The 80785-nt window shown below is 54.7% G+C and carries 84 protein-coding genes and 1 other RNA gene; 43 read left to right on the top strand and 42 right to left on the bottom strand.

Translation table 11 applies throughout. The annotated features are described in order from the left end of the window. The 15 genes from HAP95_RS06590 to rnpB all read right to left on the bottom strand — a co-directional run. Positions 1-419, bottom strand: a 419-nt coding sequence (locus HAP95_RS06590; protein ID WP_215883497.1) for a cell division protein FtsQ/DivIB, incomplete at its 3' end; no start/stop codon positions are given. Continuing rightward, complete coding sequence (locus tag HAP95_RS06595; protein WP_215883498.1) at positions 412-1338, bottom strand: D-alanine--D-alanine ligase; 927 nt, start codon at positions 1336-1338, stop codon at positions 412-414. The genes HAP95_RS06590 and HAP95_RS06595, both read right to left, overlap by 8 nt. Next, positions 1331-2218 carry a UDP-N-acetylmuramate dehydrogenase gene (gene murB, locus HAP95_RS06600; RefSeq protein ID WP_215883499.1) on the bottom strand — a complete coding sequence of 296 codons (888 nt, stop codon included), beginning with the start codon at positions 2216-2218 and terminating at the stop codon, positions 1331-1333. The genes HAP95_RS06595 and murB overlap by 8 nt, the downstream gene beginning before the upstream one ends. Next, positions 2215-3609: a UDP-N-acetylmuramate--L-alanine ligase gene (gene murC, locus HAP95_RS06605; RefSeq protein WP_215883500.1), complete on the bottom strand. Its 1395-nt coding sequence runs from the start codon at positions 3607-3609 to the stop codon at positions 2215-2217. The genes murB and murC overlap by 4 nt, the downstream gene beginning before the upstream one ends. Beyond that, positions 3602-4684, bottom strand: coding sequence for an undecaprenyldiphospho-muramoylpentapeptide beta-N-acetylglucosaminyltransferase (gene murG, locus HAP95_RS06610; protein WP_215883501.1), 1083 nt, complete (start codon positions 4682-4684; stop codon positions 3602-3604). The genes murC and murG overlap by 8 nt, the downstream gene beginning before the upstream one ends. Then, the gene (ftsW, locus tag HAP95_RS06615) at positions 4677-5852 is read right to left on the bottom strand and encodes a putative lipid II flippase FtsW (RefSeq protein WP_215883502.1); all 1176 of its coding nucleotides are present in this window, start codon (positions 5850-5852) and stop codon (positions 4677-4679) included. The genes murG and ftsW overlap by 8 nt, the downstream gene beginning before the upstream one ends. Next, the gene (gene murD / locus HAP95_RS06620; protein ID WP_215883503.1) at positions 5849-7198 is read right to left on the bottom strand and encodes a UDP-N-acetylmuramoyl-L-alanine--D-glutamate ligase; all 1350 of its coding nucleotides are present in this window, start codon (positions 7196-7198) and stop codon (positions 5849-5851) included. The genes ftsW and murD overlap by 4 nt, the downstream gene beginning before the upstream one ends. 1 nt (position 7199) lies before the next feature. Then, on the bottom strand, positions 7200-8282 hold the full coding sequence (gene mraY, locus HAP95_RS06625) for a phospho-N-acetylmuramoyl-pentapeptide-transferase (protein WP_010641233.1): 1083 nt from the start codon (positions 8280-8282) through the stop codon (positions 7200-7202). Further along, a complete protein-coding gene (locus HAP95_RS06630) occupies positions 8282-9634 on the bottom strand; it encodes a UDP-N-acetylmuramoyl-tripeptide--D-alanyl-D-alanine ligase (protein WP_215883504.1) in 1353 nt (450 codons plus the stop codon). Before HAP95_RS06630 ends, mraY begins: the two co-directional genes overlap by 1 nt. Continuing rightward, positions 9631-11082 (bottom strand): UDP-N-acetylmuramoyl-L-alanyl-D-glutamate--2,6-diaminopimelate ligase, encoded by a 1452-nt coding sequence (locus HAP95_RS06635; RefSeq protein ID WP_215883505.1) that lies wholly within the window; start codon positions 11080-11082, stop codon positions 9631-9633. The genes HAP95_RS06630 and HAP95_RS06635 overlap by 4 nt, the downstream gene beginning before the upstream one ends. After that, positions 11069-12847 (bottom strand): peptidoglycan D,D-transpeptidase FtsI family protein, encoded by a 1779-nt coding sequence (locus tag HAP95_RS06640; protein ID WP_215883506.1) that lies wholly within the window; start codon positions 12845-12847, stop codon positions 11069-11071. The genes HAP95_RS06635 and HAP95_RS06640 overlap by 14 nt, the downstream gene beginning before the upstream one ends. Next, on the bottom strand, positions 12844-13107 hold the full coding sequence (gene ftsL / locus HAP95_RS06645) for a cell division protein FtsL (protein ID WP_215883507.1): 264 nt from the start codon (positions 13105-13107) through the stop codon (positions 12844-12846). Before ftsL ends, HAP95_RS06640 begins: the two co-directional genes overlap by 4 nt. Next, a complete protein-coding gene (rsmH, locus tag HAP95_RS06650; protein WP_438263651.1) occupies positions 13097-14083 on the bottom strand; it encodes a 16S rRNA (cytosine(1402)-N(4))-methyltransferase RsmH in 987 nt (328 codons plus the stop codon). Before rsmH ends, ftsL begins: the two co-directional genes overlap by 11 nt. Further along, positions 14053-14508 (bottom strand): division/cell wall cluster transcriptional repressor MraZ, encoded by a 456-nt coding sequence (gene mraZ / locus HAP95_RS06655; RefSeq protein ID WP_215883509.1) that lies wholly within the window; start codon positions 14506-14508, stop codon positions 14053-14055. The genes rsmH and mraZ overlap by 31 nt, the downstream gene beginning before the upstream one ends. 321 nt (positions 14509-14829) lie before the next feature. Then, an RNA gene (rnpB, locus tag HAP95_RS06660) (RNase P RNA component class A) lies at positions 14830-15174 on the bottom strand. A gap of 129 nt (positions 15175-15303) precedes the next feature. Here rnpB and HAP95_RS06665 point away from each other — a divergent pair. Beyond that, the gene (locus HAP95_RS06665) at positions 15304-15570 is read left to right on the top strand and encodes a hypothetical protein (RefSeq protein ID WP_215883510.1); all 267 of its coding nucleotides are present in this window, start codon (positions 15304-15306) and stop codon (positions 15568-15570) included. Here the strand turns inward: HAP95_RS06665 and HAP95_RS06670 are convergent. From HAP95_RS06670 to HAP95_RS06680, 3 genes are read right to left on the bottom strand one after another with little or no spacing between them, the layout of a single operon-like run. Continuing rightward, entirely contained in the window at positions 15542-16882 is a 1341-nt protein-coding gene (locus HAP95_RS06670; protein WP_215883511.1) for an HD domain-containing protein, read from the bottom strand. The genes HAP95_RS06665 and HAP95_RS06670 overlap by 29 nt on opposite strands. A 4-nt stretch (positions 16883-16886) precedes the next feature. Then, positions 16887-18620 carry an AMP-dependent synthetase/ligase gene (locus tag HAP95_RS06675; protein WP_215883512.1) on the bottom strand — a complete coding sequence of 578 codons (1734 nt, stop codon included), beginning with the start codon at positions 18618-18620 and terminating at the stop codon, positions 16887-16889. Between the two features lies 1 nt (position 18621). Further along, positions 18622-19242, bottom strand: a complete 621-nt coding sequence (locus tag HAP95_RS06680) for a glutathione S-transferase N-terminal domain-containing protein (protein ID WP_215883513.1) — start codon at positions 19240-19242, stop codon at positions 18622-18624. Between the two features lie 293 nt (positions 19243-19535). Between HAP95_RS06680 and lpxC the strand changes: the two genes are divergently transcribed. Then, positions 19536-20450 (top strand): UDP-3-O-acyl-N-acetylglucosamine deacetylase, encoded by a 915-nt coding sequence (gene lpxC, locus HAP95_RS06685; protein ID WP_010641253.1) that lies wholly within the window; start codon positions 19536-19538, stop codon positions 20448-20450. On the opposite strand, the gene HAP95_RS06690 is transcribed toward lpxC, so the two are convergent. Further along, positions 20390-20905 carry a DciA family protein gene (locus HAP95_RS06690; protein ID WP_215883514.1) on the bottom strand — a complete coding sequence of 172 codons (516 nt, stop codon included), beginning with the start codon at positions 20903-20905 and terminating at the stop codon, positions 20390-20392. The two genes, lpxC and HAP95_RS06690, sit on opposite strands and share 61 nt — an antisense overlap. A 50-nt stretch (positions 20906-20955) precedes the next feature. Between HAP95_RS06690 and secA the strand changes: the two genes are divergently transcribed. Genes secA through waaA form a run of 13 tightly spaced genes read left to right on the top strand, consistent with a single transcriptional unit; the run spans position 20956 to position 36160 of the window. After that, positions 20956-23712, top strand: coding sequence for a preprotein translocase subunit SecA (gene secA / locus HAP95_RS06695; RefSeq protein ID WP_215883515.1), 2757 nt, complete (start codon positions 20956-20958; stop codon positions 23710-23712). 9 nt (positions 23713-23721) lie between these two features. Next, positions 23722-24948, top strand: a complete 1227-nt coding sequence (gene argJ, locus HAP95_RS06700) for a bifunctional glutamate N-acetyltransferase/amino-acid acetyltransferase ArgJ (RefSeq protein WP_215883516.1) — start codon at positions 23722-23724, stop codon at positions 24946-24948. Further along, a complete protein-coding gene (locus HAP95_RS06705; protein ID WP_215883517.1) occupies positions 24948-25937 on the top strand; it encodes a Nudix family hydrolase in 990 nt (329 codons plus the stop codon). Before argJ ends, HAP95_RS06705 begins: the two co-directional genes overlap by 1 nt. Beyond that, complete coding sequence (locus HAP95_RS06710) at positions 25938-26906, top strand: glycosyltransferase family 2 protein (protein ID WP_215883518.1); 969 nt, start codon at positions 25938-25940, stop codon at positions 26904-26906. It begins immediately after the preceding gene. Further along, on the top strand, positions 26906-27622 hold the full coding sequence (locus HAP95_RS06715; RefSeq protein WP_226832623.1) for a polysaccharide deacetylase family protein: 717 nt from the start codon (positions 26906-26908) through the stop codon (positions 27620-27622). The genes HAP95_RS06710 and HAP95_RS06715 overlap by 1 nt, the downstream gene beginning before the upstream one ends. Continuing rightward, a complete protein-coding gene (locus HAP95_RS06720; protein ID WP_215883519.1) occupies positions 27619-28698 on the top strand; it encodes a glycosyltransferase family 4 protein in 1080 nt (359 codons plus the stop codon). Before HAP95_RS06715 ends, HAP95_RS06720 begins: the two co-directional genes overlap by 4 nt. 51 nt (positions 28699-28749) lie before the next feature. Next, positions 28750-30240 (top strand): ArnT family glycosyltransferase, encoded by a 1491-nt coding sequence (locus tag HAP95_RS06725; protein WP_226832624.1) that lies wholly within the window; start codon positions 28750-28752, stop codon positions 30238-30240. A 22-nt stretch (positions 30241-30262) separates the two neighbouring features. Then, the gene (locus HAP95_RS06730) at positions 30263-31456 is read left to right on the top strand and encodes an O-antigen ligase family protein (RefSeq protein ID WP_215883520.1); all 1194 of its coding nucleotides are present in this window, start codon (positions 30263-30265) and stop codon (positions 31454-31456) included. Beyond that, positions 31453-32412 carry a glycosyltransferase family 2 protein gene (locus HAP95_RS06735; protein WP_215883521.1) on the top strand — a complete coding sequence of 320 codons (960 nt, stop codon included), beginning with the start codon at positions 31453-31455 and terminating at the stop codon, positions 32410-32412. The genes HAP95_RS06730 and HAP95_RS06735 overlap by 4 nt, the downstream gene beginning before the upstream one ends. Next, a complete protein-coding gene (locus HAP95_RS06740) occupies positions 32405-33172 on the top strand; it encodes a glycosyltransferase family 2 protein (RefSeq protein ID WP_215883522.1) in 768 nt (255 codons plus the stop codon). Before HAP95_RS06735 ends, HAP95_RS06740 begins: the two co-directional genes overlap by 8 nt. Next, complete coding sequence (gene waaC, locus HAP95_RS06745; RefSeq protein WP_215883523.1) at positions 33169-34230, top strand: lipopolysaccharide heptosyltransferase I; 1062 nt, start codon at positions 33169-33171, stop codon at positions 34228-34230. The genes HAP95_RS06740 and waaC overlap by 4 nt, the downstream gene beginning before the upstream one ends. Further along, complete coding sequence (locus HAP95_RS06750) at positions 34227-34907, top strand: protein-tyrosine phosphatase family protein (protein ID WP_215883524.1); 681 nt, start codon at positions 34227-34229, stop codon at positions 34905-34907. The genes waaC and HAP95_RS06750 overlap by 4 nt, the downstream gene beginning before the upstream one ends. Continuing rightward, positions 34904-36160 (top strand): lipid IV(A) 3-deoxy-D-manno-octulosonic acid transferase, encoded by a 1257-nt coding sequence (gene waaA / locus HAP95_RS06755; RefSeq protein WP_215883525.1) that lies wholly within the window; start codon positions 34904-34906, stop codon positions 36158-36160. Before HAP95_RS06750 ends, waaA begins: the two co-directional genes overlap by 4 nt. A gap of 56 nt (positions 36161-36216) precedes the next feature. Here the strand turns inward: waaA and HAP95_RS06760 are convergent, their stop codons facing one another. From HAP95_RS06760 to HAP95_RS06780, 5 genes are all read right to left on the bottom strand, one after another. Beyond that, positions 36217-37377, bottom strand: a complete 1161-nt coding sequence (locus tag HAP95_RS06760; protein ID WP_215883526.1) for a MalY/PatB family protein — start codon at positions 37375-37377, stop codon at positions 36217-36219. Beyond that, a complete protein-coding gene (gene ovoA, locus HAP95_RS06765) occupies positions 37374-39482 on the bottom strand; it encodes a 5-histidylcysteine sulfoxide synthase (protein ID WP_215883527.1) in 2109 nt (702 codons plus the stop codon). The genes HAP95_RS06760 and ovoA overlap by 4 nt, the downstream gene beginning before the upstream one ends. A 92-nt stretch (positions 39483-39574) precedes the next feature. Beyond that, complete coding sequence (locus HAP95_RS06770; protein WP_215883528.1) at positions 39575-40678, bottom strand: AbrB family transcriptional regulator; 1104 nt, start codon at positions 40676-40678, stop codon at positions 39575-39577. Next, positions 40675-41151, bottom strand: coding sequence for a tRNA (uridine(34)/cytosine(34)/5-carboxymethylaminomethyluridine(34)-2'-O)-methyltransferase TrmL (gene trmL / locus HAP95_RS06775; RefSeq protein WP_215883529.1), 477 nt, complete (start codon positions 41149-41151; stop codon positions 40675-40677). The genes HAP95_RS06770 and trmL overlap by 4 nt, the downstream gene beginning before the upstream one ends. Continuing rightward, complete coding sequence (locus tag HAP95_RS06780; RefSeq protein WP_368356563.1) at positions 41144-41875, bottom strand: ComF family protein; 732 nt, start codon at positions 41873-41875, stop codon at positions 41144-41146. The genes trmL and HAP95_RS06780 overlap by 8 nt, the downstream gene beginning before the upstream one ends. 102 nt (positions 41876-41977) lie before the next feature. Between HAP95_RS06780 and bioF the strand changes: the two genes are divergently transcribed. The 11 genes from bioF to HAP95_RS06835 all read left to right on the top strand — a co-directional run bounded on the left by bioF (position 41978) and on the right by HAP95_RS06835 (position 50914). After that, complete coding sequence (gene bioF, locus HAP95_RS06785) at positions 41978-43147, top strand: 8-amino-7-oxononanoate synthase (RefSeq protein WP_215883531.1); 1170 nt, start codon at positions 41978-41980, stop codon at positions 43145-43147. Continuing rightward, positions 43144-43905 (top strand): alpha/beta fold hydrolase, encoded by a 762-nt coding sequence (locus tag HAP95_RS06790; RefSeq protein WP_215883532.1) that lies wholly within the window; start codon positions 43144-43146, stop codon positions 43903-43905. The genes bioF and HAP95_RS06790 overlap by 4 nt, the downstream gene beginning before the upstream one ends. Next, positions 43902-44786, top strand: a complete 885-nt coding sequence (gene bioC / locus HAP95_RS06795) for a malonyl-ACP O-methyltransferase BioC (RefSeq protein ID WP_215883533.1) — start codon at positions 43902-43904, stop codon at positions 44784-44786. Before HAP95_RS06790 ends, bioC begins: the two co-directional genes overlap by 4 nt. Further along, positions 44783-45487, top strand: coding sequence for a dethiobiotin synthase (gene bioD / locus HAP95_RS06800; RefSeq protein WP_215883534.1), 705 nt, complete (start codon positions 44783-44785; stop codon positions 45485-45487). The genes bioC and bioD overlap by 4 nt, the downstream gene beginning before the upstream one ends. Before the next feature lie 117 nt (positions 45488-45604). Continuing rightward, a complete protein-coding gene (gene htpX, locus HAP95_RS06805) occupies positions 45605-46501 on the top strand; it encodes a protease HtpX (protein WP_215883535.1) in 897 nt (298 codons plus the stop codon). 53 nt (positions 46502-46554) lie between these two features. After that, positions 46555-47280: a leucyl/phenylalanyl-tRNA--protein transferase gene (gene aat / locus HAP95_RS06810; protein WP_215883536.1), complete on the top strand. Its 726-nt coding sequence runs from the start codon at positions 46555-46557 to the stop codon at positions 47278-47280. 8 nt (positions 47281-47288) lie between these two features. Continuing rightward, positions 47289-47978: an arginyltransferase gene (locus HAP95_RS06815; protein ID WP_264318825.1), complete on the top strand. Its 690-nt coding sequence runs from the start codon at positions 47289-47291 to the stop codon at positions 47976-47978. A gap of 21 nt (positions 47979-47999) precedes the next feature. Beyond that, a complete protein-coding gene (locus HAP95_RS06820) occupies positions 48000-48779 on the top strand; it encodes an ABC transporter permease (protein WP_215883537.1) in 780 nt (259 codons plus the stop codon). Positions 48780-48784: 5 nt separating this feature from the next. Next, positions 48785-49390: a ribonuclease T gene (gene rnt, locus HAP95_RS06825; protein WP_215883538.1), complete on the top strand. Its 606-nt coding sequence runs from the start codon at positions 48785-48787 to the stop codon at positions 49388-49390. A gap of 75 nt (positions 49391-49465) precedes the next feature. Beyond that, a complete protein-coding gene (locus HAP95_RS06830) occupies positions 49466-50482 on the top strand; it encodes a CDP-6-deoxy-delta-3,4-glucoseen reductase (RefSeq protein ID WP_215883539.1) in 1017 nt (338 codons plus the stop codon). Positions 50483-50545: 63 nt separating this feature from the next. Continuing rightward, on the top strand, positions 50546-50914 hold the full coding sequence (locus tag HAP95_RS06835) for a hypothetical protein (RefSeq protein WP_215883540.1): 369 nt from the start codon (positions 50546-50548) through the stop codon (positions 50912-50914). Positions 50915-50973: 59 nt separating this feature from the next. Here HAP95_RS06835 and HAP95_RS06840 read toward each other — a convergent pair whose 3' ends face one another. Together HAP95_RS06840 and HAP95_RS06845 are read right to left on the bottom strand one after the other, a co-directional pair. Beyond that, on the bottom strand, positions 50974-51267 hold the full coding sequence (locus HAP95_RS06840; RefSeq protein ID WP_226832625.1) for a zinc ribbon domain-containing protein: 294 nt from the start codon (positions 51265-51267) through the stop codon (positions 50974-50976). A gap of 7 nt (positions 51268-51274) precedes the next feature. Next, entirely contained in the window at positions 51275-52213 is a 939-nt protein-coding gene (locus HAP95_RS06845) for a hypothetical protein (RefSeq protein ID WP_215883542.1), read from the bottom strand. A 177-nt stretch (positions 52214-52390) separates the two neighbouring features. Here HAP95_RS06845 and HAP95_RS06850 point away from each other — a divergent pair, with 177 nt between their 5' ends. From HAP95_RS06850 to HAP95_RS06860, 3 genes are all read left to right on the top strand, one after another. Then, positions 52391-53017 (top strand): TetR/AcrR family transcriptional regulator, encoded by a 627-nt coding sequence (locus tag HAP95_RS06850; RefSeq protein WP_215883543.1) that lies wholly within the window; start codon positions 52391-52393, stop codon positions 53015-53017. Between the two features lie 28 nt (positions 53018-53045). Continuing rightward, positions 53046-53906 carry an acetylglutamate kinase gene (gene argB / locus HAP95_RS06855; RefSeq protein WP_215883544.1) on the top strand — a complete coding sequence of 287 codons (861 nt, stop codon included), beginning with the start codon at positions 53046-53048 and terminating at the stop codon, positions 53904-53906. A gap of 92 nt (positions 53907-53998) precedes the next feature. Continuing rightward, positions 53999-54622 (top strand): pyrimidine 5'-nucleotidase, encoded by a 624-nt coding sequence (locus tag HAP95_RS06860; protein ID WP_226832634.1) that lies wholly within the window; start codon positions 53999-54001, stop codon positions 54620-54622. Between the two features lie 192 nt (positions 54623-54814). Here the strand turns inward: HAP95_RS06860 and HAP95_RS06865 are convergent, their stop codons facing one another. Further along, positions 54815-55828 carry an HlyD family secretion protein gene (locus tag HAP95_RS06865; protein ID WP_215883545.1) on the bottom strand — a complete coding sequence of 338 codons (1014 nt, stop codon included), beginning with the start codon at positions 55826-55828 and terminating at the stop codon, positions 54815-54817. A 242-nt stretch (positions 55829-56070) separates the two neighbouring features. Between HAP95_RS06865 and HAP95_RS06870 the strand changes: the two genes are divergently transcribed. Then, positions 56071-56634: an acyloxyacyl hydrolase gene (locus tag HAP95_RS06870; protein ID WP_215883546.1), complete on the top strand. Its 564-nt coding sequence runs from the start codon at positions 56071-56073 to the stop codon at positions 56632-56634. 59 nt (positions 56635-56693) lie between these two features. On the opposite strand, the gene bioB is transcribed toward HAP95_RS06870, so the two are convergent. From bioB to HAP95_RS06890, 4 genes are read right to left on the bottom strand one after another with little or no spacing between them, the layout of a single operon-like run. After that, positions 56694-57638, bottom strand: a complete 945-nt coding sequence (gene bioB, locus HAP95_RS06875) for a biotin synthase BioB (RefSeq protein ID WP_215883547.1) — start codon at positions 57636-57638, stop codon at positions 56694-56696. A gap of 37 nt (positions 57639-57675) precedes the next feature. Next, a complete protein-coding gene (locus tag HAP95_RS06880) occupies positions 57676-57957 on the bottom strand; it encodes a YggT family protein (protein WP_193649796.1) in 282 nt (93 codons plus the stop codon). Further along, a complete protein-coding gene (gene proC, locus HAP95_RS06885; protein ID WP_215883548.1) occupies positions 57954-58781 on the bottom strand; it encodes a pyrroline-5-carboxylate reductase in 828 nt (275 codons plus the stop codon). The genes HAP95_RS06880 and proC overlap by 4 nt, the downstream gene beginning before the upstream one ends. Further along, on the bottom strand, positions 58778-59449 hold the full coding sequence (locus tag HAP95_RS06890; RefSeq protein ID WP_215883549.1) for a YggS family pyridoxal phosphate-dependent enzyme: 672 nt from the start codon (positions 59447-59449) through the stop codon (positions 58778-58780). Before HAP95_RS06890 ends, proC begins: the two co-directional genes overlap by 4 nt. A 106-nt stretch (positions 59450-59555) precedes the next feature. Between HAP95_RS06890 and HAP95_RS06895 the strand changes: the two genes are divergently transcribed. The 3 genes from HAP95_RS06895 to HAP95_RS06905 are packed head-to-tail and all read left to right on the top strand — an operon-like array spanning position 59556 to position 62942. After that, positions 59556-60605 (top strand): type IV pilus twitching motility protein PilT, encoded by a 1050-nt coding sequence (locus HAP95_RS06895; protein ID WP_215883550.1) that lies wholly within the window; start codon positions 59556-59558, stop codon positions 60603-60605. 10 nt (positions 60606-60615) lie between these two features. Beyond that, complete coding sequence (locus tag HAP95_RS06900) at positions 60616-61740, top strand: PilT/PilU family type 4a pilus ATPase (protein ID WP_215883551.1); 1125 nt, start codon at positions 60616-60618, stop codon at positions 61738-61740. A gap of 11 nt (positions 61741-61751) precedes the next feature. Next, a complete protein-coding gene (locus tag HAP95_RS06905; RefSeq protein WP_215883552.1) occupies positions 61752-62942 on the top strand; it encodes a glycosyltransferase in 1191 nt (396 codons plus the stop codon). Positions 62943-62967: 25 nt separating this feature from the next. On the opposite strand, the gene HAP95_RS06910 is transcribed toward HAP95_RS06905, so the two are convergent. After that, a complete protein-coding gene (locus HAP95_RS06910) occupies positions 62968-64095 on the bottom strand; it encodes an NAD(P)/FAD-dependent oxidoreductase (RefSeq protein WP_215883553.1) in 1128 nt (375 codons plus the stop codon). Positions 64096-64219: 124 nt separating this feature from the next. Continuing rightward, complete coding sequence (gene trmB, locus HAP95_RS06915; RefSeq protein ID WP_215883554.1) at positions 64220-64912, bottom strand: tRNA (guanosine(46)-N7)-methyltransferase TrmB; 693 nt, start codon at positions 64910-64912, stop codon at positions 64220-64222. A gap of 41 nt (positions 64913-64953) precedes the next feature. Here trmB and purE point away from each other — a divergent pair, with 41 nt between their 5' ends. Both purE and HAP95_RS06925 read left to right on the top strand, forming a co-directional pair. Further along, positions 64954-65451 (top strand): 5-(carboxyamino)imidazole ribonucleotide mutase, encoded by a 498-nt coding sequence (purE, locus tag HAP95_RS06920; protein ID WP_215883555.1) that lies wholly within the window; start codon positions 64954-64956, stop codon positions 65449-65451. Beyond that, the gene (locus HAP95_RS06925; protein WP_215883556.1) at positions 65448-66587 is read left to right on the top strand and encodes a 5-(carboxyamino)imidazole ribonucleotide synthase; all 1140 of its coding nucleotides are present in this window, start codon (positions 65448-65450) and stop codon (positions 66585-66587) included. The genes purE and HAP95_RS06925 overlap by 4 nt, the downstream gene beginning before the upstream one ends. A 39-nt stretch (positions 66588-66626) precedes the next feature. On the opposite strand, the gene HAP95_RS06930 is transcribed toward HAP95_RS06925, so the two are convergent. Genes HAP95_RS06930 through smpB form a run of 3 tightly spaced genes read right to left on the bottom strand, consistent with a single transcriptional unit; the run spans position 66627 to position 68231 of the window. Then, the gene (locus HAP95_RS06930; protein ID WP_215883557.1) at positions 66627-67136 is read right to left on the bottom strand and encodes a disulfide bond formation protein B; all 510 of its coding nucleotides are present in this window, start codon (positions 67134-67136) and stop codon (positions 66627-66629) included. Then, positions 67133-67777 carry a thioredoxin fold domain-containing protein gene (locus HAP95_RS06935; RefSeq protein ID WP_226832626.1) on the bottom strand — a complete coding sequence of 215 codons (645 nt, stop codon included), beginning with the start codon at positions 67775-67777 and terminating at the stop codon, positions 67133-67135. Before HAP95_RS06935 ends, HAP95_RS06930 begins: the two co-directional genes overlap by 4 nt. Beyond that, entirely contained in the window at positions 67770-68231 is a 462-nt protein-coding gene (smpB, locus tag HAP95_RS06940) for an SsrA-binding protein SmpB (protein ID WP_215883558.1), read from the bottom strand. Before smpB ends, HAP95_RS06935 begins: the two co-directional genes overlap by 8 nt. 117 nt (positions 68232-68348) lie before the next feature. Here smpB and HAP95_RS06945 point away from each other — a divergent pair, with 117 nt between their 5' ends. After that, positions 68349-69530, top strand: coding sequence for a phospholipase D-like domain-containing protein (locus HAP95_RS06945; RefSeq protein ID WP_215883559.1), 1182 nt, complete (start codon positions 68349-68351; stop codon positions 69528-69530). 8 nt (positions 69531-69538) lie between these two features. After that, the gene (locus HAP95_RS06950; RefSeq protein ID WP_215883560.1) at positions 69539-70009 is read left to right on the top strand and encodes a type II toxin-antitoxin system RatA family toxin; all 471 of its coding nucleotides are present in this window, start codon (positions 69539-69541) and stop codon (positions 70007-70009) included. 12 nt (positions 70010-70021) lie between these two features. Here the strand turns inward: HAP95_RS06950 and HAP95_RS06955 are convergent, their stop codons facing one another. Beyond that, positions 70022-70369, bottom strand: a complete 348-nt coding sequence (locus tag HAP95_RS06955; protein WP_215883561.1) for an outer membrane protein assembly factor BamE — start codon at positions 70367-70369, stop codon at positions 70022-70024. A gap of 66 nt (positions 70370-70435) precedes the next feature. Between HAP95_RS06955 and fur the strand changes: the two genes are divergently transcribed. Next, the gene (gene fur / locus HAP95_RS06960; protein WP_215883562.1) at positions 70436-70897 is read left to right on the top strand and encodes a ferric iron uptake transcriptional regulator; all 462 of its coding nucleotides are present in this window, start codon (positions 70436-70438) and stop codon (positions 70895-70897) included. 20 nt (positions 70898-70917) lie between these two features. Here the strand turns inward: fur and proB are convergent, their stop codons facing one another. From proB to HAP95_RS06985, 5 genes are all read right to left on the bottom strand, one after another. Beyond that, on the bottom strand, positions 70918-72039 hold the full coding sequence (proB, locus tag HAP95_RS06965) for a glutamate 5-kinase (RefSeq protein ID WP_215883563.1): 1122 nt from the start codon (positions 72037-72039) through the stop codon (positions 70918-70920). Then, positions 72036-73151, bottom strand: coding sequence for an Obg family GTPase CgtA (cgtA, locus tag HAP95_RS06970; RefSeq protein WP_215883564.1), 1116 nt, complete (start codon positions 73149-73151; stop codon positions 72036-72038). The genes proB and cgtA overlap by 4 nt, the downstream gene beginning before the upstream one ends. Before the next feature lie 55 nt (positions 73152-73206). After that, entirely contained in the window at positions 73207-73467 is a 261-nt protein-coding gene (rpmA, locus tag HAP95_RS06975) for a 50S ribosomal protein L27 (RefSeq protein WP_010641358.1), read from the bottom strand. A gap of 11 nt (positions 73468-73478) precedes the next feature. Then, positions 73479-73790, bottom strand: a complete 312-nt coding sequence (rplU, locus tag HAP95_RS06980; RefSeq protein WP_010641361.1) for a 50S ribosomal protein L21 — start codon at positions 73788-73790, stop codon at positions 73479-73481. A 142-nt stretch (positions 73791-73932) separates the two neighbouring features. Continuing rightward, a complete protein-coding gene (locus HAP95_RS06985) occupies positions 73933-74376 on the bottom strand; it encodes a YaiI/YqxD family protein (protein WP_215883565.1) in 444 nt (147 codons plus the stop codon). 166 nt (positions 74377-74542) lie between these two features. On the opposite strand from HAP95_RS06985, the gene HAP95_RS06990 reads away from it, so the two are divergent. The 5 genes from HAP95_RS06990 to HAP95_RS07010 form a co-directional block, all read left to right on the top strand. After that, positions 74543-77626, top strand: coding sequence for a type I restriction endonuclease subunit R (locus HAP95_RS06990; protein WP_215883566.1), 3084 nt, complete (start codon positions 74543-74545; stop codon positions 77624-77626). Next, complete coding sequence (locus tag HAP95_RS06995) at positions 77619-79154, top strand: RNA/DNA-binding domain-containing protein (protein ID WP_215883567.1); 1536 nt, start codon at positions 77619-77621, stop codon at positions 79152-79154. The genes HAP95_RS06990 and HAP95_RS06995 overlap by 8 nt, the downstream gene beginning before the upstream one ends. Positions 79155-79228: 74 nt before the next feature. Continuing rightward, positions 79229-79435 (top strand): type I restriction endonuclease subunit R, EcoR124 family, encoded by a 207-nt coding sequence (locus HAP95_RS07000; protein WP_215883568.1) that lies wholly within the window; start codon positions 79229-79231, stop codon positions 79433-79435. Positions 79436-79465: 30 nt separating this feature from the next. Continuing rightward, entirely contained in the window at positions 79466-80314 is an 849-nt protein-coding gene (gene dinD, locus HAP95_RS07005; protein ID WP_226832627.1) for a DNA damage-inducible protein D, read from the top strand. 35 nt (positions 80315-80349) lie between these two features. Next, positions 80350-80785: DUF1016 N-terminal domain-containing protein (locus HAP95_RS07010; RefSeq protein WP_226832628.1), on the top strand; the 436-nt coding region annotated here is incomplete at its 3' end.

Raw genomic sequence — 80785 nt, forward strand, 5'->3', positions numbered from 1 at the left:
AGGCGGTCGGGCCAGACCCGCCGGACCTCGGCATCGGCGACCCAGGGCAGGGCATCCAGAGAATGGCGGATTGGTTCGGGGTTCGCCCACAGAAAGCCGCGTGCCGCATAGGGCTTCAGAACCGTGTTAATTTCGGCCAGAGGAATTTTGGGAGAACTGCCGGTAATGGTCAGCGTGTTGATGGGCATCAGGGAAGGTTGCTGAAGCCATTGCCATCCGGACCATCCTCCCCAGGCGAGAATACTGATACTCAGGCCACCCGCTAGGACCTTTCCATAAAGCTTCCAGGGCAGGGGCTTATGGACTTTGGCAACGGCCTTGACGGGTGCCGTCCGAGGGGCCTTGGGTGTTTCCTTCAGGGTGGCTGCAGGCCGTTGTGGCTGTTGTCCGTGGCGATAATCACGCATGACACTAACCATGATTCACTCTCCTCTGCGCCGTACGCAGTATGGTCTTGCATAATTCGGGGAAATCCATGCCCACAGCTTTAGCGGCCATGGGTACGAGGCTGTGGCTGGTCATGCCGGGCACACTGTTGATTTCCAGAAGATGTATTTTTCCCGATGCACTGATCATGAAATCGACCCTGCCCCAATCTCTGCCACCCAGTTCGGCAAATGCGCGCAGAGCCATGGTCTGCAGTTCGGCATCTTTGGCGGCACCCAGTCCCGAAGGCAGCAGATAACGGGTATCCTCGGCGAGATATTTGGCATCGTAGTCATAAAAGGCGTGCGGGGTTTCAATGACAATGGGTGGAAGGGCTTTACCATCGACAATTCCGACCGTGGCTTCATGACCAATGACAGCGGCTTCGCAGAGGATTTCATCTTCAAGAGCAAAAGCATCCGTTATGGCTTTATCCAGTTCCTCCGGCCCATTCACCCGGCTGACGCCGAGGCTGGAACCACCATGATTGGGTTTGATATAAATCGGCCAGGTAAAGTTTGCCGCGAGATCAGGTCGCTGATCGTGACGCCGCATCAGTATCCCTTCCGTTACGGGCAGGCCGGCGGCTTTCCAGACCTGCTTGGAACGCCACTTGTCCATGGCCAGCGCCGAACTCAAGACGCCGCTTCCGGTGTAGGGGATGGCAAGGGTTTCAAGGACGGCCTGGAGGAGGCCATCCTCGCCGATGGCGCCATGACAAACATTGAAGGCGAAACCGATGCGTTCATCCTGCAACTGCTGTTGCAGATGGGCTGGTTCAATATCAATGCCCAGCGCTTCCAGGCCACTGCTGCACAGGGCGTCGAGGACCGCCGCAGCACTGACCAATGACACCTCGCGCTCGCCGGAGGGACCACCGTAAAGTATGCCTATGCGGTTGGATTCAGCCATGTTTCGCCTCCCCCAGAATACGTATTTCGGCTTGCAGCCTGATTCCGAACTGTTGCTGGACTTGCGTTTGTACGTCTTCCACCAGGGCCTCAATATCAGCGGCCTGGGCATCGCCCCGGTTGATGATGAAATTGGCATGCTGGCTGCTGACTTCGGCCTGCCCACGGGCTTTTCCCTTTAACCCGGCCGCTTCAATCAAGCGGGCCGCGTGGTCACCTGCCGGGTTACGGAATACCGAACCACAACTGGGCCATTCGAGAGGCTGCGTGGCGGCGCGTTTTTCCTGCCAGGCGCGCAAGCGTTGCATGACTGCCGTACTTTCCTCGGGAATCAGGCGGAGTCCGGCCGCCACAAAGCAGGCGTCACCATGGCCGTACACTTCCCGATAGCCAATCTGGAAATCCTGAGGAGAAAGACGCTGGATTTCACCATGGGGATGAATGACTTCCACCCATTCCACCAGACTCCAGGTATCGCCCCCATGAGCGCCGGCATTCATACTCAGGCAGCCCCCCAATGTGCCGGGAATGCCCGCCAGAAACTCTGCGCCGGCAAGTCCTGCCTTGGCCGCAAAATGGGCAACTTTTACCGCACCCGCACCGGCGCCGACCCGCAGCAGATCATTTTCTGCCAAAACGATCTGATCCAGGGTATTGGCGAGGCAGATGGTGGTTCCGCGCAGCCCGCCATCGCGCACCAGCACATTACTGCCCAGCCCTATCCAGGTGAGAGGTGGAACTGCAAAATGTCTTAAAAATCCTTGCAGATCTTCCAGGGTGCCGGGTAGGTAGAAGCGATCAGCCGGTCCTCCAACCCGCCAGCTGGTATGGCGTTGCATGGGTTCTCCCAGGCGCAGACGACCACCAATTACCGGTATCATGGGGCGGCCTCCGCAAATACTTCGGCCCATTGACCGGCCAGGCGGGCAATGCTGCCAGCGCCCATGGTGAGTAGCACCGCGTTCGCAGGCAGGAGTGCGCGAATCTGCGCCGGGGCATGGAGAAGCTCCGGCAAATAGTGAACGCTTATTCCCTGGGCACGCATGGCCGCGCTGAGCGCCTGACTGCTGACTCCGGGTAAGGCTTTTTCGCCAGCACTGTAAATATCGGTGAGTATGACCAGATCCGCCTGGGCCAGACTGTGGACGAAATCGCCAAACAAGGCCTGGGTTCGGCTATAGCGATGGGGTTGAAAGGCGACTACCAGAGGGCGATCGGGCCATACGGTCCGGGCGGCGCCAATGGTGGCGCTCAGTTCGCGGGGGTGGTGACCATAATCGTCAATAATGGTGATGCCAGCAAACTCGCCGACCTGTTCGAAACGTCTACCTACCCCGCGAAAATCAGCTAAGGCACTGCGAATAGTCTGTTCGGTAACCCCGACCTTGCTGGCAATGCCGATGGCGGCAAGGGCGTTGAGTACGTTGTGTTGTCCAGGAATCCCCAGTTCTACATCCAGCCAGTGCACATAGTCATTATCCACCCGCCGCCAGACTTCAAAGTGACTACCCACTCCCTTGACGGTCACATTACGGGCTTGCAGGTCCGTATCTGCACCGAATCCATAACGCAGCACCGGGGTGCGTAATTCTGGAATCAGGCCGGCTACCATGGGCTCGTCGGTACAGAGAACGGCAAGACCATAGAAAGGCAGGCGCTGGAGAAACTGCAAAAAGGCATTGCGCAAATTATCGAGACTGTCGCCATAGGTTTCCATGTGGTCTGCATCAATATTGGTGACGACGGCCATGACCGGAGCAAGGTACAAAAAGGAGGCGTCCGATTCATCGGCTTCAGCAACCAGGTATTCACCACTGCCCAGGGCGGCATGGGTGCCAGCACTTTTCAACCGACCGCCAATCACAAAAGTGGGATCCAGACCGGCTGCTCCGAGAATGCTGGCGACCAGGCTGGTTGTGGTCGTTTTGCCGTGGGTTCCAGCAATGGCGATGCCCTGTTTGAAGCGCATCAACTCGGCCAGCATTTCAGCGCGCCTAATCACTGGAATACGTAATTCCCGGGCTGCCTGTACTTCTGGATTGCTGTCGGGAATGGCCGAAGAGATCACTACGACATCAGCGCCGCGCACATTGGCGGCTTCGTGACCCGTGAAAATCCGCGCACCCAGATCCGTAAGGCGCAGGGTCGAACTGCCTGGCTGCAAATCAGAACCGGAAACCGCATAGCCAAGATTGAGCAAAACCTCGGCAATACCGCGCATGCCGCTGCCACCTATTCCGACCATATGAATTTGTCTGACCCAGTTACGCATGGTTTACTCCTTCCGGGTGTATACAAATTCGGGCGACTGCTGCAGCCGCGTCCCCCCGGCTTTGTTGTCTGGCCGCTTCTGCCCAGCGCAGGCGTAAAGCCGGATCGTTGAGCAGGGGGCTGAGAATATCCCGTAATTCCTGGGCATCGAGGTTTTCCTGGCGAAGCATGCGGGCGGCTCCAGCGCTTTCCAGAAATTGCGCGTTGGCTGCCTGGTGATCATCTACGGCAAAGGGAAAAGGTACGAGAATGGCTCCCAGCCCTGCCGCTGCCAGCTCGGCTACGGTCGCAGCGCCGGCGCGGCAAAGTGCCAAATCTGCCCAGCCCAATGCGACACTGATGTCCTGGATAAAAGGCTCGACGCGGGCGTCAATGCCTGCCGCTGCATATTCGGCTTGGGTGTTTTCGCAATGATCCTTGCCGGTCTGATGCCAGATTTGTGGACGCTGTTCCGTGGGCATGGCCGCTATGGCAGCGACACTGACACTATTCAGCGCCTTGGCTCCCTGGCTCCCGCCCATAATCAATAGACGGGCAGGACCCTGATGACTGGCGAAGCGCTCCTGCGGCACGGGGAGTTCGCGGATACTGCGGCGTACCGGGTTACCTACCCACTCACCCCTGGGCAAGCGCGCCTCTGGAAAACCCAGAAAAATATGTTTGGCCAGGGGGGCCAGTAGACGATTGCTCAGCCCGGCGATGGCATTTTGCTCGTGCAGGCACAGTGGACAACCCATACTCCAAGCCGCCAGGCCTACGGGGGCCGTCACATAGCCGCCCATACCCAGCACGGCCTGGCTGCGGGTTTGTTGAATGATTTTCCGGGCCTGAACAACGGCCTTGCTGACCCGCCAGGGCATATGCAACCAACGTCCCATACCTTTTCCGCGAACACCTTGCATGTCGATGGTATGCAGGGGATATCCGCGTTCGGGGACCAGACGCGCCTCCATCCCGGCAACGGTTCCGGCAAAGGCCACTTCCACACCCTGATCGCGTAACATATCGGCGACTGCGAGAGCCGGAAATACGTGCCCGCCAGTACCACCCGCAGCAATGAGGACGCGTTCAGCCATGCTGTGCTTCCTCCTTGATCCGGTCGAGTTGTGGGGCAGAAAGCGCTGGATAGCGGCGGCTGACGGCCAACACAACACCCAGTGCGGCGCAGAGAAACACCAGCGCACTGCCGCCGTAACTGATCAGTGGCAGGGCAAAACCCTTGGTGGGAAGAGCGCCAAGGTTGACGCCCATGGACATGACCGCCTCACCTCCGAACCAGGTCAGCGTGCCATAGCAGAACAAGGCAAAAAAAGCATCTCCGGCGGCAGCAGCACGGCGTCCGATACGATAAATACGCCAGCAGGCCGCACTGTAGAAAATGGCCAGTGCCCATACCCCGATCATGCCCAGCTCTTCGCCGATCACTGCCAGAATGAAATCTGTATAGGATTCCGGCAGATAAAAGTATTTCATGATGCCATCGCCGAGGCCGACCCCGAAAATACCACCCCGACCAAAGGCAATCAGGGACTGCACCAACTGAAAACCCGCCCCGTAAGGATCTGCCCAGGGATTCTGGAAAGCGGTGATGCGCGCAAGCCGGTAGGGGGCTGATACCGCAAGGATTCCCAACGCACCGCCGGCAACAATGCCCGCCAGTAGAACGTAAGCAATGGGTAATCCGCCCAGGAACAACATGACGCCAGTGAGCAGTACCACCATCGCAAATGAGCCAAAATCGGGCTGAAGTAACAGCAGCAGTCCCAGCAACCCCAGCACCACAAAAATCGGCCAGAGTCCTTCCTTGAATTTGCCGAGGAGCTCCCCTTTGCGTACCACATAGCGCGCGAGGAATAAGAGCAGGGCAAATTTCAGCAGTTCTGAAGGCTGCAGGCGGACAATGATGAAATTGATCCAGCGATGTGAACCGTTGACGGCAACGCCGATGACCGGCAAAAACACCATCATCAGCGCGATCAGGGAAATGATCATAAGGGGAAAGGTCATGCGTTCCCAGAAGTCGAGATCAATGCGGCTAAAGTAATAGAGCACTGCTGCGGCTAGAACGACATAGAGCCCCTGACGTTCGGCAAAAAAGAACGGATTACCAGTCTCATGCTGGGCAATGGGCGCGCTGGCCGAGTACACCATGATCAGGCCAAAACCCAGCAGTACCAGAATGATCCACCACAAGACCGTATCTGCCGGGCCGTTTTCGGCCAGCCACCAGCTCGGACGTTTCATGATTTCCCTCCCGCCAGTTCCTGGACAGCAGCGGTGAACTGCTGGCCCCGATCCTGATAATCCCGGAACATATCGGTACTGGCGCAGGCCGGTGAAAGCAGAACCTGATCTCCGGCCATGGCTCTGGATGCGGCTTTAAGAACCGCATCCTGCATGCTGTCGGCGTAATCTACCGGAATGATATTGTCCAGCAGTTGCGCGATTTTTTTGGCATCCTTGCCGAGCACAACAGCGGCGCGTTGATCACGGCAGGCTTGCTGCAACGGACTGAGATCCGCTCCCTTGGCGTCGCCACCGAGAATCATCACCAGCGGCCCGGATAAGCCGCTCATAGCTTTGAGCGTGGCACCCAGATTGGTTCCCTTGGAATCATCGTAATAATTGACCCCCTGATACTCGGCGACCCAGGCCAGTCGGTGTGGGAGACCGGAAAACTGGCGAAACACCGCCTGAATGGCAGCAAGTGGAAACTGGGCAGCTTCGGCCAGGAGCGCTGCTGCCAGGGCGTTTTCGATATTGTGCCCGCCCTGCATACGCAGATCGGCAATGGCAAGCAGGGCTCCGCTGTTGCGCAGCGTGAGCTGGTGATTCAGTACATAGGCATCACTGTGGTCATCATGAACAGCAAAGCAACGGATGGCCACGGAGTCTGGGACTTGCCGGGGTAAGTTCGACGTAAATGCATCCTCGCCATTCAAAACCAGTACATCACCGGCATTCATGTTCTGAAAAATCCGGGCTTTGGCAGCCCCGTACTGGGCGTAGTCGCCATGCCAGTCCAGATGGTCGGGGCTGAGGTTCAAAATGGCAGCCACCCGGGGGCGAAAAGTCGTGCAGGCATCCAGCTGAAAGCTGGAGAGTTCGAGGATATACCAGGCGGGTTCAGGACCGGATTCTGGTAATAACTCCAGGGCCGGAGTCCCCAGGTTGCCACCGGTCGCAACCATTATCCCGGCTTTTTGGGCAATTTCGCTGACTAGCGTGGTCACGGTGCTTTTGCCGTTACTACCGGTGATGGCAATGATGGGTGCCTTGGCCAGCCGGGCAAATAATTCAATATCACCCATGACGGTGATCCCTGCCTGTTTGGCCTTTTGCAAGGCAGGCAGGGCAGGGGCAAGACCGGGGCTGAGCAGAATCAGATCGCTGTCCAGGAGCAGATTTTCTGGAAGCGCTCCGAAATGAAAAGTGACTTCGGGATATTGCGTACGGAGGGTGGCAGCATTTTCCAGGTGGCGGGTATCCGCCACCTGACAATGTCCACCCAGGCGCAGAGCGGTGTTCAGGAGTGATTGTCCGGTTTTGCCGAAGCCGAGGATGAATACCTTTTTGCCGTTGAGTTTCATGTCAGCGGATCTTCAAACTGGAAAGGCCAATGAGCACGAGAATCACGGTAATAATCCAGAAACGCACGGCTACCCGTGGCTCCGGCCAGCCTTTTTTCTCGAAATGATGATGAATGGGCGCCATGCGAAACACCCGTTTGCCCGTCAGCTTGAAGGAAGCCACCTGAATCATCACCGACAGGGTTTCCATGACAAAAACCCCACCCATGATGACCAATACCAACTCCTGTCGGGCAATGATGGCGACAATGGCCAAGGCGGCACCGAGCGCCAGTGCGCCGGTATCGCCCATGAATACTTCGGCAGGATAGGTATTAAACCAGAGAAAGCCGAGCCCGGCGCCGACCAGTGATCCGCAGAAAATCAGCATTTGTCCGGAACCCGGCACCCAGGGCAGATCCAGGTAATGAGCGAATACAGAATTCCCTGAAACATAGGCAAATATTCCCAGGGCTGCAGCCACCATGACGGTTGGGACGATGGCCAGCCCGTCCAGACCATCGGTCAAATTGACGGCGTTGGAGGTGCCGACAATGACGAAGTAGCTGAAAATGATAAAGCCGAACCCCAAGGGAATCAGGACATGAGGTACAAAAGGAATAATCAGGCTGGTTTCTACGGGCTTGTTGGCCAGTCCGTACAATACTCCGGCCGCAGCCAGGGCAAACAAGGACTGCAAACCATATTTGGCGCGAGCGGATAAACCTTTGGTGTTTTTACGTCGCAGCTTGCGCCAGTCGTCAATAAAACCTATGGCGCCAAAGGCAAAAGTGGTGATGACCGCCACCCAGACCAAAGGGTTGCGCAAATCTGACCAGAGCAGGGTGGTAATGATGACAATCAGCAGGATCAAGGCCCCGCCCATGGTCGGCGTCCCCTGTTTGCTGAAGTGGGTTTCCGGCCCATCATTGCGCACCATCTGCCCGATTTTGTAATAGCGCAGACGGGCAATGAAAAAAGGACCAATGACCAGGGAGAGGACCAGCGCGGTCAGTATCGCCAGCACGCCCCGTAGGGTCAGATACTGAAACACGTAGAAACCGTGGTATATATGGCCGAGTTGCATGAATAGTGCGTAGAGCATCAGGCGTCTCCCGCCACGAGTGCCTGAACGACACGTTCCATATGCGCGGCTCTGGAACCTTTTACCAGCACCACCGTTTCCGGATTGAGATGGGGCTGCAGAGCATCAATCAGGGGGGGCAGTTCCATAAAATGCTCTGTACCGGCTGCAAACGCTTCGGTGGCTTCGGCAGCCAGTTGTCCCAGTCCGTAAACCGCATCAATACCCAGTTGTTGGGCCAGAATTCCTGCCTGCCGATGATAAACTACCGTATCGGGACCCAGTTCACCCATATCTCCGAGTATGAGAATACGCTGGCCGGATTGGGCGGCAAGAACACGTAATGCGGCCTCTAAGGAAGCTGGATTGGCGTTGTAGGTGTCATCCAGAATCCGGCAGCCGCCCTTTCCGTTGCGCCATTGCAAGCGCCCGGGGATGGCCTCTAACGTGGCCACAGCACGCTGAATCTGGGGAATGCTGATATCCAGGGCCAGTGCAGCGGTGACGGCGGCCAGCACATTGGCACCATTATGCCTTCCAGGTAGCGGAACTTCGAGGGTGAATTCACCCTGGGGAGCGCGCACATCCAGTTGGCCGCTGCTTCCTGAACGATCCTGCCAATGTCCCCGGACACGTACCGGGAGGTTGTTCAGGCTGAAGCGCCATACTTCGCCCGGAGCTTTTTCTGCCCAGAAGTCGGCAAAGTCATCGTCACCATTCACAATGCTAATGCCACGATTGTCCAGTCCCGAGAGAATTTCTCCCTTGGCCGCTGCGACGGCCGCTAAGCTTCCGAGTCCGGCCAGGTGGGCAGGGCCGGCATTGTTGATGAGGGCCAATGTTGGTTTGGCCAGAGCACTGAGTACGGTAAGTTCGCCGGCATGGTTCATACCCATTTCCAGAACCGCATGGCGATGCTCTTTGCCCAGTCTTGCCAGGGTCAAGGGCACGCCAATATGGTTGTTCTGATTACCTTGAGTGGCCAGTACGGGGCCGCTTTCCGCGAGGATGGCTGTCAAGACTTCCTTGACCGTGGTTTTGCCACAGGAGCCAGTAACCGCCAGCACCGGTATGTTGAAAGTCTGCCGCCAATGCTGTGCCAAGTCTTGCAAGCTTTGTAACGTGTCCTTGACCACTACTCCAGGGGCATCCACCTGCCGGTTGCTGAGTACGGCGGCCGCGCCCTGCGCTAAAGCTGCTGGAACAAAATCACTACCATCAAAGTGTTCTCCGGTCAGTGCAACAAACAGTTTACCAATCATGGGTTGGCGGCTGTCAGTGGCAATGCCGTGTATTTCGTCCTTTCCCTGACTGTCAGGCAGAAGTTGGCCACCGGTAATGCGGGCTATTTCGTTGAGAGAGTAGCGAATCATGGGCGAAGAGCCTCCATCGCTACCTGTTGGTCATAAAAGGGGGTTTTCTGACCCATGATTTCCTGGGTCCGTTCATGCCCTTTACCGGCAATCAGCACCCAATCCCCTGTTTGGGCATGGCGGATGGCATGGCGGATGGCCGCCGCCCGATCATGGATGACCTCGACGGCTTCAGGATGCTGCATGCCAGCAAGAATGTCGCGGATAATATGGGCGGCATTTTCACTGCGGGGATTGTCATCGGTGAGGATGACCTGATCGGCCAGACGTTCGGCAACTTCTCCCATTTCCGGGCGTTTACCCCGATCCCGATCGCCGCCGCAGCCGAAAACCACAAGGATTTGCCCTTTGGCAACGGCGCGAATATCCTGAACAATGCGTTCCAGTGCATCGGGCGTGTGGGCGTAGTCAATCATGACCTGCGCCTTGCCGGACGTGGCCGGGAGGCGCTGATAACGTCCTTCGGGCAAATTGAGTTGGTGAATGTCAGCGTCACTGACCTCCCAGCCTAGCCCGTTTGCGGTGCTCAGGGCGGCCAACAGGTTTTGGACATTGCTGACACCAATGAGTGGGCTACGGATTTGCCGTAATTCTTCTGCAGTTTGCAGGGTCAGGAGCGTGCCACTGGCCCCGGCATGTATTTCCCTGGCCTGAAAATCGCAGGCACCTGATCCAAAACCCAGAATTTTTACGGAGAGATCTATTTGCTGCGCAATTTGTGCGGAAAAAGGATCGTCCTGATTGAGTACGGCCAGCTTCAGATTGGGGCATTTGAACAAGCGGGCTTTGGCTGCGCCGTATTGATGCATGTCGCCATGAAAATCCAGATGATCACGACTGAGATTGGTAAACACCGCTGCCGTGAATGGTACGGCGGCTACCCGCTCTAGGGCCAGGGCATGCGAGGAGACTTCCAGAGCAATGACTTTGGCACCCTGATCCCGGAGTAGGGCCAGAGTCTCCCAGAGACGCACGGCTTCCGGGGTGGTGTTGGCATGGGGGACGAGCGCATCAACCGGCCCGTAGCCCAATGTTCCGATAATCATGGCCGGTTGTGGTGCGAGTTCGGCAATCAGCCGCGTGACGCTACTTTTGCCATTGGTCCCGGTCACGCCGATCAATAGCGGTGCTGTTCCTTCATCCCAGCGATGCCAACGGCGCAAGGCCTGGCCGAGCTTGTCGCGGAGGTCAGGAGTCTGCCAGCAAACAGGGCTATCACCTTGCGGAATAACGGCCTCATGCCCGGCTTCCAGAACGGCGGCCACGGCCCCCGCCTTCCAGGCGTCCGCCAGAAACTGATCGGCATCGCCACGATGATTGTCTAATCCTACATAAAGCATACCCGGCTGCAACCGGCGGGTATCTGTTTCGATTCCGGTTACAGCCAGTTCCCTGAGGGCGGCAGGTATGGCATCAAATAGCCGGGATAGGGGTTCAGTGCGCTGCATCACCAGCTCCTTCTGCCCATTGTTGGGCTTCGGCGGCAGTGCTGTATGAATGTTTGGCAGTAGTTTTCAGAAGACTCGGGTCTGGTTGAATCCCCATGTTTTGCAGGGCAGCTGCCATGGTCACCCGAAATACCGGTGCTGCCACGACTCCGCCATATCGCCATCCCTGGGTCGGAGCGCGTACCACGACGGCCATCACCAGGCGTGGATCCTGAGCAGGTGCAAAGCCTACAAAGCTGGTGTTCACCAGGTTTTTATGGAAGCCACCTTTGCCGTTGGCCATGATGGAAGTCCCGGTTTTACCCGCTACCTGGTAACCCGGGATGCTGGCCAGAAAGCCGGTGCCGCCCGGACTGGTAACGCCGCTCAGCCATCGGCTCAGTCGTGCGGCGGTGGGTGCAGGCATAATCCGAATCCCGTTTACTGAGCTGGTATCCTGACGGATCAGGGTGGGTGCTACATAAACGCCATGGTTGGCAATGGCCGCATAAGCGGCCGCCAGTTGCAGGGGGGTTACCGATAAACCATATCCATAAGCCATCGCTGCCCTGCGGGCAATATCCCACCCCTGCCAGGCCGGCAGCATTCCGGCACTTTCTCCGGGTAGCCCCAGACCGCTGCCTTGTCCAAAACCAGCCTGATGGAGCATTTGAAAAAGATCCGCCGGAGGAGTGCGCAAGGATATTTTCGCGGCCCCGATGTTGCTTGAATATTTAAGGACTTGCGCCAGATCCAGATTATTGTGACGGACATCATCCTGGATACAGAAGCGGGCAACTCGAAAACAGTTGGTGTTGACGTTGAAGGTACTGTCGGGCTGGATACTATTATCGTCCAGTGCCGCTGCAATGGTGAAGGGTTTCATCACGGAGCCGGGTTCAAAGGTGTCGGCAACGGCCCGATTATTATAAAGACCAGCCTGATAATCATGGCGATCATTGGGGTTGAAAGCAGGATAACTGACCATGGCCAGGACTTCACCGGTCCGGGCATTCATGAGCACCGCTGCGCCGGATCGGGCCTGGAAGCGTTGCACGGCCGAGGCCAGAGCGGTGTAAGCCACATATTGAAGATTGCGGTCAATGCTCAAAGTCAGGACTTTGCCGGGCTGAGCAGAACGGGAAGGGCCGTGCAAGCTCAGCGGATGGCCGTAATTGTCACGTAACCCGGTTTCTTCCCCCGCCTTGCCGGTTAACCACTGGTTATAGGTCAGCTCCAATCCTTCAATGCCTTTACCATCAACATTGGTAAATCCGATCAGTGGGGCCGCAATGCTTCCGGCAGGATAATAACGGCGATTCTCGGTGAGGCTATGCAAGCCGGGAATATGCAGTGCCGTGATTTTTTCGGCCCGTTCAGGACTGATCTGGCGGGCGATAAAGGCAAAATGGCTGGCGCCCGTGTTGACGCGGTCATGGAGTTCGTTGACGCTGATTCCCAGGGCGGAAGCCACAAGCGGCCATTGATTTTCCTGGTGGATAAATAATTGCGGGTCTACCCAAAGGGTTTTGACCGGTACGGACAAAGCCAGAGGTTTACCATCGCGGTCAACAATGGGACCGCGTTGCACCGGCAAAGGAAAATGACGCAAATAGCGTTGGGCTCCCTGGTCGCGTAAAAATGGACCATGTTCCACCTGGGCGCGCCAGGCCTGAGCCATGACTGCAGCAAAGGCGAGTGTTACGGCTGCCCAAACGGCCGTCGCCCGCCACGCTGGTAATGCGCGTGCGGGGATTTTAGCCGGATAGGCAGGGGCCCTGTTCACTGAGCTTTCACCATAACAATCTGATTATTTTTGGGCGCACTTAAGCCCAGTTTCTGCCGGGCGATATCGCCAACGCGCGCATTGGAGGCGAGCGTGGCCTGCTCCAGTTGCAGCTGCCCCCAGCGATTATCCAGGGCAAAATGTTTCGCCTGTGCTTCCTGCAAGGCAATAAACTGGCTTCGGGTGCTTTCCCGTGCAGCCACTATACCGAGCAGGGTTACCATGATGAGAATGGCGAGAATTACCGTATTACGCCGCATGACGCTCACTCCTTTCGGCCACTCTGAGTACCGCTGAACGGGAACGGGGGTTCCTCTGGATTTCTTCCGTACTGGCATGAATGGCCTTGCCGACTGCGCACCATGGTAACGGTGGGATTTCCGTGGCGCGCAACGGCAGGTCGCTGCTGACCCGAAAAGCATCTGCCCGGAAAAAGCGTTTGACCATGCGATCTTCCAGTGAATGAAAGCTGATGATGGCCAGGCGTCCGCCAGCACGCAGTACTGCCATGGCCTCGGGAAGAAACTGTTCCAACTCTTCCAGTTCATGGTTGATAAAAATACGAATGCCTTGAAAGCTGCGCGTCGCCGGATTCAATCCGGAGTCGTGACGGGGAATGACCTCGGCGATGAGTTCGGCAAGCTCGCCGGTGCGCTGCAAGGGGGATTGCGCACGACACTTGACGATTTTGCGGGCAATGGCGCGGGCAAATCGTTCTTCGCCGTAATTTTTCAGCACCTGGCTGATTTCTGCTTCAGGAGCGCTGTTCAACCATTCGGCGGCACTGATGCCGCTGTCGGGATCCATGCGCATGTCCAGAGGGCCGTCACGGAGGAAGCTGAAGCCACGTTCGGCTTCGTCGAGTTGCGGGGAAGAGACGCCCAGATCGGCGAGAATCGCATCCACATTTTCCCAGCCAAGGCTTTCCACAACGCTGCGGATTTCACTGAAACGTGCCTGGCGGATCAATACCCGGTCATCGTCGGCAAAGCGGTCTTTCAGCGCTGCGATGGCACTGGGGTCGCGGTCGAGGATCAACAACAGATCCCGATGCTGAAGCTTTTCCAGCAGTGCCGCACTATGCCCGCCACGGCCTCCGGTCACATCCACACAACGTCGGGCTTGGCCCTCGTTGAGAGCGGGTTGGAGCATGGCGACGCTTTCCTGCAGAAGCACCGTAATGTGAGATCCTGACGCGGGTATGTTCACAGGACGAGGTCTCCCAGGCTGGCAAATCCATCGTTGTTGTTCAGACTGTTTTCCTGGTAGCGATCCCAGCATTGGGCATCCCAGATTTCGAATTTGTTGATCTGACCGACGACGACCAGTTCCTTGTCGATTTCTGCGAAGCGGCGCAGATTGGGTGAAAGCAGAATGCGGGCCTGACTGTCGAGACGCATCTCTTCCGATTGCCCGACAAACATCCGCTGAAACTGGCGGGCGACTGGATTGTTGCCGGGGAGTTCGGCCACTCGGGCTTCCACTTTTTCCCAGGTGGGAAGGGGGTAGGCCACCAGGCAATGTTCCCCCGGGCGGCTTTGCACATCGATGGTAACCACAATCTGGCCGTCGCAATGGTCATTCAGCCAGTCGCGGAAGCGGGCCGGGACGTTCATGCGTCCCTTGCTGTCGAGATTATGCCGGTGCGTTCCCCTAAACATTTTGCGTTTTATTCTCCAAAACCTTCCACTTTGACCCACTTTTCCCCACAAGTTGAAGAATAGAGGGCGCACATCTGGCTGTCAAGGAGAAATATTGAATAATTACGGCATGTTAGAGCATGTTGATAAAGCTGTATAAAACACTTTAAAGGGTTCTTGTAATTATTGGATTATGCAGTACAAAGTGATTTTGAACGTGTCTGTTGGAAAATCAGGAGAGCAGCTGCATGTATCATGATATAAATAAATTGTCTATTTATTTCATTAAGTTGGATCGCTTTGTCGGTGTTTCTGTCAGAAGCAGATGACGAAGGGAGTAAAAATTGGAGTGGGCCGATAAGCCGGGTTCTGTCGTGGACGACCATTCCTCTAGGCCTGCACTTACGCACAGGCTCCAGCAATCTACCCGCATGCACCGCGGACCACGGTATCGCATGCCTATTTGATCTTGCTCCAGGCGGGGTTTTCCCTGCCATTTCCGTTACCGGAAATGCGGTGCGCTCTTACCGCACCTTTTCACCCTTACCGGCGCTTGCGCGCTTGGCGGTATATTTTCTGTGGCACTTTCCGTAGGCTCACGCCCCCCGGCCGTTAACCGGCGCCTTGCCCTATGGAGCCCGGACTTTCCTCTCCGGATAAATCCGCAGCGGTCGTCTGGCCCACTCCGAGGCGGATCATACGCGCTTTCAACAGGACTGTCAGAAGAAAAACCATCCATTTTGCGAACTATACTTTTTTCACATGGATATGTGGTGTATCAGGTATCCGGTACTGTTTACTGAAGGAGTGAATATCATGATTACTGACAATTTTCTGGATGAAGCACGCGATGTCCCCTCAACCACGCCGATGGAAAGGGTGGTGGCCTGGTCCATTTTCCGCAGTCGGGAGGACGCCAGGAAACTGCTCGACCACGTGCATTTGGCGCCCGGGCAGGCGCTGGTAGGCGGGCACAGTCAGGACAGTGTGGCCGCTTATTGGTGGGTTGGTGTGCAGGTGCAGGACATGAGCCAATGGGGCAATGCTACGGCGGTCAACAAGCGGGGTCGCTTGGGAGATTGAAGGCGGGGATCCGGCCATGTAATGCCCTGAGTAGGGTTTCCTTGTTTTGGTGGTTGCCCAAAACCTGCCTCTGGTAGGCCCTGCGCAGGGCCTTGCCGAGTTCTGGTCCTGGAGGAACGCCGAGATCTATGAGATCGTCGCCACGGATAAGCGCTTCAGGAAGTGTTTCCCAGAGCCCCAGTTTCTGCCAAATCTCGCGGGCATGCGTGATGGATGACAAATCACTGTGACCGCCACCACGTGTATCGGCCTGGGCAACATCAAGGAGCAGGCTGCGGTCAGGAACGCGTAGAGCCAGACGAGCATAGGCCTGTTGCTTGGCCCGATCCCGAAACAGGGCGTGGGGAGCCCCGTGCCAACGGAGTAATGGTAAAATCTGTTGCTGAAGATGTTGACCGGGGAAATAGCGATTCAGGAAGTCGCGTGCCCGAGCAAGGGAATGTTCATGCCCGATGGCCCGCCAGCGATTTTGTGGATCGCGCCGGGTGCTGTCGGCTTTACCCAGATCATGCAAGAGGGCTGCCAGCATCAGGATGATGTCGCGTGCGGGCAGACCCTGGCGCAGGGTGGCGGCTTCGGCAAGCACTTTTCCCGTATGTATCCAGACATCTCCTTCAGGATGCGCATCCGGACGCTGAGGTACGGCCTGCAGCGCTTCGAGGGCCGGGAATGCGCGGATGCTGCCGGTGAGTGCCAGTGCATCCCAGGCTGTCTGCAGGTTGCAGCCACGCAGCAGGAGCGCCTCCCACTCCTTGCGCAGCCGTTCGGTAGGGATTTCCGACAGTTGTTCGGCCAGTTTTTGGCAATGTGGGATGCTGCTTGCTTCGAGATGAAAATCCAGTTGCCCGACCAAACGCGCAGCCCGGAATGCTCTGAGAGGGTCATCAGCAAAGGTGTCGGGATTCACAATGCGCAGTCGTTTTTTCTGCAGATCACGCAGTCCACCCACAGCATCCAGTATTTGTCCGGAGCGCCAGTCCCAGGCCAGGGCATTGACCGTAAAATCACGACGTTGTACAGCAATGGACCAGGGCAGGTGCGGGTCGGTTTCGCCGCGTGTTTGGGGCAGGGTAAATTCCGCACCAGCAGCCACCCAGACTGCACAGCGACCACCCACCCGATGCGCAGCAAAAGGCGCCAGGCATTCTTCCAGTCGCGCTTCATTCAGTTCATGGATTTCCATATCCCAGTCATGAACGGGTAGCCCTAACAGGCTGTCACGAACTGCACCGCCGACCAGCAGCGTCCTCGCCCCCGCACGTTCCAACGCGTTGATTATTGGCGTCAGTTTTGGCGGGATGAATATTTCCATAACCCTAGTTTTTGCGCATCTCGGTCAATAATCCGGCGTAGCGTTCGGCCACAACCCGACGTTTGATTTTCAGAGTAGGTGTGACTTCACCATGAGCTTCGCTCAGAGCTTCCGGCAAAATGGCAAAACGCCGTACCTGTTCATAGGAAGGCAGATCCTGCAGGGCGGTATGAATGCTTTCCTGTAAGGCCTTGCGCAAGATGCTTGCCTCAGGATTGGTGCCGAAGCGTTCCTGTACCTGTTCCGGATTGGGAAAAATCAGGGCACTCAGGTATGGAAGGCGGTCTCCGAAAACGACGGCCTGACTGATGAGCGCCTGGGCCATCAGGCGCATTTCAATTTTTTGTGGGGGAATGTTTTCGCCCGCCGAATTGACGATCAGATCTTTTTTGCGATCACAAATGCTCAGGTATCCATCGTCATCGAGGCTACCGACATCGCCGGTGTGTAACCAGCCATCCACAATGGTTTCCCGGGTGGCACTGTCATTATTCCAGTAGCCGGACATGATGGATGGCCCGCGCACCAGGATTTCGCCATCGGCGGCAATACGTCCTTGCAAATTAGGCAGGAAGCGGCCGACAGTTCCTGGTCGGATGTCATTCAGAGGATTGGCGGCGATGACCGGGCTGGTTTCGGTCATGCCATATCCCTCCACCACAGGCAGGCCGATGTCCAGAAAAAAACGGGTGATATCTGTATCCAGCGGGGCGCCTCCGGAAACGAAAAAGCGCAGGCGTCCTCCGAGTTTTTTGCGTAGCCCGGAGGCTAAAAGGCGGCGCGCGATATACCGTTGCCATGGAGGAACAGAACGATCGCTGGCACTTAGCCCGGCGCCGCGCTGCATGAAACGACCCAGCAGGCCACCGCGTTCCTCAATACCACGCCGGACCCGGCTGTAAAGTAACTGAAAAACTCTGGGAACAGCAATAACGATATCAGGATGAGCCGCTTCCATATCGCGCAAAACGGTATCAGGGCGTTCAGCATAGGCAACTTCCAGTCCGAGCAGGTAAGCGCCAAAATGCCCGGTCCCCCGCTCAAACACATGTGACAGCGGAAGAATGGACAGCAGTCGCTGGCCGCGTCGCAAGGGGACCAAAGGCAAAAAGCCGGCAATATTACTGAGGATGTTACCATGACTGAGCATGACGCCTTTGGGCCATCCGGTTGTTCCGGAGGTGTAAACAATGCTGGCAATTTGCTCACGTTGCAATTCGCCAAGGCGTTCTGCCAGATCCTGTTTGTGCAGCGCGGTATTGTCCTGTTCGAGTTGTGCCCAGTGTTTCAGGCCAGCGCTTTGGGCTGCCTCAGGATTTCTGAGTAATATGCGTTCATGAGGAACCCCCCAACCCTCGCCACCCATTTTTTCCCACTCATTACTGCCCTCCAGCAACACCAGTCCGGCACCACTATCACCCAGAACGTAGTGAATTTCCCGAGGACTAAAACTGGGGTATAGAGGAACCGTGATGGCACCAATGCTGAGAATGGCGAAATCCATAATGGCCCAGTCCATGGAGTTGGGTGCCATCAATATGACTCTTTCTCCCCTTTTAACGCCCAGGCGCAGCAAGCCCTCAGCGCGCGCCTGTACCTGGGTCTGAAAATGGGCAGCACTGACTTTCTGGAAGCCCTGTGGCTGGCGCTCCAGGGCAATACAGCCATTTGGATCCAGTGTGCAACGTGCGAACAGCCCTTCGGGCAGACTCCGAAAACGATCAAGGTCTGCCATCATTTCAGCGCATGGCTTTTTCGGCAGGGGTCAGGCTGCGTTTGAAGCTCTCCATTTGAAACAGGCGGTCCATATATTCCTGGGTAGCCTTAGCCGCTGCTGGCAGGCTGATGTCGAGCACGGGGAGGCGCCAGAGCAGGGGGGCAATGGCACAATCAAGAATGGACAGATCATCGCCAAAAAGAAAACGCTGTTGCGTAAAAATGGTGCTGAGTCCCGCCATGGTACTGCGGATCTGTTCTTTGGCCGTCTTGATTTGTTCCGGACTGAAGCCTGGCTGGAAAAGCGGCGCGAACCAGTCCTGATCAAAGCGCAGCAGCCCCAGACGAACTTTTGCCCGGGAAATAGGATCAACAGGAATAAGAGGAGGATGCGGAAAACGCTCGTCCAGGTACTCCATAATCAACACCGATTCATGGATGGCGAGGTCCCGGTCCAGGAGGGTGGGAACCTGATTGTAAGAATTGAGTTCAGCGAGTTCTTCAGGCTTCTGGGCGAGGTCAACTTCAATGGTCTGATATTCCATTGCCTTTTCTTCCAGAACAAAACGCACGCGCTGCGCATACACGCAATCGTCGCTGGAATACAAGGTCATCAGAGTTTTTTTGCTGCTGGGCGTGGCCATATTTGAACTTCCTTGATCGCAAGTAGAGTATATCTTTAGCATGAAACCCGTAAGAGATTTCATCGGCTCGTTGATTATACATGACTACCGCATTGTTGGGGTATTTCCATGAGAGCAGAGTGCCTGGTGGGAAAATATTATTTGTTAATGAATGTCAATAGGTCTTGTCGAGGACTGTGGGTCGCTGTAAACTTCCTGACCAGTCGGTTAGTTGTATAGAGACAACAAAAGTTGTAACCTAAACCACAACTGTATGGGAGGGCGGTCCTGAGGATCGCATAGGAATTAAAATCATGATCCGTCAGCGCACACTTAAAAATATGATTTGGGGCACCGGAATCGGCCTGCACAGTGGCCGCAAGGTTTATCTGGGCCTACGTCCTGCCCCGATTAACACCGGCATTGTTTTTCACCGGAGTGACATTGAGGGGGGCGCCTGGATCAAGGCTGATCCTCTCCATGTGGTGGATACCCGTCTTTCCACCAATATTGGCGATGGGCAGATTCGTGTGGGCACCATTGAACATCTGATGTCAGCTTTGGCTGGCTTGGGTATTGATAATGCCTATATAGACCTGGATGGTCCGGAAGTGCCGATTATGGATGGTAGCGCGGCGCCTTTTGTTTTTTTGATTCAATGCGCGGGCATTGAAGAGCAGAATGCGCCCAAGCGTTTCATTCGTATCACTAAGCCACTGCTTGCCGAAGACGGTGATCGTTGGGTGCGTCTAGAACCTTTTGATGGATTCAAGGTGAGTTTCACCATTGATTTTGACCACCCTGTCGTCAAAAACGGTGGCCAGGACGTGACTGTGGATTTTTCACGCACTTCCTACCTGAAAGAAGTGGCGCGCGCCCGGACTTTTGGTTTTATGCGGGAAGTAGAAACCCTCCGAAAAATGGGCCTGGCTCTGGGTGGTAATCTGGATAATGCCATTGTGGTCGATGATTATCGCATCCTCAATGAAGAGGGCTTGCGTTACACCAATGAGTTTGTCCGTCATAAGGTTCTTGATTCCATTGGTGATTTGTATCTGCTGGGACATCCTCTGGTGGGACATTTTTCCGGGCATAAGGCAGGGCACGCCCTCAATAACAGCTTGTTGCGAGCCTTGTTGCAGCGCCAGGATGCCTGGGAGTTTGCGGATTATTCCGAAAGCTCTGCCCCCTTTTCCTTTGCAGAAAGCTTGGTGGCTTCTCCCGCCTGAGCTTTTTCCAGGGTCTCTGCCAGGCGCAGCATGGCTCGGGCGATGTCTGGTGCCATCTGCTTGCTACTTTGTTTGAGGGTTTGGGCAGCCTGATCCGCGTAGATTTCAGGTTTTTTCTGTACTCTGGGCTGGGCGGGCAGTTGGGCATGCCAGTACCTGATGCTGGACTGGATATGTTGTACCGGATCTTCAGGAAATTCCTTATTCCAGCGTTTAATCACTTTTTTTTCATTGCGCCGTAACCACGCGTGCCAAACCGGACTTTGGCAAAGCACTTGTAAAGTGTTATCCGACCAGGCCACCAGCCAGGTATGGTCCTGGATTTCCAGGTCGAGCATGGCATTCCAGGCAGGCTGACGTTCCCGCAGCAGGCGGGCATACTGAACGATGCTGCCGACATTTCCTGAGTGGCGTAGTGTAAATGGGCGTTGTGGTCGCTGTCGTTTATCATTCATGGGCTTTCATGCTAACCTGCAAAATATTTTTTACCTAGGTTTGTCTATTCATGTTTGGAACCATCATCCGTCATGTGGTTGGTAGTCGCAATGAGCGTCTGATTAAGAAAGCCCGTGCTGTAGTGATCAGAATCAATGCGCTGGAAGAGCAATACCAGGCCATGGACGATACCAGTCTGGCTGGGCAGACAGCTCTTTTCAAAGAGCGTATCGCCCGGGGTGAAAGTCTGGATGCCGTGCTGCCCGAAGCTTTTGCCGTGGTTCGCGAAGCTACCCGGCGGGTAATAGGTATGCGCCACTATGACGTGCAGCTGATTGGCGGATATATGCTGCATGAGGGCAAAATCGCAGAAATGCGGACCGGTGAAGGTAAGACGCTGGTCGCTACCCTGCCCGCTTATTTGAATGCCTTGCGCGGCAAGGGCGTGCACGTAATTACCGTCAATGATTATCTGGCTAGCCGCGATGCCCAATGGGTTGCCAAAATACATAATTTTCTGGGTCTTAGTGTGGGCACCATCATTTCCGATCTGGCTACGGAAGACCGGCGTGCGGCTTATGCAGCCGATATTACCTATGGTACCAATAATGAATTCGGCTTTGATTATTTGCGCGACAATATGGCTTTCTCACCCGCAGACCGGGTCCAGCGCGGTTTGCATTATGCAATTATTGACGAAGTAGACTCCATCCTCATTGATGAAGCGCGGACTCCTCTGATTATCAGTGGCCCCACGGAAGAAAATACGGATTTGTATTTCCGGGTAGACAAGCTGGTAGGGCAATTTGTCGTCGAGGAAGATTACACGGTTGACGAAAAAGCCAAGCAGGTGATGCTCACCGAGGAAGGTATCGAAAAGGCTGAAAGGCTCATGGCTGAACATGGCCTGCTGACTGAAGATAATCTTTACGATCTGGCTAATGTCACCCTGGTACATCATCTGAATCAGGCGCTGCGGGCGCATGTCATTTATCATCGCGAAACCGACTACATTGTCCGTGATGGTGAAGTTTGTATTGTGGATGAATTTACCGGTCGTATGATGACCGGTCGGCGCTGGTCCGACGGATTGCATCAGGCGGTTGAAGCCAAGGAAGGGGTCGAGGTCCAGAATGAAAATCAGACGCTGGCTTCCATTACCTTCCAGAATTATTTCCGGATGTACGACAAGCTTTCCGGAATGACCGGCACGGCAGATACCGAAGCGTTTGAACTGAACCAGATTTATAATCTGGAAGTGGTGGTTATCCCGACCCACAAGCCGGTACGACGTCTGGATATGGCGGATCTTATTTATCGCACGGCTCAGGAAAAATGGACGGCGATTGTTGAGGATATTCGTGATTGTCATCAGCGTGGACAACCGGTGTTGGTGGGTACAACCTCCATTGAGCACAACGAGTTTCTCTCACATTTGCTCAAGCAGGCCAAAACTCCCCATGAAGTGTTGAACGCCAAGCAACACCAACGGGAGGCGGAAATTATCGCCCAGGCGGGTACGCCCGGAGCGATAACCATTGCCACCAATATGGCCGGGCGCGGTACGGATATTGTGCTGGGTGGGAATGTTGGTCATCAGGTAGATATGGTGCTGGCAGATCCGGATATGGATGAAGAACGTAAAAGTGAGCGTGCCGAAGCCCTGAAAAATGGTTGGCAAGGCTTGCATGATCGGGCAATCGAAGCAGGCGGTCTGCATATTATTGGTACTGAACGTCATGAATCACGGCGTGTGGATAATCAGTTGCGGGGTCGTTCCGGTCGTCAGGGCGATCCGGGCACCACCCGTTTTTATCTGTGTCTGGAAGATCCGCTGATGCGGATTTTCGGCAGTGACCGTTTGGGTGGACTGATGCAGAAACTGGGGATGAAAGAGGGCGAGGCCATCGAACATCCCTGGGTTACCAAATCCATTGAAAATGCGCAACGCAAGGTCGAAAGCCGCAACTTCGATATTCGCAAACAACTGCTGGAATATGATGATGTAGCGAACGAGCAGCGCAAAATCATTTATCAGCAGCGCAATGCCTTTATGGATGCGGATGATGTCAGCGAGGAAATCCAGGTGTTGCGTGAGGATGTACTGGATGCAGTGCTGGCAGATTACACCCCTGCCGGAGTCATGGAAGAAGAATGGGATGTTCCGGGTCTGGAGTCGGCTCTGCAGCGGGTGTTTGGACTCGAAGCGCCCGTCGGGCAGTGGCTGGAACTGGACAAGCGTTTGAACTACGAAGGTCTGCGCAGCAAAGTCATGGAGCTGGTGCAGACGTCTTATGCCGAGAAAGAAGCCTTGATGGGTAGCGAAATGGCGCGTCATTTTGAAAAGTCCATCATGCTGCAGGTGCTGGACAGCCAGTGGAAAGATCATCTGGCCAGTATGGATCATCTTCGCGAAGGCATTCATTTACGCGGTTATGCGCAGAAAAATCCCAAGCAGGAATATAAAAAAGAGTCCTTGGCGATGTTCAACAGCATGTTGGCGCGTATGCGCGAAGAGGTCATCAGTACTTTGTCGCGTCTGCATGTCAGTCCGGCAGCGGAAACCATGGATTGGGACGCCCTGGCGCGTGCCGCAGCACCCCAGCACTTACAGTTTTCTCATCCTGATTTTGCGGCAGAGCCGGGGGCTGAAAATTCAGGCTTGACCGCATTGGCCGGGGGCGTCCTCGGAGAACAGCTGACTGATTCGTCCACCCATTTTCCTGCGCAATCGCCCCTGATTGCCGATGATAAAATTGGCCGGAATCAGCCCTGCCCCTGTGGATCAGGCAAAAAATACAAGCATTGTCACGGACGCTTACAATAAGGAGCTGCTATGGCTGTTGGCCTTCTTCCTCCCCACGATTTGCTGCCTGTAGCCGGTGTGCGGCTGGCGGTCACCGAAGCGGGCATCCGCTATGCCGGACGCCGTGATCTCACCCTGATTGCTGTGGATGAAGGCACCCAGGTAGCGGGAGTGTTTACGCGGAACCGCTTCTCGGCGGCTCCGGTATTGGTGGCCCAGCGGCATTTGTCCTCGGCAACCCCCATTCGGGCGCTGGTCATCAATACGGGTAATGCCAATGCGGGTACGGGGGCTGCAGGCTTGCAGGCGGCAGAAGATTCCTGCCGGGTTGTGGCTGTCGCTTTGGATTGTCCTTCCGAGTCGGTGCTGCCCTTTTCGACCGGGGTGATTGGTGAGCCGGTGGATCTGGCCGGAAAAATCTCTGCCGCGCTTCCCGTCTTAAAAATACATCTGGATGAAAATCATTGGGAAATAGCGGCTGCTGCCATTATGACCACCGATACGATCCCCAAAGCCTGCTCGCAGCAGATGGATCTGGATGGTCAGGTAGTGACGGTAACGGGCATGGCCAAGGGTTCCGGCATGATTCGTCCGGATATGGCGACCATGCTGGCTTATATGGCTACCGATGCACCCTTGCGAGCAGAGGCTTTGCAGCAGTGTCTGCAAGACGCCATGGCGCAATCGTTCAATCGGATTACGGTAGATGGAGACACTTCTACCAATGACGCCTGTATTTTGATGGCGACGGGTAAAATTGCCGCTGAGCCCATTAGCAGTGTCGAAGATCCGCGCTATGCGCCGCTCTGTGCGGCGATCACCGAGGTGGCGCAATTTTTGGCCCAGGCCATTGTTCGGGATGGGGAGGGTGCCAGTAAATTTATTCCTATCCACATTGCGGGGGGGCGCAATGAGGAGGAATGTTTGCAGGTGGCCTATCGCATGGCTCACAGTCCTTTGATCAAGACCGCTTTTTTTGCTTCGGACCCCAACTGGGGACGTTTGCTGGCCGCCATTGGTTCGGCCGGGGTAGATGATCTGGAAGTGGATAAGGTTCAGGTCAGTCTGGGAGAGACGCGCATTGTCCAGGATGGTGCCCGAGATCCTGATTACACCGAGGCTGCCGGGCAGGCGGTGATGGCCGAGGCAGAAATCCCGGTGCGGGTGGATTTGGGTCGCGGGCTGGCGAGCGCGACAATCTGGACCTGTGATTTATCCTATGACTACGTGCGTATTAACGCCGATTATCGCAGCTGATGACAGTCGTTCCTGTAGCCACGGGTATTGTTGAGGACGAAAATGGTCGTCTGCTTATTTCCTTGCGCCCTGAAGGCAAACCCTGGCCGGGGTTTTGGGAGTTTCCCGGTGGAAAGGTGGACCCGGGTGAAACGCCTGTGGAAGCCCTGCATCGGGAGTTATGGGAAGAGATTGGCATCCGGGTGCTGGATGCGGAACCATTCCGGACCCTGGATTATACCTACCCCGAGCGGACAGTGCGCCTGCATTTTTACCGGGTGCGACGCTGGAATGGTGCGGCTCACGGTAAGGAAGGACAGCAGGTTCGCTGGTTGTATCCCTGGGAAATTCCGGCGTTGGAATGTCTGCCCGCCAACCTGCGGATGACGGCAGCGGTATTGGAAGAATTTCTGCCGCACCCGCCACTATGCCTGATTGCAGATCCGGCCCGTGTGGAGCCCCAGGCATTCGCTCATGCCTGGCGAGAAGCACTGAGAGCCGGCCTGCAATGGGTGATCCTGCGTTGCAAAAGCTCTGTGGATGAAGAGCGCGCGAAGTTGTTGGAATCTCTTTGCGCAGAATCCCTGGCCGCAGGTACGCAGGTCTGGCTGAATCATGCTGAGCCTTTGCCAGACTGGCCGCATAGCGGTCGTCATCTGACGCAATCCCAATTGGAAGCTGGCTTGCGGCCTGCAGGGCCTTTTGGCGTTTCCTGTCATGATGCCGGGGAAATTCACCAGGCGGCTCAGGCGGGAGCCCGTTATGCCTTGCTTTCCCCATTGTTTTCCACCCGCTCCCATCCGGATACGTTGCCTTTAGGCGAAAAAGTTTTTGCTGAACTAGCGGAAACTTCGGCTATACCGCTTATTGCCTTGGGTGGGCTAACGGCGGAGCGTGTTCCTGCGGCAATGGCTGCCGGGGCCAGTGGGGTTGCTATCCTCTCGGGAATTATCGAGGCTTCTGATCCTTTTACTGCTACCAGTGATTTTCTGCGCTATTGGAGGCCCTGAGTGCCCCGAATTTCGGTCGTGATCCCGCTGTACAACGAAATCGACAACGTCACACCGCTTTGTGATGCCTTGAGTGTGGCGCTGGCGGGGGCTGATGTTGAAATCATCATTGTCGATGATGGTAGTCGTGATGGCAGTGCGGCGGCCCTGGACCGAGAAGCCGCAGCACGCGGAGACCATTTCAAGATGATTCATCTGCAAAGAAATTTTGGCCAGACAGCGGCGATGCAGGCGGGGATTGATGCTGCCCGGGGGGAGGTCATCGTGACCCTGGATGCTGACCTGCAAAATGATCCTCAGGATATTCTGCCTTTGGCCGAGCGCTTGCTGGCTGAAAATCTGGATGTGGTAGCGGGTTGGCGCAAAAATCGTCAGGATGGCCTGTTTTTGCGCAAAATACCTTCGCGTATTGCCAATCGACTCATTCGCCGCTTTACGGGCGTGCGTTTACATGATTATGGATGCACGCTCAAAGCCTACCGGGCTTCGGTGATCAAAGGGGTGCGCCTTTATGGAGAAATGCACCGCTTTATCCCGGCCTGGTTATCGACCCTGACCTACACCGATCGTATTGTGGAAGTGCCCGTGCGTCACCATGCGCGCGTGGCAGGTAAGAGTAAGTACGGAATTTCCCGAACTTTTCGGGTGCTGGTAGACTTGTTGTTTGTTAAGTTTTTTCTGGGTTACAGCCAGCGACCCATGCATTTTTTTGGTACCGTCGGACTGTTTTCGCTGTTTATAGGTTCCGGCATGCTGATTTATTTGTTTATTGATAAATTCGCCGAAGGCGCAGAGATTTCCGGTCGGCCCATGCTCATTGCGGGCGTCCTGTTTTTTCTGGGAGGGCTGCAGTTTTTGAATACGGGGATTGTCGGGGAAATGCTGTCGCGGATATACCATGAATCCCAGGACAAAAAGACTTATGTGATTCGCCATACGGTGCATCTTGACCCGGGTGCCGAACCCTGATGCCCGTTCCTATTTTGATGTATCACAATATTGACCGCGCACCCAAAGGGGTGAAATTGCGCGGTCTTTACGTTTCTCCAGAACGATTCCGGCGTCAGATGGCATTGCTGCATCGCTTTGGTTATCAGGGTTTGTCCATGTCTGCGGCCTTACCCTATATTCGTGGCGAAGCCAAAGGAAAAGTAGTTGCCATTACCTTTGATGATGGTTATCGGGATAATCTGGAAAATGCCTTACCGGTTTTGCAGCATTATGGATTTACGGCGACCTGTTACATGGTCAGCGCGGCACTGGGTGCGGATAATGCTTGGGATGCGGCAGATCTGGGCGTACACAAGCCGTTGATGTCCGAAACAGAGTTGCGGCAATGGCAAGCGGCCGGGATGGAAGTCGGCGCCCATAGTCGCCATCATCCCCGTCTGCCGGATTTGACGGAAGCGGATCTGCTGAACGAAATGGCCGGTTCCCGTCAGGATCTGGAAAAATTGTTGGATGTTCCCGTCACGCAATTTTGTTATCCCTACGGTGCCGCAGGACAGCGCGAGCGTGAAGCGGCAAAACAGGCCGGGTTTTTGGCGGCAGTGACCGTGCGCCGGGGGCGTGCCCGAGCGGGGGGAGAGGACCCTTTTGACCTTCCCCGGGTCATGGTCGGCGGACATCACGGCCCGCATGTATTCCCTATGCAGATCTGGACAGCACATGAGGATCGGCATTGAGCACCGGGCTGCGGTTGCTCTGGGTGGGAACAAATCCGGGGGGTGGAGGTACAGAAACCCATATGATCACCATGTGTCGCGCTTTGGCGGATGCTGGCGTGGACATGCATGCCTTCGTGCATCCCCAGGGACATATTGGCGAAGCTTTGTCTGACAGTTTGGTCAAGCTGCACTATGGTGCGTTTCGTAACAGTGCCGATGCGCCAGCCATGCGCAAGCTATGGAAAATTATCCGTCATGTGCAACCCGATTGGCTGATCGGGAGTTTCAGCAAGGAATACTGGCCACTGGCCATACTCAGTCGGATGAGTGGCCGTCCTCTGGTATTGTTCCGGCATATGGATTTACGCCTCAGACCCAGCACCCGCTGGCTTTTATCCCGCTGGCCCTTGCGGCTTTTCGCCATATCCGAATACTTGCGTCGTCGTCTGATTGAACAGGGCATTCCTCCGGCGCGGGTAGAAGTACTCCTGAATCCCATCCATCTGGCAGAATTCCATCGAGATGCCGAAGCCCGTCAAAATCGGCGACGCGATTTGGGGTTGACTGATGCGGATTTTCTGTTGGGTTTTGTGGGTGCCTGGCATCGTGGTAAAGGCGTTTTCATGTTGGCCGATGCCATTGATGCCGCCCACGCACAAAATGCGCATGTTCATGGCCTATGGTTAGGCGGTGGGGCGCATGAGGAAGCATTGAGATCCCGTCTGACCAATAAACCCTGGCACCATGTGCTGGGTTGGCAAAATCCGGTAATGCCTTGGTATAGTGTCATGGATGCTTTGGCCCTGCCGTCCATAGAACCCGATACTTTCGGCAGGGTTTGTCTGGAGGCGCAGGCTTGTGGAACACCAGTGCTGGGCGCGGACATAGGGGGTATTCCCGAAAGTTTTGTGGATGGCCAGGGAGGATGGTTGTTGCCGGCTGGAGATGTAACAGCATGGCTTAAAACCACTTTAAATCTGGCAGAAAAAAAACAAACCTTGAATGTTTCTATGGGGTTTGACTATGCAAAGAAGTATTCGTCGACGGTTATTAGTGAGGAATTTTTGAAGCTTTTAGAGATCGATGGTAATTAATAAATGGGTAGTGCGTCATGGGGCAACGTAATTTTTTGATGGAGATGGTGGTTGAAACTCAGCCGAGACGATATTGGTGTGTGCTTAAGTATTTTAAGACAGTGGTTGTGGAATGAGGCAAGCTTTATGAGGATGCACCTGAATATTTCTAACTCTAAAAGATACTGGTTGCTTTTTATAATAGCCGCCACCAGTTTCATTTTTACTCTTTATAATGTCCAGTACACAGGTGAGGAAGCCGTTTATCCGCTCATGTCATATGAGATGTGGTGTCACGGACATATTTTAACGCCTGTGATGTATGGACAAGATTATTGGCGTCCGCCACTTTATAATTTACTCATTACTGGTTTATCAATGTTGATTGGCTGGTCTCATATGCTTGTTGCTGCGCGACTAATCGCTGCTTTTTCTTCAATAGGCTCAGCGCTTCTAGTTGCTTGGTTTGCCAAGAGGATCTGGAATGATCGTGATTTATTCGCATTTACGGCTTTGGTGTACATTACCTTAGGAGATGTTCTTTTTTACGATGGTTGGCTTGCGTACAGTGACCCGTTATTTGCTTTTTTCTGTTTAGCAGCGATGTTGTTTGGATGGCTTGCAGTGCTCGAGAGGCGTGTTGGTTTCTTTGCACTTGCACTGTTAGCAGTGTCTTGTGCATTTCTTACTAAAGCGCTGACGGCCTATGTTTTTTATGGTGTGGCCGTCATCGTTATTACCTTTCAGACGCGCGCATGGAGATTTCTTTTTTCATGGCCTTCCTTGTCTATGCATTTTTTTGCTTTATCAATTCCTGTCCTCTGGTATGGTATGGCACCGGCTGGTGGCGTTATGGCGCATGGAATGCTCAATGATATTATTGGTAAGTTGCAAGGACAAGGAGTTCTGGATTATCTGAATCAGTTTTTTTCTTATCCGGCAAGAACATTCGGTCAGCTATTCCCGATCTCCGGCATTGTCATTTACGCTATAATACGGCGATATTTACCTTTTAGCCTACCGAATCAGCATGTGCGGACAGCCCTATGGATATCTGGGATAAATTATTTACCTTACTGGCTTTCACCTCAAAGTGGAATTCGTTATTTGTTACCTATTTATGGTATTGTGACAATAGCATTGGTGGGATTTATTGCGAACTCTTTAAAGACTAGGAGGTTATTGTTAAAATGGATTTTAGTGGCTATCTTCCTGAAATATATATTCGCTTTGTGGTTATTCCCAGCGTATACAGAGCGTTTTCGTCCGCATCTTGCTGAAATAGCAAAAAATGTGCTAAGGGAAACTCGGGGAGCACCTCTTTATGTCACTAATGTAGCTTGGGTAGGAATTAGTGTAACGGCGGACATTGATCTGGCGATAAGACCGCACCCGCCACTGGTGAGGCCGCCATCAGATTTAACAAATGGGTATGTGCTTAGCTATCCTGGAGACGTGCCCAAAAATTATTCTGTTGTGTCAAAATACCATGGAGCTTGGCTATTATGCTGCGGTATCGTATGTGCCCACAAGGCAGAAACACCCCCACGTCTGAAAAACTGAGACTGTCGAAATATATATCGTTATGAAAAAAATAAATATTCCTGATTTCTTGGTATTCACGCTATACGCGTTGCCCATGTTTCTATCGCCACTTAGTACCGCAGGCACGGGTATTTCCTTGGGCCTGCTGTTGCTTGGATATGCATTGAGTGGTCATTGGAGAAACTGGCGTGTACTGCATACGAAACCATGGGCTTTGCCCTTTTTGCTCTTGTTTGGTTGGACCTTGATGGGCCTTATATGGACTTCCGATATGGCATCAGGGTTGAAGGTTGCTGAAGCGACAGGTTACGGTTTATTTGCATTAATTGGTGCGACGTTGCCTTGGCAGGAGCGTTGGGTAAAACTATTCATCCGTTTGTTTTTGGCTGGTTTGGCTTTAAACGCAGTGCTGGCTTTCCTGATGACCTGGAAAATTTTGCCATGGCAAAATACTGATAATCTTCCATATACTGGCTTTAGTGACCATATATTTTTATCTCTTGTGTTGGTTCAGGCCCTGTTATGGCTGTTATGGGATTTTCACAATTCATGGGCTATCCCTAAATGGTCTGCAGCATTACTAGGGCTGCTCTTTTTTGTTCAGCTTATCATTACGCCTGCTCGTTCTGGCCAATTGGCTTTCATTTTGGTGATGCCTATTGCGATTTGGCTACTGTATCGTGGACGCTGGAAGTATTGGGCGCTGGTTATTTTGTGTCTTGGTGTAATAGGATTGGGAATGTCACCAGTTGTACAATCTCGAGTTGAATTGGGTATTGCTAACGTCGAGCAGTTTATCGCCAATCAAAACAGTACGACCACCAGCCTTGGAATCAGAATCGCAACAATGGAAGCCGGCTGGGAAATGTTAGTTGAACATCCTCTAATGGGAGTGGGTACCGGTGATTTTTCTGGAGCAATGAAGGGTCTGCAAAATGCAGGTCAAGTCACAAATACACCGGGCATTACCAATACATCTGCGGCTAACAGTTACTTAAGCGAAGCAGCAGTCCTTGGGTTCCCTGGATTATTTTTGCTATTATGGATGATGCTTGCTGCAACGATAGAAAGCTGGAAAAACAGAAAGCAGCCTCAAGGCTGGTTTGTTTTCATGTATCTGGCTGTCTTTTGGCTTGGGGGAATATATAACACTTTGAATTGGGGGTATGACAATGCGATCGGCTGGGCCTTGGTCATAGCTATCCCAATGGCTGCTATTGGAAATCGTAAGTGAAAATTGCTGTCATTATAGTCAATTATAATGGTGAATCTAAATTGATCCCATGTATTGAATCATGGATTGCTGACGGCGGTTCTGAGTCAGATGTTGTGGTTGTGGATAACGGTAGCGTGGACAAATCCATCTCAATTCTCGAAAATCAATTCCTTTCTTTGCGGGTCATCCGGAATGCTTGCAATGGCGGCTTTGCTAAGGCTGTGAATCAAGGCATTAGTCAGTCGTGCCAGGATTTGGTTTTGATCTTGAATAATGATGCTTGCCTGGTCCCTGGTGCCATCAGGGCATTACAGAAATGTGCTTTTGAGCACCCTAATGCCGCCCTGATTGGTGCTCGTTTGGTCGATCAAAATCTGCGGCCACAAAATGTAGTGGCACCATTCCCCAATGCCTGGCGCGATTTTCTTCCCAGATTTTTGCAGAGGTTGTTCTTGCCTAGAGGGCAGATTGGTAGACTGGAAGCAGAGCATGAGCCCGTATCGGTTCCGACGTTGATTGGTGCAGCACTTATGGTGCGTAGATCTGCGTTGAAAAGGTTGGGTTTGATGGATGAAGATTTTTTCTTTTATCTGGAAGAAACTGAGTGGTGTCATCGTGCTCACATCCTTGGTTTTGAGGTCTTGTTGTGTCCCCAAGCTTTGGTGATGCACGAGCTGGGAGGGACAGCTAATCGCTATCAAGCAGCTTCGCGTATCGAATTCCACCGTTCCCGTATGCTTTACGCTCGCAAGGTTGAGGGAAGTCTTGCTTGGTTTGTATTGTCTATTCACTATTACTTTAGCTCTAGTATCAATTTGATAAGTAACGCTTTTGCTGTGGTTATGACGCTTTTTCAGGTTTCAAGATTGCGCCGCAAGACCCGGATGTATGCTGTTGTCTGGCTCTGGCATTTTTCGGGGCGGCCCTCGAGCTGGGGTTTGCCCAACAAGTGTGCGCGGCCTAAAAATGACTAATCTTTCTGTTGTTTACATCAGTAAAAACAGTGAAAAACATCTCTCGCAATCCTTAGCCAGTGTTCAGGAATTGGCTGACGAAATCTTACTGGTGGATTGTGGTTCCACAGATCAAACGACGACAATTGCCAAAAATTTTGGTGCAAGGGTGCTTCATCAGGAATGGCTTGGCTTTGGAGGGCAGAGACAATTTGCGGTGAAATCTGCCCGTTATGACTGGATTCTGATGCTGGATACCGATGAAATATTGCGTCCAGATGCCAGGAAACTCATTTTTTCGGCTATCCGTGAGAGTTCAGCGACAGGTTTCTATCTGTTGCGGCAAAATTATATTGGCCGTAAGCCGATACGGTACAGTGAATGGCGCAATGATTGGGTACTGCGTTTATTCGATAGACGGGATGGGTGTTACGACACGCAGGCAAAGGTTCATGAATCATGGCGGGGTTCTGGTCCCACTCAGCGTCTTCCCGGGGTTTCTATCGATCATTATCCATTTGCCTTTTTGAAAGAAATGTTGCCAAAATTGCAGCGTTATGCGGAACTTAACGCAGAAAAAGTGTACGCACGCGGTCGATTCATATCGGCTTGGGCACCTATGAACCATGGATTGTCGGCGTTTCTGCGTAGTTATATCCTGCGCCTGGGCATTCTGGATGGCGTCGATGGTGCCGCCATTGCCTGGACTACCGCCTTGGGTGCCTTTATGAAATATGCTATTGCCCGTGAGATGCAGTTGCAGGACAAGGAAAATTCGTGAAATTACTGCTGCTGCGCCTCAGCTCTTTGGGGGATGTGCTGCATACTCTGCCGGCCATGTCCGATCTGGCGGTGAGTCGTCCTGATGTGGAAGTGGACTGGCTGGTGGAACCTGCTTTCGCTCCGGTTGTTGCCTGGCATTCGAAAGTCAAAAATGCGATTCCTTTTTCCCTGCGGACCCTGAAAAAAGCACCACTCACTTTTCCTGCCGCACTGCGCCAGCTTCGCAACACCTTGCGTGCGAATCACTATGACGCGGTGCTGGATAGTCAGGGGCTCTATAAAAGTGCATTTTTGGCCCGGTTGGCGGGTGCTCCGGTTTTGGGACTGGCGGCGGACAGTGCCAGAGAGCCTGGGGCTTCTCGCTTATATCAACAGCGCTTTACGATTCCCTGGTCCAGTCCTGCCATTGCGCGCAATCGCCAGCTGTTCGCGGCGGCGCTGCAATATCCTCTTCCTGATACGCGGCCTGACTTTGCTTTGGCCCCTCGTCGTAGGCAATGGCAGGATCAGTCGTTGGCTGAACCGTTGGCGCAATTGGTCAGAAAGCCTTTTGTTATAGGGTTTCATGCGACTTCTGCCGCCTGGAAAACCAAGGAGTGGCCGGAACAGCACTGGATGACATTGGCTTCTCGGATGCGCGTAAGCGGCTTGAATTTAGTGCTACCCGCAGCGGACGAACGAGAGCATCTGCGGGTGGCCTCCATTCAGGCAGGTGCTGATAATGTTCTCGCGCTGCCCCGTCTCAATCTGGAAACGCTGGCCATGGTCATGAGCAGAGCGCAGGCTTTTGTCGGGATGGATACCGGACTGTCTTATCTGGGCAGTGCTCTGGGTCTGGCTGGAGTAACACTGTATGGACCTACATCCGTAGAACGTTTAGCCCATGGAGGAGGGCAACAGATTAACCTTCAAAGCCCGCAATCCTGCGCCCCCTGCGGCAAAACCCGCTGTCCGTTGCCCGAGGCGCAAAATGGCCGGATACTTTGTCAGGAGGCGCTGGATCCTGATCGGGTCTGGTCCGCTTTATCTTCCTTGCTGGAGTCGTCCGATTTATGAGTCCGTCCCTCAGACTTTTGCCGGAAGAGCGTCGTCGCTATCGTCGCCATCAATTCTGGACAGATCACGGCATATTTCGGGAATGGTTTTATGCCAATTTCCATGAAATGGCACCAGGCGTATTTCGTTCGGCACAACCTTCGCCAAGGCAGTTGCGGCTCTGGCATAAGCGCCATGCTCTCCGGGCAGTACTGAATCTGCGGGCCCCCGCGCCTCGGGAACCCCATTACCGTCTGGAACAGGAAATTTGTGACACTACCGGAATGCAGCATATTGTTCTGCATGGTTTCGGTTCCCGTGATTTACCCGAAAAAGAGCGTTTGCTGGCAGCCATGGATTTGTTGACAGAGCTCCCTAAACCTTTTTTGTTGCACTGCAAATCGGGGGCAGATCGGGCTGGGTTCATGAGTGTTCTGTACATGCATCTGGTCTTGCAGCAGCCCATTGCGGAAGCCCAAAAGCAGTTGCGCTTATGGCCATTCGGTCATATCCGTCATGCCAATACCGGGATTCTTGACTGGTTTTTCACCAGTTACCGACTGGCTCTTGCCAATGAACCGGGACTCACCTTACGCCAGTGGATAGAGCGCGATTATGACCGTGATGCGCTACTGAAGAGTTTTCGCCCCTGGTATCGTCTGGATTGGCTGACCGATCGTCTGTTGCATCGCGAATGATGAATCGCCGTATTTACGCGGGATTACTCGGTTTTTTTAGTCCGTTTTTGCTGCTTTTTACCTTATGGCGTGGCTGGCGTCGTCCGCCTTACCGGGAAAGATGGCAGGAACGCTTCGGCTGGGGAGAAATGCATCAGGATCGCCCCCTATGGATTCATGCGGTGAGTGTCGGAGAAGCCATTGCCGCCATCCCGCTGGTGCATGCCCTGCAAAAACGCTATCCGAATATTCCGATTCTGCTGACCAGCACAACCCCCACGGGTGCTGCCATCGTCGCTCAGCGTCTGGGTTCGGCGCTGCGCCAGCACTATATGCCCTATGATACTTCGGCAGCTGTAAGACGTTTTTTGAAGCGTCAGCAGCCCCGCCTTTGTCTGATTATGGAAACCGAAATCTGGCCGAATTTATGCTACTGGACGGCCCGGTTTTCTATCCCACTATTATTGATTAATGCGCGCTTGTCGCAGCGTTCACTGCGGGGATATGGACGTTTTCCAGGTTTGTTTCGCCCGGCGCTGGCCTCCATGACGGCGGTGGCGGCACAAAGTCCCGAGGATGCCGTGGCTTTCAAGAGTCTGGGCGCTTCCCGGGTCCTGGTCATCGAAAATATCAAGTACGATCTTCCTGAACCCGTGGATGCCCTGGAAAAGGGGCGCATCTGGCGACAACATCTGGCGACCCGGCAGGTTTGGGTGTTTGCCTCCACCCATGCCGGTGAGGAGAAAATAGCAATAACTGTACTCGAACATTTACGCGTGCATTGGCCCCACCTTTTGCTGGTGCTGATTCCCCGGCATCCCAGCCGATGCGAAGCGCTTGAGGCAGATCTGAAAGCGGCTGGGATATTGTCTGCGCTGCGTTCCAAGAGTGTTGAAGTTGAAAGTAAAAACGTTTTGCTGGTGGATACCTTGGGAGAAGTGATGGATTTCTATGCAGCGGCTGATCTGGTGACGGTCGGCGGCAGTTTTGTCTCTGTTGGTGGTCATAATCCATTAGAGGCGGCGGTGCTGTCCTGCCCCATCATTTTTGGCCCACACATGGAAAATTTTCGGAGTATTGCGCGGGATATGCTGATTGCTGAAGCCGCTGTTCAGGCTGATGATGCTGACGCCCTGGAGGCCCAGTTAGAGCACTGGCTGCGCCAACCCAAGGACGCTCAGGAACAGGGAAAAAGAGCTTTGGCCTTTGTCCAAAAGCAGCGCGGTTCTCTGGAAAAGATTATGCAGCTTCTGGAAGAACTGGATTTGTCCTAGAGCTGGCAGCGGTCCGGGAGGCTTTGCCGCGACTTTGGCCCGAGCCGTTGCCAGATCTAGGACAACAACCCGCTCCGCAAGCGCCATAATCCTTCCTCCAGGACACTGCGGGGTGCTGCAAAATTCAGACGCACAAAACCCGCTCCGCCCGGCCCGAAACTGGGTCCAAGATTGAGCCCGAGTCCGGCCTTGAGCAGGCTTATCTGGATCTGCTCGTCGTCGCCATAAGCCGCCACGTCGAGCCAGGCCAGATAACCGAACTCGGGAATTCGATAGCCCAGATCCGGTAGTTCCCGGCGCAGGAATTCCTGAATGAATTGTGCATTGGCAAACAGGTATTCCCGCAACGCCGTCTGCCATTCTCCACCCTGCTGCCAGGCACTGGTCATGGCCGTCAGGGCGCAGGCATTGGTCTGATGAATCTGGCTGCGATACAGCTCATCCCGAAAAGTCTGGCGTAATTCGCTGTCCGGAATAATGGCAATTCCGCCACCAATGCCGGCAATGTTGAAACTCTTGCCCGCCGAACTCAGTAATACAGACCGGGCTGCGAGCTTTGCAAAGGGAATATGTTGCGCATAACTGAGGTCGGCGTGAATTTCATCGCTGACTACCACGCAGTCGGCCGCCTTACAAAGCTGGGCCAGTCGCTGAAGTTCTTCTTCTGTCCAGACCCGCCCCACCGGGTTGTGTGGCGAACAGAACAGCAGCAGGCGAGATTGGGTTAAAGCCTTTTCCAGGGCCTGCCAGTCGATACGGTAAGTAAGGTCCGTTGCCCTTTCCAGGGGCACGAGGAGCAGCTCCCGACCATTTTTCTGCACAGCGCTCATAAAGGGAGGATAGATGGGCGGCATAACCATGACGGTGTCGCCTGGTTGAGTAAATGCCCGCACGGCTGCAAATAAGGCCGGTACCACGCCGCTGATGCTTCCCGTCGCGCCGGGTTCCGGGCGCCAGCCATGACGCGCAGCTATCCATTCGTCAGCCGCACGTAACATGGCCGGTCCGTCGCTGGGGTACCCAAAAATCGGGTGTTCCAGACGTTTTCGCAAGCCTTGGATAATAGGGTCAGGAACAGCAAAATCCATATCGGCAACCCACATGGGCAAAACCTCGCCGCCGAAGCGATGCGCTGCTTCATCCCATTTTATGGAACCGGTGCCCATGCGCGGAATAACGGCATCAAATGGCGAGACTAAATTTCCATGATTTTTCATAGGCGCTCCCAGAGGGTGGCTTGCGCGATACTGTGCTGATATTTGCGCGCGGTTTCGCGGATGACAAAGGGAATATCCAGCGGGCTTTCTTCCCGAAGCCGGAAATAGGGCGACAGGATTTCCTTGAGTGCTTCCAGGGTGCTGAGATTTTCGCCATCTTTTTTGTAGCCGCCGAGCCACTCACTGCGTGCGGTATATTCTTCCAGCCAGGTGTAAGGTGAGGTGATGAGCAAGATACCGCCCGGTACAATGCGCTCACGAATATCATCCAGAAATTTGCGGGGATGATGCAGACGATCAATGAGATTGGCTGCAACCACCAGATCATAGTCCCGATACAATGGTTTGAGATTGCAGGCGTCGGCCTGGAAAAAATGGACATGCTCCGCACTTTCCCGCAGACCCAGGGTTGCCAGGTCGATGCTCTGATAACTCCGCAAATCGCCTTCTTCAACCAGTGTGTAGGAAAAATGCCCGCGCTCACGAAGTTGTACACCGACACTGATAAAGCGCGCCGAGAAATCCAGTCCGGTCACATCCGGGCAGTATTTTGCCAGTTCAAAGCTGCTCCGCCCCACCGCGCAGCCAACATCCAAAGCCCGGCGCAATGGTTTACCAGCCATGGCACGGAGCGCCAACTCCGCGACCGCAGCCGCAAAGTTAGGTACTTCATAATAGCGGCGTCCATAGTGAAATTCCGCATACTGGGAGACCAACGCATCGCTTTCATAAATGGGTATTTCAGGAACGGTGTTGGGTGAGGTGACATAACGGAATCCGGCGTGCTGAAAAAAATGCCGGCGGAAAGCATAACGTGCTTCCTGCTGCATTTCGTTACCAAGGCTGATAAACGATCCGCCTTTCATCAGATTATGCTGCTGATCAAAAGTCGGCACTGTAAAATCGTCGTACACCGGATGGACTTCGAAGCCCGGAAAAGGATAAATCGGTGTGCTGGTCCATTCCCAGACGTTACCCATCAAGTCGTAAAATTGGCCCTGGGGAAACTGGTCCACCGGACAGGGTGAGCAGCCGACACTCAAGCCAATATTGGCGGGGACCGCATCTTTCCAGCCATCGCTGTCACCCAATGCACTGAGATTGCGGAGATGGCGCCACTCGTCCTCACTGGGAAGACGCAGGTTTTCACCGGTTTGAGTCGATTTCCAGCGACAAAAAGCGGCTGCTTCCAGGGCGTTCACCTCAACCGGCCAGTTCCAGGGCATGGGCCGCTCTTCGGCAATCAGGCGCAACCGCCATCCTTCGGAATTAGGCACCCAAAATGGTGGATGTTCAGCGCGACTGAAGCGCCGCCAGCCATCGCCTTCTTCATCCCACCAGTCGGGATTGTGATAACCACCTTCATCGACGAAGGCAAGAAACTCCTGGTTACTGACCAGAAACTTTGCGGCGGCAAAAGGCTGCAGTTCATGTTGATGGCTTCCGTACTCGTTGTCCCAGCCATATTGGCGGTCATCTTTTGCCTTGCCCAGCTCAACGAGACCGCCGGGCACGGGCAGCAGAGCATTTTGTGGAGCCGTGCCGGCCTGATCCCAGGGTGCAAAGGCGGCTACCGGGCTGAGCCGGGAAATTGACAGCTGGCGCATCAGGACTGAGCTGGTTTCCAGATGAATGTTTTCGTGTTCAATACCCATCAGGATGACCCACCAGGGTGAATCCCAGGTAATGGGGAGGGTCAGGGGTAACTCCGAGATGAGTCGGTCCACCATCTCCCTTACCTGCTGGCGATAGTCGCGAACGCTTTCCGGGGCCGGCCAGTCATAATGGGTTTCGTCCAGGTCATCCCAGGACATCTCATCAACGCCGACGGCAAATACGGATTCCAGATGCGGGTCCAGACGGGCTTCAATCAGTCCCGCAAATTGCAATTTGTTCACATAAAAAGTAGCCGTATGCCCGAAGTAAAAAATCAGGGGGTGCCGCAGAGGAATAGCTTTTTCCACCCAGGCAGCAGAGTCCTGCAAGTGATCAAACAAGGATTCATACAAGGAGAAGGTTTCATGGAAAACCCTGCGAATTTCTTCCCGTTTTTGTTCAGCATTCTCACCGTCCAGACGAAGTGGAGTAATGCGTGTACGCGTCATGATTGCCCCTTTAAGTCATTTCTGTTTGTCATCCCTAGTCTAACACAAGATACCGTCCGGTCGGATGCTTGGGAAGGGCCTGACAAACAGGCTCAGGTGTTGCGCGCAGGGTCCAATAATTTGCGCGCCAGCGGCGGCATGATCAGCAGCATCATCAACAAGCGAATAAGGTGGGCACCGAGGACAAAAAGGACATTACCGTGGGCTGCCATGCTCACAGCAACAGCTGCATACAGGGCACCGGGTGCGGTCGCCAGATAACCATCCAGATCACTGACGCCGACCAGATGCGCCAGGAGAACGCCGAGCAGGGCGCAGCACAGGTTCAGGACGAGAATAATGAGCAAAGCTCGGGGAATCAGGCGCAAGTGCAGGCGCAGGCGGCTTATGGACAGTTGCAGCCCAGCCTGCCAGCCAATCAGTAAATAGGCAGCTTCCAGAAGCGGACCAGGAAGCGCCTGGGTTGGATTGACGTGAAGCAAGGTCAGCAGGAGGGTGAGCAGCAAAGGCCCCAACAAATAGGGCGCGGTGATGTGGATTTTTCGGGCCAACCAGATACCGAAAGGAGCCCCCGGCAGCAGCAACAGGAGACTTCCTGCCCAGGATGCGGGTAAATGCGCGCCCGCCAAAGTCGCCGTATTTGCGTTGTGATTGTGAAATACAAAGAGAACCACCAGAGGCAGACTGATCATGACCAGAATGACGCGCAGGTATTGCATGATCGCCACCAGTCCTACATCGGCATCGAATTCCTGGGCAATGGCGGTAATCCCGGCCGCCCCTCCTGCAGTCATGGACAGCAGACCGGTACTGGCTTTGATTTGCGTCCAGCGGCTGAAAAGCAAACCAGAAGCCAAGCTCAAAATCAGGGTGCCAGCCGTTACCAGCAATATGGGTAGCAGATGGGCGGAAATGGCGTTTAGCGCAGCAGTCGTAAACATCAAACCAATAGCCATGCCCAGTATGGCTTGCCCGGCTCGGGAAAAATGCCGGGGATAAGCCAGATTCCCGAGACTGTTGACAGCGATTCCGGTAGCAACACCGGCAAACAGAGCTGCGGCGGGAATCTGCCAGAAGCGGAATAAAACGCTCAGCAGGACACTGCCCACAAGCAGTAATATCCAACGTCCCGTTATTCCAGAAACGGTTCCCAAAAGTCGCGCAAAAAAAGTTTGATCCCCGGCTTTGCTTTTCAAGCGCCGCCCTTAAATCCCAATTGTCGCCATGCTTCAAATACACCCACAGCACAGGCATTGGAAAGATTCAGGCTGCGCTGTCCCGGACGCATGGGTAAACGCAGGACTTGACCGGTGGGAAGGCTCTCCAGGATTGGCGTGGGCAGGCCACGCGTTTCCGGCCCGAACAGCAGGGCATCGCCTACCTGAAAAGCCACTTGCTGATACAGGTTTTTTCCTTTGGTACTGAATGCAAAAATACGTGCTCCATGCAGCGCGTTCAGGCAATGTTGCCAATCCGGATGGCGCAGCACCTCTGCAAATTCATGATAATCCAGTCCCGCACGGCGCAGGCGACGATCATCCCAGGCGAAGCCCAACGGCTCTACCAGGTGCAGACGTGCCCCGGTGTTGGCGCAGAGCCGGATAACATTGCCGGTATTGGGCGGGATTTCCGGCTCATAAAGGATGACGTGCAAAAAAGTCTCAGGCATGGGCAGGGGCCGTTTCTCGCAGGGCGCGGGCCAGAACCCAGACATCAATACGCTGGACACCCACACTTTTTAATAACTCGGCAATTTGCCCCGCTGTTGTTCCCGTCGTCATCACATCATCGACGATGGCCACATGGGCGGGCAATTTGCCGTGCAGGGTAAAGGCGGAATCCAGATTATCCCGTCGGGCGGCAGCACTCAGTCCGGTTTGGTGGCGGGTATTCCGACAGCGCCGCAAGACTCCTGGTTTTACCGGAATATGCCAGCGTTTTCCCCAATGCCGTGCCAGCAGTAGTGCCTGATTGTAGCCGCGCTCGCGCAGTCGTTTGGGGTGCAGAGGCACGGGTAGTAAGCATTCGGGATGAGAAGGCGCGTGTCCTCCCCAACCCTCTGCCCAAGTCGTTGCCAAAGCGCGAGTCCAGTCCAGACGCTGGTGGAATTTCCAGGCGAGAATGGCAGCATTCAGGGGTTCGGCATACACAAAAGGCGTGTAGACATGATCGTACTGGGGCGCTTCTACAGAACATACCGGGCAGTCACCGTTGGCCTGGAGCGGCAATGCACAATAACTGCAACGGTTTTCTGGCAGACGTGGCCAATCCTGGGCACAGGCCGCGCAGAGGGCGGCACCAGCCATGCCACAGGCGCGACAGTGTTCAGGGAAAAGCCACTGAGTGAGTTTTCGTCTGCTTTGGTAGAGCTGTTGCAGAGAGAAGCGAGGCAAGGGAATCCGTACACCTTTTGCGAAAATGGGAGGCTGCAGTTTGTGGATTCTGGCGCTTCGGGCTGACATTGACAAGGTAGATACCCGTCCTTATAAGAAGCTATGTCTGATACAGCAGAAAATACTTGGAGTACGCAGCTTGCGGATATTCGTCGGCAGGGACTATGGCGAGAGTTGCAGTCTCTGCAACCGGACCCGGACGCTGATCGTCCCCAGTTTGTGGATGCGGAAGGTCGCTCACTACTGTCTTTTGCCAGTAACGACTATCTGGGTCTGAGTAGGGAGCCTGCGTTACGACAGGCAGCTATTGCCGAAATTGAACGCAGTGGGGTGGGCGCTGGCGCAGCTCCCCTGCTGGGCGGTGAGCGTCCGGCCCATCAGGCTTTGGCGGCAGATTTGGCACGCTGGTTGGGTGTGGAAGCGGTGCTGCTTTTCGGGAGTGGATATCTGGCTAATCTGGGAATCATTTCTGCCTTGGTCGGCCGTCTGGACCGGGTTTACGCCGATCGTCTCAATCATGCCTCTCTGGTAGATGGCGTGCGCCTGTCCGGGGCGCGTCTGCAGCGTTACCGGCACGGCGATATGGCGCATTTGCAGCAACTGCTGGAACGCGGTACTTCGGGGCAGGCGTGGATCATCACTGATGGTGTATTCAGTATGGACGGTGATCTCGCCCCCCTGCCTGAAATCGTAACCCTTGCCCGCCGGTATCAGGCCAGAATTATTCTCGATGAAGCCCACGCCTTTGGCGTGTTGGGCGCAGAGGGGAGAGGGACCCTCGCGCACTATCAACTGGATACACACTCTGTGGATGTCATCATGGGGACGCTTGGCAAGGCTTTTGGCGTCTATGGCGCCTTTGTGGCAGGCAGCCAGGATCTGATTGACCTGCTGCGTAACCGGGCGCGGAGTTTTATTTATCATACGGCCATGCCTGCGGCACTGGCGGCGGCGGCGCGAGCCTCTTTGCAGTTGTTGCGCGGCGGAGAGGCTCGTCGTGCCCGCCTGGTAGAGCATCAGGACTGGCTGCATGCCCAGCTTCCCGATGCGCCCTGGCTGCCCAGCGCAACGCCCATCCAGGGGCTGGTGTTGGGAGAGGCAGCGGTGGCTGTGCAGACAGCTGCCAGATTGCGCGAGGCCGGACTGTACTGCCCGGCAGTGCGTCCCCCGACCGTGCCTAAGGGCAGCGCACGTTTGCGGATTACCCTCAGTGCTGCGCATCATCGTGAAGATCTAGCGCAGTTGGTGGTCGCCCTTCGGGAGATTTTATGAGTTGGTATCGGGAACAGACGGGTCAAGGGCCAGCCTTGCTGTTGCTCCACGGTTGGGGCATGGAAAGCCGGGTTTTTGCAGGCTGGCGCCCTTTTCTGGAAAAGCATTTTACCTGCATTTCCTACGATCTGCCCGGCCATGGCCGCAGCCCTTGTACGGCGGATGGCATGCAATGGGCTTATGTTCTGGAACAGTTGGCGGACATGCTGCGTCGTGAAGTAGAGACGCCGATTTTGTTGGGTTGGTCTCTGGGTGGGCTGCTCGCCCTCGGGCTGGGGTTGACGCAGCCCGCATTGTTGAAAGGGTTGGTACTGATGGCGAGTTCACCGAGTTTCCGCCAGCGTCCTGACTGGACGGCAGGGATTCCTGCCGCAACCCTGGAAGATTTTGGCCAGCGCCTGCACAATGATCCCCAGGGAACCCGCAAAAGGTTTTTAGCTCTGCAGGTTTTGGGTGATCCACAAGGGCGACGGGCACTGGAGGGCATGACCAACTGGCCGTCGCCTGATCCCGTCTGTCTGGCTGATGGATTGGCTCTTCTCCAGGAAGTGGATTTACGTGATCGACTGGATAGCCTGTCCATGCCGGTTCAGCTGATTCATGGTGCCCAGGACCGCATTGTGCCTCCGGAAGCCAGTTTTTACCTGCAGCAACATCTTCCCGACAGCCATCTGAACGTGCTGGAAAAGGCAGGGCATGCGCCCTTTTTATCCCAGCCGCAAACCTGCCGGGATGCTCTTTTGGAGGTCTGGGTATGAATCCATCGACGCCAGCAGATTATCAGCTGGAAAAGCGCGCGATCCGCCGCGCTTTTGACCAGGCTGCCAGCTCCTATGAGGCCAGTGCTGTTCTTCAGGATCAGGTAGGCCAGCAACTGATCGAACGGCTGGATCTGGTCAAGCTGGAACCGCAATGGATTCTGGATCTGGGCAGCGGCACCGGCCTGCAAAGTCGGCGCTTGAATCGTCGTTATCCCAAGGCACGGTTGCTGGCGGTGGATTTGGCCGCCGGCATGCTCCAGCAGGCGCGGCTGCGTAAGAGCTGGCGGCAACGCCAGTTCTTTTGTCAGGGGGATGCCGAACATCTGCCGCTGGCGACGGGATCCATGGACTTGCTTTTCGCCAACATGTCCATTCAATGGTGTAATGATCTGGATCGGGTGTTGCGCGAATTTGCCCGAGTCCTGCGTCCTGGGGGGCTGTTGATGTTCAGCACCCTGGGCCCGGACACCCTCACCGAGTTGCGCCAGTCTTTTGCCAGAATGGATGATCAACCCCATGTCATACAGTTTATGGATATGCACGATATTGGCGATGCACTGGTCCGCCAGGGTTATGAAATGCCGGTGCTGGATGTCGAACATTTTCAATTGACTTACGCAGCGCTGGAGGATCTTTTGCGCGACTTGCGCAGCATTGGTGCGACCAATGCCACCGTACAGCGACCGCGCGGATTGTTGACGCCCGGTCGTTTGCAAATTCTGCGCGATGCTTATGAACAGTTCCGTAAAGATGGGCGTTTGCCGGCCACCTATGAGGTCGTTTACGGGCATGCCTGGAGCAGTGGGCCGCGTCCTGAGATTCGCGAAGATGGCGCAGTTACCCTGCCCTATCCGCAAATGCGGAGGCATATAAAATGAATCCGGCAGAAACATTGGGAAACCCGCCCACGCAGCCGCTCCGGAGTCTTTTTGTCACCGGGACGGATACAGGTGTTGGCAAGACGGCGGTGACAGCCGCTCTGGCGCAACGCTGTGCACGTGAAATGGGCCGGGTCGCAGCCTTGAAGCCGGTGGTTTCCGGTGTGGAAGCCGATGGGCAGTGGAGTGATGTGGAAATCCTGCGCGCCGCATCAACGCCCCCACGCTCTTTTGAACAAACCTGCCTTTATGCTTTGGATCCGCCCATCGCTCCGCATTGGGCGGCAGCACAAGCCGGTCTGGCGCTGGAGCGGCGCAAGATTCGCCAATTTATCAAGCAACAGTCAGCAGGTATGCATGCTGTTCTGGTAGAGGGAGCGGGCGGTTTTCTGGTCCCGCTGGGTGATAATTGGGGTTTTGCTGACCTGGCCCATGATTTGCAATTTCCGGTGCTGTTGGTCGTAGGCCTGCGCCTCGGTGCCATCAACCATGCCCTGCTTAGCGCCGAGGCTATTCTTGCCCGTGCTTTGCCGATGGCGGGCTGGGTGGCCAATCATCTTCAAAGCGATCTCGCTCCGGGAACCCTGGAAACATTGCAGCGACTGATGCCCAGCCCCTGCCTGGGAGAAATCCCCTTTCAGGCAGAGGCATCCAGTGTCTGGAGAAGCCAGTATCTGTCTCTTCCGGCATGTTGGGATTGATGTTAGGATTCAAACGGCTGCCATAAAAAAATAGAGGGCAGTTGGTCACGGCGCGGCGGGTATTATAGCGGGAGCCGTGACAGTGAAACGTAGATATTCTGATGGAGCGTGAATGTCATGAAATCATTCAAGAGCATAGCCTTGTTGGTGGGTACCAATTTACTTATTTTTATCACCCTTTCCATTACTTTTTCGGTCCTGGTGAATCTGGTTTTACCCGCTTTTGGCGTAGATCTGCGCGGGGTGGTCAGTGTGACCGATTTACTCTGGGCGCTGGTCATTGGTTTTGGGGGTGCTTTTATTTCCCTGCTGATGTCCAAGCACCTGGCGCGGGCAGGTATGCAGATGCAACGCATCGAGCAACCTCAGTCCGCCAAGGAGCGTCTGGTTTACGATACCGTGGCGCAGTTGTCTACGCGTTTGGGCATCCGGATGCCGGAAGTCTGGGTTTACTGGAATGATGATCCCAATGCTTTTGCTACGGGGCCGGGGCGTAACCACAGCATGGTGGCAGTCAGCAGCGGGCTTGTGAATCTGCTCAATGATAATGAAATTCGAGCGGTGCTGGCCCATGAAATGGGTCATGTTTACAATGGGGATATGGTCAGCACGACTTTGCTTCAGGGGTTAATGAATACTTTTGTATTCTGGTTGTCGATGTTGGCGGCCCGGCAATTTGATGATCGCCCGATGATTGCTTTTGCGGTTTCCATGTTCCTGCAAGTTGCCTTGTCGTTTTTGGCGCTGATTCCCATCACCTGGTTTTCACGTCGCCGGGAATTTGCGGCAGATCGCTTTGCCGCTGAGCAGATTGGGGCTAGCGCGATGATTTCTGCCTTGCAGAAGCTGCATCAGCGGGCCACAGCCATGCATGTTGAGCATGATGCGGTCCGTGATCCCATGGCGACTGCCTATATATCGGGTAGCTGGAAGGGGCTTTTTGCGACCCATCCCAGCCTTGAAGCGCGGGTTGCGGCTTTGCAGGCTCTGCAAAAAGGGTATAGTTATTCGTAGTGTTCTGGCTGGGGAGTGATTGTAGATGCACCTGAATATGAGAGTGGACAGCATTGCGCCCTGAGCGGGTAAAACCGGTTCTCCTCAGCAGTCAAAATGCCTCCGTCATTTTTCCGGATCCGGAACAAGCCGACAGTAACCTGATTGCAGTAGGGGGTGATTTATCCCGAAAGCGTATTCTTCAGGCTTATACTCAGGGTGTATTCCCCTGGTTTGGTGAAGAAGATCCCATCTTGTGGTGGTCCCCTGATCCTCGTGGGGTGCTGGAACCCCATGCCATTCATGTCAGTCGCAGTTTAATAAAAAATGCCGAATTCGCGTCCTGGCAGGTGGTTCTGGATCAGGATTTCGCTGGTGTTATGGATGAGTGTGCGGCTCCGCGTTCAGGTCAGGGCGGAACCTGGATAACTGCCGAGATGCGCAATGCCTATCTGGATCTTTTTGCTGCGGGTGCTGCCCACTGTGTAGAAATTCTTCAACATGACCAGAGGGTCGGTGGATTATATGGCGTCGAGCTGGGCGCAATTTTTTTCGGAGAATCGATGTTCAGCCGGGTTCCCGACGCCTCAAAAATTGCCTTGGTCTGGCTGGCTCGACATTTGGAGCATTGGGGTTTTGGTCTGATTGATACCCAGTTTTTGACCCCACACCTGCAAAGCATGGGCGCTTCTGAAATTCCACGTGCTGAATTTTTGCAGCGTTTGACCAGGCTGAAAGCCCAGGCCACTCAAGGAGCGTGGCAGGAACTCCTGCCCTGGGAGCACATTTTTTGGCGATGAGTTTTTATATGTCGACCTTGCAAACCTGTCCCTATTTACCTGAACAGGAAGAATTACTGGTGTTGAGTGATCCGCGCGCAGTGCTGGAGAGTGTGGAGTACGATCAACTGTTACAAAAGGGCTTTCGACGCAATGGTCCGGTCGCGTATCGGCCTATGTGTCCGCAATGTGATGCGTGTATTTCCGTTCGCATCCCGGTGGATCATTTCCAGCCGGACCGGGGGCAGAAACGCACCTGGGCACGTAATCAGGATCTCAGCCTGCGTGTGGCACGACCATACCGGGATGCGCAACATGCCCGCCTGTTTGCCGATTATCAGCGGTTGCGACATCCAGATGGCGGTATGGACCAAGAGTCTGATCGCCTGTATGCAGAAATGATGGCAGATACCAGCGCCGTGGATTCGCGGCTGTTGATATTTGAAAAGGCTGATGAACCCTTTGCAGTAGCTCTGGTTGATCAGGTAGATTGTGGATTGTCAGCAGTTTATACATTTTATCGAACAGACCTGGCGAAACGCGGCTTGGGTATTTTTGCGATTCTGAGTCAGATTGAATGGGCCCGCAAACAGGGGTTTTCTCATCTGTATCTGGGTTATTGGGTCGCAGAAAGTCCAAAAATGGATTATAAAAGGCGTTTTTCGCCCCTGGAAGGTTTTATCGCTGGTGAATGGCGACCGCTTTCCACTCACATTTAATCCATAAAGAAATTCGCATCCATGCTTAATGCCGCACCGGATATATTCCGTACCTTTTCACCCTGGGCCCTGACCGGCGTATTGGGACTGCTGGGAAGTGCCTGGGCCCTGTCGGCATGGCAACAGTTGGGGGTCGGCAAGGATCTGCTCTGGTCAGCAGCGCGCGCGACGGTACAGCTCGGAATTATGGGTTTTGTGCTGGGCTGGTTGTTCCGTCAGCATCAACCCTGGTTACTGCTGGTGTTTCTGGTGCTGATGATTCTGATGGCCGGTCGATTCAATCGCAAACGTGGAGCAGGTATTCCGCATGCCTACTGGATTGGTGTCGGTAGTATTGGTATTGCGGCAACAGTCACTCTGGCCTGGATGCTGTTTTCCGGTTTGGTATTCTGGCGTGGTGAATCTCTGGTGCCTATTGGCGGGATGATTATTGGTAATGCCATGAATGCCGTTTCTCTGGCTTTGAATCGCTTGCGCAGTGAAATCGACCAACGCGAGGATATGTTGCTGGCGATGCTGGCGCTGGGTGCCGGGCGTCGTCAGGCCATGCGCAGTCTTTACGGCATTGTCGTGCGCAGTTCACTGATTCCAACCATTGATAGCCTGAAAAGTGTCGGCATGATTCATATTCCAGGTATTACAGCGGGAATGATTCTGGCGGGCATGGCGCCGCTTGCAGCGGTTTCCATGCAGTTGGTGGTGATGCTGATGCTGACTGCCTCAGTCACCTTGAGTGTTTCTACGGCGGTCTTGTTGGCGGCACCCTACGCCCTGACATTTGCGCAGCGTACAGAAGGATAATTGATATGGCCGCACTAGCTGGACGTTTTCGTGGTTTTTTGCCCGTAGTGGTTGATGTAGAGACGGCAGGTTTTGACCCGGAGCGTAATGCCCTGCTGGAGGTGGCAGCGATCATTATCGGTGGAGAAGTGGGACAACTGAAACCAGTAGCCAGTCATCACTTTCACGTCATGCCCTTTACGGGCGCGGTGCTTGATCCGGCGGCACTGGCTTTTACCGGAATTGATCCTTTTCAGCCATTGCGCGGAGCGGTTTCCGAAGAAGAAGCGCTGCGCGGCATTTTTCGCGCCATTCGTACGGCGGTGAAGGCTGCACAGTGCCGGCGGGCGATTCTGGTAGGTCACAATGCCGCCTTTGATTTGTCTTTTATCAAGGCGGCAGAAAAACGTTCTGGAGTGAAAAACAATCCATTTCATTTGTTCAGTACTTTTGACACAGTCAGTCTGGCGGGTCTCGCTTATGGTGAAACGGTACTTGCCAAAGCGGCACTGGCCGCAGGTTTATCCTGGGATCATGAACAGGCACATTCAGCGTTATATGATGCGCGCCAGACGGCAGAATTATTTTGCAAGATAGTGAATGGCTTTGACCTTAATCGGGAATATCCCTGAAGTGATTGCAGCAGCAGTCAACACCCTGTGCTTCTGTTAGAATATCTGCATCTACCATTTTAAGAGGGGCAAAACATGCCTTATCGTCTGACAATTGAACCCAGCGGTCACGAGATGGATTGCGATAGTGATGAAACCATACTCGAGGCGGCACTGCGTCATGGCTTTAATATTCCCTACAGCTGTCGCAATGGTACTTGTGCAACCTGTAAGGGGCGTATTTTAAGTGGCACTGTAGATTATGGGGATATTGAAGAAAAAGTGCTGAGTGAAGCAGAAAAAGCGGACGGTTTGGCCCTGTTTTGCCAGGCTATGCCCCTTTCTGATCTGAAAATTGAAGTACGCGAAATTGGTGCAGCCAAGGATATTCAGATTAAAACCCTGCCGGCACGGGTGGCTAAAATAGAGGACGTGGCGCCAGACGTGCGCGCACTATTCCTCAAAATACCCAGTACAGAACGCCTGCAGTTCCTCCCCGGTCAGTATATAGACATTCTTTTGAAGGATGGCGGGCGCCGGGGCTTCTCGCTGGCGAATACCCCCAATGACGACGCTTTGCTGGAATTACATATCAAGAAAGTAGAGGGCGGTGCGTTCACCGGACACGTTTTTTCAGCAATGAAAGAAAAGGATATTGTGCGATTTGAGGGACCTTTGGGCACTTTTTTTGTTCGCCAGGAATCAACCCGTCCATTATTGATGGTGGCTACAGGAACAGGCTTCGCGCCGCTCAAGGGGATGCTGGAATCACTTTTTGCCCAGGGATCGATACGACCAATTCACTTTTATTGGGGAGTCCGCCATTCTGAAGATTTTTATTATGAAGATCTGTTACAGGAGTGGCAGTCGCTCCACGGCCATTTTAATCTGACCAAAATTGTCTCACAACCGGATAGCCACTGGTCGGGTCCTACAGGATATGTAACAGAGCAGGTGATTAAAGACTTTCCTGATGCCAGTGCTTTTGATGCTTATATTTGCGGCCATCCGGATATGGTTTTTTCTTTATCCGCCGCTTTAGCTCAGGCAGGATTGGATTCAGAACATATATTCGCAGACGCATTTGTATTTGCCAAAGCAAAAACAAGCTGACATAATAATTTTATTGGCGACTTTAGCCAAAATTTTAACTTATTTTTTCAGGAGTGAGCGGGTATGGAATCTCAAACAAAAAAACGTCATCGTCGTAGTGCCGAAGAGCGCCTTGCTGATTTGGAAGAAAAGCAACGTCAAACAGAATTGCGCCTGCGCGAGCAATTGGCCAAAATTGAGCAGCAGAAAAAGTCCTTGCAGGAAAATCCTCGTGCCAAACGCGAACGTGAAGCACAGCGGCGTTCTTTGATGGATCGCATTTCCCGTCTGGTACCTGATTGGGAACCTACCCAGATTCTGGCAGCTATTGCCGAAGTACGGGATCGTGTAGGCGATAACCATCATGCACTGCAGGAACTGGAATCCCATGGAAATGCTTTGATGCAGGAACTAAAGCCACGTCGTGGACGGCGTCCGCGCAGCGCGCTCTAATCTCCTGTAGTTAAAAGCCCCCGAATTACTGAATTCGGGGGCTTTTTTTACGTCGGTCATTAGCGTTTGCAACTGCGCCAACGCTTTAACATGGGTACCCGATGGGCCATATAGGCACGAACATACCAAGCTGCCTGTCTTTTGCGCATCAATTGTCTTACTCGCTGTTGCATGGCTTCCAGGGTTAATTGAGGATCCTTGAATGCTCCATCTGCATAGCAGTAACTGCAGTAATCTCGACTGTGGCTGCCATCGCCTTCCGTACCACCGCCTTGCGGATCAAACTGTAAGGGCATACCACAACTTTGGCAGCGATTTTTTTCGATTTCGAGCTGGTGTAACCATTTTTTCATAAGCAAATTAGACATCCTCAGGGGCAACCAGTTCAAGGGCCTCAATATAAATATGGGCCATCCCCAGCAAAAAAACGATATTGGGTATAATGAAAACCAATGCGGTGGCAACGCCCATCCCCATGCTTAGCCCGACATTATACAGGGCAGTATTCGCGGTGATGCTGGAATGCGCTGCATGGTCCATCATAAAAGGGTTACCCGTAATCGCATCCATCATCTGCCAAAACATATCGGCGCTACGGCTCAGTTCGCTGGCCAGAGCTGGAGCCGCAGCGGACAGTGCCATACTGTATCCGGTGTAAAGGATGACGGCGATAATGACCGCCAGACCAGCAGATAACACCCCAAGTAACAACATCATCAGCAAAATGGAGCCTGGTTTGTTACGGGCAATACCAATAGTGTGGCGCAGGGAGTTGCTGACCGATTCGCCATGCCAAAGAGCCGGACCGGACAGATTAAAAACAATGATGGCCAGAACGAAAACCACGGCATTTATCAACATGGCAACCGGGAAAAGCGGTACAAACAAAATCGCTCCTATTCCTGGTATTTTGCAGGCCAGAAATCCCAGGAGCTCAACCACAAAAATGCCAAAGAGCAAAAGACTTTCGATAATCAGCAAGCCAATCAGCCGGGGGAGCGATTTTAAGCCAAAGCGGAGACTACGCAAAATCCCGGGTAAGGAGTCACCTCGGGCTTCATGTAATAGTACCCCGCCCGCACCCAGATACCCCACACCAAAACTGATGAACAAAATCAGCATGCCGATGCTGGCACCAAGCATCCCACCTGGCCACTGCACAAAAAATTCGAGGCCCGCCATGCCGATAAAAACGGCGAGAACATACACCAAAATGGGTTGCCAGAGGGTGATTCCCCGTAATGCCCGCAGCAATAGCGAAAAAGACAGGTCTCCCTGACTGGGAGAATGACTAAACATGGGAGCTTCCTTTTTCAGTGACCGATCTTGAGGATGAATGCCAAGGATAACGGTTAGATTTTTGCTGTAAAGCGACAATCGTCTTTGTTGATGCTACACTGACCGAATATTGACCGATTGGTCGAGTGCTTTTCAAGTGGCTGATAATATGTGGAAAGAAATCGCTGAGGAAATTTTATGGATAATACGCTGGCGATGGTAGAAGGAGAGGGGCGGCAGCGTATCCTGGCCGCTGCCGAAAAACTCTTCTCGGCTAAGGCCTTTGATGCGGTTTCCATGAATGCCATAGCCTGCGAGGCAGGTATCAGTAAAGCCAACATTTACCACTATTTTCCGAATAAAGACACGCTGTATCTCGCGGTTTTGCGCGTGGCCAGCCATAATCTGCGCGCGGTGTTGAACGAAGCCGTCAGTGCCCACGGCTCGGTTCTGGATGTATTGCGGCATTTTGCCCGCAATCATCTGCAGGCACTGCTGAACAGGCCGCAACTGGTGCGTTTGGTCTGGCGGGAAATCCTGGAAAGGGGTGCGCCCCGAGCACAGGAGTTTGCCGAGCAGGGCTTCGCGGATATGTTTTCTGCGCTGGTAGATGTTCTGAAGCTGGGACAGAGCCGAGGCGAATTTCGCCAGGACTTTGATCCGGCACTGGTCGCTACACTCCTGTTGGGTGCCAACGTGTTTTTTTTCCAGTCGCGAGACATATTGCGACACTACCCCCCCATTACTTTTGCAGACGACCCTGCCGGATATGATGCGGGTATTGTCGAAATTCTTTTGCGTGGGCTGGTCCCAGCTTCATCCTGAGTTTTGATTCATAACACAAGAGATTCTTATGGATAAAAATCCTCAACTCCAAGCCCATGTTCTCGTCGAAGCCCTGCCCTATATGCAACGTTTTCATGGACGGACCATTGTCATCAAATATGGTGGGAATGCGATGACGGAGGCGCATCTGCAAGAGCAGTTTGCCTATGATGTTACCTTGATGAAGCAAGTAGGGATGAATCCTGTGGTGGTTCATGGCGGGGGGCCGCAAATTGGCGCCATGCTTGAACGTCTGGGCGTCGAAACCCGCTTTGTGGATGGCATGCGCGTAACCGATGCAGCGACCATGGAAGTGGTGGAAATGGTGCTCGGCGGTCGCGTCAACAAGGAAATTGTTCAGGGAATCAATCGTGCCGGTGGGCGGGCAGTAGGGCTGACCGGCAAAGATGGGGCTTTGCTCCGCGCCCGACCGCTGCGCAATGCGGTAGCCGATTTGGGGATGGTCGGTGAAGTGGCCGCCGTCAATCCGGAAGTCATTCGTTGGTTGGACCAGGGCGACTTTATCCCGGTAGTGGCCCCCATTGGCGTCGGCGCTCGGGGCGAGTCTTACAACATCAATGCCGATCTGGTCGCCGGAGCGCTGGCCGCCACCCTGAAAGCCGAAAAGCTGATTTTGATGACCAATGTGGCTGGGGTGCTGGATAAAGAGGGTACCCTGCGAACCCGGCTGGAGGCCAGCGAAGTTGCGCAAATGATTGCCGATGGTCAGATATATGGTGGCATGCTGCCCAAAATTCAGTGTTGTCTGGATGCTGTGGCTGCCGGTGTGCAGGCTGCGCATATTATTGATGGCAGAGTCCCCCATGCCTTGTTGCTGGAGATTTTTACCGACGCCGGGGTGGGGACGTTGATTGCCGGCTGCCGCTGAAAAAGCTGTCCGTTCCTGCTCCACAGCGTAACAGACACGCTTTTTCTGCGGCAGCCCGCAAGCGTCGTCTGTTAGCCTGGCGGCGCAGCGCGCTGCCGGTTTTCCTCTTTGATCTCGACAATACCCTGTATGATGCAGACCGTTACTGCTTTCCCTGGATGCATGAGCACATCAATACCTTCCTGATGGAGGAGCTTGGTCTGAAGATGGAAGCCGCCGATCAGTTGCGGCGCCATTACTGGCGGAGTTACGGCACTACCCTCGCGGGTTTGATGCGGCACCATACTGTTGACCCCCGGGTTTTCCTGAAGGCTATTCATCCCCCGGTTCTGTCTGCCCAGGTCCCCGAAAATCCTGAATTACGTCGTTGGCTGGCGCAACTTCCCGGCCCGGTATTTATTTTTACGAACAGCGTGGCCAGTCACGCCTGGCGGGTGCTGGAGCGTTTGGGCGTGGCGGATATTGTGGAGGAGGTATTTGACATGGAGACCGCAGGTTTTCAGGGGAAACCCCAGCATCATGCTTATCACCAGGTTCTTGGAAGATTGAAAGTTCCCGCCTGGCGTTGTATTTTTTTTGATGACACCCTGGCTAATTTGCGGACGGCTCGCTGGATGGGTATGCGTACGGTACACATTGAAAAAAGTCGCAGACGCTCGCGCAGTGCCCATAGCCGGGTCCCTTCACTCATGCGCTGGCGCTACAGGTCATCCTAAAACGGCAGTTGGCCTGAGGGCTTTTTGCTCCAACGTCCCTTGCCTGTTGTTCTAAGGCTCATCCTGCTGTCAGGAGAGAACCCGCCCTTTGGGCTCAAACAGCTCTCCTGACGGGCGCAGGATTTCACCAAGAACAACCACGGCGCGGGCCAAAGTCGCTGCAAAGCCCTCAGGCCAACTGCCGTTTTAAGACTACAGAATCGGTATCAGAAACTTGACCCAACCCGGTGCGCCGCCGGTATTGATGGTGACCGAAGCGCTAGTGCCAATACGTAAGGGCAGTTTCGGATCAGGATTGGTAACCATCACCCGTACGGGCACCCGTTGCGTCACCTTTACCCAGTTACCTGTGGCGTTTTCCGGTGGTAATAAGGAAAAAGCATTGCCAGCACCGCCGCTGAGGCTGACCACCGTGCCCTTGAATTTGTGGTTGGGGTACATGTCTACCTGGATACTGGCAGTTTGCCCAGGATGAACCCGATTCAGATCGGTTTCCTTGTAATTGGCTTCTACCCAGTATTCAGCATTACCGATCAGCGGAAAAAGATCCTGGTTGATACTGACGACATCGCCCACATGAATTTTGTCGACTTTGCTGACCACTCCCGTGATGGGTGCATACAAAGTCGTTTCCGCAAGATACATTTTGGCAGTACCCAGTGCGGCCTTGGCTGCGGCGATTCGGGCGGCATTCAGGCTTTGTTGGGCGCGGGTGGCAGACAAGTTGGCTTTTTCGGCTTGCCATTGAGCCATTGCCCCTTTTGCGGCCGTCATCCGGTTGTCTGCTTCCTGCGCAGACAGGTATTTTTGGGCTGCCAGTGCCGCAGCGCGTTGGGCATTGCGCTGGGCGTTCTGGTAAGTGATCTGGTCTGCGCTGACTCGTGCCCCGGCTGCCGCAATGTTGGCCTGAATGGCGCCCGTCTGGCGTTCTGCCTGAGCCAGTTCTGCCTCGGCTTTTTGCACATCGTACTGGTAGGCCTCCGGGTCAATTTTTACCAGAGCTTGCCCAGCGTGCACCACCTGATTGTCGCGCACATAAATATGGACAATGTGTCCGGTCACTCGTGGCGCAATGTTGACCACATGGGCATGGATGTAGGCGTCATCGGTGTTGGGGTAATAATTGGCAATCTGAAAATAGGCATAGGCACCGAAAGCGACAATAATGAGAATGATCAGGACCAAAAAGCGTTTGAGCCAGCGCATAGCTTTCCTTGTGTTGCAATTACAGCAGCCAATTCCAGAAGCACCCCATCAACGAACCATAATATTCCGTATATACTAGGTTCCAGGACACTCTGGTAAGACAGTAGCGTAAATTCAGGTCTGTTGTGAAATTTTGACAGGCTCGGAAGTAAATCGCATACTGACCGTTCGGTTGACACCTTAACCTAAACACTTCAAGTCGGCAAGATGATGTATGAATGAATTGGATACAAGGAGTGATCATGAAAAATAAGCAGTGGGCCTGGACGGGTATTTTAGGTGGTGCCGTTCTCGGATTATTGGCGGCAACTCCAGCAATGGCGGATAGCGAAGGTTTGCACGTGATTCAGGGCGGCCCTTCGTACTTTAACATTGGTCTCGGTGCTTTTAATGCGGCGGGCGTGAGTCCGGGGCCGGGATATTCCAATGCGACACTTCCAGAGATTAACCTCGAATATCAAACGGGTGCCAAGTTATTCGGAATCGGTGCTGTCTATGGCCTGATGGCCAATACCAATGGCGGCTTGATGGGGTATACGGGTTTTTATACAGATGTTGCCTGGGATCACTGGGTGCTGACCCCCGTTTTGGCCATGGGTGGTTATCATCAAGGGCGGGGTAAATATCTGGATGGTACTTTTCAGTTTCGTCTGGAGCTCAGTCTCGATTACCAGTTTGCCAATCAGTCCCGTTTTGGTCTGAAAATCGCCCACATCTCCAATGCTTATATCAAGGATAGTGATCCGGGCGAAGATGAAATCATGCTCAATTACTCGATGCCCCTGTCCTTTGGGGAGCATTCCTGATTTGAGTATTTAGTGCTGGATATGCCCTCTGATTCCTTATGGGTCAGAGGGCTTTCTGCTTATCCGGCGTGAAGTCCCAGTTTTTCAAATAAAATCTGGTCATGTCCGCTGCTGGCATTGCTGGTGGTCAGCAAGCGATCTCCCAGAAAAATACTGTTGGCACCAGCCAGAAAAGCCAGGGCCTGCAATTCGTCGCTCATCGTTTCCCGTCCTGCAGAAAGGCGGACATAGGCTTCCGGAAAGATGATCCGGGCAGCGGCTATGGTGCGCACAAACTCCAGACCGTCAATGGGCGTGGCCGCTTCCAGAGGCGTGCCGGGAATAGGTACCAGGGCATTGATGGGAATGCTTTCCGGTGCCTGAGGCAGTTGCGACAGCACCTGAAGCATCCGGGCCCGATCCCGGCGCGATTCACCCATGCCCAGAATTCCGCCACTACATATTTTGATGCCCGCATCGCGGACGGCTTCCAGGGTATCCAGACGATCCTGAAAACTGCGGGTATGAATGACCTCACCGTAAAATTCCGGGGAAGTATCCAGATTGTGATTGTAGTAATCCAGTCCGGCAGCCTGCAAACGTTCTGCCTGCCCGCTTTTCAGCATGCCCAGAGTGACGCAACTTTCCAGTCCATGCGCCTTGACCACCTGAATCATGGCGGCGACTTTTTCAATATCCTTGTCGTGCGGAGAACGCCAGGCCGCCCCCATGCACAGGCGCTGCGCACCGTTGGCTTTGGCGGCGGCAGCAGCACTGCGCACGGCCTCAATATCCATGAGGGCCTCCGGCTTCAGGCTGTTTTCATGATGTACGCTTTGCGAGCAATAACCACAGTCTTCCGGGCAACCACCAGTTTTGATGGACAGTAATGTAGAGCACTGGATGGTATTGGGATCAAAATGCTGACGATGAATTTGCTGCGCCTCAAAAATCAGATCGTTGAAAGGACGTGCATAGATTTCAAGGATGTCGTCCAGGCTATAAGCATGGTTAGAAGGTGTCATGTGAGTTTCCGGTTCGCGTCGAGAGGTGCCTGGCGTATTAAACGCCGCCGAGGTTCAGAATGGCATTGACCAGCAGACCTTTCAATAACTCAATGAGTAAAAGGGCCACCAGAGGGCTGAGATCCATTCCGCCAATGGGAGGAATAATCCGCTGCAGGGGATAAAGGATGGGTCCGGTAACCCGGTCCAGAAAATGGACAATAGGGTTACGTGGATCCGGCTGGACCCAGGATAAAATGGCGCGAATCAGGATGGCCCAGAACAGCAGGGTGAGTACCAGATCCGTCAGGCGAGCGGCTTCAATGCTGATTTCATTCATGCTTTGGTCTTCGCCAACTGGCCCAAAGCACGGCTGCGCGCGGCGGCAGCCGCCAGGGCACGCTGGGCCAGAGGCCGCAATTGCTCTTCCCAGACCGCCAAACCAGCAGCGGTCGTACCACCAGGGCTGGTGACCTGGTGGCGCAGTTCACTGGGGCTCGCAGGACTGGCTGCTGCCATCTGGGCGGTACCCAAAACCGTCTGTAAAGCCAAGGCCCGGGCGGTGACCCGATCCAGACCCTGGAGTACGGCGGCGTCTTCCAGCGCCTCCAGAAATAACAACACATAGGCAGGACCGCTGCCAGCCAGGGCGGTAGCTGCATCCATCAGGGATTCGTCATGCAACCAGAACACCTTGCCCACCCCAGAGAAAATTTGCTGCACGATGTCGCACTGCGCTGCCTTGACCGTCGCCTGAGCGAAAAGGGTCGTCGCTCCCGCTCCCACCTGCGAAGGCGTATTGGGCATGGCGCGGACTACGGCCACATGCTCTCCCAGGGTGCCGCTCATTTGCTGGCTGGAAATGCCCGCTGCAACGGATACAAAAAGGACCTGGGCATCCACGAATGATTCCCGCCATTCGCAAAGAATCCCATCAACCTGTTTGGGTTTGGCGGCATAAATCACCAGACTGTTCTGCGGCAGCTTCTCGGCCTTGGCAGGACGGCTACGCAAACCGAATTCTTCGGCAAGGGCTTCACGACGCTGGGTACTGGGGGCATGTACCTGAATCTGGCTACCAGGTACGCCAAGCTGGCGCATTCCGGAAATGAGGGCACGAGCCATATTGCCTGCGCCAATAAATACGATGTTTTGTTCAATCATGTTGCCTCCCGGTGACGGCTGCCAAACAAGAGCGTACCCAATCGGATTTCTGTGGCTCCATGCTCTAGCGCCTGCAAAAAATCAGACGAAGTTCCCATGGACAAAGTATCCAGGTCAGGGTGATTCCCGCTTTGTAGCAGCGTGTTGAATAAGCTATGCATTTGTTGAAAATTGGCGTTTGCCTGGTCAGGATCGGGGTGGACCAATGCCATCAGGCCACGCAAACGGAGAAAGGGGAGTTTCTGGATGCCTTCTGCAAGTGTCGCAAGCTGCGCAGGTGGGCATCCTCCCTTGCTGTCTTCCGAGCTGACGGCCACTTCAATCAGCACATTCAAGGGAGTCGAAGCTTCCTGTCGGGCGCTGTTCAGCCGTTGGGCAATCAGCAGGCGGTCAACGCTTTCGACCCAGGTAAAATGCCGGGCAATTTCATGGGTTTTGTTACGCTGAATCCGGCCGATAAAATGCCAGCAAATATCCTCCAGATCGCGTAGTTCATCTTGTTTTTCCAGCGCTTCCTGAAGGTAGTTTTCACCGAAATGACGCAATTCCAAGGCATAGGCTTCACGGATGGCAGATGCCGGAACCCTTTTGCTGACCGCCAGTAAAATGGGGCGGTTGGGCTGCTGTAGGGCGCACTTTATTTTTGCCAGATTTTCGGCGAGGGACATGCTGCTCCATGAAACGTGGGCGAAATGGCCAAGGTCGACTATAGTAACGCGCATGAGTCCCAATGCCCAAATGCCGGGTATTACCATGCCATGTGGAGATTTATAGATGGATATTGCTGAACTACTCACCTTCGCGGTGAAGAATAACGCATCAGATACGCACATATCTGCGGGCCTCGCACCCATGTTGCGCATTAACGGCGATATACGTCCCATCAACGTTGAAGCACTGGACGGAAAGGCTGTCCATGCGATGATTTACGACATCATGTCGGATTCCCAGCGAAAATGGTATGAAGAAAATCTGGAAATCGATTTTGCCTATGAACTGCCCGGTATTGCGCGTTTTCGGGTGAACGCTTTTAATCAGGATCGGGGTCCTGCTGCGGCATTTCGTACCATTCCGGCCAAGGTGTTGACTCTGGAAGATCTCAATGCGCCAAAATCCTTTACGGAAATTATTAATATTCCGCGTGGCTTGGTATTGGTTACCGGACCAACAGGTTCGGGCAAATCCACGACCCTCGCGGCCATGGTCGATCATATCAACGCTAATCGGCCAGATCATATTATTACCATCGAAGATCCCATAGAGTTCATCCATACGGCTAAAAAGTGCCTGATCAATCAGCGTGAAGTGGGGCCGAATACCCATTCCTTCGAAAACGCCCTGCGTTCAGCGCTGCGTGAAGATCCGGATATTATTCTGGTCGGTGAGTTGCGTGATCTCGAAACCATGCGTCTTGCCTTGACGGCAGCAGAAACCGGACATATTGTTTTTGCGACACTACATACCAGCTCGGCACCTAAAACCATTGATCGTATTGTCGATTCTTTTCCAGGCGGAGAAAAGGACATGGTCCGCTCCATGTTGTCTGAATCCTTACGGGCGGTTATTTCGCAAACCTTGCTGAAAACTGCCGATGGAAAAGGCCGGGTTCCGGCTCACGAAATCATGATTGCCACTCCGGCCATTCGTAATCTCATTCGTGAAAATAAAGTGGCACAAATGTATTCAGTCATTCAGACCGGACAAAACCAGGGCATGCAAACGTTGGATCAATGTCTGGCAGATTTGGTGCGTGCGCATAAAATTACCCGCGAAGAGGCAATGCGCCGAGTGCAGAACAAAGATAGTTTCATGAATGTGGCCTGAGGAATATTGAATGTCTATACTGGATGATTTGCTGGCGTTGATGGTCGAAAAAAACGGTTCTGATTTGTATCTGACCGTGGGTTCTCCGCCAGTCATGAAAATTGATGGACGCGCCGTAAATCTCGGTACAGATATGTTGAAACCCGGGCAGGTGCTCAGTCTCGCCAAGGAAATTCTGGGGATGGAACGTCTGCAGGAATTTCAGCATGAAAAAGAAATCAATATGGCCATTTCAGCTACAGGTATCGGGCGTTTTCGGGTCAATGGATTTTATCAGCGTGGTGAGCTGAGTTTTGTGTTGCGAGCCATTAAAACCCAAATCCCGACCCTGGAACAGCTCAAGTTACCGCCCATTCTGAAGGATCTCGCCATGACTTCGCGTGGTTTGGTGCTGTTTGTGGGTGCGACGGGTTCGGGTAAAAGTACCTCGTTGGCTTCCATGATTCAGTATCGCAATCAGAATGCCGCCGGACATATTCTGACCATCGAAGATCCTATTGAATTCATCCATAAAAACCAGAAATCGATTGTTAATCAGCGGGAAGTCGGTATAGATACGCTTACTTATGAAAGAGCATTGGAAAATGCCCTGCGTGAGGCGCCTGATGTGATATTGATTGGTGAGGTGCGTAATAGGGATACAATGGATCATGCTATGGCCTACGCAGAAACCGGTCACTTATGCATGTCCACCTTGCATGCCAATAATGCCAATCAGGCCATTGAACGCATCATCAACTTTTTCCCGGAAGACCGGAAAAAGCAGCTGCTGATGGATTTATCCCTGAATCTGAAAGCCGTAGTTTCCCAGCGACTCCTGCCTATCAAGGGGCAGGCGGGACGTATTGCCGCCATTGAGGTGCTGATTAATACCCCGGCAATTGCTGATCTTATCTACAAAGGCGAAGTCGGAATGCTCAAGGAAGCCATGGGGCGCACCAATGATGTGGGCATGCAAACTTTTGATCGGAGTTTGCTGGAGTTGTACGCCCAAGGTTTGGTGGAATATGAAGATGCGCTCCGTGCCGCTGATTCTCAAAATGATTTGCGCCTGGCTATCAAGCAGGATTGCTTGCGTCGTGGTGTTGAAGATCCGGGGGCCATGCATTCTTCTGAGGATAAGTGGCAAGTATAACCGGAAGCCCTTTGTTTTGGTTATTGGATGCACTGGCTGCCCTGGTTTTCCTGGTCTGGCTGGTACTGTTTTTTGCCCGAGGATATTTCTGGCGTGCTGATCAGCGCCTGCCGGCGCTGACCGCAGAATCCCTGAAAGCCACTGACCCCACTGCCGTCGGATTTCCGGCGGTGACGGCCATTGTCCCGGCACGTAACGAGGCCGAAGGCATCGGTCCCTGTGTAACGGCTTTGCTGCGCCAGAATTATCCGGGAGATCTACGGGTCATTGTGGTGGATGATCAAAGTCAGGACGAAACCACACAAGTTGCGAAAATAGCCGCTGAAAAGGTAGGTGCTTCAGATCGTCTGCAGGTTCTCAGCGGAAAAATGCTACCCGAAGCCTGGGCGGGCAAAGTCTGGGCCATGCATCAGGGCGCGCTGGCTGCTGATGGCGTGTCGCTACTCTGGTTTACGGATGCGGACATTGTCCATGGCCCTGATGTGCTCACCCGGTTGGTGGTCCAGCAGCAGCGTGGAAACCGCGCATTGGTGTCGCTGATGGTGATGTTGTCCTGTCGCAGTTTCTGGGAACGCTTGCTCATCCCGCCGTTCATTTTCTTTTTTCAGATGCTTTATCCTTTTCCCTGGGTTAATGATTCGCGTCGTAAGCTGGCTGGAGCGGCAGGCGGGTGCATGTTGTTGCGGCGGGATTTGCTGATGCAGGCAGGTGGCTTTGCTGCCATGCGGGGTGCCTTGATTGATGACTGTACTCTGGCGGCCCTGTTGAAAACTCAGGGCCCTATCTGGTTAGGGTTGGGTACCGAAAGTTACAGCCTGCGCGACTATCGTTTTCTCGGCGAAATATGGCGGATGGTGGCACGTTCGGCCTATGTGCAGCTGGAGTTCAGTCCATGGCGTCTGTTGGCGGCGGCATTGGGCATGGTTTTTCTTTATGCTGTACCGGTGATTGTGTTGATTGCCGGGTGCTGGGGGCAGCAATGGATAGGGCTGGCCTTGTCGGTATTGACCCTGGCCCTGATGTTTATGGCTTATTTACCCAGCGTCCGCCTATATGCACAGAATAGCCTATGGGTTTTGACCTTGCCTTTGGCGGCCATGCTTTATACGTTCATGACGCTGGATTCTGCACGTCGTCACTATCTGGGAAAAGGGGGCGCCTGGAAAGGGCGCCACTATGACCAGTCTGGAGAAAAACGCTGATGAATGCCGCAGCAAAGATGGGTTCTTATCGATAATGCAGTAGATAACGCCATTCAAAAGCCATTTTTGCGGCATGCCAGAGTGGATTGGGGAGAACGCTGGCGTGGTCCTTATTGCGAAACACCATGATGCCGCTGTCCAGCGCATCCACAATGCACACCAGCTCAGCCCGGAACGGCTTGTCAGAAGCCTTGTTCTGGAGATGTAAAACCGCATTGTGCACTGCGGCTTCGGCCTGCAGGTCGGCGGTATGGCCCTGCTTGGGCAGCCAGTCTGGACTGTTTGCGTAGGAGCCCGCATCGCCCACCACAAAAACACCCGGATGCCCGGGAACCTGACAGTATTCATCAGCCTGGATAAATCCACCGGCCGAAAGCGGTAAACCGGATTGTTGCGCCCAATCAGGCCCTGTCATACCGGGCATGAAGAGAATCAGATCCGCCAAAATTTCGCCACCTTCCGTCATGACTTTATCGGCAGAAAATCCAGTGATTTTATGACCGAGGTGCGTCTTGATCTGGCGTTTTTCCATTTCGGCCAGTAATCCGGCAACCGCTTTGGCACCCAGGCGGTTACCGGGTTCGGTCATGGGATTAAAAAATACCAGATTTATTTGTTCACGCCTGCCGGTTTTGCGCAAATAACTGTCAATGCCAAACAGTAGTTCAAAAACAGGCCCGCCGCGCACGGCAGTGGGCTCCTGAGGATTGCCGGCAAAGCCAAAGGCGATAGTGCCCTTCTCCAGGGCCGCCAGCCGGTCACGAATTTGTTCGGCGGCTTCAATACCATCACAAATGGCCAGACTGTGTTCGATGCCCGGCAATTTGCGCAGGCCCCGGCCACCACTGGCAATCATCAAAACATCGTTGGCTATTTCACCCTGATCAGTAACCACCGTCCGACCTGCGTCGCGCAACCCTGTCACGCGCCCGGCATGGAAATGCACATTTTTGCGCTGAAAAAATCGGTCCAGGGGAATGCGGAGCTGCTCGCCCTGACGGAGACGGGTGGGAATCCAGATTAAACTGGGGTAATAAATGAACTCCGCCTTGGGGGCGATGAGGGTGATTTCGGCATCGGGCAACTGCCGGCGGATTTGCCGCACGGCGGTCAAACCCCCAAACCCTGCTCCTATAATGCTGACTTTGTGCATGTTAGCGATCCTCGCTCATGGGTTTTCATATAAAAGCATCCATTTTGATTCGTGAGTATATCGCAAAATCTTTTCCGGGGTATTGCAGCATACCGGCAGGCACCATACCGAAAAGTTTTATGGATCAACTCGTGCGTCGATACACCAGATCGTAAACACTGTGTCCGAGTTTTTCGCCGCGACGTTCAAAACGGGTCGGAATACGATTGGCGGGCCGGTCCGAAAAGCCGTTTCCCGAATCTGCATTTATCAGGCCCTCGGTCTGATTGAGGACAGTCAGCATTTGTTCTGCGTATTCAGCCCAGTCAGTTGCCAGTTGTAATTCCCCACCCGTTTTGAGCAGGCGCTGCAATGTGTCCGCGAACTCAGCCTGAATCAGACGGCGTTTTTGTTGCCGGGTTTTTGGCCAGGGATCGGGAAACTGAATGATGATGCGCGCAAATAAAGCATCTGGCAGGGTTTTCATCCAGGCCGCGACATCATCATGAACAATACGGATGTTATCAATGTCCGCATTTTCCATTTGCAATAATAGAGAACCGACCCCTGGAGTGTGTACTTCTGCACCAATAAAACCCTGTTCGGAATGTGCGGCGGCGAGGGCGGCGAGATGCTCCCCGTTGCCAAAGCCAATTTCCAGGGTGATGGCCCGTTGCCCATTCCAGGGATCCTGCCAGGAGCTCCGGGTTTGGATTTGCAGGGCAGGGAGGGCGTCCTGAATCACCCGACGTTGTGCGGCGGTAATTCGTCCCTGGCGTAATACAAAACTGCGAATCGGGCGTTGCCCGGTATTGAGCGCTTCTTCCATGACAGGCATTATAACCGGTTTAATGTGCAGGCCTAGAGAGGAGAGCAGGCATGGAACATCCCCTGGTTGGGGTGGTAATGGGCAGCAACAGTGACTGGGAGGTCATGGTCGCTGCGATAGAACAACTGCAGGCATTGAATATTCCCCATGAAAAGCGGGTGGTTTCGGCGCATCGAACCCCAGACCTGCTTTTTGATTATGCCGCGACGGCCGCATCACGGGGGCTGCGCTGCATTATTGCCGGGGCGGGCGGTGCTGCCCACCTGCCGGGGATGCTCGCCGCCAAAACCCTCTTGCCGGTATTGGGTGTGCCGGTTCCTTCCCGGCACCTGAACGGCATGGATTCGCTCCTGTCCATTGTGCAGATGCCCAAGGGTATTCCGGTAGCCACTTTTGCCATCGGCACTGCCGGTGCCGCCAATGCCGGTCTTTTCGCCGCAGCCTTGTTGGCGGCAAGCGACCCGATGCTAGCCCGGCGCCTGCAGGATTTTCGTCGCCAACAGGAAGCAGCAGTCCTGGCCATGACCTTGCCGGAGGCGAAGCAATGATTCTGCCCGGTGCTACCCTCGGGATTCTGGGAGGTGGACAGCTGGGGCAAATGTTTACTCTGGCGGCCCGGCGCATGGGTTATGGTGTATGGGTTCTCGATCCTGATCCGGATTGTCCGGCGGCGGCCGTGGCAGATCATCATCTTTGTGCGCCCTATGACGATTTTTCTGCCTTGGAACTTTTGGCGGATCACTGTGCAGCGGTGACCGCCGAGTTTGAAAATGTCCCTGCCTCAGCCATGATTTATCTGGAAGCACAGATACCCGTGCGCCCCGGCTCTACGGCGCTGGCCATTGCCCAGGACCGGGCACGGGAAAAAACTTTTTTTCAGGATATTGGTCTGGAGGTCGCGCCCTTTGCACTGCTCAGACAAGAGGATGATGTAGAGCTTGCGGCACGCCAGCTGAGTTTCCCTGCCATCCTGAAAACCACCCGCTTTGGGTATGATGGTAAGGGGCAACAGAATGTTGGCACGGCCAGCGAGCTTCCAGTCGCATGGGCCAGACTGAATACCCCGGAAGCCATTCTGGAGTCACGGATTAATCTGGTGCAGGAATTTTCCGTAGTTCTGGCGCGCTCATTGGACGGGATGATGGTGTTTTATCCCCTGGCAGAAAATCGTCATCACCATGCTGTGCTTGATCTCAGTATTGTGCCCGCCCGAATTCCAGAGGCACTACAAAATCAGGCTCGACAAAGCGCGGCGCGCATTGCCGAGGCACTGAATTACGTCGGTGTGCTTGCCGTTGAATTTTTTGTGGTGGAAGAGGGCCGTCTGTTGGTCAATGAAATGGCCCCGCGTCCCCACAATAGCGGTCATTTTACTATGGATGCCTGTGTCAGCAGTCAGTTTGATCAGCAGGTACGTGCTCTTTGTGGGTTATCCCTGGCAGATACCCGTCTGCTCAGCCCGGTGGTTATGATGAATCTGCTGGGCGATTTGTGGGAAGAAGACGGACCGGATTGGCAGAAGCTGTTCCAGCATCCGCAAATCAAGGTTCATTTGTACGGCAAGAAGGAAGCCCGCCCCGGTCGCAAAATGGGCCATGTAAATGCCTTGAGTTCTGATGTCGAGCGGGCTTTGGCGGTGTTGGAGACTCTGCGTCAGGACTGGAACTGGCCGCCTGCCAGCTAAAAAACGGCGGATGCCATGGAAGCTTTTTGCTCCAACGTCCTAAGCCCGAACGCGGCCGCTCAACCACTGGGCGATCAGGAGCAGGACGGCGCAACCCAGAAAAAACACCATACTCCAGTGGGTGATGGGCCATCCTGCCAGGCTTTTGGTGCCAGCCAGCGCGCAAGAACCATGGCCGGACAAGGTCGAGGCAAAAGCATTTCCCAGACCGCCCAGGGCAGGGCTACCCTGAAAAACCTGAACCGAAGAACAGGTTTCTATCTGATCTGCCGCCACTTGCGTCAGGTGCCACTGCCAGCCTGCCAGGGCCGCGCCCAGCAGGGCATATAACGCTGCCAATATCCATAAACCCCGGCGTGCCGTGCCTTTCCAGAAAAAGCCCATGGTTACAATGACGATGACGGCCAGATCAGCCAGGCGTTGGTAAATACAGATGCTGCAAGGTTGCTCGCCTTGTACGAACTGCAGCCAAAGCACCAGCGAAAAAGCAAGAATGCCAGCCAGAATGACCAGAGCCGCCAGCCAGGGCGCATATTTGGACGCAGTCATTGTGCGTGAATAATTTCTGACCATTGTTTGTTGTCGGGTAAGCCAGGGACATAACGAATTTTGCCATCCTGGCGATAGACCAGAAAAGGCACGCTGGCTCCGGGAATGCCGAGCACTTCTGCTTCCTTGTTGACTAAAAGCGAAGCATCGAAATTCAGCACATCACTCATTTTATTTTGTACGGCAACAGACGCAGGGGCTATGCCCCCTTCCGGACCGCCTTTGGTACTGAATTTGTTTTCATTCAGTTTCAGGGCAGCCAGCGGGTCCTTGGCCGAGAGAATGGCGGCGGCCTTACCAGCGCTGCTGGGTGTCAGAAAACCCACAGTAATGAATCTAACCTGTATTTGCTTGTTATGGATGGGGTTTTGCAGCCAGGTATAGATTTCATGACAATAAGGACAATTGGGGTCGTAAAAATCATAAATAATCGGCCCCTTGCTGCCTTCCTGAATGTAATGGGTATGGGCCAGTGCCTGCCAATAATCCTGATCCCCGTCACTGACTGTTGCTGGTCCAGCGACGGCAACAGTCGCGATTCCCTGAATAATCAGGAAGCCAAGCAGCACCCAGAGGGTTAAGTCAATCCGGGGCCGTTTTTTCGGTGCAAGAATCATGGGGATGTGCAGCCCATCAAACATCCCTGGACCCGCCTTTCATGATTCGGGCCTTATCTCTTTGCCATTCCCGATCTTTGATGGTTGCACGCTTGTCGTGTTCCTGTTTGCCCTTGACCAACGCTATTTCTGTCTTGGCCCGGCCCTGCTTCCAATACATGGCCAGGGGGACGATAGTAAAACCCTTGCGTTCCACGCTCCCGATCATCCGGTTGATTTGCTCGCGGTGCATCAACAACTTGCGGGTTCGGGTAGGATCAGGGTGAATGTGCGTGCTGGCGGTCAGCAGGGGGCTGATATGCGCACCCAGCAGCCAGAGCTCAGCGTCTTTGACAATGACGTAACTGTCCTTGAGGTTCAGGCGCCCGGCGCGCATGGATTTAACTTCCCAGCCTTCCAGGACGATTCCTGCCTCAAAACGTTCTTCTATGAAATAATCGTGTTTCGCCTCACGATTCAGGGCGATGGTGCTGCTCATTGCACAACTCCTGTGCCAGTCAGCAGATGATTGTACGTGAAAAAAGGGGTATGCAGAAAGTGGCATTGACTTTACCTGCCCTCCTGTGAAATTTTTGCGCAGAGCGAAGGGAGGAACATGGTGGAGTCCAGATTGTTGACGGGGCACTTGCTACGACGTCGTACCCGGCAACAGGAGGCTATTCCTGACTGGGTTTTGCTGAATGACATGCAGTCCATTGCCGCATGGCTGGAAACCCGCTTGAGCGCCGCGTCCAAGGAAATTTTACTGGAAAACTATATTTTTGTGGCGGGCATCTGGCCCCAGCAAATTTTGCGGATATTATGCGACAAAGCTCTGACTGGGGTGGCGGTATATATTACGCTCGATGCCCTGGGCAGTCGCAGCTTTCCCGAAAGCTGGATCAGCGAGCTGCGGCAGTCTGGAGCGCATCTGCATTTTTATCACCGTTTGCAGCTGAAGGGCCTGGAAAAGCGCTTGCGGCGTACCCACCGTCGTATTGTCGCGATTGATGGCCAATGGCTGGCCGTAGGTGGCTTTGCCCTGGATGATGAGTGGCTGGATGCAAAACCAGGAAGTCCGCCTTATCGGGACCTGCTGTTTGCCTGTCGTGGCGCCCTGGTGGATCGTGGCCGGGAAATATTTTTTCGGCACCGGCCGGAACATCTGCCAGTCCTGTCTGCCGGAGTGGGTGAAGAAATGGCTTTCTCTCCGGAATCCTGGGGCGAAGGACGGTTTCTCGAAGGTATCCCGCCAGCCAGTTATGCAGTGCGGCGACGTTTGTTGGCAGCTATTCGGGGGGCGCGCCAAAGCATCTGGATTGCGACACCCTACTTCAATCCTGATCCGGTGATACTGCGCAGTATTTATCGGGCGGTGCAGCGCGGGGTGGATGTGCGCCTGCTGCTGGCGGGACGTATTACCGATCATCCACTTTTGCGATTCGGGATTCAGGCGTATTATCAAAAACTGATGCGTAGAGGTGTGCATATTTATGAATATCAGGGTGCTTTCCTCCACGCCAAGTACGTATTGGTAGACCGATCCTGGGCGACACTGGGTTCGGCAAATTTTGATTTCCTGAGTTTGTGGTTTAATCACGAGCTCAATCTGGAACTGCGCTTGGCTCGGGTATCCTTGCTGTTGCACGGATTATTTGTGCGTGAATTTGCAATATCCCGAAAAATCGATCCGGAACCCTGGCGTAAGCGCCCCTACTGGCGACGTTTGCCGGAATGGTGTCTGGCGCAGCTCGATCGCTGGGTGCAGGCCCATGCCATGGGTCAACGCCGTTATTGAGAGGATGCATGCATCATATTTGTAAAACGGCTGTGTTGCCGTACAGCGCGGGGCAGGTTATGGCCCTGATCGAAGACATTCGTTCCTACCCGCAATTTCTGCCCTGGTGTGGCAGAACTCGAATTATTCAGGATCGGGGCGAAGAAGTGATTGCCGAAATCACCATTTCTCATGGTGCGTTTGGCAAATCATTTACCACCAAAAACCGCTATCAGCGCCCCAAGCTGGCAGAAGTGCGCCTGGTGAATGGTCCTTTTCGTTTTCTGGAAGGATTGTGGCAGCTTGAACCTGACCCCAAGGGCACCAGGGTGACGCTGGATATGCGCTTCGAATTTGCCTCACGGCTGGTGGGTGCGTTTCTGGAGCCCATTTTTAAACAGGCAGCGGAAACCATGGTGCAGCGTTTTGCGCAAAGAGCGCGCGCTGTATATGGCCCCCCTGCAGCCATTCCGGCAACAGGGGATAGTCCATCTTCTTAGGCTTTCGTCCGTCTAGGCGTCGGGCTTTTCCGGGCTTTTGACCGTGCCTTTCACATCCCCCTGTACGCCGATGAGCTTGTCGTCCTTATCAAAAAGAACAATCACCTTGCGAACCTGGGTACTGCTATAGGCTGGCTTAAAGCTATAAGAGTAAATCCATTGATGGGGGTGCCAAGGGTCCTTCAGCAGTGGTGAACCCAGAATGGTACGCACTTGCAGCGCATCCATACCGGGATGCAATTCTGCCAGTTGCTGGCTGGTGACGACGTTACCCTGCTGTACGGCAACCCGATAAATACTGCAGGCTCCGAGGGAGAGGGCACAAAAGGTAATCAGGGAAATCAGGCGGAGGCTTCTCATAGTCCTTGTCTTAAGCGTCAGGTGCAACTATCCTAAACCATTACGCATGGGAATTGCTACGAGCACATGAGCTACGAAAAATTGAATAGTGACGAATTGAAGCGGGCTGGTCTGAAAGCCACATTGCCACGTCTGAAGATTCTCCGCATTTTTGAGGACAGTGACACCCGGCATTTAACGGCGGAAGAAGTGTATCGTCAGTTGCTGGATGCCGGCGAGGAAGTGGGTCTGGCCACGGTCTATCGGGTACTGACCCAGTTTGAGATGGCTGGCCTGGTACGCCGTCATCATTTTGAAGGGGACAAGGCCGTTTTTGAAATGAACGAAACCGGTCACCATGATCATATGGTCTGTACGGCTTGTGGCAAGGTTCTGGAGTTTTTTGATGAGGCGCTGGAAGCCCGTCAAAATGAAATCGCCGGAGCTCAAGGGTTTTTCATCAGCGATCATAGTCTGTATTTGTACGGGACTTGCCTGGGGATGCAGGAATCGGGGGTCTGTTCTTTGCAGGCTCCAGCGGGCAAATAATTTTCTGAACTTATGCAAAGTCAGTTGCTGAGTACCAGATTATCACGGTGGATGATTTCCACCTCGTCAATATCCCCGAATAATTCCAAAAGAGTCTTGCTGCTTTTTCCCTTTCTCAGCAGGACATCTTCATAAGCAAAATTCACCAGGCCACGGGCTATTTCCTGTCCTTCCGGGTCGACGCAGCATAACAGATCGCCGCGCTGAAAATCGCCCTCGGCAGCAGTAATCCCTACGGGTAGCAGGCTGCTGCCTTTTTCGCGCAAGACCTTGGCCGCACCGGCATCCAGATGCAACACCCCGTTGGGGCGGAGCTGACCGGCCAGCCAGCGCTTGCGTGCCGCCAGCTTGGCGACGCCGGGCCGAAAATAGGTGCCCAAAGGCTCTCCCGCCCAGATGCGCAGCAAGACATCCTCAGCGCCACCCGGCGCGATGATGGTAGCCGCGCCAGATTGTGCTGCACGGCTGGCCGCATGGACTTTGGTGCTCATTCCGCCGGTACCGACGGCGCTGCCGCTACCCCCGGCCATGCTCAGCAAGGCCGGATCCCCAGCCTCCACCTCGGTCAGTAAACGGGCATCAGGGGCTTTACGGGGGTCCTGGTCGTACAAACCCGCCTGGTCCGTCAAAATCACCAGTAAATCGGCTTCCAGCAGGTTGGCAACCATGGCTGCCAGGGTATCATTATCGCCAAAACGGATTTCGGTGCTGGCAATGGCATCATTTTCATTGATGATGGGAATGACCCCGAGTTCCAGCACCGTACGCAGGGTTGCCCGCGCATTCAGATAGCGATGGCGTTCCTGAAGATCTTCGTGGGTCAGCAGGACCTGGCTGCCGTGAACCCCGCCTCGGCGGAGGAATTCGTTATATACCTGAATCAGTGCTGCCTGGCCGACGCTGGCTGCCGCCTGCAGCTGGTGCAGGGCACTGGGACGGCTTGTCCAGCCCAGACGCTCCATGCCCGCTGCCACGGCGCCGGAAGAAACCAGTACAATCTCCAGACCGTGGCGACGGAGAACCAGCAGTTGCTTGACCCAGGCCTCAATAGCAGGAAGGTCCAGGCCTTGACCATTATTAGTGAGCAGGCTGCTGCCGATTTTAATGACCCAGCGCTGGGCATTTTTAAGGTCGCGGCTCATTCATCGTCATCCCAGTCGGCGCTCAAATCATCACCTTCCCACTCTTCCAGATATTCTTCCTCTTCATCGCCCCATTCTTCCGACTGGACTGGATCAGGTGCGGGTGGCAGATCCGGCAGTGCCTGCCAGATGGCGTGGGTGAGGGCATTGCAGCCCGCACCGCTGGCGGCGGAAATCAAAAATGCCGGACCCTCCCAGGAAAGATCGGCACGAATCGCCTGAAAACGCATCTCGCCTTCTTCAGCGCTGAACAAGTCGGCCTTATTGACCACCAGCCAGCGCGGGCGCTGGGCGAGGGCGGGGCTGTAAGCCAGCAGCTCTTCTTCCAGGGCGCGAATATTCCCGGCAGGATTGCTTTCATCCACAGGAGCCATGTCGACCATGTGCAGGAGCAGGCGGGTACGACTGAGATGTTTCAGAAAACGGGTGCCTAGCCCGGCACCTTCGGAGGCTCCGGGAATCAGGCCGGGAATATCCGCGAGTACAAAAGATTCGTGGGTCGCCACCCGGACTACACCGAGATTGGGGTAGAGGGTGGTAAACGGGTAGTCCGCCACTTTCGGGCGGGCCGCACTGACTGCCCTGATCAGAGTGCTTTTGCCCGCATTGGGCAGGCCCAGCAGGCCGACATCGGCCAGAACCCGCAATTCCAGGCGAAGGTTGCGTTCTTCTCCCTGCGTGCCTTTTTCATATTGACGGGGTGCGCGATTGATACTGGATTTGAAATGCAAATTGCCGTGCCCGCCGCGTCCGCCTTGAGCAACCAGCAGGCGTTCCCCGTCTTCGCGCAAATCACCCAATAATTCGCGGGTATCGTCATCGTAGACCAGAGTGCCTACCGGGACTTGAATTTCCTTATCCAGCCCCGCGCGCCCGGTCATTTGTCGCCCCGCACCACCATGCCCGGTTTCGGCCCGGTAACGGCGCTGGTAGCGAAAATCTATCAGGGTATTGAGGCTGGCCTGGGCGACGAGGAAAATACTGCCACCGCGACCACCATCGCCGCCATCGGGACCGCCAAAGGGGATAAATTTTTCCCGGCGAAAGCTCAGGGAACCATGTCCACCGGTACCCGAAGCAACATGAATGCGTACTTCATCAATAAACTTCATAAAAAAACCCCGCTCCCGCAAAAACGGGGCGGGGTCCCTCTGAGCAGAGGCCGGTTCAGGCCACGGATACGACGCTGACGGTACGTACCTGGCGCGGTCCCTTGCGCTCGAATTTTACAACCCCTTCTGCGGTAGCAAAGAGCGTATGATCCTTGCCAATACCGACGTTGCTACCCGGATAAAACTGGGTGCCACGCTGACGAATGATAATGTTGCCGGGAATGACCAACTGTCCGGCGTAACGCTTCACACCCAGGCGCTTGGATTCTGAATCGCGTCCGTTGCGCGAAGAGCCACCCGCTTTCTTATGTGCCATGACTGTGCTCCTTAGGCTTCAATGCCGGTAATGCGGACTTCAGTAAAATACTGACGATGTCCCTGCTGTTTACGGTAATGCTTGCGCCGACGCATCTTGAAAATATGCACCTTGGCTGCCCGTCCCTGGCTGAGCACGGTGGCCTTGACGGCTGCGCCAGCTACCAGCGGTTGACCGACCACTACATCACTGCCAACGCCGACCATCAGTACCCGGTCCAGCGCGAGTTCCGCACCTGGCTCTGCTTCCATCTTTTCGAGCCGGAGCTTATCGCCCACTGTCACCCGATACTGCTTGCCACCATTTTCAATGACCGCGTACATCACAAACCTCCAACAAGGGTTTTACCCGGTACTGCCCGGAAAAGTTCGCAAGGATAGCGTTATCAGTCTATTAACGCAAGAGGATGAGGACTTGTTTTGTTGACTGATCTGCATCGGCGCATAAATTGTCTGAGCGAACCACTCAAGTGCGGGGCAATAAGCGGTCCAGAGCATTCGCAAAGGCCTGGCGGTCGGCTTGGCTCAGGGTGGCGGGGCCGCCAGTACGCACGCCGGAATCTCGCAGCTGCTCCATCATATCCCTGATTCGTAGACGCTCACGGATGGTTTCGGGGGAGTACCGCTCACCGCGTGGGCTGAGCGCATGGCCGTTTTTCTCCAGTACGGCAGCGGCCAGGGGGATATCGGCGGTAATGACCAAGTCGCCCGCTTCAATGCAGCGCACAATTTCATCATCGGCCACATCAAAGCCTCCCGGCACTACCACGCTGCGAATATGAGCCGATTGGGGCACGCGCAGGGGCTGATTGGCGACCAGAGTCAGGGGCAGTTTCAGACGCGTACTGGCGCGAAACAGAATTTCCTTGATGACATTGGGGCAGGCGTCGGCATCGACCCAGATATGCATGGAAGCACTCGGATATTTTTAGAGCATGGACCTTGGCACAGATGGAACTTACTGGCAATGCCAACATCCCGTTATGTGGTGGCTAATAACTCACCGGAATCAGTTGAAATTTTGTCCTTTAAACCCGGCAGCGTAGAATGCACAAAAACATGTCGCTGGAGAACGCATGAAACCGGTAGGCCGCACGCGGAAACAAGTCGACGCCCCAGGCGCCTACAGTCAGCCCGCTGATCGCCCGCATTCTGCCGTCCGCGAGGACACCATTGAATACGGCTTCATCGGCACCCTGCAAAACCTCAAGTACGCGTATCGCGACGACATCCGCGACCGCGCCGCGCTGGAGCAGAACTTCCGCGAGAAATTCGAGGCGCTCAACCGTGTGCATCTCACCGAGGCCGAGTTCGCCCGCCTGCTCGATGAAATCGTCAGCCCGGATGTTTTCACTGCCGCCAAAACCCTGCGCAGCATCAACGCCTTCACCCGCGACGATGGCACGCCGCTGAACTACAGCCTCGTCAACCTCAAGGACTGGTGCAAGAACACCTTCGAGGTGGTCAACCAGTTGCGCATCAATACCGACTACAGCCACCACCGTTACGACGTCATCCTGCTCATTAACGGCATCCCCTGTGTGCAGATCGAGCTGAAAACCCTGGGCGTGAATCCGCGCCGGGCCATGGAGCAGATCGTCGAATACAAGCACGATCCCGGCAACGGCTACACCAAGACGCTGCTCTGCTTCATGCAGTTGTTCATCGTCAGCAACCGCGACCGCACCTACTACTTCGCCAACAACAACGCCCGCCACTTCGCTTTCAATGCCGACGAGCGCTTTTTGCCCGTCTATGAATTCGCGGACGAAGACAACCGCAAGATCACCCAGCTTGACGCCTTCGCTGAAGCGTTTTTGAAAAAGTGCGACCTGGGCCAGACCCTCAGCCGCTACATGGTGCTGCTTGCCGGTGAGCAAAAGCTCATGATGATGCGACCCTATCAGGTCTATGCCGTGCAGCACATGATCCAGTGCATCGACGAAGATAACGGCAACGGCTACATCTGGCACACCACCGGCAGCGGCAAAACGCTCACCTCGTTCAAAGCATCCACCCTGCTCAAGGAAAACGACCACATCCACAAATGCGTGTTCGTCGTGGACCGCAAAGACCTCGACCGCCAGACGCGGGAGGAATTCAACCGCTTCCAGGAAGGCTGCGTCGAGGAAAACACCCACACCGGCGCCCTCGTGCGCCGCCTGCTGTCCGAGGATTACGCCGACAAGGTCATCGTCACCACCATCCAGAAGCTCGGCCTCGCGCTGGATGAAACGAGCCGCCGCAACAAGCAGCGGGCGAGGAACGACCAGCCCACCTACAAGGAGATGCTGGCCCCGCTGAGCGACCAGCGCATCGTCTTCATCTTCGACGAATGCCACCGCTCGCAGTTTGGCGAAAACCACAAGGCCATCAAGACGTTCTTCCCCCGCGCCCAGCTTTTTGGCTTCACCGGCACCCCGATCTTCGAGGCCAACGCCTCGCAGCAGAAGATCGAAGACACCACCGCGTCGATGCGCACCACGCAAGACCTGTTCCAGAAACAACTGCACGCCTACACCATCACCCACGCCATCGAAGACGGCAATGTGCTGCGCTTCCATGTCGATTACTTCAAGCCCGAGGGCAAGAATCCGCCCAAACCCGGCGAGCCCATCGCCAAGCGCGCCGTCATCGAAGCCATCCTCGCCAAGCACGACGCCGCTACCGCTGGACGCCGCTTCAACGCCCTCTTCGCTACCGCGTCCATCAACGACGCCATCGAATACCACGCGCTGTTCAAGACCATGCAGGCCGAGAAACAGGCCGCCGACCCCGACTTCAAGCCGCTGAACATCGCCTGCGTGTTTTCGCCGCCCGCCGAGGGCGACGCCGACGTGAAGCAGATCCAGGAAGACCTGCCGCAGGAGCAGGCCGACAACGAAGAAGACCCCGATGGCAAGAAAGCCGCGCTGAAAGGCATCCTCGCCGACTACAACGCCCGCTACGGCAGCAACCACCGCATCGCTGAGTTCGATGGCTACTACCAGGATGTGCAGAAGCGCATCAAAGACCAGCAGTGGCCCAATGCCGACTACCCGGCTGCGCAGAAGATCGACATCACCATCGTCGTGGACATGCTGCTCACCGGCTTCGATTCCAAGTTTTTGAACACGCTCTACGTGGACAAGAACCTCAAGCACCACGGCCTTATCCAGGCCTTCTCGCGCACCAACCGCGTGCTCAACGGCAGCAAGCCCTACGGCAACATCCTCGACTTCCGTCAGCAGCAGGATGCCGTCGATGCCGCCATCGCGCTGTTCTCCGGCGAAAAAACCGGCGAGCAGGCGCGCGAAATCTGGCTGGTCGAAAAAGCCCCGGTCGTCATCCAGAAACTGGAAACCGCCATGCACAAGCTGGCGGCCTTCCTGCTGTCTCAAGATCTGGACTGCACCCCCGCCGCCATCGCCAATCTGAAAGGCGATGCGGCCAAGACGGTCTTCATCGAGCGCTTCAAGGAAGTGCAGCGGCTCAAGACCCAGCTCGACCAATACACCGACCTCACCGGGGAAAACAAAGCCGCCATCGAGCAGGTGCTGCCCGAGGAAAACCTGCGCGGCTTCAAGGGCCAGTATCTGGACACTGCCAAGAAGCTGCGCGCACAGCAGAATAAGCCAAACGACAAACCTGGCACTGATAGCCCTTCTGAACAGCTCGACTTCGAGTTCGTCCTCTTCGCCTCCACCGTCATCGACTACGACTACATCATGAAACTGATGACCAGCTTCTCGTCCAACGAGCAGGGCAAGGCCAGGATGACCCGCGAACAACTCATCGGCCTCATCAGCAGTGACGCCAAGTTCATCAACGAGCGCGACGACATCGCCGAATACATCGGCACGCTCCAGGCTGGCGCGGGGCTTTCTGAAAAGGCCATCCGCGACGGCTACACCCGCTTCAAGGCCGAGAAAAACGCCAGGGAACTCGTTGACATCGCCGCCAAGCACGGCCTCGCCACCGCCGCCCTGCAAGCCTTCGTGGACGGCATTCTTGAACGCATGATCTTCGACGGCGAGCGCCTGAGCGACCTCATGGCCCCGCTGGAATTGGGTTGGAAAGCCCGCAGCCAGGCCGAGCTCGCGCTGATGGCGGATTTGCACCCGCTACTTACCCAACGCGCCGGGGGGCGGGATATTTCGGGGTTGAGCGCCTATGAGTGAACAGCCGCTGACTGAAGCCACATTACTGACGCGCATTGCTCAGGGTGAGCACACCCGTCAGCAGTTCAAGCGCAGCTTCCACAACCCTGACGCCGTGGCCGCCGAGCTGGCTGCCTTTGCGAACAGTGGCGGCGGCACGCTGCTGATCGGTGTGGCCGATGACGGCATCATCACTGGCCTGAGCGCGGCAGATGTTCGCCAGCTCAACCAGATGCTCAGCAACGCCAGCAGCCAGCATGTGCGCCCGCCCGTTCACCCCCACACCGAAAACGTGCAAACCCACGCCGGGCTGGTGATGGTGGTGACCGTGCCCAATGGCTTGGCCAAGCCCTATCTGGATCAGCAAGGCCGCATCTGGGTCAAACAGGGCGCTGACAAGCGCCATGTGACCGCCCGCGAAGAGCTGCAGCGCATGTTCCAGCGTGGCGGTCTGGTCTATGCCGATGTGGTGCCTGTGGCTGGCACCACCAGCGCCGACTTGGACGAGCCCGCCTTTCGCCGCTACCTGACCCAGCACTTCAGCGCCGACACCACCCCCACCGAACTGCCGCTGGATGCACTACTGCAAAATCTGGGGTTGGGCGACGGGCTGGAGCTGAACCTCACCGGTCTGCTGCTGTTTGGCCGCAACCCCCTGCGCTGGCGACCCGCCTATACCATTAAGGCCGTGGCCTTTCCGGGCACCCGCATCACCGACACCCGTTACCTCGACAGCCAAGACATCAGCGGCACCCTGCCTCAGCAATACACAGAAGCGCTCGCCTTCATCAAACGCAACCTGCACCGGGTGCAGGGCGATCAGGGTTTTAACTCCCCCGGCATTCTGGAAGTGCCCGAAATCGCCCTGCAAGAATTACTAGTCAACGCCTTGGTACACCGCGACTACTTCACCAGCGCATCCATTCGCATCCTCGTCTTTACCGATCGCATCGACATCATCAGCCCCGGCCACCTGCCTGACAGCCTGAGCGTGGATGACATCCGTCACGGCAAAAGCAACCGCCGCAACCCCACGCTGAGCGAGCACGCCTTCCGGCTGCTGCCCTACCGGGGACTGGGCAGCGGCATCCCCCGCGCGCTCGATGAGTGGCCGCAGATCGAACTGATCGACGAAGTTAGCGGCAACCAGTTCACCGCTCGGGTGCAGCGACCCAAGGCGCAGTGGGTGCGGGCTGGCGAACAAGCCACTGAACAAGCCGAGGCCCCAGTCACCGAACAAGTCACCGAACAAGTAACCGAACAAGTAACCGAACAAGTAACCGAACAAGTAACCGAACAAGTAACCGAACAAGTAACCGAACAAGTAACCGAACAAGTTCGCCGACTGTGCGTGGCTCTGGGGCAAGAGGCCAAAGGAACGAAGGAGCTGATGCAGTCGCTCAACCTCAAACACCGCCCGAGCTTTTTGGAAGACTATCTGAACCCGGCCCTCCAACAGCGTTTTGTGGAACTGACCCAGCCAGACTCACCGCGCAGCCCCACACAAAAATACCGCCTGACCGCACAAGGAAAGGACTTGTTGAAATGACTATCCCCCACAAGCACGCCTCAACGCCGGGCGCTGCCGCTTACCAAGGCGTGCTCCATGAGCTAACGAAGACCATGGCTGAGCTGCAAACCTTCGTGGACGGCATTCTGGAGCGCATGATTTTCGATGGCGAGCGCCTGAGCGACCTCATGGCCCCGCTCGACCTCGGCTGGAAAGCCCGCGCACAGGCCGAACTCGCGTTGATGGCGGATTTGCACCCGCTGCTCACCCAACGCGCCCGGGGGCGCGACATCTCAGGACTTAGCGCGTATGAGCAGTGAAAAAACTCGCACATAAACGGCACGAGGAAAATGATGGATATCTCACAAATACAGACACTGACCGACACCTTTGAGGGCCATGCCCAGCAGACCGAAACCGGCGTCGAATATTGGCTTGCCCGCGATCTCCAGCAGCTTCTCGGCTATTCCAAGTGGGAGAATTTTCAGACGGTGGTCACCAAGGCCAGAACCGCCTGCGAGGTATCTGGCCACGTGGTGGAGAACCATTTTCCTGACGTCAGGAAAATGGTCAGGATCGGCTCCGGGACAGAGCGTGAAATCGACGACATCATGCTCACCCGCTACGCCAGCTACCTCATCGCCCAGAACGGCGACCCCCGCAAGCCGGAAATCGCCTTCGCCCAGACCTACTTCGCCATCCAGACCCGCCGCGCGGAATTGATCGAGCAGCGGCTCCTCGAAGCCGAGCGCGTTTCCGCCCGCAAAAAACTCACCAGCACGGAAAAAGAACTCTCCCAACTCATCTTCGAGCAAACCGGCGGCAACCAGGACTTCGCCCTCATCCGCAGCAAGGGCGACCACGCGCTATTCGGCAAGAGCACCCAGGCCATGAAAGCCCAGTGGCGCGTCCCCGATAGCCGCCCGCTTGCCGACTTCGCGCCCACCATCATTCTCAAGGCCAAGGACTTTGCCACCGAGATCACCATCCACAACGCGCGCACCCACGGCATGTCCAGCGAGCCGCAAATTTCCCGCGAACACGTCACCAACAACCAGGCCGTCCGTGAAACCCTGCTCAACCGGGGCATTCGCCCCGAAAGCCTGCCCCCGGCGGAGGATGTCAAAAAGGTCGAACGCCGCCTCACCGCAGGCGAGAAGCAGGCGCTGAAGAATCCCGACACTTTGGAAGGCGAATGAAGGATTCAGCGCGTATGAGCAGTAAGAAAACATCCATGCCAGCGAAGCAGAAACCAACACCATCCGCCGTTTCCGGGGATTTTGATTCGCTGGTATCCGCCATCGTCGACATCCATCAGCAATCGCAGGCCTTCGCCACCAAGGCGGTCAATGTCAGCCTCACGGTGCGGAACTGGCTGATCGGCCATCGCATCGTGGTGTTCGAGCAGTCGGGAAAAGACCGGGCGGCCTACGGTGAAAGACTGTTGCCCGCTCTGGCAGAGCGCCTGTCGGCTGCCGGACTCAAGCGGGTGGATGCCCGCGAGTTACGCCGCTTCAGGCGCTTCTACGGCGTTTATCCGCAGATTTGGGAGACCGTGACTCCCGAATTGCTGGCAGGCCTTGGCGCTGACGCCTTGCAGCCGCTGCCAAGCACCCCGCCTCTGCCAAAACGGGAGACGCCGTCTCCCGAATCCGGGGCGGTGGCAGCCG

The sequence above is a fragment of the Acidithiobacillus sulfurivorans genome (assembly GCF_018853815.1).
Classification (GTDB): Bacteria; Pseudomonadota; Gammaproteobacteria; order Acidithiobacillales; family Acidithiobacillaceae; genus Acidithiobacillus; species Acidithiobacillus sulfurivorans.

What these genes read in the sequence shown, in the direction of transcription:
- HAP95_RS06665 (WP_215883510.1), top strand. Translation starts at nt 15,304, where the DNA reads ATGATTACTGACAATTTTCTGGATGAAGCACGCGATGTCCCCTCAACC.
- HAP95_RS06750 (WP_215883524.1), top strand. Translation starts at nt 34,227, where the DNA reads ATGAGTCCGTCCCTCAGACTTTTGCCGGAAGAGCGTCGTCGCTATCGT.
- murD (WP_215883503.1), bottom strand. Translation starts at nt 7,198, where the DNA reads ATGAAACTCAACGGCAAAAAGGTATTCATCCTCGGCTTCGGCAAAACC.
- argJ (WP_215883516.1), top strand. Translation starts at nt 23,722, where the DNA reads ATGGCTGTTGGCCTTCTTCCTCCCCACGATTTGCTGCCTGTAGCCGGT.
- HAP95_RS06945 (WP_215883559.1), top strand. Translation starts at nt 68,349, where the DNA reads ATGGTGGAGTCCAGATTGTTGACGGGGCACTTGCTACGACGTCGTACC.
- bioF (WP_215883531.1), top strand. Translation starts at nt 41,978, where the DNA reads ATGTCTGATACAGCAGAAAATACTTGGAGTACGCAGCTTGCGGATATT.
- HAP95_RS06950 (WP_215883560.1), top strand. Translation starts at nt 69,539, where the DNA reads ATGCATCATATTTGTAAAACGGCTGTGTTGCCGTACAGCGCGGGGCAG.
- ftsW (WP_215883502.1), bottom strand. Translation starts at nt 5,852, where the DNA reads ATGAAACGTCCGAGCTGGTGGCTGGCCGAAAACGGCCCGGCAGATACG.
- HAP95_RS06820 (WP_215883537.1), top strand. Translation starts at nt 48,000, where the DNA reads ATGCTTAATGCCGCACCGGATATATTCCGTACCTTTTCACCCTGGGCC.
- HAP95_RS06865 (WP_215883545.1), bottom strand. Translation starts at nt 55,828, where the DNA reads ATGCGCTGGCTCAAACGCTTTTTGGTCCTGATCATTCTCATTATTGTC.
- HAP95_RS06670 (WP_215883511.1), bottom strand. Translation starts at nt 16,882, where the DNA reads ATGGAAATATTCATCCCGCCAAAACTGACGCCAATAATCAACGCGTTG.
- secA (WP_215883515.1), top strand. Translation starts at nt 20,956, where the DNA reads ATGTTTGGAACCATCATCCGTCATGTGGTTGGTAGTCGCAATGAGCGT.
- murG (WP_215883501.1), bottom strand. Translation starts at nt 4,684, where the DNA reads ATGGCTGAACGCGTCCTCATTGCTGCGGGTGGTACTGGCGGGCACGTA.
- fur (WP_215883562.1), top strand. Translation starts at nt 70,436, where the DNA reads ATGAGCTACGAAAAATTGAATAGTGACGAATTGAAGCGGGCTGGTCTG.
- bioC (WP_215883533.1), top strand. Translation starts at nt 43,902, where the DNA reads ATGAATCCATCGACGCCAGCAGATTATCAGCTGGAAAAGCGCGCGATC.
- htpX (WP_215883535.1), top strand. Translation starts at nt 45,605, where the DNA reads ATGAAATCATTCAAGAGCATAGCCTTGTTGGTGGGTACCAATTTACTT.
- waaA (WP_215883525.1), top strand. Translation starts at nt 34,904, where the DNA reads ATGATGAATCGCCGTATTTACGCGGGATTACTCGGTTTTTTTAGTCCG.
- trmL (WP_215883529.1), bottom strand. Translation starts at nt 41,151, where the DNA reads ATGCCTGAGACTTTTTTGCACGTCATCCTTTATGAGCCGGAAATCCCG.
- bioD (WP_215883534.1), top strand. Translation starts at nt 44,783, where the DNA reads ATGAATCCGGCAGAAACATTGGGAAACCCGCCCACGCAGCCGCTCCGG.
- HAP95_RS06760 (WP_215883526.1), bottom strand. Translation starts at nt 37,377, where the DNA reads ATGAAAAATCATGGAAATTTAGTCTCGCCATTTGATGCCGTTATTCCG.
- mraY (WP_010641233.1), bottom strand. Translation starts at nt 8,282, where the DNA reads ATGCTCTACGCACTATTCATGCAACTCGGCCATATATACCACGGTTTC.
- HAP95_RS06705 (WP_215883517.1), top strand. Translation starts at nt 24,948, where the DNA reads ATGACAGTCGTTCCTGTAGCCACGGGTATTGTTGAGGACGAAAATGGT.
- smpB (WP_215883558.1), bottom strand. Translation starts at nt 68,231, where the DNA reads ATGAGCAGCACCATCGCCCTGAATCGTGAGGCGAAACACGATTATTTC.
- argB (WP_215883544.1), top strand. Translation starts at nt 53,046, where the DNA reads ATGGATAAAAATCCTCAACTCCAAGCCCATGTTCTCGTCGAAGCCCTG.
- HAP95_RS06835 (WP_215883540.1), top strand. Translation starts at nt 50,546, where the DNA reads ATGGAATCTCAAACAAAAAAACGTCATCGTCGTAGTGCCGAAGAGCGC.
- HAP95_RS06845 (WP_215883542.1), bottom strand. Translation starts at nt 52,213, where the DNA reads ATGTTTAGTCATTCTCCCAGTCAGGGAGACCTGTCTTTTTCGCTATTG.
- proB (WP_215883563.1), bottom strand. Translation starts at nt 72,039, where the DNA reads ATGAGCCGCGACCTTAAAAATGCCCAGCGCTGGGTCATTAAAATCGGC.
- HAP95_RS06595 (WP_215883498.1), bottom strand. Translation starts at nt 1,338, where the DNA reads ATGGCTGAATCCAACCGCATAGGCATACTTTACGGTGGTCCCTCCGGC.
- HAP95_RS06715 (WP_226832623.1), top strand. Translation starts at nt 26,906, where the DNA reads ATGCCCGTTCCTATTTTGATGTATCACAATATTGACCGCGCACCCAAA.
- proC (WP_215883548.1), bottom strand. Translation starts at nt 58,781, where the DNA reads ATGATTGAACAAAACATCGTATTTATTGGCGCAGGCAATATGGCTCGT.
- purE (WP_215883555.1), top strand. Translation starts at nt 64,954, where the DNA reads ATGGAACATCCCCTGGTTGGGGTGGTAATGGGCAGCAACAGTGACTGG.
- cgtA (WP_215883564.1), bottom strand. Translation starts at nt 73,151, where the DNA reads ATGAAGTTTATTGATGAAGTACGCATTCATGTTGCTTCGGGTACCGGT.
- HAP95_RS06925 (WP_215883556.1), top strand. Translation starts at nt 65,448, where the DNA reads ATGATTCTGCCCGGTGCTACCCTCGGGATTCTGGGAGGTGGACAGCTG.
- rplU (WP_010641361.1), bottom strand. Translation starts at nt 73,790, where the DNA reads ATGTACGCGGTCATTGAAAATGGTGGCAAGCAGTATCGGGTGACAGTG.
- HAP95_RS06985 (WP_215883565.1), bottom strand. Translation starts at nt 74,376, where the DNA reads ATGCATATCTGGGTCGATGCCGACGCCTGCCCCAATGTCATCAAGGAA.
- HAP95_RS06730 (WP_215883520.1), top strand. Translation starts at nt 30,263, where the DNA reads ATGAAAAAAATAAATATTCCTGATTTCTTGGTATTCACGCTATACGCG.
- HAP95_RS06675 (WP_215883512.1), bottom strand. Translation starts at nt 18,620, where the DNA reads ATGATGGCAGACCTTGATCGTTTTCGGAGTCTGCCCGAAGGGCTGTTC.
- murC (WP_215883500.1), bottom strand. Translation starts at nt 3,609, where the DNA reads ATGCGTAACTGGGTCAGACAAATTCATATGGTCGGAATAGGTGGCAGC.
- HAP95_RS06840 (WP_226832625.1), bottom strand. Translation starts at nt 51,267, where the DNA reads ATGAAAAAATGGTTACACCAGCTCGAAATCGAAAAAAATCGCTGCCAA.
- HAP95_RS06635 (WP_215883505.1), bottom strand. Translation starts at nt 11,082, where the DNA reads ATGCAGCGCACTGAACCCCTATCCCGGCTATTTGATGCCATACCTGCC.
- ftsL (WP_215883507.1), bottom strand. Translation starts at nt 13,107, where the DNA reads ATGCGGCGTAATACGGTAATTCTCGCCATTCTCATCATGGTAACCCTG.
- HAP95_RS06995 (WP_215883567.1), top strand. Translation starts at nt 77,619, where the DNA reads ATGAGTGAACAGCCGCTGACTGAAGCCACATTACTGACGCGCATTGCT.
- HAP95_RS06870 (WP_215883546.1), top strand. Translation starts at nt 56,071, where the DNA reads ATGAAAAATAAGCAGTGGGCCTGGACGGGTATTTTAGGTGGTGCCGTT.
- HAP95_RS06895 (WP_215883550.1), top strand. Translation starts at nt 59,556, where the DNA reads ATGGATATTGCTGAACTACTCACCTTCGCGGTGAAGAATAACGCATCA.
- HAP95_RS06930 (WP_215883557.1), bottom strand. Translation starts at nt 67,136, where the DNA reads ATGACTGCGTCCAAATATGCGCCCTGGCTGGCGGCTCTGGTCATTCTG.
- HAP95_RS06830 (WP_215883539.1), top strand. Translation starts at nt 49,466, where the DNA reads ATGCCTTATCGTCTGACAATTGAACCCAGCGGTCACGAGATGGATTGC.
- rnt (WP_215883538.1), top strand. Translation starts at nt 48,785, where the DNA reads ATGGCCGCACTAGCTGGACGTTTTCGTGGTTTTTTGCCCGTAGTGGTT.
- HAP95_RS07000 (WP_215883568.1), top strand. Translation starts at nt 79,229, where the DNA reads ATGGCTGAGCTGCAAACCTTCGTGGACGGCATTCTGGAGCGCATGATT.
- bioB (WP_215883547.1), bottom strand. Translation starts at nt 57,638, where the DNA reads ATGACACCTTCTAACCATGCTTATAGCCTGGACGACATCCTTGAAATC.
- HAP95_RS06890 (WP_215883549.1), bottom strand. Translation starts at nt 59,449, where the DNA reads ATGTCCCTCGCCGAAAATCTGGCAAAAATAAAGTGCGCCCTACAGCAG.
- ovoA (WP_215883527.1), bottom strand. Translation starts at nt 39,482, where the DNA reads ATGACGCGTACACGCATTACTCCACTTCGTCTGGACGGTGAGAATGCT.
- rpmA (WP_010641358.1), bottom strand. Translation starts at nt 73,467, where the DNA reads ATGGCACATAAGAAAGCGGGTGGCTCTTCGCGCAACGGACGCGATTCA.
- HAP95_RS06740 (WP_215883522.1), top strand. Translation starts at nt 32,405, where the DNA reads ATGACTAATCTTTCTGTTGTTTACATCAGTAAAAACAGTGAAAAACAT.
- HAP95_RS06935 (WP_226832626.1), bottom strand. Translation starts at nt 67,777, where the DNA reads ATGTTTGATGGGCTGCACATCCCCATGATTCTTGCACCGAAAAAACGG.
- HAP95_RS06690 (WP_215883514.1), bottom strand. Translation starts at nt 20,905, where the DNA reads ATGAATGATAAACGACAGCGACCACAACGCCCATTTACACTACGCCAC.
- murB (WP_215883499.1), bottom strand. Translation starts at nt 2,218, where the DNA reads ATGATACCGGTAATTGGTGGTCGTCTGCGCCTGGGAGAACCCATGCAA.
- HAP95_RS06790 (WP_215883532.1), top strand. Translation starts at nt 43,144, where the DNA reads ATGAGTTGGTATCGGGAACAGACGGGTCAAGGGCCAGCCTTGCTGTTG.
- HAP95_RS06630 (WP_215883504.1), bottom strand. Translation starts at nt 9,634, where the DNA reads ATGATTCGCTACTCTCTCAACGAAATAGCCCGCATTACCGGTGGCCAA.
- HAP95_RS06955 (WP_215883561.1), bottom strand. Translation starts at nt 70,369, where the DNA reads ATGAGAAGCCTCCGCCTGATTTCCCTGATTACCTTTTGTGCCCTCTCC.
- HAP95_RS06815 (WP_264318825.1), top strand. Translation starts at nt 47,289, where the DNA reads ATGTCGACCTTGCAAACCTGTCCCTATTTACCTGAACAGGAAGAATTA.
- HAP95_RS06910 (WP_215883553.1), bottom strand. Translation starts at nt 64,095, where the DNA reads ATGCACAAAGTCAGCATTATAGGAGCAGGGTTTGGGGGTTTGACCGCC.
- HAP95_RS06990 (WP_215883566.1), top strand. Translation starts at nt 74,543, where the DNA reads ATGAAACCGGTAGGCCGCACGCGGAAACAAGTCGACGCCCCAGGCGCC.
- dinD (WP_226832627.1), top strand. Translation starts at nt 79,466, where the DNA reads ATGATGGATATCTCACAAATACAGACACTGACCGACACCTTTGAGGGC.
- trmB (WP_215883554.1), bottom strand. Translation starts at nt 64,912, where the DNA reads ATGCCTGTCATGGAAGAAGCGCTCAATACCGGGCAACGCCCGATTCGC.
- lpxC (WP_010641253.1), top strand. Translation starts at nt 19,536, where the DNA reads ATGATCCGTCAGCGCACACTTAAAAATATGATTTGGGGCACCGGAATC.
- HAP95_RS06850 (WP_215883543.1), top strand. Translation starts at nt 52,391, where the DNA reads ATGGATAATACGCTGGCGATGGTAGAAGGAGAGGGGCGGCAGCGTATC.
- HAP95_RS06880 (WP_193649796.1), bottom strand. Translation starts at nt 57,957, where the DNA reads ATGAATGAAATCAGCATTGAAGCCGCTCGCCTGACGGATCTGGTACTC.
- HAP95_RS06900 (WP_215883551.1), top strand. Translation starts at nt 60,616, where the DNA reads ATGTCTATACTGGATGATTTGCTGGCGTTGATGGTCGAAAAAAACGGT.
- mraZ (WP_215883509.1), bottom strand. Translation starts at nt 14,508, where the DNA reads ATGTTTAGGGGAACGCACCGGCATAATCTCGACAGCAAGGGACGCATG.
- HAP95_RS06680 (WP_215883513.1), bottom strand. Translation starts at nt 19,242, where the DNA reads ATGGCCACGCCCAGCAGCAAAAAAACTCTGATGACCTTGTATTCCAGC.